This is a genomic window from Streptosporangium sp. NPDC050148, from assembly GCF_055586505.1.
Genome location: NZ_JBVJIA010000011.1, coordinates 165343 through 251873, shown reverse-complemented (window position 1 = coordinate 251873; position 86531 = coordinate 165343). Strand labels below are relative to the sequence as shown.

Sequence of the window (86531 nt, the reverse complement as noted above, 5' to 3'; positions counted from 1 at the left end):
GGTGGGTGGTCGTGGGGTGGTAGGGGGGGGGGGGGAGGGGGGGGGGAGGGCGTGGGTTGCGGGGGCCCCTACCAGGGGGGGGGGGGGGGGGGGGGGGGCCCCCCCCCCCCCCCCCGCCGCTCGTGAACCTCCCGTTCCCGCGGCCTCGTCCCCTCTCCAGGCCGGGCCGGGGGCGCCGGGGGTCGCGGTCTCAGAACGTGCCCAGCCAGCGCAGCCGAGGCCAGATCCGCGACCATGGTTCACGCGGGTCGCGGCAGACCAGGATCTCCTTGCCCTCCTCGAAGTGGGGGAACTCGAAAGTGAGCGCGCCCCGGGATTCGCACCGCCCGAACAGCCTGGAGAACGAGGGCCGGTCCACCCCGACGGCCACCACGATCGTTTTGTCGTCTCCCGGAAGGCCGAAGTCGGCGTAGGAGTTGTGGCCGCTGTACTCCCGCGGCAGCCCGTGACGGGGACCGTACAGGTTGAGGGCCCCCGCCTCGCCGTAGTTGTGGCCGTAGAGGACCGCCCGCGCCCGGTCGGCCTCCGGCAGGGACCGGTGGACCTCGGCCACCTGGGCGGCCAGGGCCTCCCAGCCCGTCTGGCCGAACTGCTCCTCGCCGAGCGCCGCCAGCACGGGATTGCGGGCGTAGACGTCGGCGGGCACGACCGGCATCACCATCACCATGGCCAGCAGCGCGTTCCCGGTCACCGCCAGCCAGACCCAGGCCCGGCGCGAGATCGTCGCCGCCCAGCCGTCGGCCCTGACGCACCCGGCCACCAGCAGCACGGTCAGCAGGCCCTCGCTGTACCGGGGGGCGCCACCGGTCAGAAGCAGGACGGGGACCATGACGAGGTAGGCCACGCCGAGCGAGCGGTAGGCGCGCCACTCGGGCCGGCGCGTCAGGGCCAGCAGCCCGACGATCCACACCGGGGTGAGGAACGGGCCGATCATCAGCACCTGCCCCACGATGAAGTTGATCACGCTCGCGACCCCGAACGGCTCCGACATGCTCTGGGCCATCGCGAACTGGGGCCAGCCGTTCAGCGCCTGCCAGACCAGGCCGGGCCCGGCGACCAGCGCGGCGACCGCGACGCCGGCCAGGAGGTACCGGCCGCGCAGCACCCGTCTGGGCCCCGCGACCAGCAGACCCGCCACGAGACAGATCACGAGCAGCACCACGAGGTACTTGGCGAGCATGCCGATCCCGGCCACCAGCCCGGCGACCGGCCAGAGCCTCTCCTCGCCGGTACGGATGACGCGGACCACCACCCAGCACACCGTCACCCAGACCAGGTGGTCCACGGCGGTGGGGTGGAGCACGTGCCCGGCGGCGAACGACGCCAGCGAACCGGCCGTCGCGCACGCCGCGAGCACCTGGGCCCTGCCGCCCCCGCCCAGCTCGCGGGCGATGAGGCCGGCGACCAGCACGGCGAGCCCGGCCAGCAGCGCGGGCACCACGCGAATCGCGACCAGGTTGTCGCCGAACAGCGCGATCTGCGCGCGCGCCAGCAGCGGGACCAGGGGCGGCTGGTCCACGTACCCCCAGCCGAGGTGACCCGCGGCCACCCGGAAATACAATTCGTCGACGTAGTGACCCTGTCCGCCGGAAAGCAACAGGAACAGGGCCGTCACCCCGGCGGAGACGGCCGCCAGAGGCCCTCGCCGTACCGGTGTCACCGGTGGTACGCCTTTTTCGGCATACGTTTCTTTAATGGCCGCTACGGTGGGCATGGAAGGGCACCTCTCATTCTGGATCCGCAACCTGTCACGGCAGGAGGAGGTGCTTGTCCGTGAAACACGCCTTCCACATGAAAATCACCGCGCCCGCAGGACAGCCGCTGGTGACAGCATGATGGGAGGTGCCCGCAGGGGCAATGACATTGAATCCTCGGGAAAATATGCAGCTCGCGTATTGAGCGACACGGCACTTGCGCCCATTCTTTTCATGCATTATTTTTCCATCAATGCCCTGTCGTCGCCGAGTCACCCGATCCCGCTTTTCGACGGAGCCGGCACACCGGTGGTTCACGAATCGCTCGACCCGCATTCGACAGGGAGTTTTCGAATGCCGGAAAACAGGTGGACCCGGCCACCCCACACGATAGAACCCCCATGCGAGGTGAACGGAATGCAGGAAGCCCGAACGACGCCTGTCAGTTCTGGCCTGGACATCGGCAATCTCACCCAATTCGAGTACCTGGCCCTGAACAGCCCGCTGAACATCGCCGACGCGCACGCCCGCCAGGCGCTCACCGCGGGACAGGCCCGGATCATCGACGACCTGCCCAACCTGTTCGCCAAGGCCGCCGAGCTCCCGATCGAGGAGGTGGAGCGGGAGTCCCATCGCGCGTACTTCGGGCTGCTCGGCCAGCACAGTTACCCCGGCGACGACGGCCGCGTGCTGGCCTGCTACTCCTCGTCCGTGGCCATGGAGATCCTCGCCCGCTCCCTGTCCGGCGCGATGGACTCGGTCGCGCTGATCCACCCCACGTTCGACAACATCCCCGACATCCTCCGCGGTGTCGGGCTGACCCTGGTCCCGGTGGCCGAGGAACGGCTCGGCGGGGACGAGCTCGACGACATCCTGGGCTCGGTGGGATGCGTCTTCGTCACCACGCCGAACAACCCGACCGGCCGGGTGCTGTCCGAGGAGGGCCTGCGCAGGCTCGCCGGGCAGTGCGCCGAGCGCGACGTGGTCCTGGCGCTGGACACCTCCTTCCGCGGGTTCGACCCGGCCGCCCATTACGACCACTACCGGGTGCTGCGCGACAGCGGGTGCCGCTGGGTCGTCATCGAGGACACCGGCAAGCTGTGGCCGACGCTCGACCTCAAGATCGGCTGGCTGGTGACGTCCGAGGAGCTCGGCCTTCCGGTGGCCAAGGTCTACTCCGACATCCTGCTCGGCGTGTCCCCGCTGGTCCTCGCGCTGGTCCAGCGGTTCTCCGAGGACGCGGCCGACGGCGGCCTCGCCGACCTGCACCGCTTCATCGCGGGCAATCGCGCCCTGGTGAGGGACGGGCTGGCCGGGGTGCCGGGGATCCACTTCCCCGACACCCACAGCAGGGGCAGCGTGGAACGGGTGAACGTCGGCGAGCGCTCGTCGCTGGAGGTGTGGTCCAGACTGCGGGACCACAACGTCTACGTGCTGCCCTGTCACAAGTTCCACTGGGCGAACCCCCAGGAGGGTGACAGCACCCTCAGGATCGCCCTGTCCAGGTCCGCCGCCCCCCTCGACGAGGCGACGCGGGCGCTGCGCTCCATACTGCTCGAACGATGAGGATCGCCCCGGGCGAGGCCGCGCCGGCCGAGGCGGGGCCGGCCGAGACGGCCGGCCCCCTGTCGCACGCGCGGTCCTGGCGGGCGGGGATCGTGCAGTCGGTCTCCGCTCCCGGCGTGTTCGACCTCGGGCCGGGCTATCTCGAACCCGCACTGCTCCCGGTCGACCTGCTGGGCGCGGCCTACACGCGGGCGCTGGAGGAGTACGGTTCGGCCGCCCTCGGCTACGGTGACGATCGGGGCGCCCTCGACCTGCGCGCCGCGCTGGCGGATCGGACCACCGTGGCCGACGGCATCACCTGCGAGCCCGGCAACGTCCTGGTCACCGCGGGCATCTCGCACGCCCTCCAGCTGATCGCCACCATCCTGGCGGCCCCGGGGAGCGTGGTCCTCGTCGAGGAGACCTGTTACGACCTGGGACGCCTGATCCTCACCGACTGCGGGCTGCGCCCGCGCGAGGTGCGCTCGGACTCCGAGGGCATGGACCCGGACGCGTTGCGCGACGCCCTGGCCGGAGAGCGGGTGGCGTTCGTCTACCTGAACCCCACCTTCCACAACCCGACGGGCCGGGTCGTCCCCGTCTCGCGGCGGCGCGAGCTGCTGGCCGTCACCGCCCGCCACGGGACGCCGATCGTCGAGGACGACGCCTACGCCGAGCTGAACCTCGGCGGAGGGCCCACGCCGCCCTCCATGGCCGGACTCGCGGACTACCACGGGGTGATCAGGCTGGGTACGTTCTCCAAGACGCTCGCCCCCGGGCTGCGCCTGGGCTGGCTGCTCGCGGGGACCCGGACGATCGACCGGCTCGCCGGGCACGGGCTGTTCCGCAGCGGTGGCTGCCTGAACCACACCTCGGCGCTCGCGATGACCGCGCTGGTGCTGGCCGGAGACTACGACAGGCACCTGGGCTGGCTGCGGGAGCGGCTGCGGGAGCGGCGGGACGCGCTCGTCGACACCCTGCTGGCCGGCCTGGGCGACGACTTCGAGCTCGACCGGCCCGACGGCGGCTTCTTCGTCTGGCTCCGCGCCCTTCGCCGGTACCGCGAGCCCGACCTGCTCGCCGCCGCGAGCGCGGCAGGGGTCGAGGTCGCGGCGGGCTCCCGCTTCGGCGGCACGGCACGGCCCTCCGTCCGGATGGCCTACAGCTTCAACTCCCCCACGCGGCTGGCCACCGCCGCCCAGCGGCTGACCACGGCCTGGCACGCGGTACCGGCGCACACGGATCGGACCTAGAGCATGCGATCGATCGTCACGACAGGCGAGGCGTCCGCCTCCTCCACGCGGGGGGCGGGCCCTTCCGGCTACTCCCTGCCGCTGTCCCCCTCGGGGGGCTCGGCGATGGTCACTCCCCCGCCCTGGCACTTCTCCGGCGACGTCATCATGGTCGACTACCGCGTGGACCCCGCGGCGGCCGCACGGTTCCTGCCACCCGAGCTGGACCTGGGACCTGACCCCGGGGCGGCCGCGGCGATCTTCGCCGAGTGGCAGTGGTGCTCGCACTCCGGGGCTGAGCTGGAGGACCCGGCACGGTGCCGGTTCTCCGAGTTCCTGATCCTGATCGCCTGCCGCCACGAGGGGCGGCAGCTGGCGCGCTGCCCGTACGCCTGGGTGGACAGCCCGGTCCCGCTGATGCGCGGCTGGATCCAGGGGATGCCCAAACAGTTCGGCGCCGTCCACCAGACCCGGCCGGCGACGGTCGGCCGAGCCGGTCCCCGGCTGGCGGGCGGGGGACGGTTCAACGGGGTGCTGTCGGTGGACGGGCGGCGTACCGCCGAGGCGTCCGTCACGCTGGAGGGCCGGATCGACCGGCCGCCGTTCCTGCACACCGTCCCGCTGGTGCACACCCGCCTGTTCCCCTCCTGGGTGCCGTCGGAGCCCCCGCTGAACCAGCTCGTCGTCTCGGAGGTCACCGACATCGAGTTCTCCGACGTCTGGGCGGGCCCGGCCGACCTGCGTCTCCTCGACGGACCGGACGTCGACCTGGCCGGCCTGGCCCCCGTCGAGGTGGGCACGGGCTACGTGTTCTCCTACGCGGAGACGCTGCACCACGGCCGACCGCTGACCGGCGACGGCGGGTGACGCCGGGGCCGTCCCGGATGCCCCATCGTCGCGGACGGTCCCGGATTCCCGTCCGCCCCGGCGGGTGGCGGATGGCGGAGGTGGACGGGAATCGAACCCGCCAGGCCGGGAGACCCGGCCTCGTCGGTTTTGAAGACCGCGGGGGCCACCAGGCACCCGGACACCTCCGGGGGAGAACATACTCCCCCGCGGGTAGGGGCACCGAGGCGGCATGCCGGACGGCGGCGTGCCAAGGGCCCGTCAGGGGTGGATGCGGCATGACGGACACCGAGGCGGAGCGGCGCTCTCCTCTCACCACGGGCGGCGCGGTGCGGCTGACCCGGTACGCGCACGGCGGCGGCTGCGCGTGCAAGATCCCCCCTGGGGAGCTGGAGGCCGTGGTCGCGGGCCTGCTGAAGGAGCCGGACGGACCGGGCGGGCCGGGCGGGCCGGACGGGCGTCCGCCGTTCAACGCCGAGCTGGTCGTCGGGCTGGACGACGGGGACGACGCCGCCGTGGTCCGCATCGAGGGCGGGCGGGCCGTCGTGGCCACCGCCGACTTCTTCACGCCGGTGGTGGACGACGCCCGCGACTGGGGAAGGATCGTGGCGGCCAACGCCCTGTCGGACGTCTACGCGATGGGCGGGGAGCCGCTGGTGGCGGTCAACCTGCTCGGCTGGCCGCGGGAGGTGCTGCCGATGGAGCTGGCCGGGGAGGTGCTCCGCGGCGGCCTGGAGGTGGCGCGGGCGGCGGGCTGCCACGTCGCGGGCGGTCACAGCGTCGACGACCCCGAGCCGAAGTACGGCATGGCGGTGACCGGGCTGGCCGACCCCGAACGGCTGCTGCGCATCGACCGCGGCCGGGCGGGCCTGCCCGTCTCGCTGTCCAAGCCGCTGGGGGTCGGCGTGCTCAACACCCGGCACAAGGCGACCGGTGAGGGCTTCCCGCAGGCGGTCGCCACGATGACCGCGCTGAACCGGGACGCCTCCCGCGCCGCGCTCGCCGCCGGGGCCGGGTGCGCCACGGACGTGACCGGGTTCGGCCTGCTGGGTCACCTGTACAAGCTGGCCAGGGCGAGCGGCGTCACCGCGGTGGTGGACGTGGCGGCCGTGCCGTACCTGGACGGTGCCCGCGAGGCGGTGCGGGACGGCCATGTCAGCGGGGGCACCCGGCGCAACCTGGCGTGGGTCCACCCGCACCTCGACCCGGGCCGGACCGGTGAGGAGGACCTGCTGCTGCTCGCCGACGCCCAGACCTCGGGCGGCCTGCTCGTGGCGGGAGAGATCCCCGGCGCCCCCGTGGTCGGCGAGCTCGTCCCGTTCGACGGCGCGGCCCTGCGGCTGCGCTGACCGGTCACCGTCCCGGACGGCCCCGCCCCCGGCCGACCGGGTGCCGGCCGGACGGGGCGCCCGTCCGGGTGACGGCCGGTGGCCGCGCCGGACGGGCGGGACACGGCAGGGGACCGTGGGAGACTCACGCGGCGGTGAACCGCGCGGCCGGTTCGCCGCCGAGCCGTCCTGCCGGCAACCTCCGGCCGCACATGACCAGCGTGAAGTCCTGGGCGGCCCCGTACAGCGGCGTTCCCGACCCGAGGGTCCAGTCGAGGTCCTCGGCACGCAGCTCGATCCCGTCCAGGTCGACGCCGAAGTGCTTCCGGCTCTTCTCCGGGGTGAAGCCCGGCAGGATCATGCGCAGCCGTTCCTCGGGGACGCGCCGGTCGATCCCCAGCGGGACGGTGATGTCCAGGCCGTGGACGATCTCGTGGGTCAGCGTGACCTCGTATCCGTCGCCCGGCGGCTTCCAGGGATGGTTCGCGTTCTGCGTGAGCTGGTCGACGAGCTCCGCGGCGATCGCCTTCCTGACCTCGACCATCGGTTGTCCTCTCTCCTTCGGAGACCCGTTCGCCCCACCGACGAACGGGCCCGGCCCCGACGGACACCCGGGGCTCACCCGATCTCGGCCAGCCTGCGGGCGAGGTAGCGCCGCTCGGTGCCGGTGGGCGCCAGCTCCAGCGCCTCGCGGTAGGCGCCGCGGGCCTCGGCGGTACGGCCGAGGCGGCGGAGCAGGTCGGCGCGGGTCGCCGCCAGCAGGTGGTACCGGGCCAGCGCCCCCGACGCCGCCAGCGCCTCCACCAGTCTCAGCCCGGCGGCGGGTCCGTCGGCCATCGCCACCGCCCGGTTCAGCTCCACCACCGGCAAGGGCGTCAGGTGCGCCAGCCGCCCGTAGAGCGCGGCGATCTGCGTCCAGTCGGTGTCCGCAGGATCGGCCGCCTCCATGTGGCAGGCCGCGATGGCGGCCTGCACCTGGTACGGGCCCGCCCGGCCGCGCCGCAGCGCGCCCTCCAGCAGCGCCACGCCCTCGGCGATCTGCGCGGCGTCCCACCGGCCGCGGTCCTGCTCCTCCAGGGGCACCAGGTCACCGGCCTCGTCCAGCCGGGTGGCCCGCCGGGCGTCGTGCAGCAGCATCAGCGCCAGCAGGCCCGTCGCCTCGGGCTCGTCCGGCATGAGACCGGCCAGCACCCGGGCCAGCCGGATCGCCTCGGCGCTGAGGTCGCGCCGGAGCAGGTCCGTGCCCGCCGTGGCCGAGTAGCCCTCGCCGAACAGCAGGTACAGCACGGCCAGCACGGCGGGTGTGCGCTCCGGCAGCAGGTGCGCGGGCGGTACCCGGTACGGGATACCGGCGTGCTGGATCTTCCGTTTGGCCCGGACCAGCCGCTTGGACATCGTCTGCTCGCCGGTCATGAACGCCCTGGCGATCTCGGCGGTGGTCAGCCCGGCCAGGGTCCGCAGGGTGAGGGCGACCCGGGCCTCCAGCGCCAGCGCCGGGTGGCAGCAGGTGAACATCAACCGCAGCCGGTCGTCCGGCACCCCGCTCTCGTCACCTGGTTCCGGTTCGTGTGACAGGGCGGCCACCTCCCGTAGCTCGGCGGCGCCGACCGTACGGCGGCGCAGGGTGTCGACGGCCCGGTTGCGGGCGGCCGTGGTGAGCCAGGCGCCGGGCCTGCGCGGTATCCCGTCGCGCGGCCAGCGCAGCAGCGCCTGGGCGAAGGCCTCCTGCGCGCTCTCCTCGGCGAGGTCCCGGTCGCCGGTCACCCGGATGAGGGTGGCGACCACCTGGCCCCACGCCGCCCCGCAGCACGTCGCGGCGCCGCATCTCCTCGGCCCATCCGTCGCAGCCGTCCATCGCGTGCTCGGCGGCGGACTCGTCACCGCAGATCAACAGCATGTACTTCACACGTCCTCCTCCGCGTACGGCTCCTCGTGAACACGACGAACGGGAACGCCGCGAAAGGACGGTATCGCTCAGGTCTCCGCGCTCTCCCGGCGCGCGGTCTCCTGCCGGGCGGCCTCCAGCCGGGCCCGCTGGGGCACCACCGTGTACTTCGGGTCGGCGGCCGACGCCTTGCCGGCCCTCAGCACGCCGAAACGGGTGCACAGGGCGCCCCCGGTGAGGGCCAGGCCCGAGAGCGCGGTGAGCGTCCGGCCGCGTCCGGCGACCGGGGCCAGCAGGGCTCCGGCCACCGTGAGGACACGGGCCGCCCGCATCAGGCGGCCGGAGACGCCCTGCCGGTACGGCTCGCCGAGCATGCCGAGGCGGCGCTCCATCACGGCCCCGGCGACGGTCTCGACGGTGGCGCCCAGCACGGCGGCGGCACGGGCCGGACCGGCGTCCCGGAGCGGGGTGGCCAGCATGCTCGCGGCGCCCGCCCCGGCCAGCGCGCTCCCGGCGAACAGGAAGGGCAGCTCGCGGTGGGCCTCGTGCCAGGCGGGCACGGCGGTGTCGGCCACGAGCACGGCGGTGTAGGTCGCCATCAGCGGGCCGGTCAGCACGGCCACCAGCCCGGCCGCGTCACCGGCCGCGGGCAGGAGCGTCACAGCCCGGGACGGCAGCGCCGCGGCGAGCCGGGCGCGCAGGGCCGCGGCCCTCGCGGCCCCCGCGGCCCCCGCGGCCCGGGAGGGCGAGGGGGCGGCCCGTGTACCGGACAGGACTGCGGCGAGCCGGGCGGGCAGGGCCGCGGCGAGCCGCGAGGGCGGCGGGCCGGAGGGCGGCTGGCGCGGGGTGACCAGCGCGGAGCCGGCCGCGAGCGCCGTCAGGCCGCTGTGGACGGCCAGCACCCAGGAGCCGACGCTCATCGGCGAGGTGGGCTTGAAGACGCGCAGCATGTTGAGGAACCGCTCGGGCCTGCCGAGCTCGGCGACCAGGAAGGCGGCACCGCCCGCGGCTCCCCCGGCCGCGACGAGCCTGGCGGTGAGCGCGAGCCGGTCGCGGCCGGTGAGCGTGGCCATGGCCGCGATCATCGACGCGGCCCCGGACGTCCCTCCCAGGTAGAGGTAGACGGGCATGTGGGGTTCGTGCCAGATCGGCGACTTGATGATCGGCTGCCCGTAGTAGGAGCGGAACTCCGCCTGCGGGACCATCGCCTCCTCGCCCCGCCTCATCGCGACCGGCCAGGGAACGAGCGCGACCGGCCCAGGAAGGAGAGCGCGACGGCCCCTGCCATGGAGAGCGCCGCCCCGGCGGCCCACCCCCACATGGCCGACAGGTCCCTGGTGGTGACCACCGGGTCGGGCGGCAGGCCGTACACCTCGGGCTCGTCCATCAGCAGGAAGAACGCCCCGTCCCCGCCCACGCCGTCACCGGGGTCGGCCCCGTACAGGCGGGCCTCGGAGCGGCCGCCGGCGTGCAGGTGCTCCAGGCGCTCGGCGGCGCGGGCCCGCAGCTCGTCCAGCGGCCCGAACTGGATGGAGTCGGTGGGGCACGCCTTGGCGCAGGCCGGTTCCAGCCCGCCGAGCTGGCGGTCGTAGCACATCGTGCACTTGAAGGCCCGGCCGTCGCGCTCCCTGCGGTCGATCACCCCGTACGGGCAGGCGGGCACGCAGTAGCCGCAGCCGTTGCAGACGTCGGCCTGCACCACCACGGTCTCGAACTCGGTGCGGAACAGCGCCCCGGTCGGGCAGACGTCCAGGCAGGCGGCGTGCGTGCAGTGCTTGCACACGTCCGACGACATCAGCCAGCCCTCGATGTCCTCGAACCCGCCGTTCGGCCCGCCGCCGTCCGATGCGGACCCGTTCGGTCCGTTCGGTCCGGTGCCGTCCGGCCCGGCGGGTTCCCGGCCGTCCCGGGCCCGGCCCGGCTGCTCGATGAAGGCCACGTGCCGCCAGGTGTCGGCCCCCAGGCTGCCGGTGTTGTCGTAGGAGGTGGCCCGGAAGACGAACCCGTCGTCGGGCACGTGGTTCCACTCCTTGCAGGCGACCTCGCACGCCTTGCAGCCGATGCAGATGCTCGTGTCGGTGAAGAAGCCCATCCGCTCAGCCACGGCGGTACTCCTCGACCAGGTCGAGCAGGGCCCTGCCGGTGGGACGTCTGCCGGGCCGCAGGTCACAGGTCATGGCCTTGCTCTCCTGGATGTAGACGTTCGGGTCGAGCACGAGGGGCATCAGGTCGTTGACGGTGTCGCCGGTCACCAGTCCCCCGCTGCCCCAGCCCCAGTGGTACGGCAGGCCGATCTGGTGGACGGTCCCGCCCTGCAGCCGCAGCGGCCGTACCCTGCCGGTCACCAGGACGCGCGCCTCGATCGCGGTGCGGCTCGTCACGATCGTCGCCCAGCCCCCGTTGACCAGCCCCAGCTCGGCGGCCAGCGCGGGGGAGACCTCGCAGAACAGCTCGGGCTGCAGCTCGGCCAGGTAGGCCAGCGGCCGGCTCATGCCGCCCGCGGTGTGGTGCTCGGTGAGCCGGTAGGTCGTGAGCACGTACGGGAACCGCGAAGAACCCGGCGGGTTGTAGGGGCTCTCGGGCCGCAGGTACATCTGCCGGCCCGGGTTGGCCTGCTGCGCGTACAGCGGGTTGCGCACCGGGGACTCGTGCGGCTCGTAGTGCGCGGGCAGCGGCCCGTCGGCCAGGCCCGAGGGGGCGAACAGCCAGCCCTTGCCGTCGGGCTGCATGATGAACGGGTCGGTCCCGGCCAGCGCCGCCTCGGCGAGCGCGCCCTCGGGCGGCCGGTAGCCGGGCGGCTTGTGCCGCTCGAAGTCCGGCACGTCGTGGCCGGTCCACTCCCCGCGCTCGGCGTCCCACCACACGTAGGCCTTGCGCTCGCTCCACGGGCGGCCCTCGGGGTCGGCGGAGGCCCGGTTGTACAGGATGCGCCGGTTGGCCGGCCAGGCCCAGCCCCACTCGGGGGCCACCCGGCTCTGCTCGCGGCGGGGTTTGCGCCGGGCGGCCTGGTTGACCTCGTCGGCGTAGACCCCGCAGTAGATCCAGCAGCCGCAGCTGGTGGAGCCGTCGGGTTCGAGCTCGGTGTAGGCCGACAGGGCCCGCCCGTCCGGGCCGGTGCCGTTGATCTCGCGCAGCACGGCGTCGGCCGACGGCTCGGCGTGCTCGCCCTCCTCGGGGTAGTCCCAGGTGAGCTCGCGCAGCGGCCGGTCGATCTCGTCGTCGGTGATCCGCTGCCTGATCCGCTTGCCGAGGTGGTAGTAGAACGACAGGTCGCTGCGGCAGTCGCCCGGCGGCTCGACGGCCTTGTGCCGCCACTGCAGCAGCCGCTGGGTGTTGGTGAAGGTGCCCTCCTTCTCCACATGACTGGCGGCGGGCATGAAGAACACCTCGGTGGCGATGTCCTCGGTGCGCATCTCCCCGGTCGCCAGCTCCGGGCCGTCCTTCCAGAACGTGGCCGTCTCCACCAGGGTCAGGTCGCGCACCACCAGCCAGTCGAGGTTGGCCAGGCCCAGGCGCTGGGCACGGCCTCCCGAGGAGCCCACGGCCGGGTTCTCGCCCACCACGAAGTAGCCCTTGACCGTGCCGTCGATCTGCGCCATCACCGTGGTGAAGTGGCCGTGGTCCCCGGTGACGCGCGGCAGGTGGCCGAAGCAGAAGTCGTTCTCGGCGGTGGCGGCCTCACCCCACCACGCCTTGAGCAGGCTGACGGTGTAGGCGCGCTTCCTGCCCCAGAAGCCGGTGTCGGCCCCGACGTTGGCGAGGTAGTCGTCCAGCCCCCCGTGGCGGTGGGCGTGCGGCATCGGCAGGTAGCCGGGCAGCAGGTTGAACAGGGTGGGGATGTCGGTGGAGCCCTGGATGCTGGCGTGGCCGCGCAGCGCCAGGATGCCGCCGCCGGGCCTGCCGATGTTGCCCAGCAGCAGCTGCAGGATCGACGCCGCGCGGATGTACTGGGCGCCGACCGTGTGCTGGGTCCAGCCGACCGCGTACGCCCAGGCGGTGGTGCGCTCGCGGCCGGAGTTGGCGGTGATCGCGTCGGCGAGCTCGGCGAGGTCCTCCGGGCGGATGCCGCACAGCTCCTCGACCAGCTCGGGGGTGTAGCGGGCGAAGTGCCGCCGGAGGATCTGGTAGACGCACCGGGGGTGGCGCAGCGTCGGGTCGGTCGGCGGCCTGGACGAGGCCGGGGCGCCGCCCGAGCCGTACTGGTCACCCCCGGCGGCCGCGGAGTGGTGCCGGCCGCCCTCCAGGTGCTCGCCGCCCCCGGACGCCTCCTCGCCCGACCCCTCGTACGACCAGCTCGCCGGGTCGTAGGAGCGCGTCTCGGGGTCGAAGCCGGAGAACAGGCCGTCGAGGTCCTCGGTGTCCCCGAAGTCCTCGGAGATGATCGACGCGGCGTTGGTGTAGGCCAGCACGTACTCGCGGAAGTCCAGCTCGCGGGTGAGGACGTGGTTGATCAGCGCTCCGAGCAGCACGATGTCGCTCCCGGCGCGGATCGGCAGGTAGCGGTCGGCGATCGCGCTGGTGCGGGTGAAGCGCGGGTCGATGTGGAACACCTTCGCCCCGCGTGCCTTTGCCTCGACCACCCACTGGAAGCCCACCGGGTGGCATTCGGCCATGTTGGAGCCCTGGATGACGATGCAGTCGGACTCGGCCAGATCCTGCTGGAAGTCCGTGGCACCGCCACGCCCGAAGCTGGTCCCCAGACCGGGGATCGTGGAGGAGTGTCAAATACGGGCCTGGTTCTCCACCTGGATCGCGCCGAGGGCGGTGTACAGCTTCTTCATCAGGTAGTTCTCTTCGTTGTCCAGCGTCGCCCCGCCCAGGCCGGCGATGCCCATGGTGCGCCGGACCGTTCTGCCCTCGTGCTCCTGCTGCCAGGTCGCCCGCCGGGTCGCCACGACCCGGTCGGCGATCATGTCCATCGCGGTGTCGAGGTCGAGCCGCTCCCAGTCGGTGCCGTGCGGGCGCCGGTAGAGGACGTGCGTCTGCCGGCCGGGGTGGGTGACGAGCTGCTTGCTCGCCGCCCCCTTGGGGCAGAGGCGGCCGCGGGAGATCGGCGAGTCGGGGTCGCCCTCGATCTGGGTGACGCGGCCGTCCTTGGCGTAGACGAGCTGGCCGCAGCCGACCGCGCAGAACGGGCAGACCGACCGGGTGACGGTGTCGGCCTCCTCGGTGCGGGGCCGCAGCGCGTCGGTGCGCGCCGAGCGTGCGGCGTCGCTCCTGCCGTCCTCTCCCCTGAGCTGGCGGATCACCGGCCAGCGGGAGACGAACCTCCCGGGTCTCACGGGGGCCGTTCTACCCCGGCCGGCCCGCCCTAATCGCCCCGTGCCGCCCCGGCCCCGATGGCCGCGCCCGTCTTTCGGGCGCGGCCACGGCCCGGTCGCGCCCTATCCGGCCATGGCCGCGCCGGACATCGCCTCCCTCCGGGGTACGGAGAAGGCCCCGTAGCTGCCCGAGTGGAAGACCAGCGGCTCGCCCGGCGCCCCCCGGAAGTGCTCGACCTCCCCGACGAAGATCAGGTGGTCGCCTCCCTCGTACGTGGTCACCGTGCGGCACGCGAAGTGGGCGAGGGTGCCCGCCAGCACCGGTACCCCGCCGGGGGCCAGGACGGTCTCCACCCCGGCGAACTTGTCGGGCAGCGGCGTGGCGAACCGCCGCGACAGGTGCTCCTGGCCCGCGGCCAGCACGTTGACCGCGAACCGGCCGGCCTCGGCGAAGGCGGGCGCGCTGGGGGCCCGCCTGGACAGGCACCACAGCACCAGCGGCGGGTCGAGCGAGACCGAGGTGAAGGAGTTGACGGTGACGCCCAGCCGGTCGCCCCGGCCGGTGGCGGCGGTGACCACCGCCACCCCGGTGGCGAACTGCCCGAGGGCGTCGCGGAGAGCCCTCATCACGCCGCCCCCCGCTCGGCCCGAGCCAGGTACTCGGCCGTGCCGGCCGGGTCCAGGAACCAGCCGGCGAAGTCGGAGGGGTCGTCGAAGCCGTTGACGAAGCGGGAGGCCACCTCGGGCAGCCTGTCCGCGGCGCCCAGGATCTCCACCACGTGCGGGGGCGGCGGGGCCAGGAGCGCGTTCGTCCAGGTGGTGGCGTGTCTCGCGTCCTGCCAGTAGCGCTCGAAGACCTGCGCCATCCACGTCGCGTCGAACGGGCGCCCGCCGCGCTCGAGGATGCTCTCCAGGTACGAGGCCGCGCACTTGGCGGCGTTGTTGGCGCCCTGCCCGGTGATCGGGTCGTTGAGCACGACCACGTCCGCCACCCCCAGGACCGCCGCCCCCGACGGCAGCGTGGCCACCGGCCTGCGCACGACCGGGGTGAAGCGGCCGGACAGCACGCCGCCCTCGTCGGTGAGCTCGACGTCCGCGCAGCGCTCCGCCTCCCAGGGCAGGAACGTCTCCAGCACCCAACGGCTCCTGGCCAGGTGCTCGGCGGGGGTGCTGACGTCGGCCCAGCAGTCCATCGGCCCGCCGGGAACGCCCTCGAACACCATGATCTCGCAGGGGCCGGTGACGGTGAGCGCGGGGAAGACGAAGTACTCGCCGACCCCGGGGACCACGTTGAAGCAGACCGCGGAGTACTCGGGCCGCGGTGCGAGACCGTTGACGTAGGTCAGGGCCAGGGCCCGCTGCGGGGCCCGGTACGGCGAGCGCGGCGTGTCCCGCTCGAAGAGCGAGGAGATCGGCCCCTTGCCCGCGGCGACCAGGACCAGGTCGTACTGGGCGGCGTAGTCCTCCAGGTCGTCCACGCCCGCGTCCTGGATGACGATCTTGCCGCCGAGGCGTTCCACCTCGGCCATCCAGGCGGGCATCTTCAGTCGCTGGTCGACCGAGCGGGCGGGGGTGTCCAGCCGGGCCGCCCAGTGGAGGGCCGGGCCGTCCGGACCGGCCATGGCGAACTGGATGCCCTCGATCGGCGGGCATCCGCCGGACCACAGGTCCAGGCCGAGGGCGCGCTCGTGGCCCAGGGCGGTGCCGAACATGGCCTGGCTGGAGGTGACCCGGCCGTCGCGGATCTCCTCGGGGGTGCGGTTGGAGACGACGGTGACGTCGTAGCCGTTCCGCAGCAGGCCGAGGGCGAGGTGGAGGCCGGCCTGACCGGCGCCGACGATGAGGATTCTGCGCATGATGACGGTGTCCTTCGTGAGAGGTGGAGGGAGGGGAACGATCGAGCGGCGCCTGAGAGAACGGTATGCCGGGCGCCGTATCCCCTGCCATCCGCTCAGCGCGGGTTACGTCCGTCTGGCGCGGAGTTCCCGGCGGCGTTCCCGGCGTTCCCGGCGTTCCCGGCGCTGTCGCCGCCGCGCAGCGTCTGCGACGGGGCCTGGCCGTGGCGCGCGCGGTACATCGCGGCGAACCGTCCCTGGTGCAGGAAGCCCCACCGGGCCGCCACCCCGGTCACCGTGCACCCGGCCGGATCACCGGCCGCCAGCTCGCGGTGGACACGGTCCAGGCGCACGTCCCGGAGGTAGGCCATCGGGGTCAGGCCGAGGTGGCGGCGGAACCCCTCCTGCAGGGAGCGCCCGCTGACCGCCACGGCCCGCGCCACGTCGTCGGTCGTCAGCGGCAGGTGGGCGTGCTCCTCGATGTGACGCATCGCCCGGCGTACCACCTTGGGCACGGCGGCGGGGCGGGGCGCGGTCAGCCGGTCCCGGTAGTTGGACGGCTGACCGGTCAGCAGGGAGGCGATCAGCGCGTTCTCCAGGTGGGCCACGGCCAGCGGCTGCGCGGCCATCCCGTCACCGTGCTCGGCCTCGTCCACGATCAGGTCGACCATGGCCCTCCAGGCGCGCGCCCAGCCCGCCGTCATGTCCACGCCCAGGTCGAAGACGACCGGCCGGTCGAGGCGTTCCCCGAGCATCCGCTCCAGGGCCCCCTCGACGGCGGGGCGGTCGAACTTCACGATGAGCTGGGGGCAGCCGGCCGCCCAGCGCATGTCGAGGTGTTCCGACGGCGACGGCAGCGAGGCCGTCCGGGGCGTCGACACGATCTCCTGACCGCCGCAGCGGATCAGGCTCCGCCCGGCCAGCGGGATCTGCACCAGAAAGAAGGACTCCAGCTCCCCCGGCTCGATGCGGACGTCCGCCCCGTAGTCCAGGTAGTTGACCCGCACCGAGCCCAGCCGCGCCGAGTTGAGCCGCGCGGCCAGCCGGGAGGCGTCCCCGGTGAGCTCCAGCCGGTGGGGGCAGAACACCGCGGCCACCCGCTCGCGGGCCTCGTCGAGATCCCCGGTGTCGAAGACCGGACTGTTGCCGAGCGGTACCCGATCCCGCGCCTCGTCCATCGACGCCTCCGCCTCCGTACCCGTCACGTGCCCATCTCCGCACCGAAAGGGCGCGCCGTCCACGCAGAAATGCACAGAACCGTGGCCGGATCCGGACGGAGGGCCTGAGGGATCGGGCGGCGCACGACCGGGACGCGGGCGGGACACGGCCGGGACGCGGGCGGGGCATGGAGGGCACACGGTCGCGCGGGGAGGCCGTGCGGCGCGCTGATCCGGTGGCGCGGGCGGGCTCTCACCGCTCCTGCCTGCGTGAACGTCGCGGACGTGACCGGGCCCGGCCGCGGGTGGCCGGGCGGCGGCTGGCAGGATCGGGGCCGTGAACCATCGCACGCTCGGTCGCACCGGCATCCAGGTCAGCCCGCTCTGTCTCGGCACGATGATGCTCGGGGCGTGGGGGAACACCGATCACGACGAGTGCGAACGCATCGTCGGCACCGCGCTCGACGCGGGCGTCAACTTCATCGACACCGCCGACGTCTATGCGTTCGGCGAGAGCGAGACGATCCTCGGCAGGGCCATCAGGGGCCGCAGGGACGAGGTCGTGCTCGCCACGAAGTTCCACAACGCCATGGACGACTCGCCCAACCGGCGCGGCAACTCCCGCCGCTGGATCATGCGTGCCGTGGAGGACAGCCTGCGCCGCCTGGACACCGACTGGATCGACCTCTACCAGGTCCACCGCCCCGACCCGCGCACCGACATCGACGAGACCCTCGGCGCCCTGTCGGACCTGGTGCGCCAGGGCAAGGTACGGGCGATCGGCACCTCGTCCTTCCCCGCCGAGGAGCTCGTCGAGGCCCAGTGGGTCGCGGAGCGCCGCAACCGCGAGCGGTTCTCCACCGAGCAGCCCTCGTACTCGATCCTCGCCCGGCACGCCGAGGCCGCGGTGCTTCCGGTGGCCGAGCGTTACGACCTGGGGGTGATGGTGTGGAGCCCGCTGAACGGCGGCTGGCTGACCGGCAAGTACCGCCGTGACGCGCCGCTGCCGACCGGCTCCCGCGCCTCCCGGAACGGCGACCACTTCGACTTCAAGGCCGAGGAGATCCGCTCCCGCAAGCTCGACGTCACCGAGAGGCTGGCCGTGCTGGCCGACGAGGCGGGCATCACGATGATCCAGCTCGCGCTGGGCTTCGTGCTCTCCCACCGGGCGGTGACCTCGGCGGTGATCGGCCCGCGCACGCTGGAGCAGCTCACCGGCCAGCTCGGTGCCGACGAGGTACGGCTCTCCCCGGACGTGCTGGACGCGATCGACGAGCTGGTCCCCCCGGGGACGAGCATCAGCCCCGCCGACGTCGGGTACTCGCCTCCCGCGGTCACCGAGGCAGCGCTGCGCCGCCGCTGACCCCGGAGACCCCGGAAGGCCCGGAGAGCCCTGCTGATCCCGGCACCACGGAGAGCCCTGCGGGCAGGCCGGTGACGACGGCCTCGCCCGTCCCGTCGACGGACGCGGTCACCGGCTCCCCCGCGACCCGCAGCCCGCTCAGCGAGACCGCCCCCAGCGGGGCGCCCGCCAGGGGCTCCAGCAGCACCCGGCCACCGGGCACGTCGGGACGGAGACCGAGCGCGGCGTGCGCCAGCGTGACCGCGGCGGCGGCCGACCAGGCCTGCGGGCGGCAGGCCGCGGGGTAGGGCACGGGCCGCCCGAGCGCGGCCCGGTCGTCGCCGCCGTACAGCTCGGGCAGGCGGTGGCCGAACGCCTCACCGGCGGCCAGCAGCCCTTCGGCCAGGACCGCCGCCTGCGCGGCGAACCCGCCCCGGGCCAGCCCGGCGACCGCGATCGCGGTGTCGTGCGTCCAGATCGACCCGCAGTGGTACGACAGCGGGTTGAAGCCGCCCGCGTCCGCCGACATCGTGCGCAGCCCGAAGCCCCCGGCCAGCTCCGGGGTCACCAGCAGGTCGGCGACGCGGGTCTCCTCGGCCCCGTCGAGCAGGCCGGTGCCGAGCAGGTGGCCGATGTTGCTGGTCAGCGCGTCCACCGGGTGCCCGCTTCCGTCCAGGGCCAGGGCGGGGAACCGGCCGTGCGGGCCGTCCGTCCAGAACCGCTCCCGGAAGCGCCCGGCCAGCGCGGCGGCGTACTCGCGGTGCCGGTCGGCCCCGGGCCGGCCGAACGCCTCCAGCAGGTCGGCGCCGCAGCGGGCCGCCCGGTGGGCGTACCCCTGGACCTCGGCCGGTGCGATCGGCGGCCGGGCACGGTGGCCGTCGTGGAAGCGCAGCGCGTCGCCGGAGTCCTTCCAGCCCTGGTTGGCCAGGCCCAGGCCACCGGGGTCGGCGTACCGGACGAACCCGTCACCGAGGGGGTCGGCGTGCTCGGTGAGCCAGCCGAGGGCGGCCTCCAGGTGGGGCAGGAGCGCCGCGATCTCCGCGGCGGGCGCGCCCCAGCGCCAGGCGTCGTGCAGCAGGTGGATCCACAGCGGTGTGGCGTCGATCGTGCCGTAGTAGACGGCGGGCAGGCGCAGGCCGTCGCCCCCGGCCGTGAACGCCTCCCGGCGCAGCTCGTGCATGATCTTCCCCGGCGCCTCGCCCGAGCCGGGGTCCAGGCGCGTTCCCTGGCGGCGGGCCAGCACGCGGAGGGTGCCGAGGGCCAGCTCGGTGCCCAGCGGCAGCAGCATCCGCGCGGCCCAGAGGCTGTCGCGCCCGAACAGCGTGAGGTACCAGGGCACCCCGGCCCCGAGGAAGGCGTCGGCCGGGACGGCGGGCTCGGCCAGCCGGAGCGAGCGCAGGTCGTCCAGGGACCGTTCGAACAACCGCTCCAGCCGGGGGTCGGTGGCGACGAGCCGGGGTTCGTCGCGCCCCGCCGCCCACTCGGCGGGGCGCGACGGCGCGACGACCACGGCCCGCGGATCGTGCGCCGCCACCCGCCAGCGGAGCGTGACGCGGCCGCGGGGCTCCAGCGCGACCGGCCGGCACAGGTACGCCGCACGCCCGTCTCCGGCGACCTCGGCCCGCGCGCCTTCACCGGTCACCGTCACCCGGACGCCGTCGCGACTCCAGGTGATCTCGCCATGGCCGGTGATCCCGGCCGTGATCCCGGCCGTGATCTCGGTGGGCCCCGTCGCGTCGCCGGACTTCACCGTGTCGATCGGGGCGAGATCGCAGCCCAGCTCCAGGGTGATCATGGCGGGGACGGGGACCTCGGCGGCGGAGACGATCTCCACGCGTTCCCCCATGCCACCGGGCACGACCTGCCGGACGCGCTCGATCCGTACCGTGGGGTCGGGGGTGGGGTCCCCCAGCCACCGGGCCAGCGTGACGAACCCCGCGCCGCCCGATCCCCGCAGGGCGTGGCCGACGGTCTCGGGCTCGCGGCCGTCGACGGTCAGGACGGCCCGGGACAGGACGCGCCGGTCCGCGTGGAACACTCCCTGGACCCCGGCCGGGCGGATCTGCCCGTCGTCGCCGCTCAGCGCGACCGTGGGGGCCGCCACCACGGCGACGAGGTCGTGCAGGAGCGGCTGGAGGCGACGGGCCGCGTCCGCGTCGAAGCCGGGGGCGGGGCGGGGAACGACGGGGGGCGGGGCGTCGTCGAGCACGACTGGGCTCCCTGGGGGTCGGGTCGGTGGCACCGCGACAGGGGGCGGCGGGGATCGTCACGGCACGCCCCTTTCGTGGAACGATCCATCCATTACACCCGGTCCACCCGCTCCGGTCCAGCCGAAGTCCGCCCTGACCTGCTGATACGCCGATCCGGCGGATGGAGGCATACCCACCCGGAACGGGGTAGTCCTTAGGGATGTTCTTCATCTTCGGTCTCCGTACCGCTCTCCACCGGCTCGGTGTGCTGACCCGCACCTGTCCCAACTGCGGCAACACCGCGGCCCAGATCCTGACCAAGCGGGTCACCAAGTTCAGCCTGTTCTTCATCCCGCTCTTCCCGGTCCGGACCCGGTACGAGACGCAGTGCACGTTCTGCGGGGCCGCCTACGGCGTCTCCAGGAGCGAGGCGGACCAGCTGGCGGTGCGCTGAGCCCGGCCGCCCCGAACCGCTTTCCCGCCCTGGGCGCCCACGCCGACGACCCGATCGTCGATGATGGGCGGACGTCGCCGCGCGCCCGGGCCGCTCCGATCGTCGAAGGGCTCGCCCGGCACGCCCCCCTCGCTTCAGGAGACCGCGTGAAGATCACCTGGGACGGTGCCCTCGCCTGGCGGATGAACAGGTAGATGCTGGAGAGCCCCGAGACCGACGACCCCGTGGCGATCGTGAGCCGCCTGTGCGGCGTACAGGCGCAGGTCGCCTCCTCGGCACGGACCGCCGTGGGGGTCCGGCAGCGCGAGCCCCGGCGCGGGAGCGTCGACGAGGCGCTGGCGGACAGGCGGCTGGTGAAGACCTGGGCGATGCGCGGAACCCTGCACCTGCTGCCCGTCGAGGAGGCCACCGCCTACCTGAGCCTGCTGGCGGCGACCCGGAGCTGGGAGAAGGCGTCCTGGCAGCGCACCTTCGTCACCGGGGACCGGCTGGAGGCCATCGGCGAGGCGGCCCGTCACGCCCTGGACGGCCAAGTGCTCACCCGCGAGGAGCTGACCGCGCAGGTGATCGACAAGACCGGTGACGAGAGCATCGCCGAGCACCTGCGATCGGGCTGGGGCGCCGTGCTGAAGCCGCTGGCCTTCCAGGGGGTGCTCTGCCACGGGCCGTCCGACGGCGCCACGGTCACCTTCACCCGGCCCGACACCTACCTGCCCGCGTGGCGCGGCCCGATGGATCCCGCCGAGGCCGCCGGGATCGCCATCCCGGCCTACCTGGCCGCCTACGGGCCCGCGCCGATCGAGGGCTTCGACCAGTGGCTCTACCGCGGCACCCTCAGGAAGGCCGACCTGCGCGCCTGGGTCGCCGCGCTGGGCGACCGGATCACCACGGTCGAGATCGAGGGCCGGACCGTCCACGTGCGGGCCGAGGACCTCGACGACCTGGGTGCGGCCAGGCCCACGGACACGGTCCGCCTGCTGCCGGCCTTCGACCAGTACGTGCTGGGCCCGGGGACCAGGGAGACCACCGTCGTGCCCTCGTCCCGGCGTGGCGAGGTCAGCAGGGCGGCCGGGTGGATCTCGCCGGTGGTGGTGAGCCGGGGCCGGGTCTGCGGCACCTGGGCCGCCGAGGAGGACGTCCTGTCGGTCACGGTGTGGAAGGAGTGCGACGTGCCCCGCAAGGGGCTGGAGGCCGAGCGCGATCGTCTCGGCGTCGTCCTGGGACGCGACCTCACGCTGAGCGTCCGGACCGGCTGACGCCCGGTGCCCGGCCGGCCGTTCGGCGGGCCGGGCACCGGGGATCGGGCACCGGGGATCGAGGACCGGCGGCCGGGAACCGGACACCGGGGACGGGGCGGGCCGGGCTCAGCCGGTGCGGCGGATCCGGATGCCGTGGGCGTCCGCGCGCTGGACGCCGGAGGAGTCGAGGTTGGAGATCGGGACCAGGCCCTCGACCGTGCCCTTCTTGCCGTTGCCGGTCAGCTTGAGGATGAGCATGCCCGGGTTCGTCCCGTGCGAGGAGTGCGGGTCGCCGGAGAGCGGGTTCGGCCCCCGCGTCGAGGCGAAGGCCCACTTCTCGTCGGGCGAGACCGCGAAGAGGTCGACCGTCGGGTCGGCGCTGAACGGGGAGGTCAGGTCGACGGTGCCGACGTGGGCGCCGCTCGCCCCGTTGAAGACCTCGGCGACGTTGGCGTCACGGTCGCCGACCCAGACGTGGCGCTCGTCGCCCGCGACCAGCACGCCGTGGGCGTCGCGCTCGGGCGAGTCGTCGTCGAAGAGGCGCTGGACGGCCGGGGTGTTCGGCGAGGCGATCGACGAGTAGCCGCTCATCGGCAGCCGGAAGACGCTGAACTGGTCGAGGTTGCCGGGCGCGCCGCCGCCGCCGTTCCCGAAGACGGTGCCCGCGGCCTCGATGAAGCCGCAGCCGTTGGCCGGGACCTGGGTCACGTCGTACTCCCCCACGATCGACATCGGCGTGGTGCGCCAGTCGACCACCAGCAGCCCGCCGCCGCGGAGGCTGACGAAGACCGGACCGTTGTCGGAGGCGATGAACGGGCAGATCGGCGCGTTGTCCGGGCGGACGGCCGGGGCCTGGCAGGGCAGGCCGTTCGGCGTGACGCACCCGGCCATGTCCAGCGTGGCGGCCGGTTGCGTCGTGAAGACGCCGGAGGCGTAGTCGGTGGTGATGCGCTCCAGCTTCTTGCCGTTCTGGTTGGCGACGATCAGGTACCTGTCGTCCTCGGTGGGCCAGACGGCGTGGGCCTGCCGGGCCCCGCCCGCCCCGGGTTCGGTGCGCAGGCAGGCCAGCGGGGCGCGGGTGGCGGCGTTGAAGACGACCACGTGGCCGCTGGCGACGAAGGCGAGCGCGGCGTGGGTGTCGGCCTTGTTGAAAACGATCATATGGGGACGTACCGGGACACTGCCGGTGCTCGCCAGGCAGAGGGCGGAGGTCGCGCCGCCGAGGTCGATCACGTGCGCGGGCCGGGCGGCCGACAGCCGCGTGGTGACGTCGGCGCCGGAGTACACGTGCACGGCGCCGCCGTGGGCCAGCCCCGGACTGTTGGACTGGTCGACGAGCCAGATCTCGTACGCCTCCTTGACGGTCGTGCCGGTCGTGCCGGTCGCCGCCTGCGACCCCGCGGCGCCCAGGGCGAGCGACGTCAGCACCGCGACGACCGCGGCTCCCCACTTTCTCATGCACCCTCCACGAGCGCTCCGAGCCGGGCTTCCCCCGCATTCCTGTCGAACAGTTGTTTCCTACTTTTATTGATTCATCAGTAAAAATCACGAAATTACGGACTTATGCAACAAAGGAGTATGGAACGTTCTACGAGCCTGGAGAACGGGGAGGCGCGAAAGATGTCGCCGTCCGATGGAAGTCAGTGACAAGCGGCGACGAAACATGCCGTACGCGTATCAATAGCCCCTTTCCAGCCCGACGGAACCGGCCACGACGAGCCGCACGGAGCGGTCACGGGCGGAAGCGGGCTCCCGAGACGACGACGAACCGGCCGGGATCCGACGCCCCGGCCGGAACGCCGGTGCGACGACGTCCTTCGAGCCAGACCGACCTCGGCCGGTCTCGACCGGCCTCGGCGGCCTTGATCGGCCTCATATGCCTCGATCGGCCGGAGGCGGGACGGCATGGAGTGAAACGTTCAGGCCCACCGGCCTCGCAACGATCGGGTGGCAACGTCGGGCGACCTCGGCCTCGCACGCAGGATTCTCCCTGGTGGAAGGGGCACGGTCTTCGGCGGGGGGCGCGCCGGTGGCAGGTCACCGCATCCGCGCGGAGGCGATACCCCCGAAACGTTTGGTCATCTCCTTGACAACTTTCGGCCCCTTTCCCACACTTGGTTGCCGGGCGGGACCCACCGCTCCGCTCCATTGTTAACGCAAACATAACCGTGATCGCCCATCTCGGGCCGACGGCGGTCGTCGCGGCGATCACGTTCGGGGTGGTGGCGGCGAGAAGGAGATCCCGTCGCCGGGCCGAGTGCACAGCGGGACGAACAGCCGTAGAAACCATTGAGCCGCCTCGGTCGGACCGGCCTCACCTGCCGGCGATCCGGACGGCACGATCTCGGGAGGGTCCGTGACACGGATCGTCATGGCAGTCGCTCTTCTCGGCGCATCACTGGTGGCCGTGAACGGGCAGGGCGCGGCAGGGAAGGTCGCGGCCGCGCCCGTCATCACCGTTTCGGACGGTGTGCGCCACCAGGAGATGGACGGCTTCGGCGTCTCCACGGCGTTCCGCCGGGGTGAACTGCTGCGCAACCTGTCGACGGCGCAGCAGAACGACGTCTTCCGGCTGTGGTTCGACCGTGAGACCGGCGCGGGGCTCAGCATCCTGCGCCTGGGCATCGGCGCCTCGCCGACCGGCAGCCCGTACGACAAGATGGTCTCCATCCAGCCGCAGAACCCGGGTGGCCCCGACGCGCCGCCGAGGTACGTGTGGGACGGCGACGACGGCGCCCAGGTGTGGGTGCCAAGGTCGCGCAGTCGTACGGCCTGAAGCGTTTCTACGCCAACGCCTGGAGCGCCCCCGGCTACATGAAGGACAACGGGAGCGAGAACAACGGCGGCACCCTCAAGCCCGAGTGGCGCGCGGCCTACGCCCGGTACCTGGCGCAGTACACGAGGTTCTACGCGCAGGAAGGCATCAAGATCACGGACTTGGGGTTCACCAACGAACCCGACTACATCGCGACCTACGAGTCCATGCGCTTCACCCCGGCCCAGGCCGCCGCCTTCGTCAAGGTCCTCGGCCCGATCGCGACCGACGTCAGGCTCGCGTGTTGCGACGCCTTCGGCTGGGATCAGGCCAAGGCGTACACCAACGCCATCGAGGCGGACCCCGAGGCCCGCCGCTGGGTGTCCACCTACACGGGTCACACCTACGCCAGCCAGATAACGAGCCCGCAGCCCGGGAACAAGCGCACCTGGATGTCGGAATGGGGCCCCGACGGGAGCACCTGGAACGAGAGCTGGGACGACGGGAGCGGCCAGGACGGCTTCACCGTCGCCCAGGCCGTCCACCAGGCCCTCACCGTCGGCAACGTCAGCGGCTACCTCTACTGGCTGGGGGGCTCCTCGGGAGCCACCCGGGCGCTGATCCAGATCGACCCGGCGGCGCGGACGTACCGCGCGTCCAAGCGACTGTGGGCGATGGCGGCGTACAGCCGGTTCATCCGGCCGGGCGCGGTCCGGCTCGGCACGTCGACGGGCAACTCGTCGCTGAAGGTGTCGGCGTTCCTCAACTCCGACGGATCGAAGGTCGTGGAGGTGCTGAACACCGGCAACTCGGCCGTCACCTGGGACGGCCTGCAGGGTGGCACCACCGCCTACGTCACCGACAACTCCAACTCGCTCGCGCGCGTCACGGTCACGGGCGGTGCCGTCACCCTCAGGCCGCGCTCCCTCACGACCGTCGTGATCGACGCGCCGACCCCCACCCCGACCCCGACCCCCACGCCCACCCCGACTCCCACGCCTACTCCCACGCCGACCCCGACTCCCACGCCGACGCCCGTCCCCGGTGGGTGCACGGCGACGATCCAGACGACGAACGCCTGGGGCGGTGGCTTCCAGTCCAGCGTCACCGTGCGGGCCGGTGCCGGTGCGATCAACGGCTGGGCGGTGGGCTGGACCTGGCCCGGCTCACAGTCCATCACCCAGCTGTGGGGAGGCGTACGGTCCGGCTCGGGAGCGAACGTCACCGTCCGGAACGAGACCTGGAACGGCGGCCTCGCCGCCGGCGCCACCACCACGTTCGGATTCACCGCCGACGGAACCGCTGCCACACCGGTACCGACATGCGAGGCCTCCTGACCTGACGACGGCGCCCCGCTCCCCCGCGCAAGGGAGAGCGGGGCGTTCTCGTGCGCGGACGCGGTGGCGCCCGGAAAGGCGCCGACGGGCCGGTTCCCGGCCATCCGCGGCAGCGCGCCGTCCTCTGCCGCCGATCATCCGGGAGACGATCAGGCCCCGGTGGGACATCCCGTACATGCCTTGAAAGCCGTCAAGAGATGATCGAAACATTTCGTAAGACCGGCCACATTTTGATCATGTAAAAGAAGCTTTCATCGGCCGATCCAGACCACATTCGGCAAGGCGATCCCGAAGAGCAGGCACGACTCCCGCCTGCCGAATTCTCCACAAGATCATATTACCGATACATTTCTGAAAGTTGTTGACAGTCCGAGCGGGCCGAACCGACACTCTCACCATCACAAGCCCTGACCGCCACCGGTCAGGGTCACCCGCCACGCGGCCTGGACTCCGGTCGCCGACCGCCCGACGACCGGCCGGCCCGCGGTGCACGACTCCGACGCACGGTGTACCCCACCGTGGCCACCACCGGCCCCGCCGGCCGTACCACGCCGTCTGCTCCAGCGCTCACGAGGAGGAAGCACGCACATGAACGATGCCCCCGCCCCCCGGAGGAGCCGCGGACGTGGCGGCACCAGGCTGCTCGTCAGCCGTGTCTGCGCCGTGGCGCTGGCCATGGCCGTGGCGGTGCTGCCCGGCCCCGCCCACGCGGCCGTCACCACCAACCAGACCGGCACCAACAACGGCTACTTCTTCTCGTTCTGGACCGACAGCCAGGGAACCGTCTCCATGGAGCTGGGATCCGGCGGCAACTACAGCACCTCGTGGAGGAACACCGGGAACTTCGTCGCCGGCAAGGGCTGGAGGACCGGCGGACGCAGGACCGTGGACTACTCGGGCAGCTTCAACCCGTCCGGCAACGCCTACCTCACCCTCTACGGGTGGACGAGAAATCCGCTCGTGGAGTACTACATCGTCGACAACTGGGGCACCTACCGTCCCACCGGGACGTACAAGGGCACGGTCACCAGCGACGGCGGCACGTACGACATCTACCAGACGACGCGGGTCAACGCCCCCTCCATCGACGGCGTCAGGACCTTCAACCAGTACTGGAGCGTCAGGCAGTCGAAGAAGACCGGCGGGACCATAACCTCCGGCAACCACTTCGACGCCTGGGCCCGCAACGGCATGAGCCTGGGCGGCCACGACTACATGATCCTCGCGACGGAGGGTTACCAGAGCAGCGGGAGCTCCAACATAACGGTCGGCGGCTCCTCCGGTGGAGGAGGCGGCGGCGGCGGGGGCGGCTGCACCGCGTCGCTCTCCGCGGGAGAGCAGTGGAGCGACCGCTACAACCTCAACGTCTCGGTCAGCGGTTCGAGCAACTGGACCGTCACGATGAACGTCCCCTCCCCCGCGAAGGTCCTCTCCACCTGGAACGTCAGCGCGAGCTATCCCAGCGCCCAGGTGCTGACCGCCACGCCCAACGGCAGCGGCAACAACTGGGGCGTGACGATCCAGCGCAACGGCAACTCGACCTGGCCGACGGTCTCCTGCAGCGCGAGCTGACCTCGGCACCCCCGGAAGCGCCGAAGGCGCGGCGGTCCCCACCGCCGCGCCTTCGGGCCGGTACGACGCTCTCAGACCGGCGCGGCACGCACGGTCAGCACGTCCGGCAGGTGGTCGGCCACCGGGAACCAGCTCTCCCCGTCGTCCCAGGAGCCGTACACCTCGCCGTCGCGGGTGCCGAAGAACACCCCTCCGGCCGAGGCGCACATGGCGTCGCGCAGCACGGCGGCGTGGACCGGCCCGGTGGGCAGCCCTCGGTCCAGGGCCCGCCACGATCCGCCCGCGTCGTCGCTGCGGAAGACCCGGCAGCGGTGGCCGACGGGCGTGCGGTCGTCGTCGCCGTGGAGCGGGAAGACGTAGAGGGTGTCGGGCCGATCGGGGTGCACGACCAGCGGGAAGCCGAAGTCGGAGGGAAGGCCGCCCCCGATGGACGTCCAGGAGTCGCCGAAGTCGTCGCTGCGGTAGACGCCGCCGTGGTGCTGAAGGAAGAGCCGCTCGGGCCGGGAGGGGTGCATGTCCACCTTGTGCACGCACTGCCCGAACTCCGGGTACTGCGCGCCCTCGGGAAGGAACGGGGCGCGGATCCCCCGGTTGGCCGCCTCCCAGGAGACGCCTCCGTCGCCGGTACGGTAGACGCCGGCCGCGGAGACCGCGACCACCAGGGTCTTGGTGTCACCGGGGTGGGACAGCACGGTGTGCAGGCAGAGCCCGCCCAGACCGGGTTGCCAGCGTGACCGGTGCGGGTGGTTCCACAACCCCTCCACCAGCGAGAACGTGGCGCCACCGTCCTCGGAGCGGAACAGCGCCCCCGGCTCCGCACCGGCCCAGACCACCTCCGGCTCCGACGGGGAGGGCTGGAGCTGCCAGACGCGGGTGAGGGTCGTCGCGGTGGCCTCGGGAAAGGCGATCGGGACGGCGGAACCCTCCTGCCAGCTCTCGCCGAGGTCGTCGGAGCGCAGCACGGACGGGCCGAAGTGGCCGTACTCGATCCCGGCGAGGATGCGGGGCACCGCGCCGCGGGTGTCGATCGCGACCGAGGGGACCCCGATGGTGGAGAACCGGACCCGGTCGACCTCGAACGGGCCGTCGCCGGAGGAACGGGCCAGGAACAGGCCCTTGCGAGTGCCGATCGCGAGAAGCACGCCGCGCATGCCCGTCTCCCTCCGTCTTCGCCCGCCCCGACGTCCTGCCCGAGGGGGGACGCCCGGCCGCCTTCACCGGTACGCGTACCCCGGATTCGAACGTAGGTTCCACCGGTACGCCCGTCAAGGAAGATCACGGCGTGTCGCGGCGCCGGTCGCGGGCCCGCCGATCCTGCCAGACCCGAAGATCCGGCCCAGGGATCCGGGGCGAGGATCCGGGGCGAGGATCCGGCGCGGGGACGGCCGCTATATTGGCGCGCATGAACGCGCTGGTCCGGAGTCCTCTGGGGCGGAGCGGCCCGGCCGTGACGCCGGTCGGCCTGGGGCTGGCCGCGCTCGGCCGTCCCGCCTACATCACGCTCGGCCGCGCCGAGGACCTCGGCGCCGACCGCGACGTCCCCGCGATGCGGGCGCGCACCTGGGCCGTGCTCGACGCCGCGTGGGCCGCGGGCGTGCGCTACCTCGACACGGCGCGCTCGTACGGACGCGCGGAGGAGTTCCTCTCGGGCTGGCTGCGCGAGCGCGGGATCGCCCCGGACGCGGTCGCGGTCGGTTCCAAGTGGGGGTACGCCTACGTCGGCGGCTGGCGCATGGACGCCGAGCGGCACGAGGTGAAGGAGCTCACCGCCGACCGGTTCACCGCGCAGCTGGAGCAGACCCGCGCCCTGCTCGGCGACCACCTGTCGCTCTACCAGATCCATTCGGCGACCCTGGAGAGCGGCGTGCTCGACGACGGGGACGTGCTCGGCCGGTTGCGCGCGCTACGGGCCGAGGGGGTGGCGGTCGGCCTGTCGACGAGTGGGCCGCGCCAGGCCGAGACGGTCGACCGGGCGGTCGACATCGGGCTCTTCGACACCGTGCAGTCGACGTGGAACCTGCTGGAGCGCTCGGCCGGCGAGGCGCTCGCACGGGCGCACCGGGCGGGTCTGGGCGTCATCGTGAAGGAGGGCGTGGCGAACGGGCGGCTGACCGCCCGCGCCGCACCGGCCGTGCTCACGGCCGCCGCGCGCGAGCGGGGCGTCACCCCGGACGCGCTCGCGCTGGCGGCCGTCCTGGCCCGCCCGTGGGCCGGGACGGTGCTGAGCGGCGCGGTCTCGGCCGGGCAGCTGCGCGACAACCTGGCCGCGGTCGGTGTCACCTGGGACGCCGAGCTCGACGAGCGGCTCGCCGGGCTGGCCGAGGAGCCCGAGAGCTACTGGGCCACCCGGGGCACGCTGCCCTGGAGCTGAGCCCCCGTCACCGTCAGCGGGGCGCGCAGAGCGAGGTGCGGTCGAGGCCGGCGGTCAGCTCGGGCAGGGAGCCGAAGACGTGGTCCGCCCCGGCCTCGCGCAGGTCCTCGGCCGGGAACCCGCCGGTCAGCAGGCCGATGCCGGGGACACCCGCCTTGCGGGCGGAGACGAAGTCCCAGGACGAGTCGCCCACCATGACCCCGGAGGTCCCCCCGACCTTGTCCAGCGCCACCTTCAGCAGGTCGGGCGCGGGCTTGGTGGCCTCGACGTCCTCGGAGGTGGTCCACGCCGCGCAGTGCGAGCGGCCGTCCACCAGGTCGAGGAAGTGCTCGACGTGCTGGGGCTTTCCGGACGAGGCCAGCACGACGGTGAACCCGCGCCTGCCCAGCTCGTCCAGGAACGCGGTGGCGCCCTCCAGCGGCCTGATCTCGTCGAGGAAGACGTCGAACTCCTCCCCCCAGGCGTCCCGCAGCGCGTCGCCGTGCCGCCGCTCGACCTCGTCCCCGGCGACCGCCGCCACCAGCTGGTCCCCGCCCATGCCGATGTGCCGGTGGATGCGCCATAACGGCGGCCACACGTCGTGACGGCCGAACGCCCGGGACCAGGCCAGCGCGTGCTGATAGTTGGTGTCGACCAGGGTGCCGTCGACGTCGACGATCGCGGTGTCAGCCATGGGCAGGCTGTGCCCCGCCCGTACGGCGCTATTCCGGAGATCGTCCCTGGAATCGGAAAAGGTTCTCCCGCGCCGGACGCGCGGCCCCGCGCGCTCCGGGGGCAGGTGAGGAGCGCCTGCCCCGCGCGTCCCGAGGACCGGTGAACCCGCGCCCGTCCCGCCTGTCCCGGGAAGCCGGTGAGGGGCGTGGCCCCGCGAGGGCGGGCGCCGCAGAACATAGGGGCCCGTCCGAGGCGGCGGTCGTGGCGTTCCGTGACGGGAGATACGGCCTATGCAGTTCCGGTCACCCATCCCTTTGCGGATATATCAACTCATATATACAGAACGAGCAATAAACCTAATTTGCCATGTTGATCAGGCATGTGATAGTTACCATCTTCCCTATTCTGCGCGAACACCTCACGAATGGACTCCACCCTCATGAGTACCGCTCGCGAATCCGACCGGCGAACCGCGGAGCTCGACACCGAGCATCCGCATTCGGCGCGCATCTGGAATTACTGGCTGGGCGGAAAGGACAACTACCCCGCCGACCGGGAGGCCGGGAACATGGTGGAGGGCCTCATTCCCGGCATCGTGGATTCGGCCCGCGCCGACCGGGCGTTCCTCGGCCGCTGCGTCCGCCACCTCGTCACCGAGGCCGGGATCCGCCAGTTCCTCGACATCGGCACCGGCCTGCCCACCGCCGAGAACACCCACCAGGTGGCCCAGCGGATCGCCCCGGAGTCCCGGATCGTCTACGTCGACAACGACCCGCTGGTCCTCGCGCACGCCCGCGCCCTGCTCACCGGTTCGCCCGAGGGCGCCACCGACTACATCGACGCCGACCTCCGCCGGCCGGGGCACATCCTGCGCGAGGCCGCCTCCACCCTCGACCTCGGCGAGCCGGTGGCCCTGATGCTGCTGGGCATCCTGCACCACCTCGTCGACGACGACGAGGCCCGACAGGTCGTACGGGAGCTGGTCGAGGCCGTCCCCTCCGGCAGCCACCTGGTGATCGCGCACGCCACCGCCGAGGTCCACGGCGACGCCATGCACGAGGCGATGCGGCGGTTCATGGAGCGGGGCGGGACGCCGATCGTGGCCCGCTCGCGCGACCACGTCGCCACGTTCTTCGACGGCCTGGAACTGCTGGAGCCCGGGGTGGTCTCCTGCTCGCGCTGGCGCCCGGAACCCGGCCTCCCGGGCGAGCCTGCGGAGGTCTCCCAGTTCTGCGGCGTGGCCCGCAAGCCCTGAGGGGGAGCGCCGGGCCCGTGTGACGGGTGAGTTTCGGGTAATGACATGCGGGCATGTGGGACATGCCGATATGAACGCGGCATCAACACATCCTCAAGGCGCGGCCGTCCCGTCGCCGGGTCGCGTGAGCGATCCGTCCGCGGGCCGCGCCTCCTAGGGAGCGGAGGAGCCACGAACCCCACCCAGGACCCCGCCGCACCGGCTCCCGGTGCCGCGCTACTCGTCGTCATGGGCGTGACCGGCTCGGGCAAGACCACGGTGGGGGCGGCTCTCGCCCAGCGCCTGCGGCTGCCCTTCGCCGACGCCGACGACTTCCACAGCGAGGCCAACGTCGCCAAGATGTCGGCCGGCATCCCGCTGGACGACGACGACCGGCTGCCGTGGCTGCGCGCCATCGGCGACTGGCTCGCCTACCACGTCGCCACCGGTGGCGTGGCCAGCTGCTCGGCCCTCAAGCGAAGCTACCGCGACCTCCTGCGGCAGGCCGCTCCGTCGGTGACCTTCGTCCACCTGCACGGCGACATCGACGCCGTGCGGCGCAGGGTGGCCGGCCGCCCCGGGCACTTCATGCCCACCTCACTGGTCGACTCGCAGTTCAAGACGCTGGAGCCCCTGGAGCCCGACGAGCGCGGGATGGTCCTCGACTTCTCCCTGCCCGTCGACGACCTCGTGGAGGCCTACCTCGACGCCGCGAACACGACCGGCCCCGGCCCGTCGCCCGCCGATCCGGCCGGAGCCCGGAACACGGACGAGCCCGGGGGCGCGCGATGACCACCGTGCTGACCGTGCTGGCCGCTCCTCCCCCGGCCCCCGCCGGCAGGCTCATCCCGGCGGCGCTCATCGGCATCGCGCTGATCGTCCTGCTGATCACGTACTTCAAGCTGCACCCCTTCCTGAGCCTGACCATCGGTTCGCTGGCCGTGGGAGCCGTGGCGGGCCTGTCGATGGCCGACACCATCTCCGCCTTCACCGACGGGTTCGGCAGCACGGCCGCCGGGGTCGGCACCCTCATCGCGCTGGGAGCGATGTTCGGCAAGCTGCTCGCCGACTCCGGCGGGGCCGACGAGATCGTGGACACGATCGTCGGCCGCTCCAGTCCTCGTTCGCTGCCCTGGGCGATGGCCGCGGTGGGCGCCCTGATCGGGTTGCCGATGTTCTTCGAGATCGGCCTCGTGCTGCTGATGCCGGTCATCTTCCTGGTCTCGCGCCGCTCCGGCGTCTCGCTGATCCGGGTGGGCATCCCCGCGCTCGCCGGCCTGTCGGTGATGCACGGCCTGGTCCCGCCCCACCCCGGGCCGCTGGTCGCCATCGACGCCCTCAAGGCCGACCTGGGCATCACGCTGGGACTGGGCGTGCTCGTCGCCATCCCGACCGTCGCCATCGCCGGGCCGCTGTTCGCCAAGTACGCGGCCCGCTGGGTGGACGTCCCGGCGCCGGAGCTCTACGAGACCCGGCCCGCGGCCGAGGACACCCGCAGGCCCTCGTTCGGCGTCACCCTCGCCACGGTGCTGCTGCCCGTGGTGCTGATGATGGGCAAGGCGCTCGCCGCCATCCTCCTCCCCGAGGGGAACCCGATCCGCTCGGTCCTCGACTTCCTCGGCACGCCGCTGATCGCGCTGCTCATCGCCGTCATCGTGGCGATGTTCACCCTCGGTCTCGGCGCGGGCATGGACCGGAAGGCGGTCGCGAAGTCCCTGGAGCAGTCGCTGCCCCCGATCGCGGGCATCCTGCTGATCGTGGCCGCGGGCGGCGGTTTCAAGCAGACCCTGATCGACACCGGGATCGGCGACCTCATCGCCACCTGGGTGCAGAACAGCGGCCTGTCGGTGCTGCTGCTGGCCTGGTTCGTCGCCGTGCTCATCCGGCTGGCCACGGGGTCGGCGACCGTCGCGACCGTCACGGCCTCCGGCATCCTGGCGCCGCTGGTCGCCAACCTCAGCGTCGGCGAGACCTCGCTGCTCGTGCTCGCCATCGGCGCCGGCTCGCTGTTCTTCTCGCACGTCAACGACGCGGGATTCTGGCTGGTCAAGGAGTACTTCGGGCTCACCGTGGGGCAGAACATCAAGACCTGGTCGGTGATGGAGACGATCATCTCGGTGACCGGTCTGGTGTTCGTCCTGCTGCTCAGCCTGTTCCTATGACGCGCTCCCCGGCCCCCGGGCCGGGGAGCCGTCCACTGTCGAAAAGGGCACCTCGTGGCCCGGCGCCGCGCACGGCACGCCGGGAAGAGCCGTCATCGCGCGCCCCGGAGCCCCAGGATGTACGTCGCGGTGAGCGCGACGGCACGGTCCTCGTCACGGGACAGCTCGGCGAGGGCCCGGGACGCCGTGGTTCCCGGGACGTCCGCGAGCGCCTGGGTCAGCCGCCGGCGCGCGGACGGTTCCACCTCCCCGTGGGCGAGGCGATCGACGAGCCCGGTGGCGATCCGGTCCGCCAGCGCGGGACGGCTCGCCAGCGCGCCCAGGGCGTCGGCCGCGTCGACGTCGTTCGTCCCCTCGACGACGGTGTCGACGAGCACCGGGATCGCGTCGGCCACCCCCCGTGCCCCCAGCGCCAGGGCCGCGTGCCTGCGGACCACGGGGTCGGGGCTGGCGAGGGCCTCACGCAGCGTTGCGGTCGCCCGGTCGTCCGGGATCTCGGCGATGGCCCGGACGGCGCGCTCGCGCACCTCGGCCGCGGGCGAGCCGAGTCCCCTCGCCAGCAGCGCCGGGCCGTCGTCGCCCGACCGCGCCAGAGCCCAGCGAAGGGCCCCGGCGACGTTCGGGTCCGTCTCGCTCAGCGCCGCCTCGACCAGTGCCTCCACCGGCACCGCGGCCTCCTCGACCGAGGACAGGGCCGCGCGCTGGCGCCTGCCCGCGCTGGCCGACCCCAGCTCCTGCAGGAGCGCGACGATCTGCAGGACGTCCTCCCAGCCGGCCGGTTCCGCGGCGTCGATCCGGCGCAGCCGCGTGAGCAGCTCCGTCTCGGCCGCGATGCGCTCGCGCGTCCGGCGGATGAGGTCGTCGACGAGGTCCGCGGGCGTGAAGCCGGGATCGTCGAGCGCGCGCCCGACGTCGCGCAGCGACAGCCCCAGGGACCGCAGGCTCTCGATGTGGAAGATCCGCCGGATGTCCTCGTCGGAGTACTCCCGGTAGCCGGCGCCGGTACGGCCCGTCGGCCGCACCAGGCCGAGCGTGTCGTAGTGCCTGAGCATGCGGGCACTGACCCCGGACCGCCGCGCCACGTCGCCGATCAGCACCGTCCGTCACTCCTTCCCGCCGGTGTCGCCGAGGGCCACGACGCGCTTGGCCTCCTCGATCGCGAACGCGAACCCGGTCTCCGGGTCGCGCAGCAGCCGTTCCGTGGCGATCGCGTGCGCGCGTACGCGAGGGTCCGGATCCTCCGCCGCGGCGCGCAGGGCCGGCACGATCATCTCACCGAGCGCGACCAGTGCCCGGCTGAGGCTCAGCTGCGTGTCGCGTTCGCCGCGCCCGAGCTGTGCCGCCAGCGCCGCGGCCAGCTCGTGCTCCTCCCCCTCGGGTACGAGCACGACCGCCGCCCGCCACGCGCTCCGCGCCACCTCGTCGTCGGCGTCGGACAGGAGCGCCCGGGTGATCGCCGGCCACGCCCGCCGGTCCCCGATCTTGGACAGCGTGTGCAGCGCCTGGCTCCGCGCCTGCGCACGCTCCGAGCGGAGCTCCCCGAGAAGCTCCGGGACCGTCAGGGAGGCCGGGTGCCGGGTGAGCGCCCAGGTCAGCATGTCGCGCACGTAGAACTCCGGTTCGACCGCGCACCGCTCGACGAGCGGGCCGACGAACCGCGGGCCGGGGGTCGTGCCGAGCGCCATCGCCGCCCGCAGCCGCACCGACGCACGGCCGTCCTCCAGCCCCCGGAGCGCTCGGATCATGTCCGTGTCCTGTTCCCGCATGGTCATGGGGACCACCTCCTGGGCCACAGTGAAGACCTTGTCACCGTGTCAGGGTCAAGCGGGTCCCCTGGCCCCTTGGCCCTCGGCCCCTTGGTCCCCGGTCCCTTGGTCCCCGGACCGTCCGGGCCGGGCCGGACGGTCACCCGGGACGGTTGGCCGAGACCGTGTCGCGCAGGCCGCGCACCGCGGAGTCGATCCGCTCCAGGCTCTTCTCCTCGCAGAACGCCGGATCGGCGGGTTCCCGTCCGGCGCGGACGTCCCTGGCGAGGTCGTCCAGGCAACCGGCCAGGGTCTGGACCGCGGTGTCCGGGGGCGGCAGCGCGCCGCGCTCGGTCCGCGCGACCGTGGCGACGGTCGCGTTCGCCACCTGCTCCAGGGCGGTCATCGCGGGCATCCAGGTGGTGACGCGCCGGCTGACCACGGCCGGCTCGGTCATCGCCCGCTGGAAGACCGTCCGCAGGTCGGCCAGGGCGTCGTACACCCCGCGGCGGAGCAGCGCCCTGCCGGTGTGCCCGGGGTCGAACGCGTGCCGGAGGTAGTTCGCGGTGGCCGAGACGGCGTCGGCGAACCGCGGCCCGACCGGCGCCTCCCAGCTGGTCGGCCACGGCAGGTAGCCCAGCAGCAGGACGATCAGGCATCCGGCCAGCGTGTCGACCAGCCGGATGACGCCCAGTCCGGGCCCCCCGCGGGTCAGCAGGTCCACCAGGAGCAGCACCAGCGGCGCCTGGAAGGCCGAGAGCAGACCCCAGTTGCGCTGCACGCCGTACGGCAGCAGCGCCGCGCACACCGCGACGGGCACCAGGAGCGGCGTCCCGTACGGGACCACGACGAGCATCAGGGTGCCGATCAGCGTGCCCGCGACGGTCCCGAGCGCGCGCTGCACCGCACGGGCGAACACCGACCCGAAGTCGGGCTTGAGCACCAGCGCGACGGTCAGCATCATCCAGTAGGACCGCTCGAACCAGCCGAGCATGCCGATCGCGGCGGCGACGCCCATGCAGAGCCCGAGCCTGACCGTGTAGACGCGGACGAGGTGGCCGTACCACATGTCCTTCAGGGCGGCCCGGAGCCGGGCCCGGCGGCCGATCCTCTCGTACGGCAGCTGCTCGGCCGCCACGTCGCCGCCGGAGGCCAGGGCCACGGCCCCCTCCACCGCGGAGCACAGGGCGCGCACGGCGGGCGAGTCGCACTCGTGGCGCAGCGTCCGCGGCGCGGGCCCGCCGGTGAGCGAGGCGGTGACCTCCTCGACGTCCGCGACGAGCTCCGCGGGCGGCTCGCGCCCCTCGTGGGAGAGCGACAGCAGCGCGTTGCGGATCAGCGAGGCCTGGTTCAGCAGGGCGACCAGGCGGGTGCGTCCCGCGTCCAGGCCCGCGGCCGGGGAGCGCGCCGCGAGGACGGTGTCGTACCCGCTCTTGAGGGCGGCGTCGAACGCGGTCAGCGCGCCGGTGCCGCCGGTGCCGCCGGTGCCGCTGGTGTCGCCGGTGTCGCCGGTGTCGCCGGTGTCGCCGGTGGGGCGCGTGCGGGCGGCGAGGAGGGTGCCGAGGGCCCGGTAGACCGTGACCACCGCGGCCTCCTCGGGCGCGCGGGGATGGAACGGCCACTCCGCGGCCCCCAGGGCGATCACCCATCCCACGCCCAGCAGGAACGCCAGCGCGTTCAGCAGGGGCGATCCCGGCAGCGCTATGCCGATGGACAGCACGGTCATCACCAGCAGCTGCAGCCCGGCCGCCGATCCGGTGGCGCCGCTCGTGCTGATCAGCGCGGACACCACGGAGACGGCCACCACGGCGAGCACCGCCCACCAGCCGTGGTCGCGGATCGCGGCGCCGACGAGGTACCCGACCGCTCCGGCGGTGCCGGCCGCCGCCATCCGGATGACCCTGACCCGGTACGGCCCCCCGCGGTCGGCCATGCCGGCGTTCATCGCGCCGATGGCCGGCAGCAGACCGGCCACGACGTGTCCGGTGACGAACCCCGCGGCGAGGGGGGTGGTCACCGCCACCGCCATGCGCAGCATCGGCCACCATTCGAGGGCCGCGGGCGCCGGCCGTACCGTCTCCACCAGCCAGCCGGGGGCGGTGTCGGTCAGCCGGTCGGCGGCCCGCCGGAGGAACGGGAACGACGGGGACACCGTTCGCCGTGCTCAGTACGCGGGCACGCCGGGCGTGTCCGGTGCCGGGACGGTCTCCTGATCGTTCACGGAGCGTCCGTACCCGCGGGCTCGCCCGGACTATCCCCGGGTTCACCGACGAACGCTTGACCTCGGCGCCTTCCCCGGGGGTCCCTCCCTCGCGGCCGGGCCCGCCCGCAGGCCGCCGGCCGGGAGGGCCACCGCCCACGCGGGCACCGGCCGGGGGCTTCAGGGGCGTCGGGGGCTTCAAGGGCTTCAGGGGCTCAGGGAACGATGGCGTCGACGTACCCCCCGTCGACCCGGAGCGCGCCGCCGGTGGTGGCCGAGGCCTGCGGGGAGCTGAGGTAGACGACCATGTCGGCGATCTCCTCCGGTTCGATCAGCCGTTGCAGCAGCGACTGGGGACGGTGTCCCCGCATGAAGGCGCGCTGGGCCTCCTCCCAGGACAGGTCACGCTCGACGAGCTCGTAGACGAAGTCCTCCACCCCCTCGGTGTGCGTGGGACCGGCGATGACGGAGTTGACCGTGACGCCGCTGCCCGCGGCCTTCTTGGCGAAGCCTCGCGAGACCGCCAGGAGCGCGGTCTTGGACATCCCGTAGTGGATCATCTCCAGGGGCGTGACGATCGCGGAGTCGCTGGCGATGTACTGGACGCGGCCCCAGGAGCGCGCCGTCATCCCCGGCAGGTAGGCGCGGGTGAGGCGGATCGCCGCCAGGACGTTCACCTCGAAGAAGCGCCGCCACTCGTCGTCGGTGATCTCCAGGGCGTCCTGTACCCCGAAGGCGCCGAGGTTGTTGATCAGGATGTCGACCTCCGGTACGAGGCCGACGGCCCGGTCCGCACCCGCCTGGGTGGCGAGATCGGCGGCGACCGGGACGACCCGCGCGCCGGGGACCTTCAGGCGCAGCGCGCCGACGGCGGCCTCCACCGTCTGGGGGGTGCGGCCGTTCACGGCCACCGTCGCGCCCGCCCGGGCCAGGCCGGTGGCGATGGCCGCCCCGATCCCCTGGGTGGATCCGGTGACCAGCGCCGTCTTGCCGGTGAGATCGATGTGCATGCGTCACGTCCTTGATGCCCGTCGTGGAACCGCCCCCGCGTGCGCCCGCCCGGCCGGACGGCGGGACCACAGGACGGAGCGGCGCTCCACCGTGTCGCCCGGCAGGGTCCCCGGTGCGTCGCCCCGTCCACCGGCCCGTCCCCGTCCCCGCGCCGGGCGGCGTGAACGCGGGATCGTGGTCATTGTGCGGGAGCGGACGCGGGGGACGGCGTTCTCCCCGCCGGGTGACGGTGTCCTGGCGGGGAGTTGGGAAACTCTTGGACGGGCGCGCGAGCACCCGGCGGGCGGAGCGACCGGGCCGAGGTCCCGCCGGTCGCGGTTCTGTCGGTCCCGGCCCGTAGTCTGCCGGTCCCGTACGACAGGAAGGTGGGGATCGTGGACCCTGACAACCCGGTGATCAAGCTCTGCGCCGAGGGCATGGAGGCCGAGGCCGACGGCCGTCCCGAGGACGCGCTGCGGTTGTTCGAGCAGGCGTGGCTGGAGCGGACCGACGACTTCGACGCCTGTGTGGCGGCCCACTACGTCGCGCGCCACCAGGAGTCCGCCGAGGAGACCCTGCGCTGGAACGAGATCTCGCTCAAGCACGCCGACGCGGTGGCGGACGAGCGGGTTCTCCCGTTCTACCCCTCGCTCCACGTCAACATGGGGGCCGCCCACGAGCTGCTGGGCGATCCCGACGAGGCCCGTCGCCACTTCCGGCTGGCCTCCGACCGGGTCCACGACCTCCCCGAGGGTGCGTACGGTGACATGCTCCGCCAGGCGATCACCGACGGTCTGAGCCGCCTGACCTGAGTCGCCTGAACTGAGCCGCCCACCCGGGCCGCCTGACCCGGGCCGTCCGGTCAGGCCTCTCCGCCGTCCCAGGCGAAGGCGCTCATCTGGGGGTCGAGGGGCGCGTCGACGAGCCGGTTGGCGAACGTGGAGATGGTGTAGGTCCCCACCCCGAGAACGACCTCGAGCGCGTTCCGGGCGGTGTGGCCGGCGTCGAGGAACGCCCGCATCTCGTTGTCGTCCACGGCACCCTGGCGGTCCATGACGGCCAGGGTGAAGAGCCGTACCGCCTCCAGCCGCGTGTCGGCCAGGGGCTTCCGCGACCGTAGCGCCTCGACGACCTCGGGCGGGGCGTCCAGCCCGGCCAGCGTGGCGGTGTGGAGCGCCACGCAGACGTGGCACCGGTTCCGGGTGGCGACCGTCAGGATGACGATCTCTCGTTCGAGCGGGCCGAGGGTGGCCTGCTCGAACGACGCCGAGGCCGCCAGGAACCCCTTGAGCAGCTGCGGGGATTCGGCCATCAGGGCCACCGCCGAGGGAAGGTGGCCGAACTTCCGCGTCACGCCCTCGATGGTGGGGCGGATCTCGGGCGGCGCGCTCTCGGCGGTGTGGGCGACGAAGACGTCGGAGGGCATGGGGGACCTTCTCTCTGCGGGGTTCGGCGGGCGCCGGAGCCGGGCTCGGCGTCCGCACGCACCAGAAACAGTCAATGTGGTTGTCCATACCGTAAACATGGTTGACCATTTTGGCAAGGCCGGGATCCGTGCACCCCGGTGGCCGCGGAGAGCCCCACCGGGCACCGCCGATTACCCTCGAAGGTGTCACCGACCACGACAGGAGGCCCGACCGTGACGGACCGCAAACCGCCCGGGGTCAGCTTCGAGACGTGGATCGACCGGCAGATCCGCGAGGCCACCGAACGCGGGGAGTTCGACAACCTGCCGGGGGCCGGCAAGCCCCTCCCCGACGCGGGCAGGCAGCCCGACGAGATGTGGTGGGTCAAGCAGAAGATGAGAGCGGAGAACCTGTCGTTCCCGCTTCCCGGGACGCTCGCGCTGCGCAAGGACGCCGAGGAGGCGCGGGTGGCCGCGGCGGACGCGCGGACGGAGGCCGAGGCGCGCCGGATCATCGAGGAGATCAACGGCCGGATCCGCGAGAGCCACGGCAGGACCCTGTCGGGTCCGCCGCTCCTCCAGCCGCTCTTCGACGTGGACGAGGTCGTCGCCGACTGGCGGGCCCGCCATCCCGCCGTGGAGAGACCGGCCCCCGAACCGCCCGTCCGGCGACGCTCCCTCCTGCGCCGGCTCATGCGCGGCTGACCCCCCGGTTCATGCACGGCCGGCTCCCCCGCCGGTTCATGCGCGGCCGGCTCGCCGGTTCATGCGCGGCCGGCTCCCCCGCCGGTTCATGCGCGGCCGACCCGCGCGCCCGGGATCCGGTCCCCGGGCGCGCGGGTCGACCAGGCGCCGAGAGGCGCCTCGTCCATGGAATCGATCCCGGGAACTCCCGGACCGCCCCCTTCTCCCGCGTCGCACGCCGATGACTTCTGGAAATAACACCTGTTAAGAACATATTTCCTGCTTGACCGGAAAGATGGTCGTGCAGCAACCTGGTGCAATCGATTCCGTAAAATCTGCAGGTTGTTCCTCGCACCGACCCCCGGGAACCCCATGGACCGCGACGACGTCACCTGGCACGGCTACTGGCCGGCCGCCCCCACCCCCTTCACCGCCGACGGCGCGCTGGACGAGGGGGCCTGGCGGGCGCTGCTCCGGCTGTACGCCGCCCAGGGGGTGCACGGCGTCCTGGTCAACGGGAGCACCGGCGAGTGGTTCAGCCAGACGCCGGCCGAGCGCCGCCGCGTCACCGAGATCGCGGTACGGGAGGTCGCCGGCCGTTTCCCCGTGGTCGTCGGCGTCACCGCCTACACGCCCGGCGAGGCGATCGACCTCGCCCGGCACGCCGCCGAGACCGGTGCCGACGGCCTGCTCGCCACACCGCCTCCGTACGTGCATCCCGGCCCCGAGGAGATCGTGGCCTTCTACGACCGGGTCGGCTCGGCCACGGACCTGCCGTTCATGGTCTACAACTGGCCGCGCGGCGTCGCCGTCGACATCTCCGCCCACCCCGGGCTGACCGAACGGCTGGCCGACCTCGACAACGTGGTCGCGATCAAGGACAGCACCGGCGACTGGCTGAGGATGCTCGGCACGGTCGAGGCGGTCTGCGACCGTGTCCGGGTGTTCGGCAGCTTCCTGCACCGGCGCGGCCTCGCCGTCCTGCTGGGACTCGGCGGTGACGGCAACATCGACGGCGGCGGCGTCGGGGCTCCCTTCGCGGTCCCCTACTACGAGGCGGTGACGGCCGGCGACCGCGAGTCCGCCCGCGCCTGGGCCGACCGGTACGCGGGCCTGTCCGGCCGTCTCGTCGCTCCCGACTACAGCGGCGTGCACGGCTCCCCCATCGCCCAGCTCAAGGCCGCGATGTCCCTGCTCGGCCAGCCCGGCGGGCACGTGCGCCCGCCCCTGCTGCCGATCTCCGACCCGGGGACGCTCCGCGCGATCAGAACCGTACTGGAAGAGTCCGGCCTGGTCGCGGCGCTGGAGGAGTCCGGTCCGGTCGCGCGGGAGTCCGGTCCGGTGGCGTCGGAGGCGGCGACGCCCGATGCCGGCGCGGGCCGCGAGGAGACCCGCGCGTGACGGGGTCGGCGGGCCGGGGAGGCTCGGCACGCGGAACGAACCCGAAGCGCGGAAAGGATTCGGCGGACGGGACGGGGCCGGTGACCGCAAGGAGGGCGACGATCGTGGTCGACGGGCGGGTGATCAGCGCCGTCGAGGGCGTCACCCTGGCCGCCGCCCTCGTGGGCGAGCGCCACTGGACGCTGGGCCGCAACCCGGTCGACGGCGCGCTCCGTGGCCCGTTCTGCGGGATGGGCGTGTGCTTCGAGTGCGAGGTGACCGTGGACGGCCGGGCCGGGGTCCGCGCCTGCCTCACCAGGATCCACCCGGGCATGCGGGTCGACACGGCCGCCCTCTCGGAGGGTCCCGATGGCGGCTGACGGCGACGGGGCGGTCGTGCGGCGGGACGTGGTGATCGTCGGGGGCGGCCCGGCCGGTCTGACCGCGGCGGCCCGGCTGGCCGCGTCCGGGCTGACCGTGACGATCCTGGACGAGCAACCCGAGCTGGGCGGCCAGTACTACCGGCGTCCCGCGCCCGAGGTCGCGCGGGTGTGGGGAGACCACCGCCCCGAGGGCGGGCGGCTGATCGGCCGGGTGCGCGCCGCGGGCGTCGAGTGCCGCACCGGCCACCTGGTGTGGGGGGTGGCCGACGACGGGAGCACGCTGCTGGCGTCCGACGCGGCGGGCCGGGCGGTGCGGCTGCGCGGCCGGTACGTGATCCTGGCGACCGGGGCCTACGAGCGGGTGTTCCCCTTCCCGGGCTGGCGGCTTCCCGGTGTGACCACTCCCGGTTTCGCCCAGCATCTGGCCGCCGACCACACCTCGGTCGGCGACCGGGTGGTGCTGGCCGGCTCGGGTCCCTTCCTGCTGCCGGTCGCCTGCTCGCTGCTCGCCCTCGGGGTGACGGTCGCGGGGATCGCCGAGGTCGGCACGCCGTACCGTCCGGGTCCGCGCGCGTCCGGCGCGCTGCTGCACCCGGCCCGGCTGCGCGAGCTCGCCGGGTACGCGGCGCGGCTCGCCCGCGCCCGGGTGCCGCTCTGGCAGAGGACCGTGGTGCTGCGCGCGGACGGTCGGGAGCGCGTCTCGTCGGTGACGCTGGCCTCGGCCGCGACGCCGGGACGCCCGATCCGCACCGTCGAGGTGGACGCGCTCTGCGTCGGGTACGGCTTCCGGCCGCAGACCGACCTCGCCCGCATGCTGGGCTGCGCGACCGGCACCGACGCCGTGACCGGGGAGGTGTCACCGCTCACCGGCCCGGCCGGGCGTTCCTCGCGCGACGAGGTCTACGTCGTGGGCGAGGCCGCGGGCGTCGGCGGGGTGCACGCGGCCGTCGCCCGGGGCATGGCCGCCGCCCACGACATCCTGGCCCGGGAACACGGCGCCCTGGCCCGGGAACAGGGCGACACCCGCGGACGCGACGACGCCGGAGACCGCGACGGTCCACGAGCCCCGGCCCTCGGGAAGGGGCGGGGACCGGTGCCCGCCTCCGAGATCCGGCGGTGGACGAGGGCACGGCGGCGGGCGGAACACTTCGCGGCCCTCACCGGCTCGATCTACCCGGGTCCCGCCCTGCTCCTGGACACGCTGGCCGCCTCCGTACCCGACGAGACCCCGGTCTGCCGGTGCGAGGCGATCACCGCGGGAGAGATCCGCGAGACCGCGGCCGCGCGTGCCGGGGGCGACCTGAACGCCACCAAGGCGTGGACCCGCGCCGGGATGGGCCCCTGCCAGGGCCGCGAGTGCGGTTTCGCGGTCTCCGCGCTGGTCAGGGCCGCCCGGCCCGGGGAGACCGCGGACCGGCCGGTGGAGGCGTTCCCTTCCCGGACACCGGTCAGGCCGGTACCGGTGGCGACACTGCTGGAGATCGCGGAGAGCCGCGCCGACGGGACGACGACGTGAGGACGTCCGACGTGGTGATCGTCGGCGCCGGGGTGCTGGGCGCCGCCACGGCGAGCCGGCTGGCGCGCGACGGGCACCGGGTGACGGTGCTGGAACGCGGAGCCCCCGGCCGCGAGGGGTCGGGCACCACCGCGGGCAACCTGCACATGCAGGCCGTGCACACCCGTCGCCCTGGTCAGGCCGTACCGCTGGACAGCGCGCGCTTCCTGCCGTTGCAGCGGGCCGCCAGCGACCTGTGGGAGACCGTCGAGGACGAGCTGGAGGCCTCCGTCGAGCTGCGCCGCAGCGGCGGGTTCACCATCGCCGAGACCGAGGCCCAGGTACGAGAACTGCACGACAAGCACGCCTGGGAGACCGCGGCCGGGATCGCGACCGAGGTCATGGACGGCGACGCGGCCCGCTCGGCGCTGCCGTCGCTGGGCCCGACCGTCGCCGCGGCCACCTGGTGCGGCCTCGACGGGTACGCCAACCCGTTGAAGGTCACCCCCGCCTACCTGGCCGACGCGGCGCGGCACGGGGCCCGGCTGGTGCCGTTCGCGCCGGTCACCGCGGTCACCCGGAGCGGCGGGACCTGGCGGGTCGAGGCGGGTGGGGAGGTCGTCCAGGCCCCGGTGGTGGTGGACGTCGCCGGTCCCTGGCTGGGCGGGATCGCGGCGATGGCCGGGATCGGGCTGCGGATGACGCCGGTGGCGATCCAGATGCACGCCACCGTGCGCTCGGCCCCCGTCCTGCCGCACCTGGTCCAGCACATCGGCGAGGGCCTGTCGGTGAAGCAGGTCACCGCGGGCAACCTGCTGGTCGGCGGCGGCTGGCCGGCCAGGACCATGGACCTGGACGGCCGCAGCGAGGCGGGCGTGGACGGCCTGGTCGGCAACATGGCGCTCGCCGTGCGGATCCTGCCGTTCGTCCGGGACCTGCGGCTGCTGCGCATGTGGGCGGGACCGCTGGCGGCCACCCCCGACGAGATGCCGGTGATCGGCGAGGTGCCGGGCGCGCCGGGCTTCCTGGTGGCGGGCGGCACGTACTCCTTCACCTTCGCCCCCCTGTGGGGCGAGACGCTGCGCCACCTGGTCGCGGGGACGCCACCGCCGGTGAACGTCGCCGACCTGGGCCCGGACCGGCTGATGCGAGACCCGTTCGACCCGCTCGCCGCGAGCCCTCGTGGCGGCCGGGGCACCCGATGAAGGAGGACCAGGTGGAGAGTCTGCGCATGTTCGTCAACGGTCAGGCGATGTCGGGCGGCAGCCTGAACGACGCGCTGGCCGGGGCGAGGTTCCTCGGCCCGGCCGAGACCGCCCCCCGCTACCGGTTCTACTCGGTACGCGACGAGTTCCCCGGCCTGTCGCCCGTCCCCGATGGCGGGCACGCGGTGCCCGGCGAGCTGTACGAGGTCACCTACGAGATCCTGCGCGAGCGCCTGCTGCCGGGGGAACCGCCCGAGCTGGAGCTGGGGGTGATCGAGCTGTCGGACGGGAGCGGGTCGCTCTGCATGCGGATGCGCGCCGAGGCGATCTCCGCGCCGGGAGTGACCGACATCAGCGAGGCCGGCGGCTGGCGGGCCCACCTCGGGCGGAGCGCCCGGTGAGGGCCTCGCTGGTGGTACGCGGCGGCACCGTGGTGGAGGCCGGGTGGTCGGCCCGGGCGGACGTGTTCGTGGCGGGCGGCGTCGTCGTCGCCCTGACCGAGCCGGGCACGCCCGCCCCCTCCGGCACCGTCGAGATCGACGCGGGCGGCGCGCTGGTGATGCCCGGCGGCGTCGACCCGCACTGCCACGTCGGCTTCACCTCCGGCGACTTCACCTCGCTGGACGACTACGCGCGGTGCACCACGGCGGCCGTGTTCGGCGGCACCACCACGATCGTGGACTTCGCGATCCCGCGCCCCGGTCAGGCGCCCGCCGACGTGGCGTACGCCCAGCGGGCCAAGGCGTCGCAGGGACTGTGCGACAGTGCCCTGCACGCCTGCGTGGTGGAGTGGGACGCGACCGTGCCCGCCCAGCTCGCCGCGCTGGTCGCCGACGGCATGCCGACGGTGAAGATGTTCACCACCTACCGCGGCGAGACCATGGCGAACGAGGACACGATCCTGCGGACCATGACGGTGCTGCGCGACCTGGGCGGCCTGGTGGTGATCCACTGCGAGGCCGACCACATCATCGTGGACGCCCAGGAGCGCTGCGCGGCCTCGGGCCGGATCGGCGCCGAGCACATGGCGGCGACCCGGCCGGAACTGGCCGAGACGGCGTCGGTGGCCGAGGTGCTGGCCATCGCCGAGTCGCTGCGCGCCCCGGTCTACTTCGTCCACCAGTCGACCGCGGAGGCGGTGGAGCTGGTGGCCGCGGCCAGGCGCCGCGGGGTCGCCGCCTTCACCGAGTCGGTCGCCCACCACCTGGTGCTGGACGACGGCCTGTACGGCGGGCCGGTTCCGGAGCGGTTCGTCTGCTGCCCTCCGCTGCGTCCCCGTGGCGTGGTCGACGCGCTGGCCCGCCACCTGTTCACCGGGGAGATCACCACGATCGGCAGCGACCACTGCTGCTACGACGTGGCGCAGAAGGAGTCGCGCCGCTCCGACGTGCGGGTCATGCCGAACGGGCTGCCCGGGGTGGAGACCAGGCTCCCGGTGATCTTCTCGGAGTTCGTCGCGGGCCGCGGGCTGCCGGCCACCCGGTTCGTCGAGCTCACCGCGGCCGGCCCCGCACGGACCAACGGCCTCTATCCCCGCAAGGGCACGCTGATGCCGGGGGCGGACGCCGACATCGCGATCTGGGATCCCTCGGCGCGCTGGACGGTGACCTCCGGCGACCTGCACATGGCCACCGACTACACCCCGTACGAGGGCATGACGCTGACCGGGCGCCCGCGGACCGTGCTGGTGGGCGGGCGGGTGGTGGTGCACGACGGTGTGCTCACCGACCCGGCTCCGCGCGGGCGGCACATCGCGGCGGGACCGATCACGCTGACCCCGTCCCTGCTGTGACCCCGTCCCCGATCCGAACCCCTCCGGTCCCTGCTCTGAGCCCGTCTCTGCTGTGAGCCCGTCCCTGCTGCGAGCCCGTTCTTGCGCTGAGCCCGTTCCTGCTCCGGGCCCGCCGCCGACGCCGCCGTTCCCCACCGGGGCGTCGCTCAGCCGTCGCCCTCCCCCACCGCCGTCCCGGCCGCGCCGCGGGCGGCGGTGACGAAGTCCGCGATGAGCCCGGCGTCCTTGACCCCGGGCGCGACCTCTACCCCGCTCGACACGTCCACCCCCCACGGGCGGGCGGCGGCGATCGCCCCGGCCACGTTCGACGGGTCCAGCCCTCCGGCCAGCATCCAGCGGCCCTGCGGGCGCCCGCGCACCGCCGCCCAGTCCCACGGTTCCCCGGAGCCGGGCCTGGGCGCGTCGACGATGAGCAGGTCCTCGTCGAAGGCGCCGCAGCGCAGGTCGGTGCCGGCCACCCCGGCCCGGACCAGGGTCAGGCCCAGGTCCTCGAGCGCGGTGAAGTCCTCGTGCGGGTGGTCGCCGTGCAGCTGGATCCCGCGCACGCCCGCCTCCAGCGCGGCGGCGCGGACCTCCCCGGGCGGTTCCCCGGCGAACACCGCCACGGTCAGCACGTGCTCCGGGACCGCCGAGGCCAGCTCCCGCGCCCGCGCGGGGGTGACCCGCCGCGAGCTCCTGGTGAGGACGAATCCGATGGCGTCGGCGCCCGCCTCGACGGCGGCCGTCACATGTCCGGGCTCGCGGAGCCCGCAGATCTTCACGTACACCCTGTGTACGGTAGCCCGTCATCCTGCCCGCCCGCTCCCGCCGTCGTGACGGACCGGGTCACCGCGGGAGGGGGGTCACAGCGCGTTCAGGAACCTGGCGGCGAGCGGTGCCGCGACCTGTCCCCCGGCTCCGCCGTGCTCCACGAACACCGCGAAGGCCAGGGAGTCCCGGTACCCGATGAACCAGGCGTGGTCCTCGCCGCCCTCGACCTCGGCGGTGCCGGTCTTGCCCGCCGTACCCGCGGGCAGACCGGCCTGGGCGGCAGTGCCGCGGGCGACCACGGCGTCCATCATCGTCCGCAGGCCCCCGGCCACGCCGTCGTCCAGCGGCACCGGCTGCGGCGAGTCCGCGGGAGGCCGCTCGGTCATGATGGCGGGCCTCCAGACGCCGCTCGCCACCGCGGCGGCCGTCTCGGCCATGCAGAGCGGGCTGGCCTGTACGGAGTTCTGGCCGATGGCGTCGGACCCCAGCTCGTCGGGGGTCGTGTACGGCCGGATCCGGCAGGTGCTCAGTCCCGGCTTCTCCCGGAAGCCGAACCGGTCGGCGGCCTCGGCGCGCAGCCGGTCGTCGCGCAGCCGCTCGTAGGTCTGCTGGGCGAAGGTGGTGTTGCAGGACAGCGCGAAGGCCGTGCTCAGGGGGACGGTGCCGTGGTCGATCCCGTCGGAGTCGGTGAAGGGCCTGCCGTTCGGGAGGGTGTAGGAGGCCGGGCAGGCGACCGGTGAGTCCGGGGTCAGTCCGGAGCGCAGCAGCGCGGCGGCCGTCACCACCTTGAACGTCGACCCCGGGGGGTACAGGCCGTTGAAGGCCTTCCGTCCGCCCAGCGAGTCCGCCACCGCGCGCACCTGGCCCGTCCGGACGTCCACGGCCACGATCGCGGAGGGCCGCACGCTCCCGTCAAGGGCCCGGGCCGCGGCGGCCTGCACGGGCTGGGAGATCGTGGTCCTGGCCCCGGACCGCTTCTCGGGCCGGGAGGACTGCAGCGTCCTGCCCGACGGCTCCTCCAGCAGCTTCACCTCGACGGCGATCCCGTCCAGGCCGGTGAAGTAGTCGCCCGCCCTGCTCTCCCGGGGGAACGGCCGTCCCTCGCGGGTGAGGGTGGCCGGGGTCCGGACCTCCCTCTCCTTCAGCCGCAGGCTCCCGCCGTCCTTGAGCGAGGGATGCATCGTCTCCGGGGACCAGAGCACCTTCCACGTCCCGTCGCGCAGCGCCAGACGCAGCACCGAGGCGAAGGGCCACCGGCCCAGCCCGGTGACCTCCCGTACCCCGTTGAAGGACAGCTCGGCCGTCTCCGTCTCCTGCGCGCGCAGCTCACCGGCGGTGAGGGAGAGCGAGGTGACCCGCAGCTCGGTGTCGAACCGGCGGTGCCGGTCGGCGAGGTCGGCCGGTGGATCGGCGACCAGGGCTGTCATGGCGGCGAGGTCACCGGCCTGCCAGGCGGCGAGGTAGCCCCGCCCGGCCCACTCGGGTCCCTCCTGCGGGGTCGGCGTGACCGGGACCGGCGACAGGGAGGGCGGGGAGGGCGCCGCGGAGGACGGCGCCCCCTCGGCCTCCTCCGCCTCTCCGGTCTCCTCGGCGTCCCCGGCGGCGTCTTCGGCCGCGTCGGCGGGCAGGGGGCGGGGCGACGGGGAGGCCACGCCCCTGCCGGGAGCCGCCACCACCGCGTACGCACCGAAGATGACGATCATGACCGCCGACACGATCAGCGCGAGGAGCCGTCGATCCCGCATACCGTTTACTCCCCTGGGTTTCCACGGTTGCTCACCAGAGAAAAGATCGTAAAGGCGGGCACCATGGCGAACCAGGCTTCTCCGGACATCGGTACCGGAGCGTAGCTTCGGCGTGCCCTGCCGTCCCCCGGCCGTTCCCGGTCAGGGAGGGCCGGGGACGACCGGGGGACGGCCAGGAACGGTCGGGGACGGCTGGGGACGGCTGGGGACGGCTGGGGACGCGGCCCTCAGCGGAGGCCGTCGAAGAGGTCGTCCTCCCGGTCGGCCGCCCCGGGAACGCGGTTGATCACGCGGATGAACGCCTCGGTCCCCAGGACCTGCTGCTGCGCCTCGGGGGGCATGCGCAGCATGAAGATGCTGTCCCCCTGGCTCGCGTGCGCCTCCAGGGCCTTGCGCTTGCGCTCAACGTACGGCGCCACGTCGATCATCGCGGTGATCTGCTCCTGCGGGACCCCGAAGTCGTCGGGAAGCTCGAGCTCCTCGGACGGGACCCCGGCCGCGCGGAGGAGCTCGAACAGCTCGGCGATCCCCTCGCGGGGCACCGCGGTGTGGTACAGCTTCGCGGGGATCCCGCAGGCCTCGGTCGCGGCCATGGCGATCCGGTGCGCCTGGATGTGGTCGGGGTGGCCGTAGCCGCCGTTCTCGTCGTAGGTGACCACGACCTGCGGGCGGTAGCGTTCCATCAGCTCGGCCAGCCGCGCCGCGGCCCGTTCCACCGGGACGTTGGCGAAGGCGTCCTCGGCCTTGTTCCCGTCCCAGCCGTCCATGCCCGAGTCGCGGTAGCCGAGCAGTTCCACGTGCTCGATCCCCAGGTGGGCCACGGACGCGCGGAGCTCCTCCAGCCGCAGCGCGCTCACCGCCGCCTCGTCATGGCCGGGCTCGCCGGGCTTCACCCCGCCGGGGGCGTCCCCCTGCTCCCCGTTCGTGCAGGTGACCAGGACGGTGCGGATGCCCTCCTCGGCGTACCGGGCGAAGATCCCGCCCGTCCCGAGGACCTCGTCGTCGGGATGGGCGTGCACGGCCATCAAGGTCAACTTTTCGCTCATGATCTCCACCCGTTCGTTCAGGAAAGCGCTGCGGATCGGCCCACTCTATGGCGGCCCTCCGACAGCCCCGGGCGGCAGGTGAACCATCGTGAACGACGACGGCCGGTCACTCCCCGGCCGGAAGGCGCCGTTCCCGGTGAGGACGCGCCGGATCGGTGGCCGATGCCGGATGCGGCGACGACGCCCACCTGGGCGCCGCGCCGGCCGGGCGCGGCCCGGGGAACCCCACCCGGCCACCGGCGCCTCACCGTCGGTCGTCGATCGCCTGGTAGAGCGTGGTCCAGAAGTCGTGGATGACGTGAGCCGAATTCGGGACGGACATCCCGACCTGGGTGAGCAGGATCCCGGTGAGCCGGTTCTCCGGGTCGGCGTAGGTCGAGGTGCCGCTTCCGCCGTCCCAGCCGAACTGGCCGACGGGCGCGTAGTCACCACGGTAGGTGCGCACCGCCATCCCGAAGCCCCAGCCGCCGTGCTGGCCCTGGCCGAATGACAGATGGACGTTGTTGACGGCCATGGCGTGCCGGGGTGCCTGCTGCTCGGGTGTGAGGCGGTTGGTGGTCATCAGCTGGACGGCGGGCCGGGACAGGATCCGTTCGTTCCCGTGCATCCCGTGGTTCAGCAGCATCCGGAAGTAGGCGTGGTAGTCGTCGGCGGTGGAGACCAGCCCGCCGCCGCTGCCCTGGAACGCCGGGGGGCTGCTCCAGCGCCCGCCCTCGGCCTCGTCCCACACGTGGAACTCGCCGGTCTGCGGATCCGGGGCGTACAGGGCCGGCAGTCGGTCGATCTCGTCGGCGGGCACGTGGAAGGCGGTGTCCTTCATGCCCAGCGGGTCGAGGACGCGTTCGCGCAGGAACGTCTCGAACGACCGGCCGGCGACCCTGGCCACCAGCACGCTGAGCACGTCGTGGCTGATCTGGTACTGCCAGTGCTCCCCGGGCTGGTGCATCAGCGGCAGTGTGCCCAGGCGGCGCATCCACTCGTCCGGCTCGGGCATCGGCTCCGGGAGGTCGGGCGTGAGCCCCTGCTCGAAGATCGCGCCCATGATCGGAGCACCCAGCGCCGTCATGTCCATGCCGAGCCCGAACGTGGAGGTCAGCAGGTCCCGTACGGTGATCGGCCGCCGCGCCGGCACGGTGTCGTCCAGCGGGCCGTCGATCCGCTTCAGCACCCGCCGGTCGGCCAGCTCGGGCAGCCACGGATCCACCGGGTCGTCCAGCCGCAGCCTGCACTCGTCCAGCAGGACCATCGCCGCCGCCATCGCGACCGGCTTGGACGTCGAGGCCATCCGGAAGATCGTGTCCCGGCGCATCGGCGCGCCACCGTCATGGCGCATCGTCCCGATCGCCTCGACGTGCGTCTGGTCGCCCCGGCCGACCAGGGCGACGAGCCCGGGGACCTTCCCGGAGTCGACATGCCGGGTCAGCACCTCGCGCAGTCTGCGCAGCCCCGCCTCGGAGAAGCCGCCGTTGCCCTGTCCCATCATCAATCTCCTTGCGTACAGCGTTCGATCCGCCGGACCCGCCCCAGGCCTGGCGCTCATGACTTCGACGAGCGGCGCACGGGGGTCGGGGGAACTCGGTCACGGGATCCCCTGCGGCGCCACCGGCGTCCGCCATCGTTCGGGAATCCCTGAACGTCTGTGACGCTACATTGCATTTACAAATTCGTCAACGCAGAAGGAAGGCAGAAACCTCTGCTTTAGCTGGCAAATTGAGCTTTTTTTGCAATGACTCTGTAGCTGAATGCAATGGCGGATCGGGCTTGCATTGCAATGGGGTGCACGTGAATGCATACTGTGCAGCGAGTACGCACGCACAGAGCCCTGAGCATGCCGTCAGACAGGAGACGAGCGCCGATGCCCGGAGGCAGACTCACCGGCGAGGACCGCCGGCGCATCACCGCGGGGCTTGCCGAGGGACTCGGATACGCAGAGATCGGCCGGCGCCTGGGGCGTCCCGCCTCGACCGTCATGCGGGAGGTCACCCGCAACGGCGGGCCCGACGGCTACAGCGCGGACCGGGCACAGGAGGCCACACGGCAGCGTGCGCGCCGGCGCGGGCAGGCCCGGCCTCCGGCGCCGCCCATCCCCGACAGCGGCCACGGACGGGACCCCCGGGCGGTCCAGGACTTCACGGAGTCCTTCACCGCCCTGCTCGTCCAGCAGGGACTGCCCCGGATGGAGGCCAGGGTGCTGGCCTGCCTGTACACCACCGACTCCGGCGCCCTCACCGCCGCTGACCTGGTCCAGCGGCTTCGCGTCAGCCCGGCGTCGGTCTCGCACGCCGTCGCCTACCTCGAACAGCAGGGCATGCTCCGCCGGGAGCGGGATCCCGGCGTACGGCGCGAACGCTATGTCGCCGACGACGAGATCTGGCTCCGATCCATCCTCGCGGCCCTGCAGATGAACGAAGCCCTCGCGGCCGCGTCGCGGCGCGGAGCCGAGATTCTCGGGGCCGCGACCCCGGCGGGCGCCCGCTTCGAGTCCTCCGCCGAGCTCCTTCTCCTCGTGAGCGAGGCCTTCCGGCAGGTCATCGAGCAGTGGCGGCGGGGCCCGGCCGCGCGGAGCGCCCGGCACCCGGGCGGCGGAGGCGGTGACGGTTCCTCGGAGCCGTCACCGGCGTGAGGACACCCACGGCGCCGAAGGGCCGGTCCGGACCCGTGGTGATCGGGTGGCAGGGGGCTCCCGATCCCCCGCGGGTGTGCGGCCCGCGCCGGCCGGCTCCGCGCACCACGGCTCCGCAGACGGAAAAGGCCGGCCACCACCCGACGGTGACCCGCCTGCGCGCCTCGTCGGCCGGGAGGCATCGGAACGGAAAGGCACGCCGAGAAGACCGGCCCGGCGCGCTCGGCGGGACTTTCCGTTCCGGTGTTCTTCAGCCTCCGGCACGGACCTGCCGGCCGGGGCTCGACGGGTGACGCGCGGCGACACCGCCCTGCCGGCCGGGGGCTCCGATGACCGGGACCACGCTCACGACGTCAGCACCGGGGTGGTCTGAGCCAGCGCGATCCGCCAGGCGCCGTCCTCTTTGACCAGCACGAACGTCAGCGCTCCGGTACGGCCGTCGTTGACGTGCTTGATCAGGCCCGCGATCGCCACGTCCGGTCGCAGGAAGGTGACGTCGAGCAGCTCGTTCCTGGTCAGCACGTCCTTCAGCGGGGTGCGCAGCGCCTTGGCCATGGCCTCCCTGACCTTGTCGCGGCCACGCAGCCGGATCCCGATGAAGTTGACCAGGGACACCTCCTCGGTCAGCAGCCCGGTGAAACCGGCCACGTCGCTCTGCAGCTCTTCGGCGTCGCGGACGACGTGCTCGATCGCCTTGACATCGGGGTTCATGTCGCATCTCCTAAACTAGCGGAGCGATTCACTCCGCTTTGAAGGTATATCGGAGCGAATCGCTCCGCAACTGTTAGACTCCGTGGCGATGACCACACGCAGAGACCTCACGGAACGCAACGACCGCGCACTGCTCCAAGCCGCGCGCGACGTGCTCGCGGAAGACGGCGCGCACGCCTCCGTCGCCGCCATCGCGACCCGGGCAGGCGTCGGCATCGGCAGCCTCTACCGCCGCTACAGGACCAAGGAAGAGCTGTTCCAGCAGCTCAGCCTCCTCTCCCTCGACCACTGGAACGAAGCGGCCGAGCAGGGCCTGGCCGACCCCGACCCATGGGCAGGGCTGGCGGCGTTCATCCGCGGCTGCGTCGAGTTCGGGCAGGGCTCGCTGGCGCCCGTCGCCGGCACCATCGAGGTCACCCAGGAGATGAGCGCCAAGGCCCGCCGCGGCGACGAGCTGCTCGACGAGCTGGTACGACGAGCACACCGGGCCGACGTCCTGCGCAAGGAGGTGACCTCGGTCGACATCTCGCTGCTCATCGAGCAGCTCGGCCGTTCCCCGCTGGTCGATCAGCTTCGCAAGCAGGGCAGGGACGACCTGCTGCCCGCCGCCGCCGAGGCTCGTCGGCGGCTGATCGCGATAGCGCTCGACGGGTTGCGGCCGGGACACGACCCGTTGCCCGGTTCCCCGCCGGGCCAGGAACTCTTCACCGACCGCTGGTCACGGCAGTAGAGGCCGTACGCGGCACCCAAGAGCCTGGAACGGGACTGCGATCTCCGGCCCGTCCTCCATCTCGGAGGGATCCGGGCGGCCGGCCGGACCATGGCCTGCCGGAACCGGACCGCCTCGACGATCGCCTCCCCGGCGAGGAACGGTCCCGACGGGCCGTCCGTCGTCGCGTGCGCTGTCGGCGGGCGATGAGACGTGGGGCGCGAGCCGCTCAGGGAACGACTCGCGCCTCGTCACCACTCACCGATTGCGCAGGGTGAACGTCACGACGGTCCGGTCGTCGCGCACCCTGTCCACGTCGTTCTGCACCCGGACCTGCTTGGTGACGCTCTGGCCCGGCCAGATCAAGGATCTGGGCATGCTCCCCACGCCCTTCAGCGCGTTGGTCTCCGCGCTGTCGCCCTCGAAGAACCTGATGCTGATGTTGTCCAGCGTCAGTACGTGGCCGGAGCGCTGGAGCCGGTAGTGGATCTCGGTTCGGATCTCCCCGCCGCACTTCCCGAAGTACCAGTGGTTCACGGGTGGTCCGCCGACGCGCCCGGTGTTGCTGATCGGGATTCTGTGGGTGCACCGCTCGTTCCTGCCGAACCGCTCGTAGTCCATCATGTCGAACACGACGGTGCCGGTCGCGTGCCAGTTCTGCTGCGAGGTCGCCCGGGCGGCCGTCGCCGTGGCGCTCTGAGCAAGAACGCCAAGGAACAGGACTCCGGTGGTGGCGCTGATTCCGAGAACGCGGACGGTACGGTTCACCGGGACTCCTTCGGTGGGGACGACGCCGTCCGTGGTGAACCGGTGGGCCCGGCCGCGGACGACGTGTCGTCGGGTTCTGTCCACAGTGGTAACCCGATCCGCCTGCAACGCGCTTTCAGTCTTCTTGTCCACCGCACGCGCGCCGCTCGATATCGTGAGATGTCGTGAGATGCGGCGAGGTGGCAGGAGACGTCGCGCTCCCGCCGGGCGCCCGCGCCCTCGTCCGGCGTCAGCTCGCCTGCCGGGTGCCGCCGTCCTCCAGCAGGACGGGAGCGCCGCTCGCGGCGGACAGGTTGGCCGAAACCCCGACCATCACGCTGGCGACACCGGCGCGGTGCCCGGCCTGGCGGCCCAGGGGGTCCTCTCCGGCGCCGCGGAAGATGTCGTTCAGCATCAGGGCGTCGCCGCCGCCGTGGCCGCCCGCGCCCGAGGAGATGGCGATCTCCTCCGGCTCGTTCCAGTGCCGGTGCAGGACGAGCCGTTCGGAGGCGCCGGGGGCGCGGGACTTGTCTGCGGCGGTCGGGTCGATCGCGGCCCGCGGCGGGGTCCAGGCGCGTTCGACGACCTCCAGCTCCAGCCGTCCCCCGGTGCCGTTGACGGCCACCCGGTAGCCCTCGAAGGGGCCGTGGGCGTTGAGGGAGTAGGTGAGCATCGCCCCGCGGGAGTAGCCGACGAGGACGGCCATGTTGTCCTCGATGGTGACGCCCTCACCGAACACGTCCTGGTCGCGGTGGTAGCCGTCCTCGTGCTCGGCGTCCAGGTAGAGGCGCTTGAGCCGGGGGTCGGCGGAGATGTCGAGCAGGTAGGGGTCGGTGCCGAGCCCCGGCGCGCCGGCGGCGCGCTCCGGGCGGTCGCCCAGGCCGCGGGCGCGGGCGTTGTCGGCCCCGTAGAACCGCAGCGCCGAGCGGGCGTAGACCGAGGTGGCGGTGTCGGCCAGCCACCAGTTGGCCAGGTCGAAGTGGTGGGTGGACTTGTGCACCAGCAGGCCGCCGGAGCTGGCCTTGTCGCGGTGCCAGCGGCGGAAGTAGTCGGCGCCGTGGATGGTGTCCAGGACCCACTCGAAGTGCACGGAGGTGACGTCGCCGATCGCCCCGTCGGCGATCAGCCGGCGGACGGCGCTGTTGCGCGGGGAGTAGCGGTAGTTGAAGGTGACGACGAGCCGGCCGGTGCTCCGCTCGGCGGCCTCGATGACGGCCGCGCAGTCCTCGGCGGTGGTGCACAGCGGCTTCTCCACGATGACGTCCTTGCCCGCCTCCAGCGCGGCGACGACGTATCGGGCGTGGGTGGCGTCGACGGTGGCGACCACGACCGCGTCGGCGAGTTCGAGCATCTTGTCGAACTCGTGCGGCGCGAAGGACGGGACGTCGTGGCCGATGCGGTCGAGGTAGTAGCCGATCCGGGTCCGGTTGACGTCACAGAGGGCGACGATCTCGCCGGTGTCGCTCCACTCCCCGAGCAGCGCGTCGATGTACAGCTGTACCCGGTGGCCGAGTCCGACGAAGGCGTATCGCATCAAGAACCCCATGAAGAGAATGGTGGAGACGACCGTGCCGTACGGCTCGGTGTGAGCCGTACGGCACGTCAGGTGAGAACGATCGTCACTTGGTGAGGGTGGCGTTGGCCTCGGTGATGAAGGCCTTCACCGCGTCGTCCGCGGTGGCCTTGCCGAACAGCACCGAGTCGGTGGCGCGCTTGAGGATGTCCTCCATCTCCATGGCGCCCTTCGGCGGAACGGTGATCGGGCTCAGCTCGCTCTTGATCGAGTCGATGAAGGTGAGCACCTTCTGGTCGGCCGGGGTCAGCTTGTCCTTGATGGCGGTGACGACCTTGGCGTTGGTCGGCATGCCGCGGTCGCTGAGCAGGATGCCGCCCGCCTCGGGGTCGTTGACGAGGAAGTCGACGAACTTCTGGGCGGCGTCGGCCTTCTCGGTCCTGGCGGAGATCGTGTAGTACATCGCGGGCTGGAGGAACATGCCGGCGGTGGTCGCGCCCTCGGACTTCGGCATCCGCAGCAGGTCGAGCTCCTGGCCGGCGCCCTTGCTCAGCGCGGTGAGCTGGTTGCTCCACCAGCTGCCGAACGCGCTGGCGTTCGTGGCGAGCAGGGCCTGGTCGACCTTGGTGCCGGTCTCCAGCATCTGGGCGGCGTCAGGGCCGGCCTTGGTGGAGATGATCTTCTGCAGGAGGGCCCACCAGTCCTTGATGGTCTGCTCCGACAGGCCGATCTTGCCGTCCTTGTAGAACTGCTCCCCGCGCTGGGCGGCGTACAGCTGCAGGAAGGCGGGGTTCTCGTTGTACTCGGTCCCCCAGACCTTGCCGTCACCCTTCTCGGTGATCTTCTGGGAGAGCGCGATGTAGTCGTCCCAGGTCCAGCTCGTGTCGTCCGGGACCTTCTCGCCGGCCTTCTCCACCGTCGCCTTGTTGACGATCATCGGGAAGGTGTTGACGCCGGTGGGGATGGCGAACTGCTTGCCGTCGACCTGGCCGGCCTTGAGCACGTCCTGGTCGAGGTCGGTGGTGTTGACCTTGCCGTTGAGGTCGGCGAGGGTGCCTCGGCCGGCGTACTCGGCCAGGCCGCGGATCTCGATGGACATGACGTCGGGGGCGTCGCCGGCCGCGGACTTGGTGGCCAGCTTCTCGTAGTAGCTGTCCCAGTCGGAGAAGTCGCCTTCGATGTCGATCGTCGGGTTCTTCTTCTCGAACGCGGCGATGGCGGACTCCGTCAGCTTCTGCCGGGCGTCGCTGCCCCAGTACGAGAAGACGACCTTCGTCTTCCCGCCGGATTCGCCGGCCTCACCGCCGCCGCCGCTGCCGCAGGCGGTGGCCGATATCGCGAGCAGGGTGACGGCGGTGGCCGCCTTGATGATCTTCATGAGACGCCTCGAAGGATAGAGGTGGGGAGGATGGGGGGTGGATGTCAGGTGATCGGTGGAACTATTTGAGACCGGTGGTCGCCATGCCCCGGACGAGATACTTCTGGCCCGCGAGGAAGAAGCCGAAGATCGGGCCGAGGGAGATGATCGACATCGCGAACAGCGGCCCCCAGGAGGACTCACCGCTGGAGTCCATGAACTGGCGGAGCGCGACGGGCACGGTGAGGTTGTCGGAGTTGGTCAGGTAGAGGTTCTGGGTGAAGAAGTCGTTCCAGGTCCAGATGAAGGTGAAGATCGCGGTGGTCGCCAGCGCGGGCACGCACAGCGGCATGATCACCCGGATGAACGTGCGCCAGTGACCCGCGCCGTCGATCGCCGCCGCCTCGTCCAGCTCCCTGGGCAGGGTCCGGATGAACTGGACCATCAGGAAGATGAAGAACGCGTCGGTGGCGAGGAACTTCGGCGCGATGATCGGCCAGATCGTGTTGATCCAGTCGAACTTGGCGAACATGATGTACTGCGGGACGACCGTGACGTGGTGCGGCAGCATGATCGAGCCGAGCATGATCGCGAACCACACCTTCTTCAGCGGGAACTCCAGCCGGGCGAAGGCGTATGCCGCGAGCGAGCAGGCGAGCAGGTTGCCGACGACCGCCAGGACCGTGATGACGGCCGAGTTCCACAGGTAGTAGCCGAAGGTGTGCTTGAGCGCGGCCCAGCCCTCGGTGTAGTTGGCACCCGTCACCTCGGTCGGCACCAGCCCGGGCTCCCGGAAGATCAGCTCTTCCGGCTTGATCGAGCTGGAGATCATCCACAGCAGCGGGTAGAGCATGAACAGCCCGAAGGCGATCAGCAGTACGTGCCTGACCAGGCGCGGGGCGGGCCGGAACAGGACCGGCACGCGCTTACTTGTCGTCGCCATAGAAAACCCAGAATCGAGACATGAGGAAGTTGACACCGGTCAGGACCGCGATGATGAGCAGCAGCACCCAGGCCATACCGGCCGCGTAGCCCATCTCGTAGTTCTTGAAGCCCTTGATGTAGAGGTAGAGCGTGTAGAAGAGGGTCGAGTCCACCGGCCCGCCGTTGCCGCCGCTGACGATGAACGACTGGGTGAAGGACTGGAAGGACTTGATCACCTCCAGCACCAGGTTGAAGAAGATGATCGGGGTGAGCAGCGGCAGGGTGATCGAGCGGAACTTCCGCCACCTGCCGGCGCCGTCGACCGAGGCCGCCTCGTAGAGGTTCTGCGGGATCTGGCGGAGCCCGGCCAGGAAGATGACCATCGGGGCTCCGAACGTCCACACGTGCAGGATGATCAGCGTCCACAGCGCGGTGTCCGGGCTCGTCACCCAGCCCTGGCCCTCGTAGCCGAACAGGCCCAGGAACGAGTTCACGATGCCGTCGGTGCCGAAGATCTTCCGCCACAGGATCGAGATCGCCACGCTGCCTCCCAGCAGCGAGGGCAGGTAGAAGACCGAGCGGTAGAACGGCAGGCCGCGCAGCCCCCGGTCCAGCACGAGCGCCAGTCCCAGCGCGAAGGCGAGCTGCAGCGGGACGGACACCACGACGTAGGTGGTCGTCACCTGCAGCGAGGTAATGAACCGCTCGTCCTGGGTGAACATCTTCACGTAGTTGTCCCAGCCGACCCACTGCGCCTCGGTCAGGAGGCTGTAGTCGGTGAAGGACAGGTAGAGCGAGGCGATCATCGGTCCGAGCGTGATCGCGAACAGGCCGATGAACCAAGGGGCCAGGAACAGATAGGCCGCCCGCGCCTGAGATCGGCTGCGGGAGCTCTTGATGCGCCGGTGGTCGGGAGGATCCACCTTTTCGGGGGGCGTGACCGGCACTTCGGTCGTCCCCGCCGTTGCGGGACTCAGCGTCATCACTGGCCCTTCGGGGAGTCGGTGAATTGGTAGCGCTTTTCCTATAGCTTTACCGGCCGGGACGTCAACCCTTTGCAGTGAGCTGGCTCACGAGTCGCAACGCTGGATTTTCACGTTTTCCCAGTTCAAGTCGCACTTCGACAGCCGGAGGACGAGCGGAAAAATCTCGTTCCAATACCAGTTAATACAACCGATTGCAGTAACGGACGGTGATCGTTCCCCCGTGCTCCGGGCGGGAATCGCCTGGTGGCCGCCCCCGGCGGAACCCCGCGCCGGCCTCGCAGGCCCGTCGGTTGCGGCCGCGTTTGCGTAACCCTTATAACTGGTTACATGGCATTGACATGGAAACTGGTCATCGACAGCACGGACGCGCCCGCCCTGGCGGACTTCTGGGCCGCGGCCCTGGAGTACGAGGTGGAGGATCCCGGCGCGCTGATCGAGCGGCTGCTGGCCGCCGGTCACCTCGGCGAGGAGGCGGTCGCCGAGCACCGCGGGCGCAGGATCTTCCGCGGCTACGCCGCGATCCGCCACCCCGAGGACCCGTTCGACGAGGTCAGCGGGATCGGACACGGCCGGCGGCTGCTCTTCCAGGACGTGCCCGAGAAGAAGTCCGGCAAGAACCGCCTGCACGTCGACGTCCACTCCGGGCCGGGCGGTCTCGACGGGCTGGTGACCCGGCTGGAGGGGCTGGGGGCGGCCCGCGTCCGCGAGATCGACAAGGGGCCCGCCGGGCACTGGTGGCTCATGCGGGACCCCGAGGGCAACGAGTTCTGCGCGACGTAGGCCCGGCCGCCGCCCACCGCGGACGGGCGGCCTTCCACCTCCGGGGCGCGGCCGATGGACTCCGGTGCCGGCGGCCTCCCGGCGGGACCGCCGCTCAGGCGGTCCCCTTCGGGGGCGCGGTGGAGTCACGGACCACCAGGTGGGTCTCCAGGACGGTCGCGGCGCTCATCGACTGGATGAGGAGGTCGACCGCCATCCGGCCGGCGGCGCCGGCGGGCATCGCGACCGTGGTGAGCTTGGGGCGGTACAGCCGGCCGGTGGCGCTGTCGTCGAAGCCGATCACGCTGACGTCGCCCGGCACGTCGACCCCGAGCGCCTCCAGTCCCTCGATGATGCCGATGGCGAGCAGGTCGTTGTAGGCGAGCACGCCGGTCACCCCCGCCTCGGCGACCCTGGCCGCCGCGGCGATGCCGCCCTCCTCGGTGGGAGGGTTGGGGCCGATGACGACCGCGTCGAGCCCGGGGATCTCCGCGACGGCCCTGCGGATCTCGCCGCTGGTCCACGACCCGGCCGGGCCCGTCACCAGGGCGACGCGCCGGTGGCCGAGCGCGGTCAGGTGCTCCACGGCCACGCGGGCGCCGTGGGCCACGTCCATCACGACCGTGGTCAGCCCGCGGATGAGCCGGTTGACCAGCACGAACGAGACGCTCTCGGAGAGCTTCTCCAGCGCCTTGTTGGACAGGCGCGGCCCGCACAGCACGATGCCGTCGACCTGTTTGGAGAAGGCCAGGATGAGCTCCTCCTCCTCCGACGGGTTCTCGTCGGTGTCGGCCACGAACAGGTGGTAGTCCTGGCGGCGGGCGGCCGCCTGGGCCGCCTTGATCAGCGACGAGAAGAACGGGTTGGCCAGATCGGGCACGATCAGCCCGATGTTGTTGGTACGGCCCGTCTTGAGCGAACGGGCCGCCCGGTTGGGCCGGTAGTCGAGCTCCTCGGCCACCGCCAGCACCCGGGTCCGGGTCTCGGCGTTGACCAGATGGGGAGCCGAGAAGGTCCGGGAGACCGTCGACACATGAACGCCTGACGCGTGGGCGACGTCCCGGATGGTCACTGACATGCCGCACACCCTAACGCAACCGTTTGCAGGTGGGTCAATCATTCTGAGACCGGTTGCCGGTGCTTAAGCCCGCTCACTTGACGTATTGTCTCGCCTGGCGCGATTGTTTACTGCAACTGATTGCAGTCTTCAGAAGGAGCCCACACGGTGAGCAGAGTGCTCGTCACCGGTAGCGCGGGCCGGCTCGGCCGCAGCGTGGTCACCTCGCTCGCGGCGGCCGGACACGAGGTGATCGGCGTGGACAGCGCGCCGGGAACCCCGCGCGAGGCCGCCTCGACCCTTCCTGCGGACCTCACCGACCTGGGTGAGGCCCACTCGGTGATCGCGCGGTTCCGGCCCGAGGCGGTGGTCCACCTGGCGGCCATCGCGGTGCCGTTCAGCCGTTCCGAGGCCACCACGTTCCGCGTCAACACCCAGCTCGCCTTCAACGTCTGCGCGGCCTCGGTCGCCCTGGGGGTGGAGAGGCTCGTCGTGGCCAGCAGCCCCACGGTGATCGGGTACGGCGCACCGGGCGGCTGGACCCCGGACTACCTGCCGCTGGACGAGGACCACCCGGTGCGGCCCTGGCACGCCTACAACCTGTCGAAGGTCGTGGCCGAGCAGACCGTGCAGACGTTCGCGCGGGCCGGTGACACCACCCGGATGGCCGCGTTCCGGCCCTGCTTCGTCGTCGCGCCCGAGGAGTGGGAGGGCGCGCCCACCCAGTCCGGGCACACGATCACCGAGCGGCTGGACCGGCCCGAGATCGGCGGGGTCTCCCTGTTCAACTACCTCGACGCCCGCGACGCCGGTGACTTCATCGACACGCTGCTGACCAGGCTCCCGCTGCTGGAGAACAACGGCGAGATCTTCTTCGCGGGCGCGGCCGACGCCCTGGCGCGCGAGCCGCTGGCCGAGCTGCTGCCGACCGTCATGCCGGAGACGAAGGCGCTCGCCGCCCCCCTGACCGGAACCTCCCCCGCCTTCTCCTCCGCCAAGGCCGAGCGGCTGCTCGGCTGGACCGCCAAGCGCAGCTGGCGCACCGAACTCTCCTGAAAGAAACTCTGATCATGAATCTCGATGGTGTCCTGTTCTTCCCCGTGACCCCCTTCGGCCCGGACGGCGAGCTCGCGTCCGGGGTGCTGGCCGACCACGTCCGGCAGGGGCTGGAGCACGGGCCCGGCGGGGTGTTCGCCGCCTGCGGGACCGGCGAGTTCACCGCGCTGTCGGAGGCCGAGCACGCCGAGGTCGTCCGGGTCGCGGTGAAGACGACGGCCGGGGCCGTCCCGGTGTTCGCCGGAGCGGGCGGGCCGATCGGCGCGGCGCTCGCCCAGGCGCGGGCCGCCCGCGAGGCGGGCGCCGACGGGCTGCTGCTCATGCCGCCCTACCTCGTCCAGGGCCCCGGTTTCCCCGAGTACGTGCGGGCCGTCGCCGCCGAGCTCCCGGTGATCATCTACCAGCGCGGGCCGATCGCGCTCGAACCGGAGGCCGCGGTCGAGCTGGCCGCGATCCCCGGCGTCATCGGTGTCAAGGACGGCCTGGGCGACATCGACCGGATGCAGCGGATCGTGCTGGCCGTCCGGGAGAGCCGCCCGGACTTCCTGTTCTTCAACGGGCTGCCGACCGCCGAGCTGACCCAGCCCGCCTACCGGGCGCTCGGCGTCGGCCTGTACTCCAGCGCGGTGTTCTGCTTCGCGCCCGAGATCGCCACGGCGTACCTGAACGGCGACGAGCGGCTGATCGCCGAGTTCTACGCGCCGCTGGTGCGGCTGCGCTCCAAGGTGCCGGGGTACGCGGTGTCGCTGGTCAAGGCCGGGGTGCGGCTGCGCGGGCTGGACGTGGGCGGGGTACGGCCGCCGCTGGTGGCGGTGACGCCCGAGCACGAGGCCGAGCTGCAGGCGCTGATCACTTCGGGACTCGCCCTGGTGGCTTCGTGATCAAGGATGTGACGGTCACGCTGCGGTCGGTGCCCCTGGCCCGGCCCTGGGGCGCGGACGTGCCCTTCAACCACGTGCTGCTCGTCACGGTCACGCTGGAGGACGGGCGGAGCGGCACCGGGATCTCCTGGACGCCGCAGATCGGGGCGCAGGCGGTCAAGGCGCTGCTGGAGCACGACGTCCGCGACGCCGTGATCGGCCTGCCGGCGCATCCGGAGCTGGTGTGGGACCGGCTGTCGGCCCACCTGAGCGAGGCGGGACGGTCCGGGATCGTGCCGATCGCCCTGGCCGGGGTGGATCTGGCGCTGTGGGACCTGCGCTGCGGCGAGCGCCCGCTGGTCGAGGTGCTCGGTGCGCGGCGCGAGAGCGTCCCCGTCTACGGCAGCGGCATCAACCGCCACTACACGCTGGAGGAGCTGCGCGCGCAGGCCGGGCGGTGGGTCGCCGCCGGGTACACCGCCGTCAAGATCAAGGTCGGGCGTCCCTCGCTGGCCGAGGACGTCGAGCGGGTGGCGGCGGTCCGCGAGGTGATCGGGCCGGACCGGGTGCTGATGATCGACGCCAACCAGCGGTGGGACCTGCACCGGGCCCGCGTCGCGATGCGCGCCCTGGAGCGGTACGACCTGTTCTGGATCGAGGAGCCGCTTCCCGCCGACGACCTGGCCGCCCAGGTGGAGCTGCGGCGCGGCATCGGCGTCCCGGTCGCGGTCGGCGAGAACGTCACCACCGTCCACGGGTTCCGCGACCTGCTGACGGCGGGCGCCTGCGACGTCGTCCAGCCGAACCTGGTACGGGTCGGCGGGATCACCCCGTTCCTGCGGATCGCCGAGCTGGCCCGCGCCTTCGGCGTCCCGGTCTACCCGCACCTGCTCACCGAGCTGTCCGGCCAGCTCGCCCTGGCACTGCACCATCCCGCGATGGTGGAGAGGGTCGAGGACGCCGCGCTGGCCGACCTCGGCCTGCTCGCCTCCCCGCTCCCGGTGGAGATCACCGGGCCGGAGCTGCGGGCGACCGGGGCGCCGACGAGGTGGGCGCCGTGAAGCCGGTGCGCGTGGTGGTCGCCGGGATCCACGGTCACGGGCGCAACCACGTGGAGAACGTGCGGCGCCTGGCCGCGACCGGGCGGGCCGAGCTCGCCGGGGTCTGCGACACCCGCCCGGCGCCCGACCTGGGCGTGCCGTGGTCGGCGGACCTGTCGTCGCTGATCACCGAGACCGGCGCGGAGGCGGCGGTGATCGCGACGCCGATCCACACCCACGCGCCGCTGGCCGTCGCGGCCCTGCGGGCCGGGGCGCACGTGCTGCTGGAGAAGCCCCCCACCCCCTCGGTGCGGGAGTTCGAGCAGATCGCGGCGGCCGTGGCCGAGACCGGGCTGGCCTGCCAGGTCGGCTTCCAGTCGCTCGGCTCGGCGGCCGTCCCCGCGGCGGCCGGGCTGCTGGGGGAGCCGATCCGCGCCATCGGCGTCGCCGGGGCCTGGACGCGCCCGTTCTCCTACTACACGCGCGCACCCTGGGCGGGGCGGCGCCGGCTGGACGGCGTGGACGTCATGGACGGCGCGCTGACCAACCCGTTCGCGCACGCGGTGGCCACCGCGCTGGCCGTCGCCGGGGCCGACGCGGTCTCGTCGGTCGAGGGGATCGAGCTGGAGCTGTACCGGGCCAACGCGATCTCCTCCGACGACACCTCCAGCGCCCGGCTCCGCCTCGCCGACGGCACCGTCATCGCGATCACCGTGAGCCTGTGCGCCGAGCGCCGGACCGAGCCCTACCTGCACCTGCACGGCGACACCCGCTCGGCGCTGCTCTTCTACACCCTCGACGAGGTCGAGGTGGACGGCGTGCGCACCGGTTTCGACCGGGCCGACCTGCTGGCCAACCTCCTGGCGCACATCAGGGAGGGCGAAGAGCTGCTGGTGCCGCTGGAGCGGACCGGCGGTTTCACCCGGCTGCTCGACGAGATCCGCCGCGCCCCCGACCCGCTGCGCGTCGAGGGCTCCCGCACGGAACCGTCCCGGCTGGTGCTGCCGGGCGTCGAGGCCCTGGCGGTGCGCGCGGCGGCGGAGCTGAGGACCCTGTCGGAACTCGGCTTCCCCGGCGTCCTCGGTGCCCGGACGACCGCGCCGGCCACGCCCGCGGAACCGGCGGAACCGGCCGTGCCGACACGGCCGGCATCGGCGGAACCGGCCACACCGGCCGTGTCGGCCACACCGGCGACCTGGCCCGAGTCGCTGCTGCGTGCCGGTTCGCGGGAGGTCGCGACCTACGTCCGGCGGGGGGACCTGCGGCCGACGGACGCGCCCCGGCCCCATCTGCACCCGGTCCGCACCCTCGGCGGGACGCTCGTGACCGAGACCCAGCCCGCCGACCACGTGCACCATTTCGGGGCGAGCGTGGCGATCTCCGATGTCAACGGGGTCAACTTCTGGGGCGGCTCCACCTACGTGCCCGGTACCGGGCCGGTGGTCCTGCCCAACCACGGGCGGCAGCGGCGGCGCCTCCTGCGTCCCGTGGACGGGGGCTTCGCCGAGCGGCTGGACTGGGTCGGGCCGGACGGCACCGTCCTGGCCGCCGAGGAGCGGACCCTGGTGGCCCGTACCGTGCCCGGCGCCTGGGCGCTGGACGTCGCCTTCACGCTGCACAACCGGACCGGCGAGCCGCTGTCGATCCAGAGCTCGGCCTGCAAGGGCCGGGCCGGAGCCGGTTACGGCGGGTTCTTCTGGCGGGCGCCCAAGGACTCCCCCGGGCTGGACGCCTTCACCGCCGACGCCTCCGGTGAGCGGGCCGTGCACGGCAGCCTCTCGCCCTGGCTGGCGCTGACCTGCGACGACTGGAGCCTGCTGTTCGTGCAGACCCTCGGGCTCGACCCGTGGTTCGTCCGCGTGGCCGAGTACCCGGGCGTCGGACCGGCCCTGGCCTGGGAGGAGCCGCTCGGCGTCCCCGACCGACTGGACCGCGCGATCACCGTCGTGGTCGCCGACGGGCGGCTCACCGCCGAGCGGGCCCACGACCTGGCCGGAGCCGTGCCGCCCCCCGCCCCACGAGACCCACAGGGCCCGCGGGGATCCTCCGTGGCGTGAACGCGGGCGACGGGGCCGGGCTCCGGGTCCCTCCCTTCCGGGCGGTACGGGCCGGGCGGTGACACCCGGCCCGTACCGGAGGGGTCGGCGGGGTCAGCGGCCGGCGTCCCAGGTGACGGGGCGCGGCCGCTCGCACCTTCCGGCGACGCTCAGCGCCCGCCCCGAGCCCGCCGAGGCGAGCAGCGACTCCATGACGTCCAGGACGTGGTAGGCCAGCCGGCCGCTCGTGCGGGGCTCGATCCCGGGCGGGGTCAGCACGAAGTCGGCCAGGCCGTCGCCCCGGCCCGCGGGTTCGTACCCGGCGCTCACCGGGAGGGTCCGCCACCGGTCGTCCTCGTCGCCGAGGTCCTGGATCAGGACGTCCCCGTCGAAGTAGTTGGGGTCGGGGAGCACCAGCGACCCCCGATCGCCGTGGACCTCCAGTTCGGGGCACCGGGTGGAGACGACGTCGAAGCTCATCACCAGGGTCGACAGCGCGCCCGAGCCGTGCACGAGCACACCCGTGACGTGCGTGTCCACGTTCACCGGGACGGTCTCGCCGCGCCGGGGGCCGGTGCCGATCGTGCGCTCGGCACGCGGGCGCCCGGCCGCCCCGATGACCGTCGTCACCGGCCCGAGCAGGGTGACCAGTGAGGTGATGTAGTAGGGGCCCATGTCCATCAGGGGTCCCCCGCCCGGGGCGTAGTAGAAGTCGGGGTGGTGGTGCCAGCGTTCGTGCCCGGGGGTGACCATGATCGCCGTCGCCGCGACCGGGCGGCCGATCAGCCCGTCGTCGATCGCCTTGCGCGCGGTCTGCGTCCCGGTGCCCAGGACGGTGTCGGGCGCGCACCCCACGCGCACCCCCGCGGCGTCGGCCGCGGCCAGCAGCTCGCGCGCCTCGGCGGTCGTGACGGTCAGCGGTTTCTCGCAGTAGACGTCCTTGCCGGCGGCGACGGCCTTGTGGGCCACCTCGGCGTGGGCCGCGGGGATGGTGAGGTTCAGCACGACGTGCACCTCGGGGTCGGCGACCAGCTCGTCCACGGACATCGCCCGCGCGCCCGGGTGGGAGCGCGCCGTCTCCCGGGCCCGCGCGGGGTCCAGGTCGGCGGCCGCCGCCAGCCTGAGCCCGGGCAGGCGCCCGATCGTCTCCAGGTACTGGCCCGCGATGGTGCCGCACCCGACGAGGCCGACGTTCACCGGCTCGCCCACAGCATCCCCCTCTCCACCAGGGTGCGCACGCTCGGGTGCTCCAGAACGTCCAGGCTGTGGCCGGGGGTGGTGACGAAGATCCTGCCCTCGCCCCACTGCCGGGTCCACACCGCCGGGGAGGTGACCTCGCGGTGCCACGGGTCCCAGGGGCGGACCTTCTGGGTCGTGGTCGCCAGCACGTCGTTGTAGTCGTCCGACAGCACCCAGTACTGCTCGGTGACGAGGTCGAAGTCCTCGATTCCCTGGACGATCGGGTGGTCGGCGGCCTCGGGCCGGATGTTCACCGTGTACGGCACGAAGTCGTGGTCCGTGGCGCCCTCGACCCGCTCGGCCGGATCCTTGCCGGGGTGGCAGGCGAACTGGCCGCCGATGAGGTGGAGGTAGTCGGAGGAGTTCCGGAAGGAGTCGGCGATGCCGCCGTGCCAGCCGGCCATGCCGGTCCCGGCGCGGATCGCCGCCTGCAGGCCGTCCAGCTGATCGGGCTCGATCGTCCCCATCGTGTAGCACTGCACGATCAGGTCCACCCCGGCCATGTAGCCGGCGTCCGCGTACCGTGCCGGGGAGTCGGTCACGTGCACGTCGAACCCGTTCCGCTCCAGGAAGGGGATGAACAGGTCGGTGGCCGCCACCGGCACGTGCCCTTCCCAGCCGCCCCGCACCACCAGGGCGACGCGGCCGTGGTTCTCCACCATGATGCCGCCTTTCGTGTGAGATGTCGGCATGATCGTGTCATCGTGACGGCCGGTGGGCAATGGAGCGGACCGGCCGGAGCGGGCCGGACGCCGCCCGGCGACGCCGGGCACGGTGGCGACCGGGACGGCACCACCACCGGGTACGGGCACGTACGATCCGGAAAGACCTGGTCACCAGCAGATGGGCCTCGCAATGCCGCAGTCCGACGTCCGTACCGTCGACTACCACACCGGTGGTGAACCCTTCCGCATCGTCGCGGACCCGCCGGTCGCCGTCACCGGCGGGTCGGTGGCCGACCGCAGGGTCTTCGCCGTCTCGGATCCGGCCGTCGACGGGCTGCGCCGGATGCTGTGCTTCGAGCCGCGCGGGCACGCCGACATGTACGGGGGATTCATCACCCCGCCCGACGACGACGGCGCGCTGTTCGGCGTGCTGTTCTGGCACAAGGACGGGTTCTCCACCGCGTGCGGGCACGGCACGATCGCGCTCGGGACGTGGGCCGTGGAGTCGGGACTGGTCGAGGCCGACCCCTCCGGCCTCACGGACGTGGTGATCGACGTGCCGTCCGGCCGGGTGACGGCGCGGGTGCACACCGCGGACGGCCGGGTCAGGGGCGTCGACTTCGTCAGCGTGCCCAGCTACCCGATCGCGTACGACGTCGCCGTGCCGACCACGCGGGGCGAGGTCCGGGCGGACATCGCCTACGGCGGGGCCATCTACGCGCACGTGGCGGCCTCGTCGGTCGGGCTGGAGGTGGAGCCGCGCGCCCTCGACCGGCTCATCGCCCTCGGCCGTGAGATCAAGTGGGCGCTCGACGACGGCCCGCACGCCCGCCATCCCGCCGACGACCGGCTCAGCGGCGTCTACGGCACGATCTTCTACGACGACCTGGGCGAGGACGCCGAAGGGAACCTGCACCAGCGCAACGTCACGATCTTCGCGGACGGGGAGGCCGACCGCTCCCCGTGCGGGTCGGGCACGGCCTCCCGCGTCGCCGTGCTGAGCGCCACCGGACGCCTGCGCGACGACCGCCGCCTCGTGCACGACTCCATCGTGGGATCGCGCTTCCACGCCCGGGTCCTGCGGCACGTGACGGCCGACGGGAGGGCGGCGGTCGTCCCCGTCGTCTCCGGCAGCGCCCACAAGACCGGCGAGCACCTGTTCACGGCCGACCCCGCCGACGAGCTCTTCCCCGGGTTCGTCCTGCGATGACCGAGCACGTCCCGCTGATCACCGGGGACCACCTGCGGCGGCTGCTCGGCCCCCGCCAGGCCGTCCAGGTCGTCGCCGACGCGCTGCGCGGCGGCCTCGACCCGGCCACCGACCCCGCGCGTACCGTCGTGCCCACCGCCCACGGGCACCTGCTGCTGATGCCCGCCGAGAGCGGCGCCAGCGCGGGCGTGAAGGTCGTGACCGTGGCGCCGGACAACCCGGCACGCGGCCGGCCCCGCATCCAGGGCTTCTATCTCCTCTTCGACGCCCGGACGCTGTCCCCGGTGGCCCTGATCGACGGCATCGCGCTGACCACGCTGCGCACGCCCGCGGTGTCGGTCGCCGCGGTCCTGCCCCTGCTGCGTCGTGCGCGCGACCCGCTGCGCGTCGCCGTCTTCGGCGCGGGCCCGCAGGGACGCGGGCACGTCGACACCCTCCTCGACACCCTCTCGGGGCACCGCGGGCTCGCCGAGGTGACCTATCTCGTACGCGATCCGCGTCGCGCCGGGGTGCCCGGCCACGGCGCGGTGCCGGTCACGGTCGCCGCCTCCGGCGACGAGCGGGCCACGCGGGCCGTCTCCCGTGCGGACGTCGTCGTCTGCGCCACGACCGCCCGCGAACCGCTCTTCGACTCGGCCGTGCTCCGCGACCGGGCCGTCGTCATCGCCGTCGGCTCGCACGAACCCGGTGCCCGCGAGGTCGACGGCGCGCTGGCCGGCCGGGCGCACGTCGTGGTCGACGACGTCGCGACCGCGCTGCGCGAGGCCGGCGACGTCGTCCAGGCGATCAGGGAGGGCCACCTCGACGCCGCGCGCCTCATCCCGATGCGCCGGATCGTGACCGATCCCGCGTCGGTGGCCCTCGACCGGCCCGTGCTGTTCAAGTCCACCGGCATGTCCTGGCAGGACCTGGTCGTCGCGGCGGCGGCCCACGAGCGTCTCGGCGGCTGACCGCAGGCGCCTCGGCGGCTGACGGCAGGCGCATCAGCGGCTGACCACGAGCGAGGAGAACCGGGAGTGCCGCCTCTCCCCCGGCCCACCCCGGCCCACCCCGGCCTCCGCTACGGCCGGGTCACGAGGGCGCGCGGGCCGGTCCGGGGCGTGAGTGATCGCCCGCACGAGGGGTAAGGCCATGCCAGGATCACAGGGACGTCCGGGGAAGAGGTATCCGATCATGAGCCAGGCGCGGCCGTCGGCCGGACCGGAGACGTCGAGGGAGCGTGGCCGGTCGCTGGTGTCGGCGGCGCTGATCGGGGTGGCGCTGATGGCCGCGGTCGACGAGATCGTCTTCCACCAGCTGCTGGGGTGGCATCACTTCTTCGACCGCTCCACCCCGGCGATCGGGTTGCTGTCGGACGGGCTGCTGCACACCGCCGAGCTGCTGGCGCTGGTGGCGGGGTTCGTGATGTGGGCGGACCTGCGCCGCCGACGGGCGCTGTCGGCGGCGCACGCACGGGCCGGACTGCTGATCGGGGCGGGCGGCTTCCAGCTGTTCGACGGCCTGATCGACCACAAGGTGCTGCGGGTGCACCAGATCCGCTACGACGTACCGGACCTGCTGCCCTACGACCTCGTCTGGAACGGTGCCGCGCTGGTGCTGCTGGGTGCCGGGCTGGCCCTGGCCGTCCGGGCCCGTCGCGCCGACCGGCACCCGCGACCGGCCACGGACCCCGGCACGGGTTCGGGCACCGGTTCGGGTGCGGGGCCGGAGGCGAGGGGCCGGTGACGGCGGTGCAGACGGCCCTGGCCGCGCTGCCCGCGCTGCCCGCGCTGCCGGAGCCGGGGCACCACCACGCCGGGGGGCCGGGGGTGGCGTGGCTGCCGCTCTTGCCGGTGGCCTCGGCGGCCGCGGCGGCCGCGGTCTACGCGCTGGCCGCGCATCGGCTGCGCCGCCGCGGGCATCCGTGGCCGTGGACGTGGCAGGCGTGTTTCGTCGCGGGCACCGCGCTGCTGGCGACCGCCTTCGTCGTGCCGATGCCGGCGGGCCCGTTCACCGCGCACATGGGCCGGCATCTGCTGGCCGGGATGCTCGCCCCCGTGCTGCTGGTCCTCGGCCGCCCGCTGAGGCTGGCGCTGCGCGGGCTGCGCCCGGGCCGGGCTCGGCGCGCCGTACTGGCCGTGGCGCACTCCCGCCCGATCGGCCTGCTGGTCTCCCCCGCGACGGCGGTGGTGCTGGACATGGGCGGGTTGTGGCTGCTGTACCGCACGCCGCTGCTGGCGGCCACCGGCCACCACGAGTGGCTGCACGCCGCCGTGCACGTGCACGTGGTGGCGGCCGGGACGCTGTTCGCCTTCGCCGTCTGCCGGCTGGACCCGGTGCGCCGGGGCTGGAGCATGCCCTGGCGCGCGGGCGCGCTGCTGGCCGGGGGAGCCGCGCACGCCGTGCTGGCCAAGACCCTGTACGCCCTACCTCCGCCCGGCACCACCTTCGCCGCCGCCGACCTGCAGGCCGGGGCCCAGCTGATGTACTACGGCGGCGACGCGGTCGAACTCCTCCTGGCCGCGGTCATCGCCGCCCAGTGGTACGCCGCCACCGGCCGCGCCCAGCGTCACGCCGGCCGCCGTGCCCTCCGCCGCACGACGGCCGCAGGTCCCGCACCGGTGACCTGACGTTCGCCGCGGGCGGGACCCGTCACCGGCCGCCCCCGTGAGGGGCGCCGGCGCGCCCGACGCCGTTCGCACGGGGGTCAGTCACCGTCCGCGACGGCCGGGGGTCGCGGCGCCCACGCCCTCGCGTGCGCCGTGAGACGGACGATCGCCGGCAGCGGGAAGAGCATGAGGTAGAGGTTCGGTATCCACCAGGCGAGGGGAGCAACCTGACGGCCCACCAGCCGTCGACCGCCGGCCGCACGGCCGTCGCGGCGGCCGGGTCGACGCCGTCCTCGGTGAGCCGGACCTGCCAGGCCGCGAACCGCTCGCGGAGCGGCTCCAGGCCGGCCGGATGGACCAGCACACCTGCCAGAAGTGCCGCGGTGACGCGGTCGGCGGGAGCGGCCGTGGTGTGGCTGCGGGGGTGGTGGCCCGGACGTAGGCGCGCAGGAAGTCACCCGGCGCGTCGCCCGCCCGGGCCAGCGCGTCGAAGGCCTTCGTCAGCCGCTCGACCATGGCGGCGACCAGCGCCTGCTCGGTGGGGAAATGGTAGAAGAGGCTCCGTCGGCTCCCGCCGCCCGCCGGTCGCGTTCCGACGCCGCGTTGATCACGTCGTCGAGCACGTCGCGGGAACCGGCCAGTTGCGTCATCATCCGGTCGATGCGGTCCCGTTCGGCGGTGAGCTCGGCGACCAGCCTGGGGGTGGCGCGCTCGGACGGGCCGCCGTCCGCGTCCCGCATGCACGGCAGCAGTCGCGCGATCCTCCTGCTGTGCAGGCCCGCGGCGAACAGTTCCTGGATGCGGATGACCCGGTCGACCGCCTGCTCGGGATAGTCGCGGTGACCGCCGGGCGTGCGGCCGGCCACCAGCAGCCCCTGCTGCTCGTAGTAGCGCAGCGACCGTTCGCTCACCCCGGTACGCCTCGCGAGCTCACCGATCCGCATCCCGCCCCCCGCACGCCCCGGACTTGAAACTGACACCGATGTTAACTTCTACCGTGTCGGCATGACGAAGCCCGCGGAGAACGAGCTCTTCACCTACAGTCCCATCACCGAACGCCCACCGATCGGCTGGCCCGGAGGCGCCAGGGTCGCCGTCTACATCGGGCTCAACATCGAGCACTTCCTCATCGACCGCCCCTCCACCAGCATTTGGCCCGGCACGGCGGACCTGGTCCCCGACGCGCTCAACCACGGCTGGCGCGACTACGGGCCCCGGGTCGGCATCTGGCGCACGATCGAGAGCCTGGACCGGCACGGCGTCCGGGCGAGCGCCCTGCTGAACTCCGCGGCCGCCGGGCACTACCCCCAGATCATCGAGGCGGGCCTGGAACGGGACTGGGCCTGGCTCGCACACGGGCGGACCAACTCGATCCTCCAGGCCGGCATGACCCGCGACGAGGAGCGCCGCTTCCTCGCCGACGTCGTCGACACCATCACCGACGCCACCGGACGGCGGCCTCGCGGCTGGATGGGGCCGGGGCTGACCGAGACGTTCAACACCCCGGAGCTGCTCGCCGAGCTCGGGCTGAGCTACGTGCTGGACTGGACCAACGACGACCAGCCCTACGCGCTGAACGTGCCCGGGATGCTCAGCGTGCCCTACTCGGTCGAACTCAACGACCTCCTGCTGTTCGGCAGGGGCACCACCGGGCCGGAGTTCGTACAGATCGTCAAGGACCAGTACGAGCGGTTGCACGCGGACTCCGAGCACGGCGGCCGGGTGATGGCGCTGGCCCTGCACCCGTTCGTGATCGGTCAGGCGTTCCGGGCCAGGTACCTGGACGAGGCGCTGGAGTACCTCGCGACGCGGCCCGGCGTCTGGCTGACCACCAGCGACGAGATCGCCGAGCACCACCTGCGCACGTCCGGCGAGCGCAGGTAGGGCAGCACGAGCATCGCGCCGATCGAGAGCAGGGCGACAACGACATACCGCATGGACGACTCCTCGGACGGGACCGGAGTGGGACACCCCCGGGACCGATGCACCGGGGGCGGATGCCGACGACCATAGGCGGTTCCCCGCCCGTCCCTGAGGGTTCGGCACCAAGCTGCCGGACGGCGCGCCGACCGGTCCCTCGCCGGTTCCCCACGGGCCCCGCCGGTCCACGCCGGTCCGCGCCGATCACTCGGCTCCGGCGGACGACCCACCCGGCCGGTGTGACGGGACCTCGACACGGACGACCGGCCGGCCGATCCGGTCGCGCGTGACGAGGTCGGTCCGGTCACGGGTCGTGCGGTCGGACCGGTCGCGGGCGACGGCTCCCGTCCCGTCGCGCCCGGACAGGTCGGCCAGGTCGGACAGGTCGGACAGGTCGGCCCGGCCGCAGACGGTGGCCACCGGCCCGTCCTGCGCGGCCTGGTCGGCTCGGTCGCGGACGGCGGCGCCCGGGGTCACCGCGGTCTTCGCGGCCCGGACACGGCGGGTGCGCTGCTCGCGCCGGAACCTCTCGGCCAGTGCCTCGTTGACGACGGCGGAGACCGAGGGGGCACGGCCCGTCTGGACGAGCTCCTCGGCGTAGGCGCCCAGCCACGCCTCCACGTCGACCGTGATCCGCGCCTTTCCCCGGTCGCCCGCCTGCGCGGGCCCGTCCTCCGGCCGCGCCCCGTCCGCTCCCGGCGGCCCGTTCGATCCCGATGCCTCGTTCGATCCCGGCGTTCCTCCCGACCGCGCGGATCGCGTCGATCGCACCGGCAGGGCGCGGACGATCCGGCCCGGCAGGGCGACCGCCTCCACGGTGGCGGGAAGGCCGCGCGCGGGGTCGGTGTCGCGCATCGCCCTGCCCCACCACACGCTCAGGACGCCGTCCAGCTCCGGCCCTCGCCGGGCGTCGAGCAGCTCGGCGAAGAACTGCGCCCGACGGCCGGCGCGCAGCGCGGCGGAGATCGCGCCGATCGTCCGCGGCACCCTGGGCTCCCTGGCCTCGTACCTACCGAGGGGCGGGGTCGTCACCGGCTCGCCTCCGGAGGGGACCGCGGGCCCGGCCCCGGTCGTCGGCGGTCACCGGCTCGAGCACCGGCGGGGTCGGCCGTACGGCGATCGGGGCGCACGGTCGCGCCCCCGGGTTCCTCGTCCCGTACGGGCGACGCCCCGGCGGGGCGGGCTCACGGGGGGCCGGTGGCCGTTCCACGGGGTCCGTCCGGCGGACGCGGGCGGTCACGTGTTCCGGGACGCGGCGAGATCGTAAGTGAGGCGAGCGGGTCACGTGGACACGATGAACCGGCCGGACCCGGCCACGAGACCGAACGGATCAAGATCTACGAACGCGATACCCGGAGGTCACCCGTCACGGGCACGACGGTCGCCGGGACACCCCCGCCCGTTCCGCCCGGCCGGACGTCCGCATGGAATACGGCCGATTCCCTACGGATAATAAATCATATTTACGACTTATACACAATGACACCTTATATCGAGAATGATGATGAGGGCGATGGGAAAACCCGAGAAAGCGCAGAGGACGGACAAAGAAGCCCTCCTTCAGTCTTGCACCAAAGCCGGGGAGATAAGCACTTAAATCACTTGTTCAATATGACTCGCCTTATATCGTGACTCTCAGTTACGGTCGCGAGCGATCCGTGCTCGCGACCCGACCGAAGGAGGAAACATGTACGGCAAGCGACAGTCGCTGCTGCTCGGCCCGGCACTTCTCGCGGCCCTCGCCCTCACCCCGGCCCCGGTCTCGCAGGCCTCGGCCGCGCCGGTTCCCGCGCAGGCGGCGAGCACCCCGCGGAGCGCGACGGCGCACGACCCCATGGACTACTGGCAGGGCTACCGGGACGGTTACCGTGCCGCAGCGCAGGACTGCTCGAGGAGGAACTCGAGAAGATCCTTCGGAGCGCCGAGCGACTACGACAGGGGCTGGCTGAACGGGTACGACTCCGGCTACGCCCGCTTCTGCTACGGCCGGGACCGGTACCCGGACCGCTATCCGAACCGGTACCCGAGTCGCCACCCGGGCGGATACCCGAGCGGGTACTCCGGCGGTCACTCGACCGGCTACTGACGCCGGTCGAGGCCTCCCGTCCGCGACCGCCGGTCACGACGGCGGTCGCACCGGAAGGCTTCGCGCGTGCCGGATCGGCGGTTCAGTCCGGCGGCGGGTAGAGGTCGAACCCGTACAGGCCCTGGTCACCACCGGCGGCCACGCCGGAACCGTCGGGGAACCAGGCGAGGCAGTTCAGGCCCGCGTCCACCCGGGCCGCCGCGGGGCAGGGGTCGCCGTAGCGGTCCCACATCCGGATGACACCGTCGTCGGAGCAGGTGGCGAGCAGGTTGCTGTCCGGGGAGACGGCCACGGCGCGGATCCTTCCCGTGCCGGACGCCAGCGTCGCGCGTTCCCTGCCCCCGGCCGACCAGACGCGCGCGGTGCCGTCGTCGAAGCAGGCCGCCAGCCAGGTCCCGTCGGGGGCGATCGTCACCTCGCGCGCCGGGCCGGGGCATCCCCTGAGCGGGGCCCGCGCCGCGCCGTCGGCCCCCCACAGGCCCGCGGTGCCGTTGGCCGAGAGGATGGCGAACCATCTGCCGTTCGGCGCCATGGTGATCTCGTCCATGGTCTCCACCCGGCTCTTCAGGGTCGCGTACCTGCGACCGTCCGGTGTCCAGAGCTGGATCCGGCCGTAGACGGACAGGGTGGCCAGCCAGGCGCCGTCCGGGGAGATCAGGGCGTGCGCGGTGGCCCTGACGCCGGCGACCAGCACGGCCCGCTGCCCGCCGTCGGCCCACCACACGCGCGCGGTGCCGTCCTCGGAGCAGGTGACCAGCCAGGTGCCGTCGGGGGCGATCACCACCTGGCGCACCGGTCCGGTGTGGCCGTTCAGCACCGCTCTCCTGCTGCCGCCGGCGCCCCACAGCCGTACGGTCCGGTCGGACGACCAGGTGGCCAGCCAGGTGCTGTCGGGGGCGACGGCCACCCCGCGCAGGCGGCCCGCGTGGCCGGTCGGGACGGCCCGTCGCCGCCCACCGGCCCCGTGTATCCGGACGATCCGGTCACCGGACCAGACGGCCAGCCATGTCGTGTCCGGTGCGACCGCGGCGTACCGGCCGTCCTCGACGGGGACGGTGAGGGCCGCCCGCTCCATCCTGTCCTCGTTCCAGAGTTTCACCGATCCGTCACCGGAGTGCGTGGCGATCCAGTTCCCCTGGGGGGAGATCGTCACCCGTCGGATCAGCCCGGCCCTTCCCCTGCGGTCCTGCGATCCCGGGTTCTGCCGTCCCGGCACCCTCGATCCCCGTTCCTGTGACCCGGGCCCCTCCGACCGCCAGATCCGGATCGTCCCGTCGTCGGAACAGATGGCCAGCCGCCCGCCGTCGGGCGTGATCACCACCTGACGCACCGTCCCGGCATGCCCCGCCAGAGCGGCCCGCTCGGCGCCGTCGGACTCCCACAGCCGTACGCTCCGCTCCCCCGACACCGTCACCAGCCACCCGCCGTCGGGGGCGATCACCACCTGACGCACCGTCCCGTCATGTCCGGCCAGGACCGCCCGCGGCCTGCCGTCGGACTCCCACAGCCGTACGCTCCGCTCCCCCGACACCGTCACCAGCCACCCACCGTCGGGGGCGATCACCACCTGACGCACCGTCCCGTCATGTCCGGCCAGGACCGCCCGTGGCCTGCCGTCGGACTCCCACAGCCGTACGGTCCCGGTGGCGGACCAGGTGGCCAGCCAGGAGCCGTCGGGGGATATCCGCATTCCGGGCACCGTTCCGGCGTGGCCCGTCAGTACGGCCCGCTCGGCGCCGTCGGCCCCCCACAGCCGTACGGTCCCGTCCCTGGAGAGGGTCGCCAGCCAGGAGCCGTCCGGGGAGACCGCCATCCCGGTGACCCTGCGCACCGGCCTGACCCGGCCGGTCACCGTCTCCTCGTCCCCGCTCCCGGCGTTCCCGGTGTTCCCGGTGTCCCGGGCGCTCCCGCCCTTCCCGCCGCGCATCAGCCGGGCCTGGCGCAGGGGGCGCGGCCTGGCGCGCACCCTGACCGGGCTGCGCAGGACCGCGCGCCTCGCGCCCGCGGGAGTCCACAGGCCGACCTCCCCCGACGCGGACAGGGCCGCCAGCCAGGAACCGTCGGGTGAGGCCACCATCCCGGTGAACCGCCCGAACCCGTTCCTCAGCGTGGCGCGCCCGGTCCCGTCCGGGTTCCACAGACGGATCCGCCCGCTCGCCGAGAGCGTCGCCAGCCAGGTCCCGTCCGGGGAGGCCGCCGTCCCGGCGATCCTGCGGACACCGGTCTGCAGTACGGCCCTCTGCGTGCCCCCGATCTCCCAGATCTGCACCCTCCCGCGGCCGGAGCGGGTCACCAGCCAGGAGCCGTCCGCGGCCGTGACGACCTCGTGGACCGGACCGCGGTGGGTCGCCAGCCGGGTACGGGTGGTGCCGTCGGCCTTCCAGATCTGCACGCCGCCGTCGCGGCCGTGGACCACGAACCGCGACCCGTCCGGGGTGATCGACACGTCGTCCGGCCGTCCCGGCGCGGAGGTGAGCGTCTGCAGCAGCCAGGTGGCGCCGTCGTCCGGGAACGGCCAGCGGGGTCTGAGGAAACGGACGTCGTTCTGCCGGCTGTAACGCTCGATCGAGGCCCGCATGGGCGGGAACGCGTACAGGCGGGTCAGGAGGTTCGCCGTGGAGACGGCCTCGGACTCGAAGGGGACGAGCAGGTGCGCGCTCCGCGCGATGAGCCCGCGGACCCCGGCGACGGAACGGGAGGCCGACAGCGCCAGGTCCGACTCGGCCGCGGCGATCCCCGAGCCGCGGATCCGGGCGATGAGCCAGCGCACGTCGTGCAGGAGCGCCTCCAGTTCCTGGGTCCTTCTCCCCTCGCCGAGATGGGGCAGCAGGTTGTCCCAGAGGTAGGCGGCGTCCGGGGGCAGCCTCCACCACTCGGCCTCCGCCTCCGGGTCGTCACCGGGGATCAGGGTCCTGACCTCGTCGAGGAAGGCCCGGTGGACGGCCGCCAGGCGGTCCCTTCCCAGCCCGTCCTGTGACCGGACGCAGGAGCGGACGACGTCGTGCAGCGTGACCGACGCCACCGACGCCACCGCCGTCACCGGCGACGTCACCGGTGACTGCACCGGTGACTGCACCGGTGACTGCACCGGTGACTGCACCGGTGACTGCACCGGTGACGGCGAGGACGGCGGTGGCGCCGATGACTCCGGCGGCACGGCCGGGTCCGCGGGGCGCCCGCCGATGAGCGACAGCTCCCGCAGCCTCGCGCAGAGGGCCTGGGACCGCTCGGCGGTGAGCCCGCCGGTGCGGCGCCACAGAAGCCCGACGAGGTCGGCCGGTACGTCGGCGTCCTCGGGGAAGATGCCGAGCTCCAGGAAGCGGGCACGGTCGGCCGCGCCGAGGGCGTCGAGCCCGTACTCCACGGCCGCGCGCACCGCGGCCTCCCGCTGGCGGGGGACGGTGACGTCCAGGTCCGCGGGCCCGATCCGGCCGAGCCGCTCGACCGCACGCCTGGCGGCGACCTCGATGTTCGTCCCGGCCCGGTGCTCGTCGCGCAGGCGCGCGTTGACCAGTGCCATCAGCAGCGGCCAGCGTCCGGTCAGTGCCATCAGGGCGTTGACCACGCCGGGACTCATCGGCGGCAGCCCCCGGCTCAGCAGCCGTACGGCCACCCGCGGCGCCATCTCGTCGACGATCATCGCGATCCCGTCGGGCGGCAGGGCCCGGGGCAGGCGGGTGGTCACCAGCAGCCGCGACCTGGAGGCCGCCGCCAGGAAGGGCCTGAGCTGCTGGGGGCTCCACACGTCGTCGACCACCAGCAGCGCGCGGCCGCGCTCTGCCAGGGCCTCGGCCATCCGGTGACCGGCCTGCTCGGGGCCGCGGGGCTCCGGCCGGACGCCGGTCGCGGCCTCGGTGACGTCGTCGGCGAGCCGCGCGACGTCCGCGCCGGTCCGCTCGCGGCCCACGGTCACCCAGAAGATGCCGCCGGTGAACCGTCCCGTCGTCTCGTCGTCGTGACAGACCTCCACCGCCAGGGACGTCTTGCCGAACCCGCCCGTACCGGCCAGCCCCGTGGTCAGGCCGACGGTTCCCGAGGTCCGCATGGTCAGGGTGGAGACCAGGTCGCCCAGCTCGGTCCTGCGGACCCATCCCGGCTGCCTGTCCGGCACCCGGAAGAGCCTGCCGCGGGCCCGGGCACCCCTCAGCCTCGGAGTCACCCAGGTCAGCAGGGCGACGGAGGAGGCGGTCAGCCCGGAGAGGGCGACCCAGGCGATCCTGTGCTCACCGACCACGTCGGGCAGATGTTCGGTGACCATTCCGATCGGCATTCCGACCAGGATTACGGAGAAAATCAGAAGTGCCGTGACCATATCGGCTGGTTTCTTTATGCGACGAGCCACGGATCACCTCGACACTGCCGACTCCTGCCCCGACGGGTATCGGGAACCCCGGTCGCACGATATCTGTTCCCCTCCTTCTTTGAGCTGAATCGCCGAGGTCCTTACCATTGTCGTCCGCGCATAATGCGACGTCCCCTGCTTTGAACGGCTATGTCCGATGTCATCTGCCGGCCATTCCGATTCCCATTCCGGGGGTGTCGCGTACCGGGCCGGGACACGACGGACCCCGCGCGGATCCCGGGCGCGGAAGGTCACTGCAGGAGGTCACTGCAGGAGGCCACGGTGGGAGGCCACGGTGGGAGGTCACTGCGGGAGGCCACTGCGGGAGGCCACTGCGGGAGGCGACGCACGAGGGCCCCGCCACGAGGACGTCGTGGCGGGGCCCGTTCGGGTCGCGTACCGGCCGATGGTCCGGCCCCGGCCCGGCACCGTTGCCGATGCCGGGCCGGAGCCGTCGTCAGCGCCTCGGTCAGCGCTGCAGGTCCACGCAGGAGTAGAAGGCGTTGGCGGTGTCGGCGATGTTCCAGACCGCGAGCACCTTCAGGCGGCCGGTCCTGCCGCCCAGGTTCACGTTGTGCGACACCGTCGCGCCCGGCTGCCTGCCTCCGTCGTTGAAGACCGCGATCCGGGTGTTGCCGACGTAGTACTCCCACGTGCTGGTGGCGTGGCGGGCGGTGAGCACCCAGTTGAAGGTGACCGAGTTGCCCACGCTCGTGGCCGGCCAGCCCTTGCTCTCGTCGCTGAGCTGGGAGAACCGGCCGACGCCGCCGTGGCAGCTCCGCAGGCCCTTGGGTCCCTCCACGCTCTGCGGCTCGTAGATGATGTCCCCGCAGTTGGCCACGCGGCCCTGCGCGCACATGGCCTGACGGCTCGGCGGGGACGAGATGTAACCGTGCGCGTTCGCCGGTGAGGCGATGACCACGGTGGAGGCGATGGCGATGATCGCTGTCGCGAGGAAGGTGAGCGTTCTCCGCATGTCCTGCTCCTTCGCTGGGGGGTGCCTCCAATATAAAAGAAAGTTTCCTAACGGTAAACGATCCGGTCAGGAAAGGTCGAGGGATCTGTCAGGAGGCGGGCGGGGTGGACACGGGGCCGGCGGGCCGCCGGGAACGGGCCGCCGGCTCCGGTCACGCCGGTCCGGCCCTTCCACGGGCCGCCCGGGGCCACCCGGTCCCGTACGCTCAGGCTCCGTCGCGGCCCGTGGCTCAGGGGCGCCGCGGTTCGGTGAGGACGTAGAGCAGCGCGGCCACGCAGGTCCCGCTCACCAGGTCGCCCTTGCCGATCAGCTCGCGGATGTCGGCCAGGGGGACCCACTCGACGCGCTCGGCCTCCCATGGGTCGGTGGGCGCTCCGATGTGGACGGCGTGGTCGGCGCGGAAGATGTGGTGGACCGAGTCCGAGATGCCGTTGCTCGGCTGGATGCTCAGCAGGGGGCGCAGCGGGCCGGGCCGCCAGCCCGTCTCCTCCTCGACCTCCCGCGCGGCGGCCGCCATCGGCTCCTCACCGTCGTCGACCTTGCCGATGGGGATCTCCCAGCCCCACGAGTCGGTGATGAAGCGATGCCTCCAGATCATCAGCACCCGATGCCGGTCGTCGGTGACGACGGCGCCGGCTCCCGCCGCGATGCGAATCAAGCGGTGGTCCAGGTGGCTGCCGTCGGGGAGCTCCACGTCCGCCATCCGGAGGTCGAGCCACTGGTCGGTGTAGAGGGATTCTTCGGAGTTGACCTGCCAGCGCATGCGGCGTACTCCCAGCGTGGTTGCCTGATCTCGGCACCACGCTACAGCCGGGCGGTTCGCGGGCAGCGGGAACGGGACCGTCACCTCTCCGGGACGGCACCGTCCGCGTGGCGCCTCATCGTTGCGGCCGTGACCGGGGACGGCTGAATTAAGGTGGTGTCGTCCGTCCGTTCGAACGAGCGACCGGCGATACGGACCGATCTCCCCCCTCCCGCTTGAGAGCCGAGGTCGAGGAGAGCACATGTCCCGCAGCCGTACCGTCACCACGGGATACGTACTGGCGATCGTCACGCTGACCGCGACGGCCGTACCGGCCGCCGCCCCGCCCCGGGCGACGGATGCCCCGCCCCCTCCGTCCTCCCCGAGCGCGTCACCCTCGGTCCCGCCCGGGAAGTCGCCGCCGACCATGTTCGAGGCGCTCCAGCGCGACCTGCGGCTGAGCGCGGAACAGGTGCGGATCCGGCTGTCCAACGAGATCCGGCTGGCACCGGTGGAGGAGCGGCTGCGCAAGAGCCTCGGCGACCGTTTCGGTGGTTCCTGGTTCATCGGGGTCACCGCCCGGAAACTGGTGGTGGCCACCACCAGCGCCGCCGACATCCCCCTGATCATCGCCGCGGGCGCCCAGGCCGAGGTCGTCGCCGCACCGCTGAAGCGGTTGCAGGAGGTGAAGCGGAGACTCGACCACGCCCTGCCGGCCCGCTCGATCGGGGGCAGGGTGCGCTATGTCGACGTACGGAGCAACAAGGTGGTCGTCCTGTCCAGGCGTGCCGCCATGACCGAGAACGTCATCAAGGGCATCGGGATGGACGCGGCCGAGGTGGACGTGGTGTCCTCGACGGAGAGCCCCCGGCCCCTGTACGACCTGCGGGGAGGTGACGCCTACCACCTCGTGCCCAGGGGGCGTTGCTCGGTCGGTTTCTCCGTGGCCAAGGGCACCGAGAAGGGGTTCGTCACCTCCGGCCACTGCGGCAGGAAGGGCGACCGCACCACCGGCTTCAACCGGACCTCCCAGGGCGTCTTCAAGGAGTCGACCTTCCCGGTCGGCGACTACGCCTGGGTGGCGGTGAACGACGACTGGACCCCCAAGGGGGTGGTGGGAGACGGCACCGCCGGATCCGGCGGTCTCCCGCCCGCCACACCCGTCGTGGGCACTCACCCCACCGCGCCCGCGACACCCCCCACGACCACCGTACCCACCGTGCCCACCGCGTCCTCCCCGCTTCCCACGCCCACTGCGCTTCCCACACCCACCGGGCTTCCCACGCCCACCGGACCCCCCGGGCCCACCGCCGAGGCCGACGGCGCGATCCGTGCCGTGACCGACGCGACGACCGGCGCCATCACCGCACTGAACGGCACCCGCGCCGTGATCGAGGGAGCCTCGGTCTGCCGGTCCGGTTCCACCACCGGATGGCACTGCGGCACCATCCAGCAGCGTGACGCCAGCGCCGTGTATCCCGGCGGCAAGATCTTCGGGCTGGTCCGCACCAACGTCTGCGCGGAGCGCGGCGACTCCGGCGGCCCGTTCGTCTCGATCGACCAGGCCCAGGGCGTCACCTCCGGCGGTGCGGGTGACTGCGACGGCGGAGGTGTCACCTACTTCCAGCCGGTGGAGAAGATCCTCACGTCCTACGGCCTGTCCCTGCTGACCGCCTCCGCCACGAGGACGGGCCGGTAGACGGCCCGCCGAAGCGTCCCGGCGCCGGGAGGTCCCCTCCCCGCGCCGGACGGACCCCGGACGGACCCCGGACGAACGCCGGGCGAGGCACCGGACGAGGCACCGGGTGGGCGCTCCACGACGACACCGGCCTGGCGTCACGATGCCCCGGTGACATCCCGTCGATCTCTGAGAGCGCTCTCTGACTTTTTCACCTTACGGTGTTGACCCGGACTTTACCTTCGCGTAACAGTGATTATCAATCGGTCTGCACGCTGCAGCGAACGTTCGGCCGTCCCCCTCATTGGCCTTGTGAGAGGTTCCAGATGAGTCACCCCCCAGCAAGAAAGCGCTCTCTCAGGTGGATCTCGGTGATCCTCGCCGCCCTGGTGCCGACGGTGCTCGCCATCGCCGCCCACGCCTCCGTCCCGCCTCCGCCCTCGGGGTGGTCGCTGGTCTGGAGCGACGACTTCAACGGCGGCGCCGGGTCGCCGCCCTCCTCCGCGAACTGGATCGTCGACCTCGGTCACGCCTACCCGGGCGGTCCCGCCAACTGGGGCACCGGTGAGATCCAGCGCTACACCGACAGCCCCGCCAACCTGAGCCTCGACGGCGGCGGGAACCTGCGGATCACGCCGTTGAAGAACGGCAACGAGTGGACGTCGGCCCGCATCGAGACCCGCCGTTCGGACTTCAAGCCCGCCGACGGGCGCATCCTGCGCATCGAGGGCCGCATCCAGATGCCCAACGTCACCGGTGACGCCGCGCTGGGCTACTGGCCCGCCTTCTGGGCGCTGGGCGCGCCGTACCGGGGCAGCTACTGGAACTGGCCGGGCATCGGCGAGTTCGACATCATGGAGAACGTCAACGGCATCAACTCCGTCTGGGGCGTGCTGCACTGCGGCGTGAACCCCGGCGGGCCCTGCAACGAGACCACCGGCCTGGGCGCGAGCAGGCCGTGCCCCGGCTCCACCTGCCAGTCGGCGTTCCACACCTACCGCTTCGAGTGGGACCGCAGCATCAGCCCGAACCAGTTGCGCTGGTACGTCGACGGCCAGCAGTTCCACAGCGTCAGCCAGGCGCAGTTCGACGCCACCACCTGGAACAACATGACCGGCCACCAGGGGTACTTCCTGCTGCTCAACGTGGCCATGGGCGGGGCCTTCCCCAACGCCCTGGCCGGGCAGACGCCGACCGCCGCCACGGTCCCCGGCCGCCCGATGCTCGTCGACTACGTGGCCGTCTGGCAGAGCGGCTCCGGCCCCGGCCCGAGCCCGACGCCCACTCCCCCTCCGGGCGGGGTGGACGCCCGCTCGACCATCCAGGCCGAGCGCCACCAGGCGCAGTCGGGCACGTCGGTGGAGACCACGACCGACACCGGCGGCGGGCAGAACGTCGCGCAGATCGGCAACGGTGACTGGCTGCGCTTCGACGGCGTGAACTTCGGCTCCGCGGCCGCCACGCAGTTCAAGGCCCGGGTCGCGTCCGGTGCGGCGGCCGGGGTCAGCGGGCTGGTGCAGGTGCGCCTGGGCAGCCCGACGGCCCCGCCGATCGGTGACTTCGCGCTCGGCAACACGGGAGGCTGGCAGAGCTGGCGTACGATCCCGGCCAACATCTCAGGGGTGACCGGGACCCACACGGTCTACATCACCTTCAGCAGCGGGCAACCGGCCGACTTCGTGAACCTCAACTGGTTCTCCTTCGGCAACTGACCCCCCGGACCCCGGGGGGGGGGGGGGGGGGGGGGGGGGGGGGGGGGGGGGGGGGGGGGGAGAGGGGGGGGGGGGGGGAGGGGC

At 72.8% G+C, this 86531-nt stretch carries 73 protein-coding genes, 1 tRNA gene and 1 pseudogene; 37 read left to right on the top strand and 38 right to left on the bottom strand.

The window, feature by feature from the left end; translation table 11 throughout:
- Positions 1-190: 190 nt before the first annotated feature.
- The gene (locus ACZ6RT_RS15530) at positions 191-1660 is read right to left on the bottom strand and encodes an ArnT family glycosyltransferase (RefSeq protein ID WP_399188958.1); all 1470 of its coding nucleotides are present in this window, start codon (positions 1658-1660) and stop codon (positions 191-193) included.
- Between the two features lie 451 nt (positions 1661-2111).
- Between ACZ6RT_RS15530 and mppP the strand changes: the two genes are divergently transcribed.
- Genes mppP through mppR form a run of 3 tightly spaced genes read left to right on the top strand, consistent with a single transcriptional unit; the run spans position 2112 to position 5338 of the window.
- Entirely contained in the window at positions 2112-3260 is a 1149-nt protein-coding gene (gene mppP, locus ACZ6RT_RS15525) for an enduracididine biosynthesis enzyme MppP (protein ID WP_399188960.1), read from the top strand.
- The gene (locus ACZ6RT_RS15520; protein ID WP_470154070.1) at positions 3257-4492 is read left to right on the top strand and encodes an aminotransferase class I/II-fold pyridoxal phosphate-dependent enzyme; all 1236 of its coding nucleotides are present in this window, start codon (positions 3257-3259) and stop codon (positions 4490-4492) included. Before mppP ends, ACZ6RT_RS15520 begins: the two co-directional genes overlap by 4 nt.
- 3 nt (positions 4493-4495) lie before the next feature.
- Entirely contained in the window at positions 4496-5338 is an 843-nt protein-coding gene (gene mppR, locus ACZ6RT_RS15515; RefSeq protein ID WP_399188964.1) for an enduracididine biosynthesis enzyme MppR, read from the top strand.
- Between the two features lie 72 nt (positions 5339-5410).
- Here mppR and ACZ6RT_RS15510 read toward each other — a convergent pair.
- A tRNA-Sec gene (locus tag ACZ6RT_RS15510) sits at positions 5411-5506 on the bottom strand.
- Positions 5507-5595: 89 nt separating this feature from the next.
- Here ACZ6RT_RS15510 and selD point away from each other — a divergent pair.
- Complete coding sequence (selD, locus tag ACZ6RT_RS15505; protein WP_470154068.1) at positions 5596-6666, top strand: selenide, water dikinase SelD; 1071 nt, start codon at positions 5596-5598, stop codon at positions 6664-6666.
- A 124-nt stretch (positions 6667-6790) separates the two neighbouring features.
- Here the strand turns inward: selD and ACZ6RT_RS15500 are convergent, their stop codons facing one another.
- From ACZ6RT_RS15500 to ACZ6RT_RS15465, 8 genes are all read right to left on the bottom strand, one after another.
- Positions 6791-7189 carry a hypothetical protein gene (locus tag ACZ6RT_RS15500; RefSeq protein WP_470154067.1) on the bottom strand — a complete coding sequence of 133 codons (399 nt, stop codon included), beginning with the start codon at positions 7187-7189 and terminating at the stop codon, positions 6791-6793.
- 74 nt (positions 7190-7263) lie between these two features.
- Positions 7264-8430: an RNA polymerase sigma factor gene (locus ACZ6RT_RS15495; protein ID WP_470154065.1), complete on the bottom strand. Its 1167-nt coding sequence runs from the start codon at positions 8428-8430 to the stop codon at positions 7264-7266.
- A 189-nt stretch (positions 8431-8619) separates the two neighbouring features.
- Positions 8620-9735, bottom strand: a complete 1116-nt coding sequence (nrfD, locus tag ACZ6RT_RS15490; RefSeq protein ID WP_470154063.1) for an NrfD/PsrC family molybdoenzyme membrane anchor subunit — start codon at positions 9733-9735, stop codon at positions 8620-8622.
- 17 nt (positions 9736-9752) lie between these two features.
- On the bottom strand, positions 9753-10622 hold the full coding sequence (locus ACZ6RT_RS15485; RefSeq protein ID WP_399189439.1) for a 4Fe-4S dicluster domain-containing protein: 870 nt from the start codon (positions 10620-10622) through the stop codon (positions 9753-9755).
- 4 nt (positions 10623-10626) lie between these two features.
- Complete coding sequence (gene fdh, locus ACZ6RT_RS15480; protein ID WP_470154061.1) at positions 10627-13812, bottom strand: formate dehydrogenase; 3186 nt, start codon at positions 13810-13812, stop codon at positions 10627-10629.
- A gap of 102 nt (positions 13813-13914) precedes the next feature.
- Positions 13915-14418 carry a flavin reductase family protein gene (locus tag ACZ6RT_RS15475; RefSeq protein WP_399188979.1) on the bottom strand — a complete coding sequence of 168 codons (504 nt, stop codon included), beginning with the start codon at positions 14416-14418 and terminating at the stop codon, positions 13915-13917.
- The gene (locus tag ACZ6RT_RS15470; protein WP_399188981.1) at positions 14418-15647 is read right to left on the bottom strand and encodes a styrene monooxygenase/indole monooxygenase family protein; all 1230 of its coding nucleotides are present in this window, start codon (positions 15645-15647) and stop codon (positions 14418-14420) included. Before ACZ6RT_RS15470 ends, ACZ6RT_RS15475 begins: the two co-directional genes overlap by 1 nt.
- Before the next feature lie 95 nt (positions 15648-15742).
- Complete coding sequence (locus ACZ6RT_RS15465) at positions 15743-16831, bottom strand: AraC family transcriptional regulator (RefSeq protein WP_399188983.1); 1089 nt, start codon at positions 16829-16831, stop codon at positions 15743-15745.
- Positions 16832-17120: 289 nt separating this feature from the next.
- Between ACZ6RT_RS15465 and ACZ6RT_RS15460 the strand changes: the two genes are divergently transcribed.
- Positions 17121-18146: an aldo/keto reductase gene (locus tag ACZ6RT_RS15460; protein ID WP_470154058.1), complete on the top strand. Its 1026-nt coding sequence runs from the start codon at positions 17121-17123 to the stop codon at positions 18144-18146.
- On the opposite strand, the gene ACZ6RT_RS15455 is transcribed toward ACZ6RT_RS15460, so the two are convergent.
- On the bottom strand, positions 18118-20334 hold the full coding sequence (locus ACZ6RT_RS15455) for an amylo-alpha-1,6-glucosidase (protein ID WP_470154056.1): 2217 nt from the start codon (positions 20332-20334) through the stop codon (positions 18118-18120). The two genes, ACZ6RT_RS15460 and ACZ6RT_RS15455, sit on opposite strands and share 29 nt — an antisense overlap.
- A gap of 200 nt (positions 20335-20534) precedes the next feature.
- On the opposite strand from ACZ6RT_RS15455, the gene ACZ6RT_RS15450 reads away from it, so the two are divergent.
- Positions 20535-20768 (top strand): zinc-ribbon domain-containing protein, encoded by a 234-nt coding sequence (locus ACZ6RT_RS15450; RefSeq protein ID WP_344907322.1) that lies wholly within the window; start codon positions 20535-20537, stop codon positions 20766-20768.
- Between the two features lie 194 nt (positions 20769-20962).
- A complete protein-coding gene (locus tag ACZ6RT_RS15445; RefSeq protein WP_470154054.1) occupies positions 20963-22024 on the top strand; it encodes a winged helix DNA-binding domain-containing protein in 1062 nt (353 codons plus the stop codon).
- Positions 22025-22132: 108 nt separating this feature from the next.
- Here the strand turns inward: ACZ6RT_RS15445 and ACZ6RT_RS15440 are convergent, their stop codons facing one another.
- Positions 22133-23464, bottom strand: coding sequence for a YncE family protein (locus ACZ6RT_RS15440; RefSeq protein ID WP_470154052.1), 1332 nt, complete (start codon positions 23462-23464; stop codon positions 22133-22135).
- A gap of 913 nt (positions 23465-24377) precedes the next feature.
- On the opposite strand from ACZ6RT_RS15440, the gene ACZ6RT_RS15435 reads away from it, so the two are divergent.
- The 3 genes from ACZ6RT_RS15435 to ACZ6RT_RS15425 all read left to right on the top strand — a co-directional run bounded on the left by ACZ6RT_RS15435 (position 24378) and on the right by ACZ6RT_RS15425 (position 27670).
- Entirely contained in the window at positions 24378-24782 is a 405-nt protein-coding gene (locus ACZ6RT_RS15435) for a hypothetical protein (protein WP_470154050.1), read from the top strand.
- Positions 24749-26098: a cellulose binding domain-containing protein gene (locus tag ACZ6RT_RS15430; RefSeq protein WP_470154049.1), complete on the top strand. Its 1350-nt coding sequence runs from the start codon at positions 24749-24751 to the stop codon at positions 26096-26098. The genes ACZ6RT_RS15435 and ACZ6RT_RS15430 overlap by 34 nt, the downstream gene beginning before the upstream one ends.
- 588 nt (positions 26099-26686) lie before the next feature.
- Positions 26687-27670 carry a glycoside hydrolase family 11 protein gene (locus ACZ6RT_RS15425; RefSeq protein WP_470154047.1) on the top strand — a complete coding sequence of 328 codons (984 nt, stop codon included), beginning with the start codon at positions 26687-26689 and terminating at the stop codon, positions 27668-27670.
- Positions 27671-27741: 71 nt separating this feature from the next.
- Here ACZ6RT_RS15425 and ACZ6RT_RS15420 read toward each other — a convergent pair whose 3' ends face one another.
- Entirely contained in the window at positions 27742-28821 is a 1080-nt protein-coding gene (locus ACZ6RT_RS15420) for a WD40/YVTN/BNR-like repeat-containing protein (protein ID WP_470154045.1), read from the bottom strand.
- Positions 28822-29072: 251 nt separating this feature from the next.
- On the opposite strand from ACZ6RT_RS15420, the gene ACZ6RT_RS15415 reads away from it, so the two are divergent.
- Positions 29073-30041 (top strand): aldo/keto reductase, encoded by a 969-nt coding sequence (locus tag ACZ6RT_RS15415; protein WP_399188999.1) that lies wholly within the window; start codon positions 29073-29075, stop codon positions 30039-30041.
- A 13-nt stretch (positions 30042-30054) separates the two neighbouring features.
- On the opposite strand, the gene ACZ6RT_RS15410 is transcribed toward ACZ6RT_RS15415, so the two are convergent.
- On the bottom strand, positions 30055-30714 hold the full coding sequence (locus tag ACZ6RT_RS15410; RefSeq protein ID WP_399189001.1) for an HAD family hydrolase: 660 nt from the start codon (positions 30712-30714) through the stop codon (positions 30055-30057).
- Between the two features lie 420 nt (positions 30715-31134).
- Between ACZ6RT_RS15410 and ACZ6RT_RS15405 the strand changes: the two genes are divergently transcribed.
- From ACZ6RT_RS15405 to ACZ6RT_RS15395, 3 genes are all read left to right on the top strand, one after another.
- Positions 31135-31950 (top strand): SAM-dependent methyltransferase, encoded by an 816-nt coding sequence (locus ACZ6RT_RS15405; RefSeq protein WP_470154042.1) that lies wholly within the window; start codon positions 31135-31137, stop codon positions 31948-31950.
- A 228-nt stretch (positions 31951-32178) separates the two neighbouring features.
- Positions 32179-32721: a gluconokinase gene (locus ACZ6RT_RS15400; protein ID WP_470154040.1), complete on the top strand. Its 543-nt coding sequence runs from the start codon at positions 32179-32181 to the stop codon at positions 32719-32721.
- Positions 32718-34091 (top strand): GntP family permease, encoded by a 1374-nt coding sequence (locus tag ACZ6RT_RS15395; RefSeq protein WP_399189007.1) that lies wholly within the window; start codon positions 32718-32720, stop codon positions 34089-34091. Before ACZ6RT_RS15400 ends, ACZ6RT_RS15395 begins: the two co-directional genes overlap by 4 nt.
- 92 nt (positions 34092-34183) lie before the next feature.
- On the opposite strand, the gene ACZ6RT_RS15390 is transcribed toward ACZ6RT_RS15395, so the two are convergent.
- The 4 genes from ACZ6RT_RS15390 to ACZ6RT_RS15375 form a co-directional block, all read right to left on the bottom strand.
- Entirely contained in the window at positions 34184-35188 is a 1005-nt protein-coding gene (locus tag ACZ6RT_RS15390; RefSeq protein ID WP_470154039.1) for a HEAT repeat domain-containing protein, read from the bottom strand.
- A 6-nt stretch (positions 35189-35194) separates the two neighbouring features.
- The gene (locus ACZ6RT_RS15385; protein ID WP_470154037.1) at positions 35195-35836 is read right to left on the bottom strand and encodes a HEAT repeat domain-containing protein; all 642 of its coding nucleotides are present in this window, start codon (positions 35834-35836) and stop codon (positions 35195-35197) included.
- Between the two features lie 160 nt (positions 35837-35996).
- Positions 35997-37988: an FUSC family protein gene (locus ACZ6RT_RS15380; RefSeq protein WP_470154035.1), complete on the bottom strand. Its 1992-nt coding sequence runs from the start codon at positions 37986-37988 to the stop codon at positions 35997-35999.
- A gap of 263 nt (positions 37989-38251) precedes the next feature.
- A complete protein-coding gene (locus ACZ6RT_RS15375) occupies positions 38252-39046 on the bottom strand; it encodes an SDR family NAD(P)-dependent oxidoreductase (protein ID WP_470154033.1) in 795 nt (264 codons plus the stop codon).
- A 375-nt stretch (positions 39047-39421) separates the two neighbouring features.
- Between ACZ6RT_RS15375 and ACZ6RT_RS15370 the strand changes: the two genes are divergently transcribed.
- Positions 39422-39838 carry a hypothetical protein gene (locus ACZ6RT_RS15370; protein WP_470154031.1) on the top strand — a complete coding sequence of 139 codons (417 nt, stop codon included), beginning with the start codon at positions 39422-39424 and terminating at the stop codon, positions 39836-39838.
- Between the two features lie 50 nt (positions 39839-39888).
- Here ACZ6RT_RS15370 and ACZ6RT_RS15365 read toward each other — a convergent pair whose 3' ends face one another.
- Positions 39889-40452, bottom strand: coding sequence for a carboxymuconolactone decarboxylase family protein (locus ACZ6RT_RS15365; protein ID WP_399189018.1), 564 nt, complete (start codon positions 40450-40452; stop codon positions 39889-39891).
- 213 nt (positions 40453-40665) lie between these two features.
- On the opposite strand from ACZ6RT_RS15365, the gene ACZ6RT_RS15360 reads away from it, so the two are divergent.
- The 7 genes from ACZ6RT_RS15360 to hydA all read left to right on the top strand — a co-directional run bounded on the left by ACZ6RT_RS15360 (position 40666) and on the right by hydA (position 47370).
- Positions 40666-41136 (top strand): DnaJ family domain-containing protein, encoded by a 471-nt coding sequence (locus tag ACZ6RT_RS15360; RefSeq protein WP_470154030.1) that lies wholly within the window; start codon positions 40666-40668, stop codon positions 41134-41136.
- Positions 41137-41457: 321 nt separating this feature from the next.
- A complete protein-coding gene (locus tag ACZ6RT_RS15355) occupies positions 41458-42516 on the top strand; it encodes a dihydrodipicolinate synthase family protein (protein ID WP_470154029.1) in 1059 nt (352 codons plus the stop codon).
- Positions 42517-42596: 80 nt separating this feature from the next.
- The gene (locus ACZ6RT_RS15350) at positions 42597-42875 is read left to right on the top strand and encodes a (2Fe-2S)-binding protein (RefSeq protein ID WP_399189025.1); all 279 of its coding nucleotides are present in this window, start codon (positions 42597-42599) and stop codon (positions 42873-42875) included.
- A complete protein-coding gene (locus tag ACZ6RT_RS15345) occupies positions 42865-44394 on the top strand; it encodes an FAD-dependent oxidoreductase (protein WP_470154027.1) in 1530 nt (509 codons plus the stop codon). The genes ACZ6RT_RS15350 and ACZ6RT_RS15345 overlap by 11 nt, the downstream gene beginning before the upstream one ends.
- A complete protein-coding gene (locus ACZ6RT_RS15340; protein ID WP_470154025.1) occupies positions 44391-45578 on the top strand; it encodes an NAD(P)/FAD-dependent oxidoreductase in 1188 nt (395 codons plus the stop codon). Before ACZ6RT_RS15345 ends, ACZ6RT_RS15340 begins: the two co-directional genes overlap by 4 nt.
- Positions 45579-45589: 11 nt before the next feature.
- A complete protein-coding gene (locus tag ACZ6RT_RS15335) occupies positions 45590-45979 on the top strand; it encodes an allophanate hydrolase-related protein (RefSeq protein WP_470154024.1) in 390 nt (129 codons plus the stop codon).
- Positions 45976-47370: a dihydropyrimidinase gene (hydA, locus tag ACZ6RT_RS15330; RefSeq protein WP_470154022.1), complete on the top strand. Its 1395-nt coding sequence runs from the start codon at positions 45976-45978 to the stop codon at positions 47368-47370. Before ACZ6RT_RS15335 ends, hydA begins: the two co-directional genes overlap by 4 nt.
- A gap of 146 nt (positions 47371-47516) precedes the next feature.
- On the opposite strand, the gene ACZ6RT_RS15325 is transcribed toward hydA, so the two are convergent.
- The 4 genes from ACZ6RT_RS15325 to ACZ6RT_RS15310 form a co-directional block, all read right to left on the bottom strand.
- On the bottom strand, positions 47517-48137 hold the full coding sequence (locus ACZ6RT_RS15325) for a phosphoribosylanthranilate isomerase (RefSeq protein WP_470154020.1): 621 nt from the start codon (positions 48135-48137) through the stop codon (positions 47517-47519).
- A gap of 75 nt (positions 48138-48212) precedes the next feature.
- Positions 48213-49865, bottom strand: coding sequence for a penicillin-binding transpeptidase domain-containing protein (locus tag ACZ6RT_RS15320; protein ID WP_470154018.1), 1653 nt, complete (start codon positions 49863-49865; stop codon positions 48213-48215).
- A gap of 227 nt (positions 49866-50092) precedes the next feature.
- A complete protein-coding gene (locus tag ACZ6RT_RS15315) occupies positions 50093-50911 on the bottom strand; it encodes a PIG-L family deacetylase (protein WP_399189038.1) in 819 nt (272 codons plus the stop codon).
- Between the two features lie 244 nt (positions 50912-51155).
- Positions 51156-52391 (bottom strand): serine hydrolase domain-containing protein, encoded by a 1236-nt coding sequence (locus tag ACZ6RT_RS15310; protein WP_470154075.1) that lies wholly within the window; start codon positions 52389-52391, stop codon positions 51156-51158.
- Positions 52392-52766: 375 nt separating this feature from the next.
- Here ACZ6RT_RS15310 and ACZ6RT_RS15305 point away from each other — a divergent pair, with 375 nt between their 5' ends.
- Positions 52767-53534, top strand: a complete 768-nt coding sequence (locus tag ACZ6RT_RS15305) for a GbsR/MarR family transcriptional regulator (RefSeq protein WP_470154016.1) — start codon at positions 52767-52769, stop codon at positions 53532-53534.
- Positions 53535-53879: 345 nt separating this feature from the next.
- Here ACZ6RT_RS15305 and ACZ6RT_RS15300 read toward each other — a convergent pair whose 3' ends face one another.
- Positions 53880-54245: an SgcJ/EcaC family oxidoreductase gene (locus ACZ6RT_RS15300; RefSeq protein WP_470154014.1), complete on the bottom strand. Its 366-nt coding sequence runs from the start codon at positions 54243-54245 to the stop codon at positions 53880-53882.
- 88 nt (positions 54246-54333) lie between these two features.
- Between ACZ6RT_RS15300 and ACZ6RT_RS15295 the strand changes: the two genes are divergently transcribed.
- Positions 54334-54975, top strand: coding sequence for a TetR/AcrR family transcriptional regulator (locus tag ACZ6RT_RS15295; protein WP_470154013.1), 642 nt, complete (start codon positions 54334-54336; stop codon positions 54973-54975).
- A 237-nt stretch (positions 54976-55212) separates the two neighbouring features.
- On the opposite strand, the gene ACZ6RT_RS15290 is transcribed toward ACZ6RT_RS15295, so the two are convergent.
- The 5 genes from ACZ6RT_RS15290 to ACZ6RT_RS15270 all read right to left on the bottom strand — a co-directional run bounded on the left by ACZ6RT_RS15290 (position 55213) and on the right by ACZ6RT_RS15270 (position 60478).
- A complete protein-coding gene (locus ACZ6RT_RS15290; protein WP_470154011.1) occupies positions 55213-55722 on the bottom strand; it encodes a hypothetical protein in 510 nt (169 codons plus the stop codon).
- A 229-nt stretch (positions 55723-55951) separates the two neighbouring features.
- A complete protein-coding gene (locus ACZ6RT_RS15285) occupies positions 55952-57247 on the bottom strand; it encodes a Gfo/Idh/MocA family protein (RefSeq protein ID WP_399189049.1) in 1296 nt (431 codons plus the stop codon).
- A gap of 73 nt (positions 57248-57320) precedes the next feature.
- Complete coding sequence (locus ACZ6RT_RS15280; RefSeq protein WP_470154010.1) at positions 57321-58592, bottom strand: ABC transporter substrate-binding protein; 1272 nt, start codon at positions 58590-58592, stop codon at positions 57321-57323.
- A gap of 61 nt (positions 58593-58653) precedes the next feature.
- Positions 58654-59514 (bottom strand): carbohydrate ABC transporter permease, encoded by an 861-nt coding sequence (locus tag ACZ6RT_RS15275; protein ID WP_344905588.1) that lies wholly within the window; start codon positions 59512-59514, stop codon positions 58654-58656.
- Positions 59498-60478 (bottom strand): carbohydrate ABC transporter permease, encoded by a 981-nt coding sequence (locus tag ACZ6RT_RS15270; protein WP_399189054.1) that lies wholly within the window; start codon positions 60476-60478, stop codon positions 59498-59500. Before ACZ6RT_RS15270 ends, ACZ6RT_RS15275 begins: the two co-directional genes overlap by 17 nt.
- Before the next feature lie 330 nt (positions 60479-60808).
- Between ACZ6RT_RS15270 and ACZ6RT_RS15265 the strand changes: the two genes are divergently transcribed.
- Positions 60809-61261, top strand: coding sequence for a VOC family protein (locus ACZ6RT_RS15265; RefSeq protein WP_399189056.1), 453 nt, complete (start codon positions 60809-60811; stop codon positions 61259-61261).
- Positions 61262-61355: 94 nt separating this feature from the next.
- Here the strand turns inward: ACZ6RT_RS15265 and ACZ6RT_RS15260 are convergent, their stop codons facing one another.
- A complete protein-coding gene (locus ACZ6RT_RS15260; RefSeq protein ID WP_399189058.1) occupies positions 61356-62318 on the bottom strand; it encodes a LacI family DNA-binding transcriptional regulator in 963 nt (320 codons plus the stop codon).
- A gap of 147 nt (positions 62319-62465) precedes the next feature.
- Here ACZ6RT_RS15260 and ACZ6RT_RS15255 point away from each other — a divergent pair, with 147 nt between their 5' ends.
- From ACZ6RT_RS15255 to ACZ6RT_RS15240, 4 genes are read left to right on the top strand one after another with little or no spacing between them, the layout of a single operon-like run.
- Positions 62466-63353 carry an NAD-dependent epimerase/dehydratase family protein gene (locus tag ACZ6RT_RS15255; RefSeq protein ID WP_399189060.1) on the top strand — a complete coding sequence of 296 codons (888 nt, stop codon included), beginning with the start codon at positions 62466-62468 and terminating at the stop codon, positions 63351-63353.
- Positions 63354-63367: 14 nt separating this feature from the next.
- Positions 63368-64234: a 5-dehydro-4-deoxyglucarate dehydratase gene (locus ACZ6RT_RS15250; protein WP_399189062.1), complete on the top strand. Its 867-nt coding sequence runs from the start codon at positions 63368-63370 to the stop codon at positions 64232-64234.
- On the top strand, positions 64231-65274 hold the full coding sequence (locus tag ACZ6RT_RS15245) for a mandelate racemase/muconate lactonizing enzyme family protein (RefSeq protein WP_470154006.1): 1044 nt from the start codon (positions 64231-64233) through the stop codon (positions 65272-65274). The genes ACZ6RT_RS15250 and ACZ6RT_RS15245 overlap by 4 nt, the downstream gene beginning before the upstream one ends.
- Complete coding sequence (locus tag ACZ6RT_RS15240) at positions 65271-67310, top strand: DUF6807 family protein (protein WP_470154004.1); 2040 nt, start codon at positions 65271-65273, stop codon at positions 67308-67310. The genes ACZ6RT_RS15245 and ACZ6RT_RS15240 overlap by 4 nt, the downstream gene beginning before the upstream one ends.
- Positions 67311-67403: 93 nt before the next feature.
- Here ACZ6RT_RS15240 and ACZ6RT_RS15235 read toward each other — a convergent pair whose 3' ends face one another.
- Both ACZ6RT_RS15235 and ACZ6RT_RS15230 read right to left on the bottom strand, forming a co-directional pair.
- Positions 67404-68498 (bottom strand): Gfo/Idh/MocA family protein, encoded by a 1095-nt coding sequence (locus ACZ6RT_RS15235; protein ID WP_470154002.1) that lies wholly within the window; start codon positions 68496-68498, stop codon positions 67404-67406.
- Complete coding sequence (locus ACZ6RT_RS15230) at positions 68483-69190, bottom strand: ThuA domain-containing protein (protein ID WP_470154001.1); 708 nt, start codon at positions 69188-69190, stop codon at positions 68483-68485. The genes ACZ6RT_RS15235 and ACZ6RT_RS15230 overlap by 16 nt, the downstream gene beginning before the upstream one ends.
- Before the next feature lie 193 nt (positions 69191-69383).
- Here ACZ6RT_RS15230 and ACZ6RT_RS15225 point away from each other — a divergent pair, with 193 nt between their 5' ends.
- From ACZ6RT_RS15225 to ACZ6RT_RS15210, 4 genes are all read left to right on the top strand, one after another.
- Positions 69384-70403, top strand: coding sequence for a proline racemase family protein (locus ACZ6RT_RS15225; RefSeq protein WP_470153999.1), 1020 nt, complete (start codon positions 69384-69386; stop codon positions 70401-70403).
- A complete protein-coding gene (locus ACZ6RT_RS15220) occupies positions 70400-71353 on the top strand; it encodes an ornithine cyclodeaminase family protein (protein ID WP_470153997.1) in 954 nt (317 codons plus the stop codon). The genes ACZ6RT_RS15225 and ACZ6RT_RS15220 overlap by 4 nt, the downstream gene beginning before the upstream one ends.
- 223 nt (positions 71354-71576) lie before the next feature.
- The gene (locus ACZ6RT_RS15215) at positions 71577-72128 is read left to right on the top strand and encodes a DUF2243 domain-containing protein (protein WP_470153996.1); all 552 of its coding nucleotides are present in this window, start codon (positions 71577-71579) and stop codon (positions 72126-72128) included.
- Positions 72125-73012 carry a cytochrome c oxidase assembly protein gene (locus tag ACZ6RT_RS15210; RefSeq protein WP_470153994.1) on the top strand — a complete coding sequence of 296 codons (888 nt, stop codon included), beginning with the start codon at positions 72125-72127 and terminating at the stop codon, positions 73010-73012. Before ACZ6RT_RS15215 ends, ACZ6RT_RS15210 begins: the two co-directional genes overlap by 4 nt.
- 22 nt (positions 73013-73034) lie before the next feature.
- On the opposite strand, the pseudogene ACZ6RT_RS15205 reads toward ACZ6RT_RS15210, so the two are convergent.
- Positions 73035-73379, bottom strand: a pseudogene (locus ACZ6RT_RS15205) (hypothetical protein); the annotation flags it as partial.
- A gap of 112 nt (positions 73380-73491) precedes the next feature.
- Positions 73492-73935: a MerR family transcriptional regulator gene (locus ACZ6RT_RS15200; RefSeq protein WP_399189080.1), complete on the bottom strand. Its 444-nt coding sequence runs from the start codon at positions 73933-73935 to the stop codon at positions 73492-73494.
- A gap of 61 nt (positions 73936-73996) precedes the next feature.
- On the opposite strand from ACZ6RT_RS15200, the gene ACZ6RT_RS15195 reads away from it, so the two are divergent.
- Positions 73997-74875, top strand: a complete 879-nt coding sequence (locus tag ACZ6RT_RS15195) for a polysaccharide deacetylase family protein (protein ID WP_470153992.1) — start codon at positions 73997-73999, stop codon at positions 74873-74875.
- 240 nt (positions 74876-75115) lie between these two features.
- Here the strand turns inward: ACZ6RT_RS15195 and ACZ6RT_RS15190 are convergent, their stop codons facing one another.
- Positions 75116-75943, bottom strand: a complete 828-nt coding sequence (locus ACZ6RT_RS15190; RefSeq protein WP_470153990.1) for a hypothetical protein — start codon at positions 75941-75943, stop codon at positions 75116-75118.
- A 655-nt stretch (positions 75944-76598) separates the two neighbouring features.
- On the opposite strand from ACZ6RT_RS15190, the gene ACZ6RT_RS15185 reads away from it, so the two are divergent.
- Positions 76599-76997: a hypothetical protein gene (locus tag ACZ6RT_RS15185; RefSeq protein WP_470153988.1), complete on the top strand. Its 399-nt coding sequence runs from the start codon at positions 76599-76601 to the stop codon at positions 76995-76997.
- Positions 76998-77079: 82 nt separating this feature from the next.
- Here the strand turns inward: ACZ6RT_RS15185 and ACZ6RT_RS15180 are convergent, their stop codons facing one another.
- The 3 genes from ACZ6RT_RS15180 to ACZ6RT_RS15170 all read right to left on the bottom strand — a co-directional run bounded on the left by ACZ6RT_RS15180 (position 77080) and on the right by ACZ6RT_RS15170 (position 83078).
- Entirely contained in the window at positions 77080-81267 is a 4188-nt protein-coding gene (locus ACZ6RT_RS15180) for a WD40 repeat domain-containing protein (protein WP_470153986.1), read from the bottom strand.
- Between the two features lie 541 nt (positions 81268-81808).
- Positions 81809-82315 carry a lytic polysaccharide monooxygenase auxiliary activity family 9 protein gene (locus ACZ6RT_RS15175; protein WP_344905664.1) on the bottom strand — a complete coding sequence of 169 codons (507 nt, stop codon included), beginning with the start codon at positions 82313-82315 and terminating at the stop codon, positions 81809-81811.
- Between the two features lie 229 nt (positions 82316-82544).
- A complete protein-coding gene (locus ACZ6RT_RS15170) occupies positions 82545-83078 on the bottom strand; it encodes an NUDIX hydrolase (protein WP_399189090.1) in 534 nt (177 codons plus the stop codon).
- A 241-nt stretch (positions 83079-83319) separates the two neighbouring features.
- Between ACZ6RT_RS15170 and ACZ6RT_RS15165 the strand changes: the two genes are divergently transcribed.
- Positions 83320-84756, top strand: coding sequence for a S1 family peptidase (locus ACZ6RT_RS15165; RefSeq protein ID WP_399189092.1), 1437 nt, complete (start codon positions 83320-83322; stop codon positions 84754-84756).
- A gap of 350 nt (positions 84757-85106) precedes the next feature.
- A complete protein-coding gene (locus ACZ6RT_RS15160; RefSeq protein ID WP_399189094.1) occupies positions 85107-86447 on the top strand; it encodes a glycoside hydrolase family 16 protein in 1341 nt (446 codons plus the stop codon).
- Positions 86448-86531 lie beyond the last annotated feature (84 nt).

What these genes read in the sequence shown, in the direction of transcription:
- mppP (WP_399188960.1), top strand. Translation starts at nt 2,112, where the DNA reads ATGCAGGAAGCCCGAACGACGCCTGTCAGTTCTGGCCTGGACATCGGC.
- ACZ6RT_RS15520 (WP_470154070.1), top strand. Translation starts at nt 3,257, where the DNA reads ATGAGGATCGCCCCGGGCGAGGCCGCGCCGGCCGAGGCGGGGCCGGCC.
- mppR (WP_399188964.1), top strand. Translation starts at nt 4,496, where the DNA reads ATGCGATCGATCGTCACGACAGGCGAGGCGTCCGCCTCCTCCACGCGG.
- selD (WP_470154068.1), top strand. Translation starts at nt 5,596, where the DNA reads ATGACGGACACCGAGGCGGAGCGGCGCTCTCCTCTCACCACGGGCGGC.
- ACZ6RT_RS15500 (WP_470154067.1), bottom strand. Translation starts at nt 7,189, where the DNA reads ATGGTCGAGGTCAGGAAGGCGATCGCCGCGGAGCTCGTCGACCAGCTC.
- nrfD (WP_470154063.1), bottom strand. Translation starts at nt 9,735, where the DNA reads ATGGTCCCGCAGGCGGAGTTCCGCTCCTACTACGGGCAGCCGATCATC.
- ACZ6RT_RS15485 (WP_399189439.1), bottom strand. Translation starts at nt 10,622, where the DNA reads ATGGGCTTCTTCACCGACACGAGCATCTGCATCGGCTGCAAGGCGTGC.
- ACZ6RT_RS15475 (WP_399188979.1), bottom strand. Translation starts at nt 14,418, where the DNA reads ATGAGGGCTCTCCGCGACGCCCTCGGGCAGTTCGCCACCGGGGTGGCG.
- ACZ6RT_RS15470 (WP_399188981.1), bottom strand. Translation starts at nt 15,647, where the DNA reads ATGCGCAGAATCCTCATCGTCGGCGCCGGTCAGGCCGGCCTCCACCTC.
- ACZ6RT_RS15450 (WP_344907322.1), top strand. Translation starts at nt 20,535, where the DNA reads ATGTTCTTCATCTTCGGTCTCCGTACCGCTCTCCACCGGCTCGGTGTG.
- ACZ6RT_RS15445 (WP_470154054.1), top strand. Translation starts at nt 20,963, where the DNA reads ATGCTGGAGAGCCCCGAGACCGACGACCCCGTGGCGATCGTGAGCCGC.
- ACZ6RT_RS15440 (WP_470154052.1), bottom strand. Translation starts at nt 23,464, where the DNA reads ATGAGAAAGTGGGGAGCCGCGGTCGTCGCGGTGCTGACGTCGCTCGCC.
- ACZ6RT_RS15435 (WP_470154050.1), top strand. Translation starts at nt 24,378, where the DNA reads ATGGCAGTCGCTCTTCTCGGCGCATCACTGGTGGCCGTGAACGGGCAG.
- ACZ6RT_RS15425 (WP_470154047.1), top strand. Translation starts at nt 26,687, where the DNA reads ATGAACGATGCCCCCGCCCCCCGGAGGAGCCGCGGACGTGGCGGCACC.
- ACZ6RT_RS15420 (WP_470154045.1), bottom strand. Translation starts at nt 28,821, where the DNA reads ATGCGCGGCGTGCTTCTCGCGATCGGCACTCGCAAGGGCCTGTTCCTG.
- ACZ6RT_RS15415 (WP_399188999.1), top strand. Translation starts at nt 29,073, where the DNA reads ATGAACGCGCTGGTCCGGAGTCCTCTGGGGCGGAGCGGCCCGGCCGTG.
- ACZ6RT_RS15410 (WP_399189001.1), bottom strand. Translation starts at nt 30,714, where the DNA reads ATGGCTGACACCGCGATCGTCGACGTCGACGGCACCCTGGTCGACACC.
- ACZ6RT_RS15405 (WP_470154042.1), top strand. Translation starts at nt 31,135, where the DNA reads ATGAGTACCGCTCGCGAATCCGACCGGCGAACCGCGGAGCTCGACACC.
- ACZ6RT_RS15400 (WP_470154040.1), top strand. Translation starts at nt 32,179, where the DNA reads ATGGGCGTGACCGGCTCGGGCAAGACCACGGTGGGGGCGGCTCTCGCC.
- ACZ6RT_RS15395 (WP_399189007.1), top strand. Translation starts at nt 32,718, where the DNA reads ATGACCACCGTGCTGACCGTGCTGGCCGCTCCTCCCCCGGCCCCCGCC.
- ACZ6RT_RS15385 (WP_470154037.1), bottom strand. Translation starts at nt 35,836, where the DNA reads ATGATCCGAGCGCTCCGGGGGCTGGAGGACGGCCGTGCGTCGGTGCGG.
- ACZ6RT_RS15375 (WP_470154033.1), bottom strand. Translation starts at nt 39,046, where the DNA reads ATGCACATCGATCTCACCGGCAAGACGGCGCTGGTCACCGGATCCACC.
- ACZ6RT_RS15365 (WP_399189018.1), bottom strand. Translation starts at nt 40,452, where the DNA reads ATGCCCTCCGACGTCTTCGTCGCCCACACCGCCGAGAGCGCGCCGCCC.
- ACZ6RT_RS15345 (WP_470154027.1), top strand. Translation starts at nt 42,865, where the DNA reads ATGGCGGCTGACGGCGACGGGGCGGTCGTGCGGCGGGACGTGGTGATC.
- ACZ6RT_RS15320 (WP_470154018.1), bottom strand. Translation starts at nt 49,865, where the DNA reads ATGCGGGATCGACGGCTCCTCGCGCTGATCGTGTCGGCGGTCATGATC.
- ACZ6RT_RS15315 (WP_399189038.1), bottom strand. Translation starts at nt 50,911, where the DNA reads ATGAGCGAAAAGTTGACCTTGATGGCCGTGCACGCCCATCCCGACGAC.
- ACZ6RT_RS15310 (WP_470154075.1), bottom strand. Translation starts at nt 52,391, where the DNA reads ATGGGACAGGGCAACGGCGGCTTCTCCGAGGCGGGGCTGCGCAGACTG.
- ACZ6RT_RS15305 (WP_470154016.1), top strand. Translation starts at nt 52,767, where the DNA reads ATGCCCGGAGGCAGACTCACCGGCGAGGACCGCCGGCGCATCACCGCG.
- ACZ6RT_RS15300 (WP_470154014.1), bottom strand. Translation starts at nt 54,245, where the DNA reads ATGAACCCCGATGTCAAGGCGATCGAGCACGTCGTCCGCGACGCCGAA.
- ACZ6RT_RS15295 (WP_470154013.1), top strand. Translation starts at nt 54,334, where the DNA reads ATGACCACACGCAGAGACCTCACGGAACGCAACGACCGCGCACTGCTC.
- ACZ6RT_RS15285 (WP_399189049.1), bottom strand. Translation starts at nt 57,247, where the DNA reads ATGGGGTTCTTGATGCGATACGCCTTCGTCGGACTCGGCCACCGGGTA.
- ACZ6RT_RS15280 (WP_470154010.1), bottom strand. Translation starts at nt 58,592, where the DNA reads ATGAAGATCATCAAGGCGGCCACCGCCGTCACCCTGCTCGCGATATCG.
- ACZ6RT_RS15275 (WP_344905588.1), bottom strand. Translation starts at nt 59,514, where the DNA reads ATGGCGACGACAAGTAAGCGCGTGCCGGTCCTGTTCCGGCCCGCCCCG.
- ACZ6RT_RS15270 (WP_399189054.1), bottom strand. Translation starts at nt 60,478, where the DNA reads ATGACGCTGAGTCCCGCAACGGCGGGGACGACCGAAGTGCCGGTCACG.
- ACZ6RT_RS15265 (WP_399189056.1), top strand. Translation starts at nt 60,809, where the DNA reads ATGGCATTGACATGGAAACTGGTCATCGACAGCACGGACGCGCCCGCC.
- ACZ6RT_RS15260 (WP_399189058.1), bottom strand. Translation starts at nt 62,318, where the DNA reads ATGTCAGTGACCATCCGGGACGTCGCCCACGCGTCAGGCGTTCATGTG.
- ACZ6RT_RS15250 (WP_399189062.1), top strand. Translation starts at nt 63,368, where the DNA reads ATGAATCTCGATGGTGTCCTGTTCTTCCCCGTGACCCCCTTCGGCCCG.
- ACZ6RT_RS15230 (WP_470154001.1), bottom strand. Translation starts at nt 69,190, where the DNA reads ATGGTGGAGAACCACGGCCGCGTCGCCCTGGTGGTGCGGGGCGGCTGG.
- ACZ6RT_RS15225 (WP_470153999.1), top strand. Translation starts at nt 69,384, where the DNA reads ATGCCGCAGTCCGACGTCCGTACCGTCGACTACCACACCGGTGGTGAA.
- ACZ6RT_RS15220 (WP_470153997.1), top strand. Translation starts at nt 70,400, where the DNA reads ATGACCGAGCACGTCCCGCTGATCACCGGGGACCACCTGCGGCGGCTG.
- ACZ6RT_RS15215 (WP_470153996.1), top strand. Translation starts at nt 71,577, where the DNA reads ATGAGCCAGGCGCGGCCGTCGGCCGGACCGGAGACGTCGAGGGAGCGT.
- ACZ6RT_RS15200 (WP_399189080.1), bottom strand. Translation starts at nt 73,935, where the DNA reads ATGCGGATCGGTGAGCTCGCGAGGCGTACCGGGGTGAGCGAACGGTCG.
- ACZ6RT_RS15195 (WP_470153992.1), top strand. Translation starts at nt 73,997, where the DNA reads ATGACGAAGCCCGCGGAGAACGAGCTCTTCACCTACAGTCCCATCACC.
- ACZ6RT_RS15185 (WP_470153988.1), top strand. Translation starts at nt 76,599, where the DNA reads ATGTACGGCAAGCGACAGTCGCTGCTGCTCGGCCCGGCACTTCTCGCG.
- ACZ6RT_RS15180 (WP_470153986.1), bottom strand. Translation starts at nt 81,267, where the DNA reads ATGCCGATCGGAATGGTCACCGAACATCTGCCCGACGTGGTCGGTGAG.
- ACZ6RT_RS15175 (WP_344905664.1), bottom strand. Translation starts at nt 82,315, where the DNA reads ATGCGGAGAACGCTCACCTTCCTCGCGACAGCGATCATCGCCATCGCC.
- ACZ6RT_RS15170 (WP_399189090.1), bottom strand. Translation starts at nt 83,078, where the DNA reads ATGCGCTGGCAGGTCAACTCCGAAGAATCCCTCTACACCGACCAGTGG.
- ACZ6RT_RS15165 (WP_399189092.1), top strand. Translation starts at nt 83,320, where the DNA reads ATGTCCCGCAGCCGTACCGTCACCACGGGATACGTACTGGCGATCGTC.